The sequence below is a fragment of the Leisingera sp. ANG-M1 genome (assembly GCF_000813745.1).
Lineage (GTDB): Bacteria > Pseudomonadota > Alphaproteobacteria > Rhodobacterales > Rhodobacteraceae > Leisingera.
The window spans coordinates 323,506-420,142 of record NZ_JWLC01000008.1; the positions used below are offsets into that span (position 1 = coordinate 323,506).

92 protein-coding genes and 3 tRNA genes (1 of these 95 cut by a window edge) are annotated in these 96,637 nt (G+C 60.0%); 60 read left to right on the plus strand and 35 right to left on the minus strand.

The window, feature by feature from the left end:
• Nucleotides 1-975 carry the 3' portion of a carboxypeptidase M32 gene (locus RA19_RS08305; RefSeq protein ID WP_039161445.1) on the plus strand. It extends 495 nt beyond the left edge of the window, so only the last 975 of its 1,470 coding nucleotides appear in the window; its start codon lies beyond the left edge, outside the window; its stop codon occupies nucleotides 973-975.
• Nucleotides 976-1,159: 184 nt separating this feature from the next.
• Here RA19_RS08305 and RA19_RS08310 read toward each other — a convergent pair whose 3' ends face one another.
• Nucleotides 1,160-1,510, minus strand: a complete 351-nt coding sequence (locus tag RA19_RS08310) for a DUF6614 family protein (protein ID WP_039161446.1) — start codon at nucleotides 1,508-1,510, stop codon at nucleotides 1,160-1,162.
• Nucleotides 1,511-1,632: 122 nt separating this feature from the next.
• Nucleotides 1,633-4,335 (minus strand): DNA gyrase subunit A, encoded by a 2,703-nt coding sequence (gene gyrA / locus RA19_RS08315; protein WP_039161449.1) that lies wholly within the window; start codon nucleotides 4,333-4,335, stop codon nucleotides 1,633-1,635.
• A gap of 223 nt (nucleotides 4,336-4,558) precedes the next feature.
• On the opposite strand from gyrA, the gene RA19_RS08320 reads away from it, so the two are divergent.
• Nucleotides 4,559-4,828 (plus strand): usg protein, encoded by a 270-nt coding sequence (locus RA19_RS08320; RefSeq protein ID WP_039123636.1) that lies wholly within the window; start codon nucleotides 4,559-4,561, stop codon nucleotides 4,826-4,828.
• A gap of 27 nt (nucleotides 4,829-4,855) precedes the next feature.
• Here the strand turns inward: RA19_RS08320 and RA19_RS25720 are convergent, their stop codons facing one another.
• A complete protein-coding gene (locus RA19_RS25720; RefSeq protein WP_052261702.1) occupies nucleotides 4,856-6,403 on the minus strand; it encodes a caspase family protein in 1,548 nt (515 codons plus the stop codon).
• Nucleotides 6,404-6,498: 95 nt separating this feature from the next.
• On the minus strand, nucleotides 6,499-7,452 hold the full coding sequence (locus tag RA19_RS08330) for a radical SAM protein (RefSeq protein WP_039161451.1): 954 nt from the start codon (nucleotides 7,450-7,452) through the stop codon (nucleotides 6,499-6,501).
• A gap of 142 nt (nucleotides 7,453-7,594) precedes the next feature.
• On the opposite strand from RA19_RS08330, the gene zwf reads away from it, so the two are divergent.
• From zwf to RA19_RS08355, 5 genes are all read left to right on the plus strand, one after another.
• A complete protein-coding gene (gene zwf / locus RA19_RS08335) occupies nucleotides 7,595-9,070 on the plus strand; it encodes a glucose-6-phosphate dehydrogenase (RefSeq protein ID WP_039161453.1) in 1,476 nt (491 codons plus the stop codon).
• Nucleotides 9,067-9,738, plus strand: coding sequence for a 6-phosphogluconolactonase (pgl, locus tag RA19_RS08340; RefSeq protein WP_039161455.1), 672 nt, complete (start codon nucleotides 9,067-9,069; stop codon nucleotides 9,736-9,738). Before zwf ends, pgl begins: the two co-directional genes overlap by 4 nt.
• Nucleotides 9,739-9,755: 17 nt before the next feature.
• Nucleotides 9,756-11,366 carry a glucose-6-phosphate isomerase gene (gene pgi, locus RA19_RS08345; protein ID WP_039161458.1) on the plus strand — a complete coding sequence of 537 codons (1,611 nt, stop codon included), beginning with the start codon at nucleotides 9,756-9,758 and terminating at the stop codon, nucleotides 11,364-11,366.
• Between the two features lie 436 nt (nucleotides 11,367-11,802).
• Entirely contained in the window at nucleotides 11,803-13,851 is a 2,049-nt protein-coding gene (locus RA19_RS08350) for an ASKHA domain-containing protein (protein ID WP_052261703.1), read from the plus strand.
• Between the two features lie 73 nt (nucleotides 13,852-13,924).
• A tRNA-Gly gene (locus RA19_RS08355) sits at nucleotides 13,925-13,998 on the plus strand.
• A 52-nt stretch (nucleotides 13,999-14,050) separates the two neighbouring features.
• Here RA19_RS08355 and RA19_RS08360 read toward each other — a convergent pair.
• Nucleotides 14,051-15,244: a CaiB/BaiF CoA transferase family protein gene (locus RA19_RS08360; RefSeq protein WP_039161696.1), complete on the minus strand. Its 1,194-nt coding sequence runs from the start codon at nucleotides 15,242-15,244 to the stop codon at nucleotides 14,051-14,053.
• Between the two features lie 185 nt (nucleotides 15,245-15,429).
• Between RA19_RS08360 and guaB the strand changes: the two genes are divergently transcribed.
• From guaB to RA19_RS08375, 3 genes are all read left to right on the plus strand, one after another.
• A complete protein-coding gene (guaB, locus tag RA19_RS08365; RefSeq protein WP_039161462.1) occupies nucleotides 15,430-16,878 on the plus strand; it encodes an IMP dehydrogenase in 1,449 nt (482 codons plus the stop codon).
• 36 nt (nucleotides 16,879-16,914) lie between these two features.
• Nucleotides 16,915-18,087: an RsmB/NOP family class I SAM-dependent RNA methyltransferase gene (locus RA19_RS08370; protein WP_039161465.1), complete on the plus strand. Its 1,173-nt coding sequence runs from the start codon at nucleotides 16,915-16,917 to the stop codon at nucleotides 18,085-18,087.
• 95 nt (nucleotides 18,088-18,182) lie between these two features.
• On the plus strand, nucleotides 18,183-20,498 hold the full coding sequence (locus tag RA19_RS08375) for a hybrid sensor histidine kinase/response regulator (RefSeq protein WP_039161467.1): 2,316 nt from the start codon (nucleotides 18,183-18,185) through the stop codon (nucleotides 20,496-20,498).
• Between the two features lie 35 nt (nucleotides 20,499-20,533).
• Here the strand turns inward: RA19_RS08375 and RA19_RS08380 are convergent, their stop codons facing one another.
• Nucleotides 20,534-21,133 (minus strand): hypothetical protein, encoded by a 600-nt coding sequence (locus RA19_RS08380; RefSeq protein WP_039161469.1) that lies wholly within the window; start codon nucleotides 21,131-21,133, stop codon nucleotides 20,534-20,536.
• Nucleotides 21,134-21,326: 193 nt separating this feature from the next.
• On the opposite strand from RA19_RS08380, the gene recA reads away from it, so the two are divergent.
• The 4 genes from recA to RA19_RS08400 all read left to right on the plus strand — a co-directional run bounded on the left by recA (nucleotide 21,327) and on the right by RA19_RS08400 (nucleotide 26,047).
• Complete coding sequence (recA, locus tag RA19_RS08385; RefSeq protein WP_039123647.1) at nucleotides 21,327-22,394, plus strand: recombinase RecA; 1,068 nt, start codon at nucleotides 21,327-21,329, stop codon at nucleotides 22,392-22,394.
• A 156-nt stretch (nucleotides 22,395-22,550) separates the two neighbouring features.
• Nucleotides 22,551-25,202 (plus strand): alanine--tRNA ligase, encoded by a 2,652-nt coding sequence (gene alaS / locus RA19_RS08390; RefSeq protein ID WP_039161471.1) that lies wholly within the window; start codon nucleotides 22,551-22,553, stop codon nucleotides 25,200-25,202.
• Nucleotides 25,203-25,280: 78 nt separating this feature from the next.
• Nucleotides 25,281-25,568, plus strand: coding sequence for a DUF1330 domain-containing protein (locus tag RA19_RS08395; protein ID WP_039161473.1), 288 nt, complete (start codon nucleotides 25,281-25,283; stop codon nucleotides 25,566-25,568).
• Nucleotides 25,568-26,047, plus strand: a complete 480-nt coding sequence (locus tag RA19_RS08400; protein WP_039161475.1) for an MOSC domain-containing protein — start codon at nucleotides 25,568-25,570, stop codon at nucleotides 26,045-26,047. The genes RA19_RS08395 and RA19_RS08400 overlap by 1 nt, the downstream gene beginning before the upstream one ends.
• A gap of 39 nt (nucleotides 26,048-26,086) precedes the next feature.
• On the opposite strand, the gene typA is transcribed toward RA19_RS08400, so the two are convergent.
• Together typA and RA19_RS08410 are read right to left on the minus strand one after the other, a co-directional pair.
• Nucleotides 26,087-27,907: a translational GTPase TypA gene (gene typA, locus RA19_RS08405; protein ID WP_039161478.1), complete on the minus strand. Its 1,821-nt coding sequence runs from the start codon at nucleotides 27,905-27,907 to the stop codon at nucleotides 26,087-26,089.
• Between the two features lie 93 nt (nucleotides 27,908-28,000).
• The gene (locus tag RA19_RS08410; RefSeq protein WP_039161481.1) at nucleotides 28,001-28,336 is read right to left on the minus strand and encodes a DMT family transporter; all 336 of its coding nucleotides are present in this window, start codon (nucleotides 28,334-28,336) and stop codon (nucleotides 28,001-28,003) included.
• A 250-nt stretch (nucleotides 28,337-28,586) separates the two neighbouring features.
• Between RA19_RS08410 and RA19_RS08415 the strand changes: the two genes are divergently transcribed.
• Nucleotides 28,587-29,369: a class II glutamine amidotransferase gene (locus tag RA19_RS08415; protein WP_039161483.1), complete on the plus strand. Its 783-nt coding sequence runs from the start codon at nucleotides 28,587-28,589 to the stop codon at nucleotides 29,367-29,369.
• A gap of 12 nt (nucleotides 29,370-29,381) precedes the next feature.
• On the opposite strand, the gene RA19_RS08420 is transcribed toward RA19_RS08415, so the two are convergent.
• From RA19_RS08420 to RA19_RS08430, 3 genes are read right to left on the minus strand one after another with little or no spacing between them, the layout of a single operon-like run.
• Nucleotides 29,382-30,551, minus strand: coding sequence for an HD domain-containing protein (locus RA19_RS08420; RefSeq protein WP_039161486.1), 1,170 nt, complete (start codon nucleotides 30,549-30,551; stop codon nucleotides 29,382-29,384).
• The gene (locus RA19_RS08425; protein ID WP_039161489.1) at nucleotides 30,548-30,793 is read right to left on the minus strand and encodes a hypothetical protein; all 246 of its coding nucleotides are present in this window, start codon (nucleotides 30,791-30,793) and stop codon (nucleotides 30,548-30,550) included. Before RA19_RS08425 ends, RA19_RS08420 begins: the two co-directional genes overlap by 4 nt.
• Nucleotides 30,793-31,446, minus strand: a complete 654-nt coding sequence (locus RA19_RS08430) for an alpha/beta hydrolase (RefSeq protein ID WP_039123655.1) — start codon at nucleotides 31,444-31,446, stop codon at nucleotides 30,793-30,795. The genes RA19_RS08425 and RA19_RS08430 overlap by 1 nt, the downstream gene beginning before the upstream one ends.
• Nucleotides 31,447-31,631: 185 nt before the next feature.
• Here RA19_RS08430 and RA19_RS08435 point away from each other — a divergent pair, with 185 nt between their 5' ends.
• From RA19_RS08435 to RA19_RS08480, 10 genes are all read left to right on the plus strand, one after another.
• On the plus strand, nucleotides 31,632-32,090 hold the full coding sequence (locus RA19_RS08435) for an Rrf2 family transcriptional regulator (RefSeq protein WP_039161491.1): 459 nt from the start codon (nucleotides 31,632-31,634) through the stop codon (nucleotides 32,088-32,090).
• The gene (locus tag RA19_RS08440) at nucleotides 32,087-32,596 is read left to right on the plus strand and encodes a hypothetical protein (RefSeq protein WP_206540266.1); all 510 of its coding nucleotides are present in this window, start codon (nucleotides 32,087-32,089) and stop codon (nucleotides 32,594-32,596) included. Before RA19_RS08435 ends, RA19_RS08440 begins: the two co-directional genes overlap by 4 nt.
• Entirely contained in the window at nucleotides 32,593-33,636 is a 1,044-nt protein-coding gene (locus tag RA19_RS08445) for a cysteine desulfurase family protein (RefSeq protein WP_039161496.1), read from the plus strand. The genes RA19_RS08440 and RA19_RS08445 overlap by 4 nt, the downstream gene beginning before the upstream one ends.
• Before the next feature lie 14 nt (nucleotides 33,637-33,650).
• On the plus strand, nucleotides 33,651-35,174 hold the full coding sequence (sufB, locus tag RA19_RS08450; RefSeq protein WP_039161498.1) for a Fe-S cluster assembly protein SufB: 1,524 nt from the start codon (nucleotides 33,651-33,653) through the stop codon (nucleotides 35,172-35,174).
• A gap of 38 nt (nucleotides 35,175-35,212) precedes the next feature.
• On the plus strand, nucleotides 35,213-35,527 hold the full coding sequence (locus RA19_RS08455) for a YbjQ family protein (RefSeq protein WP_039123659.1): 315 nt from the start codon (nucleotides 35,213-35,215) through the stop codon (nucleotides 35,525-35,527).
• Nucleotides 35,528-35,601: 74 nt separating this feature from the next.
• Complete coding sequence (sufC, locus tag RA19_RS08460; protein ID WP_039161501.1) at nucleotides 35,602-36,360, plus strand: Fe-S cluster assembly ATPase SufC; 759 nt, start codon at nucleotides 35,602-35,604, stop codon at nucleotides 36,358-36,360.
• Nucleotides 36,360-37,640, plus strand: a complete 1,281-nt coding sequence (sufD, locus tag RA19_RS08465) for a Fe-S cluster assembly protein SufD (RefSeq protein WP_039161502.1) — start codon at nucleotides 36,360-36,362, stop codon at nucleotides 37,638-37,640. Before sufC ends, sufD begins: the two co-directional genes overlap by 1 nt.
• Nucleotides 37,640-38,125 carry a hypothetical protein gene (locus tag RA19_RS08470; RefSeq protein ID WP_039161503.1) on the plus strand — a complete coding sequence of 162 codons (486 nt, stop codon included), beginning with the start codon at nucleotides 37,640-37,642 and terminating at the stop codon, nucleotides 38,123-38,125. Before sufD ends, RA19_RS08470 begins: the two co-directional genes overlap by 1 nt.
• Nucleotides 38,122-38,706, plus strand: a complete 585-nt coding sequence (locus RA19_RS08475) for a YIP1 family protein (protein WP_039161505.1) — start codon at nucleotides 38,122-38,124, stop codon at nucleotides 38,704-38,706. The genes RA19_RS08470 and RA19_RS08475 overlap by 4 nt, the downstream gene beginning before the upstream one ends.
• Nucleotides 38,699-39,919: a cysteine desulfurase gene (locus RA19_RS08480; protein WP_039161508.1), complete on the plus strand. Its 1,221-nt coding sequence runs from the start codon at nucleotides 38,699-38,701 to the stop codon at nucleotides 39,917-39,919. Before RA19_RS08475 ends, RA19_RS08480 begins: the two co-directional genes overlap by 8 nt.
• Before the next feature lie 66 nt (nucleotides 39,920-39,985).
• On the opposite strand, the gene RA19_RS08485 is transcribed toward RA19_RS08480, so the two are convergent.
• The 3 genes from RA19_RS08485 to tmpA are packed head-to-tail and all read right to left on the minus strand — an operon-like array spanning nucleotide 39,986 to nucleotide 42,381.
• Entirely contained in the window at nucleotides 39,986-40,651 is a 666-nt protein-coding gene (locus RA19_RS08485) for an ureidoglycolate lyase (RefSeq protein WP_039161511.1), read from the minus strand.
• A complete protein-coding gene (gene tmpB / locus RA19_RS08490; RefSeq protein WP_039161513.1) occupies nucleotides 40,648-41,244 on the minus strand; it encodes a (R)-1-hydroxy-2-trimethylaminoethylphosphonate oxygenase in 597 nt (198 codons plus the stop codon). The genes RA19_RS08485 and tmpB overlap by 4 nt, the downstream gene beginning before the upstream one ends.
• 3 nt (nucleotides 41,245-41,247) lie before the next feature.
• Nucleotides 41,248-42,381 (minus strand): 2-trimethylaminoethylphosphonate dioxygenase, encoded by a 1,134-nt coding sequence (tmpA, locus tag RA19_RS08495; RefSeq protein WP_039161516.1) that lies wholly within the window; start codon nucleotides 42,379-42,381, stop codon nucleotides 41,248-41,250.
• A 98-nt stretch (nucleotides 42,382-42,479) separates the two neighbouring features.
• On the opposite strand from tmpA, the gene RA19_RS08500 reads away from it, so the two are divergent.
• Entirely contained in the window at nucleotides 42,480-43,349 is an 870-nt protein-coding gene (locus RA19_RS08500) for a LysR family transcriptional regulator (protein WP_039161519.1), read from the plus strand.
• A gap of 23 nt (nucleotides 43,350-43,372) precedes the next feature.
• Here the strand turns inward: RA19_RS08500 and RA19_RS08505 are convergent.
• Nucleotides 43,373-43,449 (minus strand) — tRNA-Arg (locus tag RA19_RS08505).
• Between the two features lie 169 nt (nucleotides 43,450-43,618).
• Nucleotides 43,619-44,188 (minus strand): YcbK family protein, encoded by a 570-nt coding sequence (locus RA19_RS08510; protein WP_039161521.1) that lies wholly within the window; start codon nucleotides 44,186-44,188, stop codon nucleotides 43,619-43,621.
• A gap of 348 nt (nucleotides 44,189-44,536) precedes the next feature.
• Here RA19_RS08510 and RA19_RS08515 point away from each other — a divergent pair, with 348 nt between their 5' ends.
• The 4 genes from RA19_RS08515 to RA19_RS08530 are packed head-to-tail and all read left to right on the plus strand — an operon-like array spanning nucleotide 44,537 to nucleotide 48,799.
• Nucleotides 44,537-46,165, plus strand: a complete 1,629-nt coding sequence (locus RA19_RS08515; RefSeq protein WP_039161523.1) for a L,D-transpeptidase family protein — start codon at nucleotides 44,537-44,539, stop codon at nucleotides 46,163-46,165.
• A 39-nt stretch (nucleotides 46,166-46,204) separates the two neighbouring features.
• Complete coding sequence (gene lpxD / locus RA19_RS08520) at nucleotides 46,205-47,278, plus strand: UDP-3-O-(3-hydroxymyristoyl)glucosamine N-acyltransferase (RefSeq protein ID WP_039161525.1); 1,074 nt, start codon at nucleotides 46,205-46,207, stop codon at nucleotides 47,276-47,278.
• Nucleotides 47,279-47,326: 48 nt separating this feature from the next.
• Nucleotides 47,327-47,584: an acyl carrier protein gene (locus RA19_RS08525; RefSeq protein WP_039161528.1), complete on the plus strand. Its 258-nt coding sequence runs from the start codon at nucleotides 47,327-47,329 to the stop codon at nucleotides 47,582-47,584.
• Between the two features lie 6 nt (nucleotides 47,585-47,590).
• Nucleotides 47,591-48,799 (plus strand): beta-ketoacyl-[acyl-carrier-protein] synthase family protein, encoded by a 1,209-nt coding sequence (locus tag RA19_RS08530; protein WP_039161530.1) that lies wholly within the window; start codon nucleotides 47,591-47,593, stop codon nucleotides 48,797-48,799.
• 65 nt (nucleotides 48,800-48,864) lie between these two features.
• Here RA19_RS08530 and RA19_RS08535 read toward each other — a convergent pair whose 3' ends face one another.
• On the minus strand, nucleotides 48,865-49,494 hold the full coding sequence (locus tag RA19_RS08535) for an invasion associated locus B family protein (protein WP_039161531.1): 630 nt from the start codon (nucleotides 49,492-49,494) through the stop codon (nucleotides 48,865-48,867).
• 475 nt (nucleotides 49,495-49,969) lie between these two features.
• Here RA19_RS08535 and RA19_RS08540 point away from each other — a divergent pair, with 475 nt between their 5' ends.
• On the plus strand, nucleotides 49,970-51,514 hold the full coding sequence (locus tag RA19_RS08540) for a helicase HerA-like domain-containing protein (protein WP_039161534.1): 1,545 nt from the start codon (nucleotides 49,970-49,972) through the stop codon (nucleotides 51,512-51,514).
• Between the two features lie 116 nt (nucleotides 51,515-51,630).
• Here RA19_RS08540 and RA19_RS08545 read toward each other — a convergent pair whose 3' ends face one another.
• From RA19_RS08545 to RA19_RS08565, 6 genes are all read right to left on the minus strand, one after another.
• On the minus strand, nucleotides 51,631-52,953 hold the full coding sequence (locus tag RA19_RS08545) for a branched-chain amino acid ABC transporter permease (RefSeq protein WP_039161536.1): 1,323 nt from the start codon (nucleotides 52,951-52,953) through the stop codon (nucleotides 51,631-51,633).
• Complete coding sequence (locus tag RA19_RS08550) at nucleotides 52,950-53,960, minus strand: branched-chain amino acid ABC transporter permease (RefSeq protein ID WP_039161538.1); 1,011 nt, start codon at nucleotides 53,958-53,960, stop codon at nucleotides 52,950-52,952. Before RA19_RS08550 ends, RA19_RS08545 begins: the two co-directional genes overlap by 4 nt.
• Nucleotides 53,960-54,379 carry a hypothetical protein gene (locus RA19_RS26515; protein ID WP_152615713.1) on the minus strand — a complete coding sequence of 140 codons (420 nt, stop codon included), beginning with the start codon at nucleotides 54,377-54,379 and terminating at the stop codon, nucleotides 53,960-53,962. The genes RA19_RS08550 and RA19_RS26515 overlap by 1 nt, the downstream gene beginning before the upstream one ends.
• Before the next feature lie 6 nt (nucleotides 54,380-54,385).
• The gene (locus tag RA19_RS08555) at nucleotides 54,386-55,099 is read right to left on the minus strand and encodes an ABC transporter ATP-binding protein (RefSeq protein WP_039123690.1); all 714 of its coding nucleotides are present in this window, start codon (nucleotides 55,097-55,099) and stop codon (nucleotides 54,386-54,388) included.
• Nucleotides 55,100-55,147: 48 nt separating this feature from the next.
• Complete coding sequence (locus tag RA19_RS08560) at nucleotides 55,148-55,933, minus strand: ABC transporter ATP-binding protein (protein WP_039123691.1); 786 nt, start codon at nucleotides 55,931-55,933, stop codon at nucleotides 55,148-55,150.
• A 98-nt stretch (nucleotides 55,934-56,031) separates the two neighbouring features.
• A complete protein-coding gene (locus RA19_RS08565; RefSeq protein WP_039161541.1) occupies nucleotides 56,032-57,225 on the minus strand; it encodes an ABC transporter substrate-binding protein in 1,194 nt (397 codons plus the stop codon).
• A 186-nt stretch (nucleotides 57,226-57,411) separates the two neighbouring features.
• Here RA19_RS08565 and RA19_RS08570 point away from each other — a divergent pair, with 186 nt between their 5' ends.
• Both RA19_RS08570 and RA19_RS08575 read left to right on the plus strand, forming a co-directional pair.
• On the plus strand, nucleotides 57,412-58,515 hold the full coding sequence (locus RA19_RS08570) for a PQQ-dependent sugar dehydrogenase (RefSeq protein WP_039161542.1): 1,104 nt from the start codon (nucleotides 57,412-57,414) through the stop codon (nucleotides 58,513-58,515).
• Nucleotides 58,516-58,568: 53 nt separating this feature from the next.
• Nucleotides 58,569-58,985, plus strand: a complete 417-nt coding sequence (locus tag RA19_RS08575; protein WP_039161546.1) for a hypothetical protein — start codon at nucleotides 58,569-58,571, stop codon at nucleotides 58,983-58,985.
• A 21-nt stretch (nucleotides 58,986-59,006) separates the two neighbouring features.
• Here RA19_RS08575 and RA19_RS08580 read toward each other — a convergent pair whose 3' ends face one another.
• Nucleotides 59,007-60,011, minus strand: a complete 1,005-nt coding sequence (locus tag RA19_RS08580) for a GlxA family transcriptional regulator (RefSeq protein ID WP_039161549.1) — start codon at nucleotides 60,009-60,011, stop codon at nucleotides 59,007-59,009.
• 181 nt (nucleotides 60,012-60,192) lie between these two features.
• Here RA19_RS08580 and RA19_RS08585 point away from each other — a divergent pair, with 181 nt between their 5' ends.
• Nucleotides 60,193-61,563 (plus strand): class II 3-deoxy-7-phosphoheptulonate synthase, encoded by a 1,371-nt coding sequence (locus RA19_RS08585; RefSeq protein ID WP_039161551.1) that lies wholly within the window; start codon nucleotides 60,193-60,195, stop codon nucleotides 61,561-61,563.
• Between the two features lie 148 nt (nucleotides 61,564-61,711).
• Here RA19_RS08585 and RA19_RS08590 read toward each other — a convergent pair whose 3' ends face one another.
• Nucleotides 61,712-62,542 (minus strand): PAS domain-containing protein, encoded by an 831-nt coding sequence (locus tag RA19_RS08590; RefSeq protein ID WP_039161553.1) that lies wholly within the window; start codon nucleotides 62,540-62,542, stop codon nucleotides 61,712-61,714.
• A gap of 236 nt (nucleotides 62,543-62,778) precedes the next feature.
• Here RA19_RS08590 and RA19_RS08595 point away from each other — a divergent pair, with 236 nt between their 5' ends.
• The 10 genes from RA19_RS08595 (at nucleotide 62,779) to phoB (ending at nucleotide 72,417) form a co-directional block, all read left to right on the plus strand.
• Nucleotides 62,779-63,675 (plus strand): YicC/YloC family endoribonuclease, encoded by an 897-nt coding sequence (locus RA19_RS08595; protein ID WP_039161554.1) that lies wholly within the window; start codon nucleotides 62,779-62,781, stop codon nucleotides 63,673-63,675.
• Nucleotides 63,676-63,691: 16 nt separating this feature from the next.
• Nucleotides 63,692-64,333, plus strand: a complete 642-nt coding sequence (gene gmk, locus RA19_RS08600; RefSeq protein ID WP_039161557.1) for a guanylate kinase — start codon at nucleotides 63,692-63,694, stop codon at nucleotides 64,331-64,333.
• Nucleotides 64,330-64,851 carry a gamma carbonic anhydrase family protein gene (locus RA19_RS08605; RefSeq protein ID WP_039161560.1) on the plus strand — a complete coding sequence of 174 codons (522 nt, stop codon included), beginning with the start codon at nucleotides 64,330-64,332 and terminating at the stop codon, nucleotides 64,849-64,851. The genes gmk and RA19_RS08605 overlap by 4 nt, the downstream gene beginning before the upstream one ends.
• 92 nt (nucleotides 64,852-64,943) lie before the next feature.
• Nucleotides 64,944-65,984, plus strand: a complete 1,041-nt coding sequence (locus tag RA19_RS08610; protein ID WP_039161562.1) for a sensor histidine kinase — start codon at nucleotides 64,944-64,946, stop codon at nucleotides 65,982-65,984.
• A 206-nt stretch (nucleotides 65,985-66,190) separates the two neighbouring features.
• Nucleotides 66,191-67,246, plus strand: coding sequence for a substrate-binding domain-containing protein (locus tag RA19_RS08615; RefSeq protein WP_039161564.1), 1,056 nt, complete (start codon nucleotides 66,191-66,193; stop codon nucleotides 67,244-67,246).
• A 110-nt stretch (nucleotides 67,247-67,356) separates the two neighbouring features.
• The gene (pstC, locus tag RA19_RS08620; protein WP_039161566.1) at nucleotides 67,357-68,829 is read left to right on the plus strand and encodes a phosphate ABC transporter permease subunit PstC; all 1,473 of its coding nucleotides are present in this window, start codon (nucleotides 67,357-67,359) and stop codon (nucleotides 68,827-68,829) included.
• Entirely contained in the window at nucleotides 68,829-70,184 is a 1,356-nt protein-coding gene (gene pstA, locus RA19_RS08625; protein ID WP_039161569.1) for a phosphate ABC transporter permease PstA, read from the plus strand. The genes pstC and pstA overlap by 1 nt, the downstream gene beginning before the upstream one ends.
• Nucleotides 70,185-70,198: 14 nt before the next feature.
• Nucleotides 70,199-70,996, plus strand: coding sequence for a phosphate ABC transporter ATP-binding protein PstB (gene pstB / locus RA19_RS08630; RefSeq protein WP_039123705.1), 798 nt, complete (start codon nucleotides 70,199-70,201; stop codon nucleotides 70,994-70,996).
• A 17-nt stretch (nucleotides 70,997-71,013) separates the two neighbouring features.
• On the plus strand, nucleotides 71,014-71,724 hold the full coding sequence (gene phoU, locus RA19_RS08635) for a phosphate signaling complex protein PhoU (RefSeq protein WP_039161572.1): 711 nt from the start codon (nucleotides 71,014-71,016) through the stop codon (nucleotides 71,722-71,724).
• 3 nt (nucleotides 71,725-71,727) lie between these two features.
• The gene (phoB, locus tag RA19_RS08640; RefSeq protein ID WP_039161574.1) at nucleotides 71,728-72,417 is read left to right on the plus strand and encodes a phosphate regulon transcriptional regulator PhoB; all 690 of its coding nucleotides are present in this window, start codon (nucleotides 71,728-71,730) and stop codon (nucleotides 72,415-72,417) included.
• A 67-nt stretch (nucleotides 72,418-72,484) separates the two neighbouring features.
• Here the strand turns inward: phoB and RA19_RS08645 are convergent, their stop codons facing one another.
• On the minus strand, nucleotides 72,485-73,396 hold the full coding sequence (locus RA19_RS08645) for a LysR substrate-binding domain-containing protein (RefSeq protein ID WP_039161577.1): 912 nt from the start codon (nucleotides 73,394-73,396) through the stop codon (nucleotides 72,485-72,487).
• A gap of 98 nt (nucleotides 73,397-73,494) precedes the next feature.
• Here RA19_RS08645 and RA19_RS08650 point away from each other — a divergent pair, with 98 nt between their 5' ends.
• Nucleotides 73,495-74,715: an acyl-CoA dehydrogenase gene (locus tag RA19_RS08650; protein ID WP_039161579.1), complete on the plus strand. Its 1,221-nt coding sequence runs from the start codon at nucleotides 73,495-73,497 to the stop codon at nucleotides 74,713-74,715.
• A 413-nt stretch (nucleotides 74,716-75,128) separates the two neighbouring features.
• Nucleotides 75,129-75,332, plus strand: a complete 204-nt coding sequence (locus RA19_RS26520; RefSeq protein WP_152615714.1) for a hypothetical protein — start codon at nucleotides 75,129-75,131, stop codon at nucleotides 75,330-75,332.
• Between the two features lie 35 nt (nucleotides 75,333-75,367).
• Here RA19_RS26520 and RA19_RS08660 read toward each other — a convergent pair whose 3' ends face one another.
• Nucleotides 75,368-76,918, minus strand: a complete 1,551-nt coding sequence (locus tag RA19_RS08660; RefSeq protein ID WP_039161582.1) for a trimethylamine methyltransferase family protein — start codon at nucleotides 76,916-76,918, stop codon at nucleotides 75,368-75,370.
• 1,202 nt (nucleotides 76,919-78,120) lie between these two features.
• On the opposite strand from RA19_RS08660, the gene RA19_RS08670 reads away from it, so the two are divergent.
• The 4 genes from RA19_RS08670 to RA19_RS08685 all read left to right on the plus strand — a co-directional run bounded on the left by RA19_RS08670 (nucleotide 78,121) and on the right by RA19_RS08685 (nucleotide 82,790).
• Nucleotides 78,121-78,702, plus strand: a complete 582-nt coding sequence (locus RA19_RS08670) for an outer membrane protein (RefSeq protein ID WP_039161585.1) — start codon at nucleotides 78,121-78,123, stop codon at nucleotides 78,700-78,702.
• Nucleotides 78,703-79,004: 302 nt separating this feature from the next.
• Nucleotides 79,005-80,387 carry a cysteine--tRNA ligase gene (cysS, locus tag RA19_RS08675; protein WP_039161698.1) on the plus strand — a complete coding sequence of 461 codons (1,383 nt, stop codon included), beginning with the start codon at nucleotides 79,005-79,007 and terminating at the stop codon, nucleotides 80,385-80,387.
• Nucleotides 80,387-82,024 (plus strand): citramalate synthase, encoded by a 1,638-nt coding sequence (cimA, locus tag RA19_RS08680; protein ID WP_039161586.1) that lies wholly within the window; start codon nucleotides 80,387-80,389, stop codon nucleotides 82,022-82,024. Before cysS ends, cimA begins: the two co-directional genes overlap by 1 nt.
• The gene (locus RA19_RS08685) at nucleotides 82,014-82,790 is read left to right on the plus strand and encodes a squalene/phytoene synthase family protein (protein ID WP_039161588.1); all 777 of its coding nucleotides are present in this window, start codon (nucleotides 82,014-82,016) and stop codon (nucleotides 82,788-82,790) included. Before cimA ends, RA19_RS08685 begins: the two co-directional genes overlap by 11 nt.
• An 81-nt stretch (nucleotides 82,791-82,871) precedes the next feature.
• On the opposite strand, the gene RA19_RS08690 is transcribed toward RA19_RS08685, so the two are convergent.
• Nucleotides 82,872-84,089: an MFS transporter gene (locus RA19_RS08690; RefSeq protein ID WP_039161591.1), complete on the minus strand. Its 1,218-nt coding sequence runs from the start codon at nucleotides 84,087-84,089 to the stop codon at nucleotides 82,872-82,874.
• Nucleotides 84,090-84,184: 95 nt separating this feature from the next.
• Here RA19_RS08690 and RA19_RS08695 point away from each other — a divergent pair, with 95 nt between their 5' ends.
• On the plus strand, nucleotides 84,185-84,844 hold the full coding sequence (locus RA19_RS08695) for a DNA-3-methyladenine glycosylase family protein (RefSeq protein ID WP_241479041.1): 660 nt from the start codon (nucleotides 84,185-84,187) through the stop codon (nucleotides 84,842-84,844).
• A complete protein-coding gene (locus tag RA19_RS08700; RefSeq protein ID WP_039161593.1) occupies nucleotides 84,841-85,506 on the plus strand; it encodes an alpha/beta hydrolase in 666 nt (221 codons plus the stop codon). The genes RA19_RS08695 and RA19_RS08700 overlap by 4 nt, the downstream gene beginning before the upstream one ends.
• A gap of 149 nt (nucleotides 85,507-85,655) precedes the next feature.
• On the opposite strand, the gene RA19_RS08705 is transcribed toward RA19_RS08700, so the two are convergent.
• Together RA19_RS08705 and RA19_RS08710 are read right to left on the minus strand one after the other, a co-directional pair.
• Complete coding sequence (locus tag RA19_RS08705; protein WP_039161595.1) at nucleotides 85,656-86,078, minus strand: VOC family protein; 423 nt, start codon at nucleotides 86,076-86,078, stop codon at nucleotides 85,656-85,658.
• Between the two features lie 12 nt (nucleotides 86,079-86,090).
• Nucleotides 86,091-86,744 carry a pseudouridine synthase gene (locus tag RA19_RS08710; RefSeq protein WP_039161598.1) on the minus strand — a complete coding sequence of 218 codons (654 nt, stop codon included), beginning with the start codon at nucleotides 86,742-86,744 and terminating at the stop codon, nucleotides 86,091-86,093.
• Nucleotides 86,745-86,972: 228 nt separating this feature from the next.
• Between RA19_RS08710 and RA19_RS08715 the strand changes: the two genes are divergently transcribed.
• Nucleotides 86,973-87,557 carry an HNH endonuclease gene (locus tag RA19_RS08715; protein ID WP_039161601.1) on the plus strand — a complete coding sequence of 195 codons (585 nt, stop codon included), beginning with the start codon at nucleotides 86,973-86,975 and terminating at the stop codon, nucleotides 87,555-87,557.
• 186 nt (nucleotides 87,558-87,743) lie between these two features.
• Here RA19_RS08715 and RA19_RS08720 read toward each other — a convergent pair whose 3' ends face one another.
• Nucleotides 87,744-88,796 (minus strand): ornithine cyclodeaminase, encoded by a 1,053-nt coding sequence (locus RA19_RS08720; protein ID WP_039161603.1) that lies wholly within the window; start codon nucleotides 88,794-88,796, stop codon nucleotides 87,744-87,746.
• Nucleotides 88,793-89,719 carry an arginase gene (gene rocF / locus RA19_RS08725; protein WP_039161606.1) on the minus strand — a complete coding sequence of 309 codons (927 nt, stop codon included), beginning with the start codon at nucleotides 89,717-89,719 and terminating at the stop codon, nucleotides 88,793-88,795. Before rocF ends, RA19_RS08720 begins: the two co-directional genes overlap by 4 nt.
• 111 nt (nucleotides 89,720-89,830) lie before the next feature.
• Here rocF and RA19_RS08730 point away from each other — a divergent pair, with 111 nt between their 5' ends.
• On the plus strand, nucleotides 89,831-90,256 hold the full coding sequence (locus RA19_RS08730; protein ID WP_039161701.1) for an Lrp/AsnC family transcriptional regulator: 426 nt from the start codon (nucleotides 89,831-89,833) through the stop codon (nucleotides 90,254-90,256).
• Nucleotides 90,257-90,319: 63 nt separating this feature from the next.
• Here the strand turns inward: RA19_RS08730 and RA19_RS08735 are convergent, their stop codons facing one another.
• The gene (locus tag RA19_RS08735; protein ID WP_039161608.1) at nucleotides 90,320-90,787 is read right to left on the minus strand and encodes a disulfide bond formation protein B; all 468 of its coding nucleotides are present in this window, start codon (nucleotides 90,785-90,787) and stop codon (nucleotides 90,320-90,322) included.
• 2 nt (nucleotides 90,788-90,789) lie between these two features.
• Complete coding sequence (locus tag RA19_RS08740) at nucleotides 90,790-91,368, minus strand: YqaA family protein (protein WP_039161610.1); 579 nt, start codon at nucleotides 91,366-91,368, stop codon at nucleotides 90,790-90,792.
• Nucleotides 91,369-91,531: 163 nt separating this feature from the next.
• On the opposite strand from RA19_RS08740, the gene RA19_RS08745 reads away from it, so the two are divergent.
• Nucleotides 91,532-91,617, plus strand: a tRNA-Leu gene (locus RA19_RS08745).
• 110 nt (nucleotides 91,618-91,727) lie between these two features.
• Here the strand turns inward: RA19_RS08745 and RA19_RS08750 are convergent.
• Complete coding sequence (locus tag RA19_RS08750) at nucleotides 91,728-92,135, minus strand: hypothetical protein (protein ID WP_206540267.1); 408 nt, start codon at nucleotides 92,133-92,135, stop codon at nucleotides 91,728-91,730.
• A 216-nt stretch (nucleotides 92,136-92,351) separates the two neighbouring features.
• Between RA19_RS08750 and RA19_RS26955 the strand changes: the two genes are divergently transcribed.
• The 5 genes from RA19_RS26955 to RA19_RS08770 all read left to right on the plus strand — a co-directional run.
• Nucleotides 92,352-92,498 (plus strand): hypothetical protein, encoded by a 147-nt coding sequence (locus RA19_RS26955; RefSeq protein WP_193748243.1) that lies wholly within the window; start codon nucleotides 92,352-92,354, stop codon nucleotides 92,496-92,498.
• 787 nt (nucleotides 92,499-93,285) lie between these two features.
• Nucleotides 93,286-93,546: a hypothetical protein gene (locus RA19_RS26525; RefSeq protein ID WP_152615715.1), complete on the plus strand. Its 261-nt coding sequence runs from the start codon at nucleotides 93,286-93,288 to the stop codon at nucleotides 93,544-93,546.
• A gap of 41 nt (nucleotides 93,547-93,587) precedes the next feature.
• Nucleotides 93,588-93,914: a hypothetical protein gene (locus RA19_RS08760; RefSeq protein WP_039161616.1), complete on the plus strand. Its 327-nt coding sequence runs from the start codon at nucleotides 93,588-93,590 to the stop codon at nucleotides 93,912-93,914.
• Nucleotides 93,915-93,983: 69 nt separating this feature from the next.
• Nucleotides 93,984-94,205: a hypothetical protein gene (locus tag RA19_RS08765; RefSeq protein ID WP_152615716.1), complete on the plus strand. Its 222-nt coding sequence runs from the start codon at nucleotides 93,984-93,986 to the stop codon at nucleotides 94,203-94,205.
• A gap of 189 nt (nucleotides 94,206-94,394) precedes the next feature.
• Nucleotides 94,395-96,637 (plus strand): calcium-binding protein (locus RA19_RS08770; RefSeq protein ID WP_446720269.1); only part of this gene is annotated, 2,243 nt, incomplete at its 3' end.

The window sequence follows — 96,637 nt, forward strand, 5'->3', positions numbered from 1 at the left end:
ATCTTTGATGCCATGCGCCCGGGGCTGGTCGAATTGCGTGCCAAGGTGCTGGAGAAACCTGCGCCGAAGGGGCTTGAAGGCAGCTTTGATGAAGGCGCGCAGATGAAGCTCACCCGCAAGATTGCCAAGGTCTTCGGCTACGACATGGCGCATGGCCGCGTCGACAAGGCGGTGCATCCGTTCAGCTCAGGCTCGGGCCTGGATGTGCGGATCACCACGCGGACCAGCGAAAATGATCCGTTCAACTGCTTCTACTCGACAATTCACGAGGTCGGCCACGGCGCTTATGAGCAGAATATCAGCCGTGATTATTTGCTGACCCCGCTGGGCCGCGGCGTGTCCATGGGCGTGCACGAAAGCCAGAGCCGGATTTATGAAAACCAGATCGGCCGCAGCCGGGCGTTCACCGGATGGCTGTTTGAAGAGATGAAAGCGGCCTTTGGCGAATTCGGCATCGCGGACGCGGATGCTTTCTATGCTGCCGTGAACACGGTGCACAAAGGCTATATCCGCACCGAGGCGGACGAGCTGCAGTATAACCTCCACATCATGCTGCGGTTTGGCCTGGAGCGGGCTCTGATGAGCGGCGATCTGCAGGTGAGGGACCTGGAGGCGGCCTGGAATGACCGGTTCTTGGCGGACTTCGGTTATGCGGTCGACAAGCCGTCCAATGGCTGCCTGCAGGATGTTCACTGGTCGGTGGGGCTGTTCGGCTACTTCCCGACTTACAGCCTTGGCAATGTCTATGCAGGCTGCCTGTACCAGGCGCTGCGCCGGGATGTTCCGGGACTGGACGCGCAACTGGCCACAGGTGATACCACTGGTGCGACCACCTGGCTGAAGGAAAACCTGCAGCAGCATGGCGGTTTGCGCAACCCGCGCAAGACCATCATTCATGCCGCCGGCATGGAGCCGGGACACGCGCCGTTGCTGGCCTATCTGGAAGAAAAGTTCAGCCTGATTTACGGCCTCTGATCCGAGCGCCGGTCCGGCTCCGGGGCGGTGAAAAATCCGCTGCCCCGGAAATGCCGCATTTTAAGTATACTCTCGGTCTCACATGGGGATGTGAGTAAGAGAGTAACGTGATGCATACAGCCGTAGCATATCTGATTTTTGCCAGCTTCGTGCTGGCGCCAACCCTGATCTGAGGGCACCTTCCTCAGATCAGTGCCATTCGTTCCGCCCGCTCAGGATCGGGGAAGGGGCGGTAGAGGCCGATTTCGGCCTTTGCGATCAAGGCGGAGACGTTTGAGTAGAGCCTCTCTACCTCTTCGTCATGCTCGCCCAGCACCCGGAACGCCTGATCCAGCTGGGTCATGTCCTCAAACTCGACTTCCAGCAGAAAGTCGCGGCAGCTGTCGCTGGCGAGGTTCAGCTTGCGCCGCATAAGGCGCCAGTCCAGAACGACGTTGCGCTCCTGCAGATAGCCCATCCATTGGCCAACCGCGCTGGCAAAGCTCAGCGCCTTAGCCTCGTGATGCAAATCGATGGAGCAATGGTAGAGGTTCATTACAGGTCCCCTTGAAAAATCAACTCAAAGGGTAGTCTGGCAAAGAAAGATTAGGCATCCGTTAAACAAGAAACGCCGCCCCCATGGGGACGGCGCTTTTCAATTACGCGGGGACGAAAGGTTTAGCTTTCTTCTTCCTCATCGCCGTTCTCGGCGATCCAGGCAACCGAAACAACTTCCTCGCTCTTGCCGGTGTTGAACACCCGGACACCGCCGGCTGAGCGGGAGCGGAAGGAAATGCCGTCAACCGGCACCCGGATCGACTGCCCCTTGGAGGTTGCCAGCATGATCTGGTCATCCATTTCCACCGGGAAGGAGGCCACGATTTCGCCGCCGCGCATCGCCTTGTCCATCGCGGTGACGCCCATGCCGCCACGGCCGCGAACAGGGTAGTCATGCGACGACGACAGTTTGCCCGAGCCGCCTGCGGTGATGGTCAGGATCAGGTTTTCAGCTGCCGACATCTCTGAATAGAGCTCGGTGGAGAAGTTCGGATCCTCAACCGCATCCTCGTCCGAAGCCTCGGCATCGTCGGTCAGACCGGCCATGGCACGGCGCATCTTGAGGTAGGCGGTGCGCTGCTCCGGCGTGTATTTGGAGTGGCGGATGACCGACATCGAGACAACGCTGTCCTCGCCGGTCAGCTTGATGCCGCGGACGCCGGTCGACTCGCGCGAGTTGAAGACGCGTACGTCGGTGGAGCGGAAACGGATCGCGCGGCCGGAGTTGGTAAACAGCATCACGTCGTCGTCTTCCGAACAGATGCGCACATTCACCAGTTGCACCGAGCCGTCCTCGGGCAGTTTCATTGCGATCTTGCCGTTGCGGCGGACATTGGTGAAGTCCGACAGCCGGTTGCGGCGCACGTCGCCGCCAGAGGTCGCAAAGACCACCTGCAGGTTTTCCCATTCCTCATCCGGCACATCGACCGGCATGATGGCGGCGATGGATACGCCTGTGGGGATCGGCAGGATGTTGACGATCGCCTTGCCCTTGGAGGTGCGGCCGCCCTGCGGCAGGCGCCAGGTCTTGAGCTTGTAGACCATGCCGTCGGTGGTAAAGAACAACAGCTGCGTATGGGTATTGGCCACAAAGAGGGTGGTGATCACATCCTCTTCCTTGGTCTGCATCCCCGACACGCCCTTGCCGCCGCGCTTCTGGGCGCGGAAATCGGCCAGCGGGGTGCGCTTGATGTAGCCGCCGGAGGTCACGGTCACCACCATGTCCTCGCGCTCGATCAGGTCCTCGTCCTCCATGTCGCCGGACCAGTCGACGATCTGGGTGCGGCGCGGCACGGCGAAGTTGTCGCGCACTTCGCGCAGCTCGTCGCCGATGATGCCCATGATGCGCTCGCGCGAGGACAGGATTTCCAGGTATTCCTTGATCTTGGCCGCCAGTTCTTCCAGTTCGTCGGTGACTTCTTTGACGCCGATCTGGGTCAGGCGCTGCAGGCGCAGTTCCAAGATCGCGCGGGCCTGGGTCTCGGACAGGTTATAGGTCCCGTCGTCGTTCATGGTGTGGGTCGGATCGTCGATCAGGCGGATGTAATCCGCAATATCGGCAGCCGGCCAGCGGCGGGTCATCAGCTTTTCGCGCGCCTCAGCCGCGTCCGCAGAGGAGCGGATGGTAGCGACGATTTCATCGACGTTGGAGACCGCAACAGCCAGACCGCACAGGATGTGGCTGCGCTCGCGCGCCTTGCGCAGCAGATGCGCGGTACGGCGGGCGACAACATCCTCGCGGAAGTCGATGAAGGAGGTCAGGAACCGGCGCAGAGTCAGCTGCTCCGGCCGGCCGCCGTTCAGCGCCAGCATGTTGCAGCCGAAAGAGGTCTGCATCGGAGTGAAACGGTAGAGCTGGTTCAGAACCACCTCAGGCGTTGCGTCCCGCTTCAGCTCGACAACAACCCGAACACCGTTGCGGTCAGATTCATCCTGCACATGGGCGACGCCTTCGATCTTCTTCTCGCGGACTTGCTCTGCGATCTTCTCGATCATTGCGGCCTTGTTCACCTGATAGGGAATCTCATCCACAACAATGGCATAGCGGTCTTTTCTGATCTCCTCGACTCGGGTCTTGGAGCGGATGATCACACTGCCGCGGCCTTCAAGATAGGCCTTGCGGGCACCCGAGCGACCCAGCATCACACCACCGGTCGGGAAGTCCGGGCCGGGGATATAATCGATTAGCTGCTCGCTGGTCAGGTCCGGGTCTTCGATCAGCGCGAGCGTGGCGTCTACCACTTCGCCCAGATTATGCGGCGGGATGTTTGTGGCCATGCCCACGGCGATGCCGCCGGCGCCATTGACCAGCATGTTCGGGAAACGAGCCGGGAGAACAGTCGGCTCCTGGTCCTTGCCGTCGTAGTTGTCCTGAAAATCGACGGTCTCTTTTTCGATATCCGCGAGCAGCGCTGCTGCCGGCTTGTCCATGCGCACTTCGGTGTAACGCATTGCCGCCGGGTTATCGCCGTCCATCGAGCCGAAGTTGCCCTGGCCGTCCAGCAGCGGCAGCGACATCGAGAAGTCCTGTGCCATCCGCACCAGCGCGTCATAGATCGCGGAGTCGCCGTGCGGGTGATATTTACCCATCACGTCGCCAACCGGGCGGGCCGACTTGCGGTAGGCCTTGTCATGGGTGTTGCCGGATTCGTGCATGGCATAGAGAATGCGGCGGTGCACCGGTTTCAGCCCGTCGCGCAGATCGGGGATCGCGCGGCTGACGATGACCGACATCGCATAGTCGAGATACGAATTGCGCATCTCTGTCTCGATGGACACAGTGGGGCCATCGTACGCCGGGCGTTCCGGCAGGTTTTCTTCCATGTTTTCAGGAGTTTCCGGCGTATCGCTCACGTTGGATATCTGCTCTTCTTCTGAGGTCTATATCTTGTGTTTGCACCCTACCAGATACCGTATATGGGGCGCAAGCAAACAGCCCCCAAGCAAGGCAACAAGGCGTTCACGCAAGGGTAACGCACTGTTTTTGCGGAAATTAACGAATTGAAGCCTAGCATTAGGGAGAGGGGGCAAGAATTGGAGGCTGAAAATGGAGAGCAGCGAAACCGAGCTGATGCTGAAAGGATACGGGCTGACCACGGCGGAATTCACTTACCGGATGCCCGATTACATCCACGTCCTGAACACCTTTGTTTGGCAGGAATACGATCTGGCGCCGGATCATCCCAGGCTGTTTGAATTCATTGAGTTCTGGCAGCGCGAGATTGAAGGCCCGCTTCATTCGGTGCGGTTCACCCACCGAAAGATGATCGGACCGGGAGAGTGGCGCAACGTGGTCGGGGAATTCCAGATCCACTGACAACGGGCCCGCTGACTGGCGGGCAGTTTACCGCCACGCATAAACGGCACAGCCCGTAGATCCGCTGGAGGTGAAGCTCTGGCCGTCTGCAGCCAGGCGGCCGCGCCAGGTAACTGTGATCCCGGGAAAGTAATCCGTGCCGCTGATCTGGTGACCGTTCAGGTAAACTTCGGTGTTGGCGTTCTGGCCCAGTGAATCGCTGAGGCGGCCGTGGTATTTATTGCCGCCTGCGTGAGTGTAATGCACGGTTCCGGTGACCTTTACGACAAGCGCGCAGGTTGCCTTGAACCTCCAAGCCCCGGCCAAAAGTGCTGTTGAAGGCGGCTGCGTGGATGCGGCAACTTGGTTTGGTTTCACCTTGCACACAGTTCCTGAGTGCCCCTGCAGCTCCTCAAGCGCATGTGCGGTTCCCAAGTCATCTGCCCCCAGTTCTGACTGTGATGCAGCAAGATACGCCGCAAATGCCCGCCGGGTTCTGGGGCCTGCAATGCCGTCGGCGCGCCCGGCCTGACAGCCGATACGGTTCAGGGCTTCCTGTGTTTTAGCCATGATTTCCCTGGTGTCCGGTATAACCGGCAATGAGACCGGGGCAGACAGATCGGCCGCGACCTCCGGCTGCTCCGGCACTTCCGGATCAAGCCCCTGCCTGAGTTGCAACGCAACGGCATAGCTGTATTCGTCTTTCCGCGCGGCGTAGCGCTCGAGGAAACTGTCGAGCGCCTTAGGAGTTCCGATGGACCTGGCGATTTCAAAATCTGCGTGCATGGAGTCGGCCTGGGCCTGTACAGGGGGCGCCGCCGCGGCCGCTTGCGTGAAGTAGAATTCTCCCAGCAGTTCATCGTAATAGGCCGGGAACTGATTGTGCTGAACGGTGAGCGCCAGGTCGCGGACTTCAAGGCGCAGCCCGGAGACCAGCGGCCGCAGTTCCAGGCCGGGTTCCGACAGACGCGGCAGCAGGGCCCGGGTAAAGACCGAGTTTTCCGCGGTGTCGTCTTCGTTCAGCCGGTCCAGCGCCAGCTGCCCTGCACCGGCGGAGAAAATGACGAACGTTCCTTGCGGTGCGTTGATCCGGCCCAATCCCCTTGCAGTACCGATGCTGCGGCCCTCGCTCAGTTTGAACGGGTTGTTGCGGCAGGCGTCGATGATCGCGATTGCTGACCGGGCCCCGGTCTTGCGAATCCTGTCGAGAAGCGCCGATAGAGCGATTGACTCGGATTTCACAAAGTCGCTGCCACCCGCGCCGGGAGCCGCAATATCTGCTGGAAGAAGGTAGTTTTCGCCTTCGATTTCAATGCCATGCCCGGCGAAGAACACAAAGGCTGTGTCTCCTGGTTCCAGCCGGGACGTGAATTCTGATATCTTCCGGTTCAACCCGCGCCGGTCCTGATCCAGCGCCTCCACCAGGGTAAATCCCAGCTCATTCAGCTTGGCGCCGATGGCCTTGGCGTCTGCCCGCGCTTTGGTCAGGGCGGGCACATCCGTATAGCTGTCGATACCGATAACCAAAGCCAGCCGGTTTTGCGCGGCGGCGGAAAGCGGGAGAAGGCAGAAAAACAAGATACTGAGAAAACGCATCACGCACACCTGGCAGAACAAACGGCTTACACGGCCGTTCTACCATGAATAGTCCAATGATGGCCGGGAACCAGCGGTTTTCCTGGAATTTCTCCTCAGGCCGAGCAGCTGGCGCCTCCCAGAACGCAGAACTTGGCGCAATGCGGATGGTTCAGCTGCACCGGGCGCTCGGCCTCGGCCAGAGTTTCCCCCATCTCGAATTCCGGCGCATAGGGCAGCAGCGTGCAGGCCAGGACTGCAGGGCTTTCCGCACCTTTGCGTTTCACCACCATCCGGGAAGACGCGCACATGACGCTGTCCGGGCTCTTGTTCAGGATGCCCCAGCAAGCAGTTGTAATCTCAGGCACTTCCACGCTTTCGTCCATTTCCGGGAACAGCACGGTCTGGCCTGGATTTTCCGCGTCTATGGCAAAGCCATTGGCGGAAAACAGCGCGGCATACCCGTTGCGGGCTTCTGCTTCGCTTTCTCCCCAAACGGTGCGGCCTGCCACAGCCATCTGAAAACCGTAGTCCCGCAGCCATTCCATGCCTTCGATGGTCTTGGCAAAACTGCCGGCGCCGCGTTCTTTGTCGTGCAAGGCTTCACTGTGGTGGTCGACGGATATCCGTAACGTCAGCTTATCTGCAAAGTCATCGCGAAGGCTCAGCAGGCCTGCCTTGACCGTTTTGCGCATCATCGGGCGCATGGCGTTGGTCAGGATCAGCACCTCAAAACCGCGCTCCAGCGCTGCGCGAGCCATCCCGATCATCTCGGGGTTCATGAAGGGTTCGCCGCCAGTAAAGCCGATCTCTCGGACCGGCCAGTTCCGTTCGGCAAGCTGATCAAGGTAGCGGCGGACTTCGGCTTCGGTCAGGTAGACAAGCGCATCATTGGTCGGCGAGCTGAGGATGTAGCAATTGCTGCATTCGATATTGCACAAAGTGCCGGTGTTGAACCAAAGAGTTTCCGGATTGCTGAGCGGCACCGAGGCGCGTTCCTGACCATTGGCCGTCACAAAGGCGTCTTGAAACTTGCCTAGGTTCGCGACGGGTTTTTGCAGGTCTTTCATGCGGATGTCCTTTGGGGCAGTTCCTTTCGCCGGAAGCTACCTTATACTGGGCAGGAAATGAAAGCAGCCGGGCAGGCACATGACAGGGATGTGAGCGGCAGTGTGCCGCCTCTGCACCGGACAAACGCGGGAAGAAAGAGAAATGGTTTCGCGAGTCATACCGGTCGAACCGTTTGACCTGGTGGTCTTTGGCGGCACAGGCGATCTTGCGCAGCGCAAGATTCTGCCGGCGCTGTTCCGCCGCCATTGTGCGGGCCAGCTGCCGGGCGGCGAGCGGATTATCGGTGCTGCGCGCACCGCGCTCAGCGATGCCGAGTACCGGACAATCGTCGCTGAAGCCATTCGCATGCACGCCGGCCCAAAGGCCTGCGGCGGCGGGGCGCTGGAGGCGTTTCTTGAACGGGTCAGCTATGTGGCGCTGGATGCCAAGGGCGATGACGGCTGGGGGGCGCTTTGCTCGCAGCTGCAGTCGCCTGGCCAGGCGTCTGTCCGAATCTTTTATTTCTCGGTCGGGCCTGGCTTGTTCGGACCGCTGGCCGAACGGCTTCAACGGCACGGGCTTGTCAGTTCAGACACCCGGATTGTGGTGGAAAAACCGTTCGGCCGCGATCTGGAGACCGCACGCGAGCTGAACAGGACCCTGGCCAGCCACTTTGACGAGGGGCAGATCTACCGGATCGACCATTACCTCGGCAAAGAAACAGTACAGAACCTGATGGCGGTCCGCTTTGGCAACATGCTGTTTGAGCCTTTGTGGAACAGCCAGTATGTCGACCACATTCAGATCACTGTGGCGGAAACTGTCGGTGTTGAGGGCCGCGAGGAGTATTATGAACGCGCGGGAGCCATGCGCGACATGATGCAGAACCACTTGATGCAGCTGCTGTGCCTGATTGCTATGGAGCCGCCTGCCAAGTTCGATCCGGACGCGGTGCGCGATGAAAAGCTGAAGGTGATCCGCGCCCTGGATCCGGTCGAACCGCACCATATCGTGCGCGGCCAGTATCAGGCGCGTCTGGACCCAGAGGACCCGCATCCCTCTTACCGCGGCCTGGTCAGCAATCCGCGCAGCACCTCCGAGAGCTACGTGGCGCTGAAGGCGCATATCAGCAACTGGCGGTGGGCAGGGACGCCGTTTTACCTGCGTACGGGCAAGCGTCTGGTTAACCGGTCTTCGGTGATCAATGTGATGTTCAAGGACGCGCCGCACTCGATCTTTGGCGCCGAGGCCGGGCGCCACGCCAATCATTTGAAGATCCGGCTGCAGCCGAACGAAGGTATCACGCTGAGTGTAACTATCAAGGAACCGGGGCAAGGCGGCATGCGGCTCGTGGATGTGCCCTTGGACATGAGTTTCGCCGAAGCGCTTGGGCCGGAAGGCGGGGATCCGCCGGATGCCTATGAGCGTCTCATCATGGATGTTGTGCGTGGCAACCAGACGTTGTTTATGCGCGGAGACGAGGTCGAGGCGGCCTGGGCCTGGACAGATCCGGTGATTGCGGGCTGGAAGTCCCGAGGAGATGTGCCTAAACCCTATGAAAGCGGCAGCACCGGACCCGGGGATGCCGATTTGCTGATGCGCCGGGATGGGCGTGAATGGAGAGGGATAAACCCATGAAATTCAACGAATACCCTGATCAGGACATGCTGGCCATCGAAGTCGCGAATGAAATTGCCGGCGATCTGAAGACTCATCTCTTCCATCACGACACAGCCTCGTTTGCGGTCGCGGGCGGAACCACTCCGGGAATGATATTTGATGATTTATGCGCTGCGGACCTCGAATGGGACCGTGTGCATGTGTTGGCAACTGATGAGCGCTGGGTGCCAGCGGACAGCGAGCGTTCGAACGCGCGGATGATCCGCGATAGGCTGTTGCAGAACCGGGCCTCCGCGGCCGGCTTCTTGCCCTTCCATATCCCTCAACGTGAGCCCGAAGACGTGCTGGCAGAACTGGAAAGCCAGGTTGCACCGCAGTTGCCGCTGTCTGTTCTGCTGCTGGGAATGGGTGAGGACATGCACACCGCATCGTTGTTCCCGGGCGCAGAAGGGATCGAAGCCGCATTGGCGGCTGATGCGCCGGTTCTTGCAGTGATGCGGCCCGACAGCCAGCCAGAAGCAAGGGTCAGCCTCACAGCCCGGGTGCTGGACGCCGCAATTGCCAAGCATTTGGTGATTTTCGGCGCCGCCAAACGCAAGACGCTGGAGCAGGCCTTGGCCATGCCGCCGGAAAACGCACCGATTCAGGCAGTTCTGTCCGAGGTTTCCGTCCATTGGGCGCCTTGAATTCAGGAAAGACACATATGTTCACGGCATTGAAAACGCTGCATGCAGAGCAGTGCAGCGGCAGTATTTCCGAGTTGTTCGAGAACGACCCGCAGCGTGCGGAAGCGTTCAGCGTGCGGTCGGGCTCTCTGTTGTTCGACTATTCGAAAACCCGGATCACCCGGGAGGTGCGGGCGGCTTTGACTGGCTTGTGCCAGGAGCGTGATGTGGCGGGCAGGCGGGAGGCCATGTTCACTGGTGGCCTGATCAATGAAACCGAGCAGCGCGCCGTATTGCACACGGCTTTGCGCGATCCGGACGGACCAGAGATGATGGTTGAAGGCCAGGATGTCCGGGCGCCGCTGCGCCGTACCCTGGAGCGGATGGAAGCTTTGGCGGACCGGGTGCGCTCCGGCACCCTGGCTGGTCCCGGCGGGGCTTTTACCGATGTTGTCAATATCGGTATCGGCGGTTCGGACCTGGGGCCGGTCATGGCGGCCTTGGCTTTGGCGCCGTATCACGACGGTCCGCGCTGCCATTTTGTCTCGAACGTGGACGGCGCCCACATTCACGACATCCTGCAACGGATTGATCCTAAAACCACTTTGGTCATCGTGGCCTCCAAGACCTTTACCACAGTTGAAACCATGACCAACGCTGCCACAGCCCGGCGCTGGATTGAGGCTGCGGGCGGCGATCCGGCACGGCAATTTCTGGCCTTGTCCACTGACGAGGAAGAAACCGGCGCCTTTGGAATCCCGCGCGAGCATGTTTTCGGTTTCGAGGACTGGGTGGGCGGCCGCTACTCAGTTTGGGGTCCGATCGGGCTGAGCGTGATGTTGGCGGTAGGTCCGGAAAACTTCCGGGCCTTCCTGGCGGGCGGCAAGGCAATGGACGAACATTTCCGGACCGCCCCTTGGGAGCAGAACATGCCGGTGATGCTGGCGCTGACCGGGATCTGGCACAATCAGGTCTGCGGGTATCCGACACGGGCAGTCCTGCCGTATGATCAGCGGCTGCGGCGTCTTCCGGCCTACTTGCAGCAGCTGGAAATGGAATCGAACGGCAAGTCAGTGGCGATGGACGGTGCTCCGCTGCCCTATGGCTCCGGGCCGGTGGTTTGGGGCGAGCCGGGCACAAACGGCCAGCATGCATTCTATCAGCTTCTGCATCAGGGAACTTCGGTGGTACCGGCCGAGTTCCTGGTGGCAGCCAAAGGGCACGAATCGGAATTGGCGCAGCACCACCGGCTGCTAGTGGTAAATTGCCTGGCGCAGTCAGAGGCGCTGATGCGCGGCCGCAGCCTGGCCGAGGCCCGGAAGCTGATGCAGGATGCCGACTATGAGGGCAGTGAGCTGGAGCGGCAGGCCCGGCACCGGGTATTCCCGGGCAACCGGCCCTCCACAACGCTGATCTACCCGCAGCTTACGCCTTTCATCCTGGGCCAGATCATTGCGCTTTATGAGCACCGGGTTTTCACCGAAGGTGTTGTGCTTGGGATCAACTCTTTTGACCAATGGGGGGTCGAACTGGGCAAGGAACTGGCGGATTCCCTGATCCCTTTGCTGGCTGGAGACGCGCCCGCAGACGATAAGGACGGTTCAACCCGTGCATTGCTGAGGTTCGCGCGGCAGGAAGAGCGGGATTAAGGGCGGCAAACCGTTGCCGGCTCCAAGGCGGCTTCTGTTGGTTCCTGCATACTGAGCCTGAAGGCTGCTGCACCTGCGTGCCCGCAATCACGGGTCTTTTGATCACTATCGCGGTCCCGCGGTTACAGACGCTTCGTGCTTCTTGGCGGTGATGACTTCGTGATTAAAGGCGAAGGGTTTGCCTGCTGAGGCGGCATTTTCTGAGCTCAAAATTCCGAAAGCCGGGTGAGTGTTTTCTGCAGGAGTGTGGCTGCGGCCGGGGTACTGCTCGCGAATTAGGCGGCAAGTTTGAAACGCTTACCGAGAAACCGGCATCTCACAGTCATCAAATGTTCAAAAATGGCGCCGGCAGACGGGAAAATGCCGCGCATTGCCTTTCGCCTGCCGCAAAAGCCCATATGCTCCGCCTAAATTGCGGAATGAGAAGGCCACAGGCATGACTGACGAACCCCTCGTTGTGTTTACCCCCTCCGGCAAGCGCGGGCATTTCCCCGTGGGCACGCCGATCCTTACTGCCGCCCGCCAGCTTGGGGTCGACCTCGACTCGGTTTGCGGCGGCCGCGGCATCTGCTCGAAATGCCAGATCACACCGTCTTACGGCGAATTCCCCAAGCACGGGGTGACTGTCCAGGAAGGCGCGCTGAGCGAGTGGAACAAGGTTGAGCAGCGCTACAAGGATAAGCGCGGCCTGATTGATGGCCGCCGTCTGGGCTGCCAGGCGACGATCCAGGGCGACATCGTTGTGGATGTGCCGCCGGAAAGTCAGGTGCACCGCCAGGTGGTGCGCAAGCGCGCCGAAGCCCGCGACATCACCATGAACCCCTCCACCCGGCTGTTCTACGTCGAGGTGGAAGAGCCCGACATGCACAAGCCCTCGGGCGACATGGAACGGCTGATCGAGGCGCTGGAAACTCAGTGGGACCTCAAGGGCGTCAAGACTGACCTGCATATCCTGCAGTGCCTGCAGCCTGCACTGCGCAAAGGCGGCTGGAAGGTCACCGTTGCCGTGCATCTGGGCGATGAAAGCCACCCGCCCAAGATCATGCACATCTGGCCGGGCTACTACGAAGGCACCGTTTACGGCCTGGCGGTTGACCTGGGCTCCACCACCATTGCGGCTCATCTGTGCGATCTGAAAACGGGCGAGGTCGTGGCCTCCTCGGGTATCATGAACCCGCAGATCCGCTTTGGCGAAGACCTGATGAGCCGGGTCAGCTACTCGATGATGAACAAGGGCGGCGATGTCGAGATGACCAACGCCGTGCGCGAAGGCATGAACGCGCTGTTCACCCAGATCGCCTCGGAAGCGGAGATCGACAAGGCGCTGATCGTCGACGCAGTGTTTGTCTGCAACCCGGTGATGCACCATCTGTTCCTAGGCATCGACCCGTTCGAGCTGGGCCAGGCGCCTTTTGCACTCGGCACCTCCAACGCGCTGGCGCTGCGGGCTGTTGAACTTGATCTGAACATCCACCCGGCCGCCCGGGTTTACCTGCTGCCCTGTATCGCCGGTCACGTGGGCGCTGATGCCGCTGCGGTGGCCTTGTCCGAGGCTCCTGACAAATCCGAAGACCTGGTTCTGGTGGTTGACGTTGGCACCAACGCCGAAATCCTGCTGGGCAACAAGGAAAAGGTGCTGGCCTGTTCCTCGCCCACCGGCCCGGCGTTCGAAGGTGCCCAGATCTCCAGCGGCCAGCGTGCGGCCCCAGGCGCCATCGAGCGCGTCGAGATCAATCCCGAGACCAAAGAGCCCCGCTTCCGCGTGATCGGCTCGGAAATCTGGTCGGACGAGGACGGCTTTGCCGCCTCCATCGCCACAACCGGCATCACCGGCATTTGCGGCTCGGGCATCATCGAGGCGATTGCCGAGATGCGCCTGGCCGGAGTGCTGGATGCTTCCGGCCTGATCGGCTCAGCTGAGCAGACCGGCTCTGCCCGCTGCATCCAGGACGGGCGGACCAACGCCTACCTGCTGTGGGATGGCTCCGCCGAGGGCGGCCCGACCATCACCGTGACCAACCCCGATATCCGGGCAATCCAAATGGCCAAGGCCGCGCTGTATTCCGGTGCGCGGCTGCTGATGGACAAGTTCGGAGTCGAGAAAGTGGACCGTGTGGTGCTGGCCGGCGCCTTTGGTGCCCATATCTCGGCCAAACACGCAATGGTTCTGGGCATGATTCCCGATTGCGTTCTGGACAAGGTCACCTCGGCCGGTAACGCCGCGGGAACCGGTGCCCGCATCGCGCTGCTGAACACCGAAGCGCGCGGCGAGATCGAGGAAACCGTCCGCAATATCGAGAAGATCGAAACCGCCGTGGAACCGCGCTTCCAGGAGCATTTTGTAAATGCGTCCGCGATCCCGAACTCGGCCGATCCGTTCCCGATTCTGGAAACGGTGGTCAGCCTGCCGCAGGTGAACTTCAACACTGGCGGCGGTGACAGCGAAGGCGCTGGCGGAGGCCGCCGCCGCCGCCGCCGCGGCTGATCCCGGCGTTTCAAAATTCCGCTGCAGCGCCCTTGACCTCATCGGCGCTGCAGCATACTCCTGCTCTCCGCAGGCGGGTATGATGTAATGGTAGCCTGTCAGCTTCCCAAGCTGAACGCGCGGGTTCGATTCCCGCTACCCGCTCCACTTCCTAACATTCTGATTTTACAGTGACTGCACCGGTTGCACCGTAGGCGGGCTAGGCTTCCTTTGCCTGCGCTTGTTCTCCGGCCGCCTGCCGGTTCTCAATGGCTTCGAGCCAGGAAAGGATCTCGGCCCGGTTGCCATCCAGCCGAGGGGCGGGAGCACGGGTTCCCGGATCCGGCAAGCCGCTGATCTTGATTGGATTTCCGGCGGCGGTATAGGCGGGCTTTCCATCCGGACCGAGTACATCAATCACCATGTTGCGGGCCAGGATCTGAGGGTCCTGCATGGCTTGGTCCACGGATTGTATCGGCCCGGTGGGAATGCCCGCTGCTTTGAGAAGGGAGATCCAGTGGTCCCGGTTCTGTTCCAAAGTCACCACTTCGATCAGGCGCTTCAAGAGCCGGGCATTGTCGCAGCGCGCCGCATTGGTGGCAAAGCGGGGATCGCCCGCCAAGGGAAGCCGAAGCGCATCGCAGAGCCGGGCAAACAAGGCGTCGTTGCCTGCCGCTATGACAAACAGGCCATCCGATGCGTGAAAAGTCTCGAAAGGAGTGATCGACGGGTGCCGCGCGCCGGATGGCTGCGGCGCTTTGCCGGTAACCGAGGTTATCGCCACGGCATGTTCCAGCAGTGCAATCTGGCTGTCGAGCATGGCAACGTCGACAAAGCTGCCCTTACCGGTCTTCTGAAGCTCAATGAGCGCTGCCAGAATGCCGTGGCCCAGGAACATGCCGGCGGCGATATCCCCGATTGAGGCGCCAACCCGGACTGGCTCGCGGTTCTTTTCACCGGTGATCGACATAATGCCGCCGCGTGCTTGAACCACCATGTCGTAGGCCGGTTCAAGCATATCCGGCCCGCAGTGCCCGAACCCGGACACCGCACCATAAATCAGCCTGGGATACTTCGCATGCAACTCCTCCCAGCCATAACCGAGGCGCTTCATCACTCCTGGGCGGTAATTTTCAAGCAGCACGTCAGCCTGCTGCAAGAGCCGTTCGAAAACTCCGCGGTCCCCGGGTTCTTTCAAATCCAGCGTTATGCTTTTCTTGCCATGGTTTATGGTAGCGAAATAGGCGCTTTCTCCGTTCTTGAACGGCGGGAAGCTGCGGGTGTCATCGCCTTCGCCGGGGCGTTCGACCTTGATCACTTTGGCCCCCAGATCCGACAGGATCATCGAGCAGTAGGGGCCTGCCAGCACATGGGTCAGATCCAGAATGGTGATGTCTTCCAAGGGGTCAGGCATGGCGTGTTCCTGAAACGTTTGCTTTGATTTCCTGATAAAGGGCTTCATGCGCCGGGCCTTGACCCAGATCAGCCACGCAAAAGAAGTTTTCTGCACTGCAGGAATTCTGGCCCGGGGCTCTTTTCCCCCGGCACGAACTGTGCCATAGGGTCACCGCCAAACGGGGTTATGCATGGGGATGACAAATGCAGATTCGTGAGGCTCTCACCTTTGATGACGTTCTTCTGGTGCCGGGCGCGTCCAGCGTGCTGCCCAACACCGCGGATACCCGCACCCGGGTGACCCGGTCGGTGTCGCTGAACATCCCGCTGCTGAGCTCGGCAATGGACACTGTGACCGAGGCGCGGATGGCGATTGCGATGGCGCAGGCCGGCGGCATGGGCGTAATTCACAAGAATCTGGACGCCGAGGAGCAGGCCCGCCAGGTACGCCGGGTCAAGCGCTTTGTCTCAGGGATCGTCTACAATCCGATCACCCTGACCGCAGACCAGACCTTGGCTGACGCCAAGGCACTGCAGGAACGCTACCGGGTGACCGGTTTCCCGGTGGTCGACGGTTCGGGCCGTGTTCTGGGCATTGTGACCAACCGTGACATGCGTTTTGCCTCCGATGACAGCACGCCGGTTTCGGTGATGATGACCTCCGACAACCTGGCGATGCTGCAAGAGCCGGCCGATCTGGAGGAAGCCAAGTCGCTGATGAAGGCGCGCCGGATCGAGAAGCTGCTGGTGACTGATGGCGAGGGCAAGCTGACAGGTTTGCTGACCCTGAAGGACACCGAGCAAGCGGTTCTGAACCCCACCGCCTGCAAGGACGAGCTGGGCCGTCTGCGGGTGGCTGCTGCCAGCTCGGTCGGCGACAGCGGCTTTGCCCGCTCCAAGGCGCTGATCGACGCCGGTGTTGACATCGTCGTGGTGGATACCGCGCACGGCCACTCCGCAGGGGTGATTGAGGCCGTGAAGCGGGTGAAAGCTCTGTCCAGCTCGGTTCAAGTGATCGCAGGCAACGTGGCGACTGGTGAGGCCACTAAGGCGCTGATCGACGCAGGCGCGGATGCTGTGAAGGTCGGCATCGGCCCGGGTTCGATCTGCACCACCCGCATGGTGGCTGGCGTCGGCGTGCCGCAGCTGACCGCGATCATGGATTGCGCCGCAGCGGCTGGCGACATTCCGGTGATTGCGGATGGCGGCATCAAGTTCTCAGGCGATTTCGCCAAAGCAATCGCAGCGGGTGCCTCCTGCGCCATGGTCGGCTCGATGATTGCCGGCACCGATGAAAGCCCGGGAGAGGTGATCCTGTATCAGGGCCGTTCCTTCAAATCCTACCGCGGCATGGGCTCGATGGGCGCAATGGCGCGCGGTTCGGCAGACCGGTATTTCCAGAAAGACGCCGCCAGCGACAAGCTGGTGCCTGAGGGGATCGAAGGCCAGGTGCCCTACAAAGGCGGCGCCAGCGCCGTGATCCACCAGCTGGTGGGCGGCCTGCGTGCGGCGATGGGCTATACCGGCTGCGCCACCGTCGATGAGATGCGCAAGAACTGCAACTTCGTCCGCATCACCGGCGCGGGTCTCAAGGAAAGCCACGTGCACGACGTGCAGATCACCCGCGAAGCGCCGAACTACCGGGTGGGCTAAATCCATGATGGCTGCTTGTATGAATGGGGCAGGGGCATGACCCCCGCCGCCCGCCTGCAGGCGGCCATTGAAATCCTTGATCAGGTGCTGGCCGGCGAACCTGCCGAGAAGGCGCTGACGTCCTGGGGACGCAAAAGCCGCTATGCCGGGTCCAAGGACCGCGCAGCGGTGCGCGACCATGTGTTCACTGCCCTGCGCTGCCTGCGCTCGCACGCGGCGCTTGGCGGCACCCGCAGCGGGCGGGGATTGATCCTGGGCGCCTTGCGGGAGAGCGGTCAGGATCCTGACGAAGTGTTTTCCGGTCAAGGGCATGCACCCTCGCGCTTAAGCGCAGAAGAACGCCAGCCGGCTTCCGCTCCGGAAGGCGTGGAGGCGCTTGATATCCCTGATTGGCTGTGGCCGGATTTCAGCACCAGCCTTGGCGGCAATGCCGAGGCTGCGGCGCGGGCTTTGCGCGACCGGGCCCCCGTGTTTCTGCGGGTGAATACCGGCAAAGGTACTTTGCCGGATGCGCAGCGGGCTTTGGCAGCTGAAGGTATCACCACTGAGCCGCATGACGCTGCGGCGACGGCTCTTCAGGTCACCGGCGGCGCCCGCAAGCTGCGCAATGCTGCTCCTTACGCGGACGGGCTCGTCGAACTGCAGGATGCTGCAAGCCAGGCTGTGGTGGAGCGGCTGCCGCTCCGGGATGGCATGAAGGTGCTGGACTATTGCGCAGGCGGTGGCGGCAAAAGCCTGGCCATGGCAGCCCGGGCAAATATCCGTGTGTTTGCACATGACGCCGATCCCCGGCGCATGAAGGATTTGCCGGAGCGCGCAGCGCGTGCGGGTGTCAATGTCACGCTGCTGCAAACGGAGGCGCTTGAAACCCGTGCGCCCTTTGACACGGTTCTCTGTGATGTGCCTTGTTCCGGTTCCGGGTCCTGGCGGCGGGCGCCCGAAGGTAAATGGCAGCTGACCCGCGAAAAACTGCAGGAATTGCAACGGGTCCAGGCAGGGATCTTGCGCAAGGCGGCGGCGCTGACGGCGCCTGGCGGGGTCTTGGCCTATGCCACTTGTTCGATGCTGAACGGCGAAAACTCCGCACAAGTTCAAAGCTTTGTGCAGGAAAATCCGGAATGGTCGGTGGCAACGGAGCAAGGATGGCAAGTTCAGGACGGCACTGATGGCTTCTACGTTGCCGTGTTGACGCGCGCAAATGGCGGTTGATAGGGTCCACGCTGGAAAACCTTCGTGTTTCTTAACGTGGTTTTAACCAAAACCGCCGCGTTATGGCGGCACTGTGCACGATCGATGGAGCCGTAATGTCCGCGCGCCAAGAAACCTCTGTTCCGGAACTGCGGGTGTACGCGCCTGAACATGCAAGGCTGGCGGCGGTTCTGCTGCTGGCATTGATGCTGATGTCAGGCCCTTGGCTGCTGCCACTGCCTGATTGGATCGGCCGGGGCTTCATCATGGTGGGGCTAACCCTGATTGCGGTGGCCGTGCTGATGATTGTTCAGACCCGGGTGCGGATGAACGCGCGTTCGATGGCAGCAGAGCTGCTGACCGGTTTCATCGAGAAGGATTCAACGCCAAGCTTTGTCACGGATGATGATGGCGTGATCCATGCGTGCAATGGCGCCGCGGTGAAGCGGTTTCAGGATGCCAGCCGGGAAACCCTGGCAGGCACGCTGCGTTCGATCTTGGCGAACCCGTCGGCGGTGCTCTACCGCCTGCAAAGCCGTGCCCGCGTCGACGGTGCTGCCCGCGAGGATATTGTAACTCGGCGCGGCCATGTGCGTCTGGCGGTTCATCAAATGAACGGCGGCAGCTTTTTGTGGCGGGTTGAAGATATTCTGGACCGCGGCAGCAACGGCCGCGGTGCCGAAGCAATGCCGGTGCCGATGATAACCGTTGGCCGCACTGGTGCAGTCCTGTTCATGAACGAAGCGGCCCGCAGCCTGATTGGCGAACGGGTGAAGTCCACCGACCGCCTGTTCCCTTCCTTGCCTGTGCTGCCGGGTCAGATCAACACGCTCAGCACCCGGAACGGACCGGTTCAGGTGCTTGTCAGCGAGAAGAACCGCACCCAGGGCCGCAGCGAGCTGTTCCTGATGGAGGTTGATGAAACCGGCTTTGATTCCGCCCAGGCTGGTCTGGAGGCACTGCCTGTTCCCTTCCTCAAAGTGGCGCCGACAGGCGAGATCCTGACGACCAACCGGATGGCGCTGCGCCTTCTGGGCGTCGAGAGCTGCGCCAATCTGAAACTTGGCCAGCTGATGGAGGGGCTTGGCCGCCCGATGTCCGATTGGCTGCGTGATACTGCTGACGGGCTGGCGCCGAACAAATCTGAGTTCCTCCGGCTGTCGCGTTCTGACAAGGAAGTGTTTGTTCAGGTCACACTCACCCGCGTGGTGGAAGAGGGGACGCCGGTTCTGATTGCAGTCCTGAATGACGCCACCGAGCTGAAAACGCTGGAAGCCCAGTTTGTGCAAAGCCAGAAAATGCAGGCAATCGGTCAGCTTGCAGGCGGCGTTGCGCATGACTTTAACAATCTACTGACAGCGATTTCGGGCCATTGCGACCTGCTTTTGCTGCGCCATGACCAAGGCGACCCGGACTATGGCGATCTGATCCAGATTCACGAGAATGCCAACCGTGCGGCCTCCTTGGTCAGCCAGCTGCTGGCGTTCTCGCGCAAGCAAACACTGCAGCCTGAAGTGCTGGATGTGCGGGATACGCTGTCGGATCTGACACATCTGCTCAACCGCCTGGTTGGCGAGAAGGTGACCCTGACACTCAGCCACGACCCGGTAATGAAAGCGATCCGCGCCGACAAGCGGCAGCTGGAACAGGTGCTGATGAACCTCGTGGTGAACGCGCGCGATGCGATGCCCCAGGGCGGTGAAATCCGGGTGGAGACCGAAGTGATTTCGCTGGACAAGCCGCTGGAGCGCGACCGGGCCACGGTGCCCGCGGGGGACTGGGTGACGGTTAAGGTTTCCGACGAAGGTGTCGGGATCGCCCCTGACAAGCTTCAAAAGGTGTTTGAACCTTTCTACACCACCAAGCGCACCGGCGAAGGCACCGGGCTTGGCCTGTCCACAGCCTACGGCATCATCAAACAAACCGGCGGATACATCTTTGTGGACTCGGTCAAAGGCCACGGCACCCAGTTCACATTGTTCTTCCCTGTCTTCAAGCAGCAGGCAGAACAGGCAGTAGCAGAGAAACCTGCGAATGCAGATGACAAGGCTGCAGCCACCCAGCATGGCGAGGGCGTGGTGCTGCTGGTTGAAGACGAGGCGCCGGTGCGGGCCTTTGCCTCCCGGGCGCTGCGGATGCGCGGCTACACCGTGCTTGAGGCAGAATCCGCCGAAGATGCGCTGCGCACGTTGGAGGATCCGGGCCTCACAGTCGATGTTTTTGTAACCGACGTTGTGATGCCTGGTATGGACGGCCCCAGCTGGGTGCGCGAGGCGCTGAAAGAGCGGCCCGACACCCGGGTGGTCTTCGTCTCCGGCTATGCCGAAGGTGCCTTTGGCGAGGCTGATCCGGATGTGCCGAACTCAGTGTTCCTGCCCAAGCCGTTCTCGTTGAACCAGCTGACAGAAACGGTGCACGCGCAGCTGCACTAAAACAACAAAGCCGCCGGTTCTGGCGGCTTTGTTGTTCAGCAGGGCAGGAGGGATTCGTACAGCTCGAATTCCGCAGGCTTCTTGCGGCGATAGTGCGCTTCGGCGTCTGGGCTGAGCGTCAGGTCGCCCCTGGGGCTGACATTCTTTCGCTCAAGTTGAATGTCCTGGTCCAGACGCTGCTGCAGGAAGGCCAGCAGCGCATCCTGATCCTCGTAGCGGAACAGATGGCTGACCTTGCAGCCATTGGGTTGTGCCTCGAGGAATTTGGCCTGGCTTCCGACATTGGCAAATGCGGGCGGTTTGCCCTTGCAGTAGGCATGCAGGAACTCGTCAAAGCTTACACCTTTGGTCGAATTGGGATTGCCGTCCAGCCCGGGGCGCTGCCGGTACCTGTACCAGCTGCCCAGCCAGCTAACCGGCTCGCGCATCACCGCAACCACTTCCAGTTCGGCGCCGCAGACCTTTTCAAACATCGGCCGGACCCAGCGATTATAACGGTAAACCGGCGCGTGCTTCAGCTCCGGCGGATCGGAGATCACCATGTCCGCCCGGTTGCGCAAAGCGGCCTGAAATGCCGTTGTTCCGGTTTTGGGAACGGACAATAAAGCCAGCCGTTCCTTGAAAAATATCATCATTCCGTTAACTGCCCGGTAAAATTTTCTGCGCGGCCTTAACCGTAAACCACTCTTTAACATCCAGGCCCTGAGGTGGGTACATCAGATTTTGGGTTGCAATGTTCTCTTTTTGATCTCATAAGGAACAAGAGGTGAACAAAGCAGTGATTGCCGCACGCCCCGGTGTGTGACACATAGAAAGGGACAAGGGACTATGGCGGATCTTTTGACCATGAAAAATAAAGTGAGCGGTGACAAGCAAAAGGCGCTGGACAGCGCGCTTGCCCAGATTGAGCGGCAGTTCGGCAAGGGCTCGATCATGAAGCTTGGCGATGGCAATGCCATGCAGGAGATCGAGGCGAGTTCGACCGGTTCTCTGGGCCTGGACATCGCCTTGGGCATCGGCGGTCTGCCGATGGGCCGGATCATCGAGATTTACGGCCCGGAAAGCTCGGGCAAGACCACGCTGACGCTGCACTGCATTGCGGAACAGCAGAAAAAGGGCGGCGTCTGCGCCTTTGTTGACGCAGAACACGCGCTGGATCCGCAGTATGCGGCCAAGCTGGGCGTCGATCTGGATGAACTCTTGATCTCGCAGCCCGACACCGGCGAACAGGCTCTGGAGATCACCGATACGCTGGTGCGCTCGGGTGCGGTCAACATGGTCATCGTTGACTCGGTGGCGGCGCTGACACCGAAGTCCGAGCTAGAGGGCGACATGGGCGACAGCAACGTCGGCGTGCAGGCCCGTCTGATGAGCCAGGCAATGCGCAAGCTGACCGGCTCGATCAGCCGTTCCAAATGCATGGTGATCTTCATCAACCAGATCCGCATGAAGATCGGCGTGATGTTCGGCTCCCCGGAAACCACAACCGGCGGCAACGCGCTGAAATTCTACTCCTCCGTCCGCCTGGATATCCGCCGCATCGGCGCGATCAAGGACCGGGACGAGGTGGTTGGCAACTCGACCCGCGTGAAAGTGGTGAAGAACAAGGTTGCACCGCCCTTCAAGCAAGTGGAATTCGACATCATGTATGGCGAAGGCATCTCGAAGATGGGCGAACTTCTGGACCTCGGCGTTGCCGCAGGTGTCGTCAACAAGTCCGGCGCCTGGTTCTCTTACGGGGATGAGCGGATCGGGCAGGGGCGTGAAAACGCTAAGGTCTTCCTGCGGGAAAACCCTTCCATTGCCTATGATATCGAGGACAAGATCCGCGCCGCGCACGGGCTGGAGTTCGACCGCCCGGATGCAGGCGATGCGGACGATATCCTTGAGGCCTAAGCGCCGGAAAATCTGATCATATCTTAGAAATCCGAGGGCGCGGCGCAAGCTGCGCCCTTTTTCGTGCGGCCATGCCGTTTCCCGCAGTGGACAGCACCCCGGCTGAACGGTAAACCTGCCCGGAACGCTTAGAAAAAGCCGCAAGAGATCCCTCATATGCCGTCGCTCAACGATATCCGCTCTACCTTCCTGAACTACTTTGAGAAACAGGGCCACCAAGTGGTGGACTCCAGCCCGCTGGTGCCCCGCAACGATCCGACCCTGATGTTCACAAACTCAGGGATGGTTCAGTTCAAGAACTGTTTCACCGGGGTTGAGACCCGCGACTACAAACGCGCGACCACCTCGCAGAAATGCGTGCGTGCCGGCGGCAAGCACAACGACCTCGACAACGTTGGCTACACTGCGCGCCACCACACGTTCTTTGAGATGCTGGGGAACTTCTCCTTTGGTGACTATTTCAAGCATGAGGCAATCCCCTTTGCCTGGGAATTGATCACCAAAGAACTCGAAGTTCCGAAGGACCGGCTTTACACCACCGTCTATCACACTGACGATGAAGCCTTTGATATCTGGAAGAAGATTGGTGTGCCGGAGGACCGGATCATCCGGATCGCAACCTCCGACAACTTCTGGCAGATGGGTGATACCGGCCCTTGCGGGCCCTGCACCGAAATTTTCTATGATCACGGCGACCACATTTGGGGCGGCCCTCCGGGCTCACCGGAAGAGGACGGTGACCGGTTCATCGAAATCTGGAACCTCGTCTTCATGCAGAACGAGAAGTTCGCAGACGGCTCGATGATCGACCTGGAGATGCAGTCGATCGACACCGGCATGGGGCTGGAGCGGATCGCGGCGCTGCTGCAGGGCACCCATGACAACTACGAGACCGATCTGTTCAAGTCGCTGATTGAGGCGTCGGCCGATGTGACCAGCACTGACCCGTTTGGCGACCAGAACGTGCACCACCGGGTGATCGCGGATCACCTGCGCTCCTGCTCCTTCTTGATCGCCGAAGGCGTGCTGCCGTCGAACGAAGGCCGCGGTTACGTTCTGCGCCGCATCATGCGCCGGGCAATGCGTCATGCCTCGCTGCTGGGTGCCAAGGATCCGGTGATGCACAAGCTGGTGCCGTCGCTGGTTCAGAAAATGGGTGCTGCCTATCCGGAACTCGGCCAAGGCCAAGCGCTGATTGAGGAGACCTTTGAGCAGGAAGAAACCCGCTTCCTCAAGACCCTGGACCGCGGCTTGAAACTGCTGGATGACGCCTCTGCCGATCTGGGCAAGGGCGACGTGCTGCCGGGTGAAACCGCGTTCAAGCTGTATGACACCTACGGCTTCCCGCTTGACCTGACTCAGGATGCTCTGCGCGCCAAGGAGATCGACGTCGACACCGATGGTTTCGACGCCGCGATGAAGGAGCAGAAGGAAAAGTCGCGAGCAGGCGGCATTGGCCTGGGTGAAGCAGCGGATGTGAAAGTCTATTTCGACATCCTGGATGCGTCGGGCCCGACCGAATTCCTGGGCTATGAAACCGAAAAGGCCGAAGGCCAGATCGTGGCCATCGTCAAGGACGGCGCGCAGGTTCAGGCCGCCGCCAAGGGTGAGACGGTTCAGATCATCCTGAATCAGACTCCGTTCTATGGCGAAAGCGGCGGCCAGGTTGGCGACAGCGGTGTGCTGACCGTGGAAGGCGGCGCGGCACGCATCACCGACACCAAGAAGGTTGAGGGCTTGTTCCTGCACATTGCCGAAGTGACCGAAGGCGATATTGCGGTTGGACTGGGGGCCGCGATGGAAGTGAACCACGAACGCCGCAGCCAGATCCGCGCAAACCACTCCGCCACCCACCTGCTGCACGAGGCGCTGCGTAATGCTCTGGGTGAGCATGTGGCGCAGAAGGGCTCGCTGAATGCGGCGGACCGCCTGCGCTTCGACTTCAGCCACAACAAGGCGATGAGTGCGGATGAGCTGACAAAGGTCGGCGCGGAAGTGAATGATTTCATTCGCCAAAACACCGCTGTTTCCACCCGTATCATGACCCCGGATGACGCCCGCGAACTGGGCGCGCAGGCGCTGTTCGGTGAGAAATACGGTGAGGAAGTCCGCGTGGTCTCCATGGGACGGGCTCCGACCGGAAAGGGCCACGATGGCGACACCTATTCGATCGAGCTTTGCGGCGGCACCCATGTGAAGCAAACCGGCGACATTGGTACTTTTGTGATCTTGGGCGACAGCGCCTCGTCGGCAGGTGTGCGCCGGATCGAAGCGCTGACCGGTGCAGCCGCCTTTGCCCATCTGGAACGCGAAGCGGGCCGTATGGCGGAGATTGCCACAGCGTTGAAGGCGCAGCCTGCCGAGGTCATGGATCGTCTCAAGGCGATGATGGACGAGCGCAAGACGCTGCAGAACGAAATCTCCAACCTCAAGCAGCAGGTGGCCATGGGCGGCGGTTCTGGCGGCGGTGCTGAGGCCATAGACGTGAACGGTAAGAAGTTCCTGGCCCAGGCATTGCAGGGTGTCTCGGGGAAGGATCTGCGCGGTCTCATCGACGCCCACAAACAGAACATCGGCTCCGGTGTGATCCTGCTGATCGCCGAGGATGATGGCAAAGTAGCCGTAGCCGCGGGTGTGACTGACGATCTGACCGGCGACATTTCGGCCGTGGACATCCTGAAAGCCGCAGTGCCGGCCGTGGGCGGTAAAGGCGGCGGCGGCCGTCCTGACATGGCCCAGGGTGGCGGTAAGGACTTCTCGGGTGCTGAGGAAGCGATCAAAGCTGCCGAGGCCGTGCTGGCAGGTTGACCGTTTGGTCAAAAACCTCTTGGTCTTTCCGGCAAAAGCCTTAGGCTGCCGGAAAGATCATAACCATGGGAGGCTCCAATGCCCGCACTCTGGATTGCACATGTGACCGTCACCGACGCCGATGCCTACGGCAAATATGCCGAACTGGCAGGCCCGGCCATCGCCAAGCATGGCGGAACCTTTATCGCCCGCGGCGGGCGTTTTGTGCAGTTGGAGGGCAAAGAGCGCCCGCGCAATGTAGTGGCCAAGTTCCCAAGCGTCGATGCAGCCGTCGACTGCTACCACAGCCCCGAATACCAGGAGGCACTGAGCCACGCGCGCGGCGCCTCAGAGCGTGAGCTGATGGTGATGGAAACCTCCGAGTAATGGTCACCGCCTTTGCGGAGATGCTGAAACGCCACGCGGCCCGAGGCCGGGTGGCGTGGATCGGTTTGCGCCCTGGCCGGCGTGAGGACGTGCTGACGCCTGCTGCCGCGAATGTTTCGCTTGCGGGTCTCGAAGGAGATCACGGAAAGGAAGGCAAACGCGCGGTTACCTTGATCCAAGCCGAGCATTTGCCGGTGATTGCTTCTCTTGCTGGGCTTGACGCTGTGCAACCGGAACAACTTCGCCGCAATTTCGTGATTTCAGGCATCAACCTGGCTGCATTGCGCAAAGCCAAGCTGCAAATCGGAAGTGTGGTTTTGCAGATTTCCGGCCCTTGTCCGCCCTGTTCCAGGATGGAGGAAGTGCTGGGCCACGGCGGCTATAACGCGATGCGAGGGCATGGCGGGTGGTACGCTGAGGTGCTGCAGCCGGGCAGGGTGGCCTTGGGCGACAGCGTCAACCATCTGACTGCGGAATGACAAACGGCGGCAGATTTTTCTGCCGCCGTTTCTTGTTTATCAGGCGTTGGCCTTGGACATCCGCTTGCGCTCATGCGGGTCCAGGTAGCGCTTGCGCAGACGCACGTTGTTGGGCGTCACCTCAACCAGCTCGTCGTCGTTGATATAGGCAATTGCCTCTTCCAGCGACAACGTCATCGGGGTGGTCAGGCGCACCGCTTCGTCCGAGCCGGAGGCGCGCACGTTGGTCAGCTTCTTGCCTTTCAGCGGGTTCACTTCCAGGTCGTTGTCGCGGGAGTGTTCGCCGATGATCATGCCGGTGTAGATGTCGGCCTGAGCGCCGATCATCATCTTGCCGCGGTCTTCCAGGTTCCACAGAGCGTAGGCAACCGACTGGCCGTTTTCCATCGAGATCAGCACGCCAGCGCGGCGGCCAGGGATGGCGCCCTTGTGCGGGGCCCAGCCGTGGAACACGCGGTTCAAAACGCCGGTGCCGCGGGTGTCGGTCAGGAACTCGCCGTGATAGCCAATGAGACCGCGCGAGGGCACATGGGCGATGATACGGGTCTTGCCAGCGCCTGCGGGCTTCATCTCAACCAGCTCGCCTTTACGGGCACCGGTCAGCTTTTCGATCACCGCGCCGGAGTATTCGTCGTCCACGTCGATGGTGGCTTCCTCGATCGGCTCCATCTTCTGGCCGTCTTCCTCGCGCATGATCACCTGCGGGCGGGAGATCGATAGCTCAAACCCTTCGCGGCGCATGTTCTCGATCAGAACGCCCATTTGCAGTTCGCCGCGGCCGGAGACCTCAAAAGCCTCGCCGCCGGGGGTGTCGGCGATCTTGATGGCGACGTTGGATTCGGCCTCTTTCATCAGACGGTCGCGGATCACGCGGGACTGCACCTTTTTGCCGTCACGGCCGGCCAGAGGGCTGTCGTTGATGCCAAAAGTTACGGTGATGGTCGGCGGGTCGATCGGCTGGGCGTCCAGCGGCTCATCCACGGCCAGGGCGCAGATGGTGTCGGCCACGGTGGCCTTGGACATGCCGGCGATGGAGACGATGTCGCCTGCCTGTGCTTCTTCGATGTCCTGCTGGGCCAGACCGCGGAACGCCTGGATCTTGGTCACGCGGAACTGCTCGATCTTCTGGCCGATGCGGGAGATTGCCTGCACGGTAGCGCCGACCTTCAGGGTGCCTGTCTCGACGCGGCCGGTCAGCAGACGGCCCACAAAGGGGTCGCTGCCCAGAGTAGTTGCCAGCATGCGGAAATCGTCGTTCTGCTTCTTCACCTGCTTGGGCTCGGGCACGTGGTTCACGATCAGGTTGAACAGCGCGCTCAGGTCTTTGCGGGGGCCGTCCAGCTCATTGTCGGCCCAGCCATTGCGGCCCGAGGCATACATATGCGGGAAGTCCAGCTGGTCCTCAGTCGCGTCCAGCGAGGCAAACAGGTCAAAGCATTCATCCAGCGCGCGGTCGGGTTCGGCGTCCGGCTTGTCGACCTTGTTCAGCACCACGATCGGGCGCAGACCCAGGGCCAGCGCCTTGGAGGTCACAAACTTGGTTTGCGGCATCGGGCCTTCTGCGGCGTCGACCAGCAGCACCACGCCGTCCACCATCGACAGGATCCGTTCCACTTCGCCGCCAAAGTCGGCGTGGCCGGGGGTGTCGACGATGTTGATCCGGGTGCCGTTCCACTCGACCGAGGTCGGCTTGGCAAAAATGGTGATGCCGCGCTCGCGCTCAAGATCGTTCGAGTCCATGGCGCGTTCCGCCACAGCCTGGTTTTCGCGGAAGGCGCCGGATTGTTTCAGCAGCTCGTCAACCAGGGTTGTTTTGCCGTGGTCAACGTGAGCAATGATCGCAATGTTGCGCAAGTCCATGACGTTCGCCTTTGTAAGGAAGTTGGGCCGCGCATAGCCCGAACCCCGCACAAAGGCCAGAGGAAAACCGCCAGGAAGCTCTGCAAATGCGGATCAGTGGCCTGAGGACTTGGAAAACAGATGGATGATGATGATGCCGGACATGATCAGCACCATGCCGATGACGGCAGGCAGATCCAGCTTTTGCCCGAAGACAAAGAAGGCTATCACCGCAATCAGCAGAATGCCGAGGCCGGACCAGATTGCGTAGACGATGCCAACCGGCATGAATTTAAGGGTCAGCCCCATCATGTAGAACGAGAAAGCATAGGCGAACAGCACGATCAGAGACGGCCCCAGCTTGGTGAACTGCTGGCTGGCCTGAAGGGCCGTGGTGCCGATGGTCTCCGCCGCCACCGCAATGATCAGATAGAAGTAGTGAACCGGCATCTCTGCCTCCCTCATCCGTGCTGCGGTCTGCCCGCTGGCCTGTTCTCCCCGCCTATCCGATCTCTGCGGGCTGGGGAAGTCCTGATGCGTCACCCGCTGGCCGGATTCCGCAGGCCGCAGCAGATGAACACGTACTTGTGCGCAAGCACACTGGACTGTGATTAGGGGTATTCTTAGGAATGCGTTCCATAATTTACACGTTTTCAGGGACTGCTGTCTGCAACCCCTGCTGCTGAGAGGGACTGCCGACATGTGCCGATGGGCTGCCTACACAGGATCCGAGATCTTTCTGGAGGACATCATCTCCAAACCGGAGCATTCGCTCATTGTGCAAAGCCAGCAGGCGGTGGAGGCCAAGACTGTGACAAACGGCGACGGGTTCGGGGTTGCCTGGTATGCCCACCGGGAGGAGCCCGGGCTGTACCGGGATGTTTACCCGGCCTGGTCCGACTGCAACCTGCGCGCCGTAGGCAACCAGGTTCAATCCGGCTTGTTCCTGGCGCATGTGCGTGCTTCCACCGGCTCGGCCACCAGCCGCAACAACTGCCACCCGTTTGCGGCAGGCCGGTGGAGCTTCATGCACAACGGTCAGGTGGGCGGGTTCGAGAATTTCCGCCGCCATGCGGATATGTGCATCCCGGATGAGCTATATGAATTCCGCCGCGGTGCCACTGACAGCGAGATTTTGTTTCTGCTTGCCTTGTCCGAGGGGCTGGATACGGATCCCAAAGGTGCGCTGGAACGGGCCGTGGCCCGGATGGAGGCGCTGTCCCGCGCCCGCGGAACCACTCCGCATATGCGGCTTTCAGTGGCAATGTCGGACGGCGAACGGCTGTTTGCGGCGCGTTACTCCTCTGACCGGATCGCCCCGACTGTCTATTACCGCTGGAGTGAGTGCATGAAGGGCTGGGCCGTAGTGTCCGAACCGCTGGAGCAAAGCGGCCATGCCTGGAGCGAGTTGAAGCCCGGGGAATTCCTGACGCTGACCCGGGACCGGGCCGAAACACAGCCTTTCCGGCCGCAACTGGCCTGAAGGTTCCGGGCGCTAAAGGCGCCCGGCCTCGCGGAACCAGGGTTCTATCTTGGCCCGCACATAGGTCCAAACATCCGGCGCTCCGCGGCTGACCTTGCCGCCAACCCGGGCATCAAGCTGAGGCAGGCTGACGTTGTAGTCCACCCAGCTGCCGCCGCCGTTCAGCAGGTTGAGCAGTACTGGCTGCACCCGATCGATCGATTTGGCAAAGGCCGCATCGGGGCTTTCCGCTGCTTCGAATTCTTCCCAGGTGGCAAGCATCGGTTTGCCCTGCGCCTGGGGCAGCATGCCGAACAAACGGATTGCGGCGGCCTGTTCTTCCGCGGCCTTCGCGGCAAGCGCTTCAGCGGTGATTGCCCCGTGGATCGGCGTGTCGCCTGCGTCGATTTCCACCAGGTCATGCAAGAGCAGCATCTGAAGCACCCGGTCAACATCGACGATTTCCGCGCTGTGCTCGGCCAATACCCAGGCGTACAGCATGACATGCCAGCTGTGCTCCGCCGAGTTCTCATGCCGCGAGCCATCCCCCAGCTTGGAGGCGCGGGTGATGAGCTTCAATTTGTCCGCCTCATTCAGGAAGGGCAGGCGGGCTGTCAGCGGGCTGCAGTCGAAGCCCGTGTCTTCTTCAAGCAGCGCAAGTGCGTGATGAAAGGCTTCCGGAAGATCCTGTTCCAGCGCCGCTGCGCGGCCGCCGTGCAGGTTTTGGCGCACAACATCAATATGCCAGTCCAGCGGCTGAGCACCGTAAAGCGTCTGGAAGATCGGCTGGCAGTGGTCGACTCGCTTGGCAAACCGCGCATCGGGGCTTTCAGCGGCTTCAAACTCCTGCCATAGGGCCAGGAACCCAGAACCTTGATCGTCGGGCAGCAGGCCAAACAGACGTTCGGCAGCGGCTTGCTCGGACTTTGCAACAGCCTCCCAATCAACCTCATCGGTGATCGGATGGTCGCCAGCATCAATCTCGACCAAGTCGTGCAGCAGCAGCATCCGGATGGCGCGGAAGATATCCACCTCCGGCCCGGCAAACGGTGCCAGCACCAGCGCGTAAAGGGCCAGGTGCCAGCTGTGCTCTGCTGAGTTTTCGCAGCGACTGCAGTCGATGATCAGGTTCTGGCGCTCGATGCGGCGGAGTTTGTCGGCTTCCAGCAGGAAGGCGAACTGGGCGTCCAGCCGGGTGCTCACGTGTCGCCCTTTGCTTCAAGCTGTGCCTGCAAAGCGCTGACTTTCTTGTTGAGGAACTCGCGCGCCTTGCGTTCGGCCAGGCGCACGCGCATTTCCGTCAGGAAAGCTTCCTCAAGCGATTGGGAGGCGGCGCCAAGCACTTGGCCCACCTCCACATACAGCCGGTCTTCACCGGATGCATCCTGTACCTTGAGCGTATCGACCGCCAGTTTCTGGGCCAGCGCCTCGATAGTGTTGCTCATCAGCGGGTGTTCTCCGTCAGACGGCGCTTCACGTAATCGGTCACATCGCCGATCATCGTGTCCATATGCGGCTCCTGGAAGAAGTGGTCGGCACCCTCAATCTCGTTATGAGTGATGGTGATGCCCTTCTGCTCATGCAGCTTGCCGACCAGGCTGGCAGTATCTGCAGGCGGCGCTACGCGGTCAGCGGTGCCGTTGATGATCAGGCCCGAGGACGGGCAGGGCGCCAGGAAGGAGAAGTCGTACATATTGGCGGGCGGTGCCACCGAGATGAAGCCGGTGATCTCCGGGCGGCGCATCAACAGCTGCATGCCGATCCAGGCGCCAAAGGAGAAGCCCGCAACCCAGCAATGCTTGGAGTTGGAGTTCATCGACTGCAGGTAATCCAGCGCCGAGGCGGCATCGGACAATTCGCCTACGCCCTGGTCGTACTCGCCCTGGCTGCGGCCGACGCCGCGGAAATTGAACCGCAGAACCGTGAAGCCCATGTTGTAGAACGCATAGTGGAGGTTGTAGACCACCTTGTTGTTCATGGTGCCGCCGAACTGCGGATGCGGGTGCAGCACGATGGCGATAGGGGCGTCTTTTTCTTTTTGCGGGTGGTAGCGGCCTTCGAGGCGGCCTTCGGGTCCAGGAAAGATGACCTCGGGCATGGGCGGTTAAAATCCTACTCTCGTTGTCGGTCTGCCGGCAGAAAACTTGACGGGTTCCGTCAGGCATCTTAGAACAGTTCTAATCAGGGGCGCGGGCCAAGCCATGCACCGTCAGGCTGAGATACGCACAGTCGGTGGCAAGGTCAATGTTTTCGCACACACGGGCCCGTTTCGAGGGGTAAATTATGAAGCTTTCCACCAAAGGACGCTACGCGATGGTCGCGCTGGCGGACATCGCGCTGCAGCCGCAGGACGCATTGGTGCCGCTGGGCGACATTTCCAAGCGGCAGGACATCTCGCTGCCCTATCTGGAGCAGTTGTTCGTCAAGCTGCGCCGTGCCGGGCTGGTCGACTCGGTGCGAGGTCCCGGCGGCGGCTACCGTCTGGCAAAGCCAGCGTCGGAAATCCGGGTGGTGGATGTGCTGTCCGCGGTGGATGAGACTGTGGACGCGATGCACAAGGGGGCAGGCGCCTCCGGTGCGCTGTCCGGCAGCCGGGCGCAATCGCTGACCAACCGCCTGTGGGAAGGCCTCAGCGCGCACGTCTATGTGTTCCTGCACCAGACTCGCCTGTCCGATGTTATCAAGAACGACCTGGCGCCATGCCCGGCGGTGCCCAGCCTGTTTGCCGTGGTGGATGATTGACCGTGCGACCTGACTTCAGCAGCTACCCCGCAATTTGCGGTTTAGATGGGATCGACCTGTCAGCGCAAAACCCGGAGGCCTTTGAGGTCTTTGGTGCGCTGGCGCCCAGGATCGGCGCGGTGGCATCTGAGGACAGGCATCATGTGAAGGGGAGCGCACCGTCTAAGAAAAGAGCCCGGATTGAGCGGTTGGCTTTTGCCGGGATGACGGCAGACGAGGTTTATATCTTCCTTTTCCGGGCAACGGCAACAGCGCAGGAGGCTTGGGATAGATCCCAACACTTCTGGGGCAGGCTCTACAACTGGATGACCGGGCCGGCAAAGGCACATATCGAAGTGCCTGGCCATTTGCTGATCCGTATGTTTGAGGAGACCGCAGGAGAAGCACCGTATTTTCTGCAGCCGGGCTGCACATACCAGCTCCGTCTCGACTATGCCGAGGCCTTTGCAGATTTGTACAAAACCCCTTATGAGGCGGAAACGCTCCGCAAAAAGATGACTCCATGACTCGTGTTTATCTCGATCATAACGCTACTGCACTGCTTCGCCCCGAAGCCAGGGATGCAATAATTGCGGCGATGGACGTTTGCGGCAACCCGTCGTCGGTCCATGCCGAGGGCCGGGCTGCCAAGGCAATGGTTGAAAGGGCGCGGGCGCAGATTGCAGCGGCTTTCGGAGCAGATGGTGCGGACATTGTTTTCACCTCGGGATCCACCGAGGGCGCTTCGCTAGCGCTGTCGGGACGCGGCCTGCATGGGGCGCCGGTCGAGCATGATGCGGTGCGTGCTTGGACCGTTGAAGACTTGGCCGTGAATAGTGATGGCGCTGTCACTGTCACCGCTCCGGGGCAGTCGGCTGTGCAACTGGCAAATTCCGAAACGGGCATTGTACAGCGCCTTCCGGAAGGGCTGGCTGTAACAGATGCGACACAGGCCTTTGGCAAATTGCCGGTGGCTTTCAATTGGATGGGCGCCGAAATGGCCATGATTTCGGCCCACAAGCTGGGCGGACCTAAAGGCATCGGTGCGGTTGTCATCAAACGCGGCACCGATCTGCCCGCTCAGATCAAAGGCGGAGGCCAGGAAATGGGGCGCCGCTCCGGCACCGAAAATGTCATTGGAATCGCGGGCTTCGGGGCCGCAGCTGAAGCCGCGGCAAAAGATCTGGCGAATGGCGTCTGGGATAGGGTTGCAGAACTTAGAAATATTCTAGAAAAGGCTCTTGTGGCTGGCACAAACCATACTATTTTTGTCGGGAAGGATCAGAAGCGGCTGCCGAACACTTTGTGTTTTGCGACACCAGGCTGGAAAGGCGAAACCCAGGTCATGCAGATGGACCTCGCAGGTTTTGCGATCAGCGCGGGCAGCGCCTGTTCCTCCGGCAAGGTGCGCGGCAGCGCGGTGCTGACCGCTATGGGATATGGCGAGGCCACAGCCCAAAGCGCAGTGCGCGTGTCGCTGGGGCCGGAGACGACGGAAGAAGATGTGCTGCGCTTTGCCGATGCGTGGCTGCAGAAAGAAAAGAAACATCGCGCCCGCGCGGCGTGAGTCAGGAGAAGACAATGGCCGCTTTGGACCAGACCCAAGTCAAGGAAGGTGTTGACCAGGAAACCGTGGACGCAGTCCGCGAGGTTGGCGGTGCGTATAAATACGGCTGGGAAACCGATATCGAGATGGAATACGCGCCCAAGGGCGTGAACCCCGATATCGTCCGGCTGATCTCGGAAAAAAACGAAGAGCCTGAGTGGATGACCGAATGGCGCCTGCAGGCTTTCGAGCGCTGGGAACAGATGGACGAGCCGAACTGGGCAATGGTTAGCTATCCGGAAATCGACTTTCAGGACCAGTATTACTATGCCCGTCCGAAATCGATGGAAGTGAAGCCGAAGTCGCTGGATGAGGTCGATCCCAAGCTGCTGGCCACTTACGAAAAGCTCGGTATCCCGCTGAAAGAACAGATGATTCTGGCGGGCGTCGAAGGCGCAGGCGAAACCCCGGAAGAAGGCCGTAAGGTTGCCGTGGACGCTGTGTTTGACTCCGTGTCCGTCGGCACCACCTTCCAGAAAGAGCTGAAAGAGGCCGGCGTCATCTTCTGCTCGATTTCTGAGGCGATCCGTGAGCACCCGGAACTGGTGAAGAAATACCTCGGCTCGGTGGTTCCGGTCTCCGACAACTTCTATGCGACGCTGAACTCGGCTGTGTTCTCGGATGGCTCTTTTGTTTATGTGCCGCCGGGCGTGCGCTGCCCGATGGAGCTGTCGACCTATTTCCGCATCAACGCGGAAAACACCGGCCAGTTCGAGCGCACCCTGATCATCGCGGACAAGGGCTCTTACGTGTCCTACCTGGAAGGCTGCACCGCACCGCAGCGCGATACCGCGCAGCTGCACGCCGCGGTGGTGGAAATCATCATCGAAGAAGATGCTGAAGTGAAATACTCCACCGTTCAGAACTGGTATCCGGGCGATGAGAACGGCAAGGGCGGCATCTACAACTTTGTGACCAAGCGCGCCGACTGCCGCGGCGACCGGTCCAAGGTGATGTGGACCCAGGTGGAAACCGGCTCGGCCGTGACTTGGAAATACCCCTCCTGCATCCTGCGCGGCGAGGAAAGCCAAGGTGAGTTCTACTCGATCGCCATTGCCAACAACATGCAGCAGGCCGACACCGGCACCAAGATGGTGCACTTGGGCAAAAACACCAAGTCGCGCATCGTTTCCAAAGGCATCAGCGCGGGCAAGGCGCAAAACACCTACCGCGGTCTGGTGTCGATGCACCCCAAGGCCAAGAACTCGCGCAACTACACCCAGTGCGACAGCTTGCTGATCGGCGACAAATGCGGAGCGCACACGGTTCCCTACATCGAGGTCAAGAATAACTCCTCGCGCGTGGAGCATGAGGCGACGACATCCAAAGTGGATGACGACCAGCTGTTCTACTGCCGCCAGCGCGGCATGGACGAGGAAGAGGCGGTGGCCCTGGTGGTCAACGGCTTCTGCAAGGACGTGCTGCAGGCGCTGCCGATGGAGTTCGCCATGGAAGCGCAGCAGCTTGTTGCGATTTCGTTGGAAGGGTCTGTCGGCTAATGGCAGGCCCCTGGGCATCACCGCAAGGAGGCAAGAGCATGATCGTCACAACGACCAACAGCGTCGAGGGCTACCAGATTGCCGAATACAAAGGCATCGTGGTGGGCGAGGCGATCATGGGCGCCAATGTTGTGCGCGATGTCTTTGCTTCGATCACCGACATCGTTGGGGGCCGCTCCGGGGCTTATGAGAGCAAACTGCAGGACGCGCGTGAAACTGCGCTGGCAGAACTGGAAGACCGCGCCCGCGCCAAAGGTGCGAACGCCGTGGTTGGCGTAGATCTGGATTACGAAGTGGTCGGGCAGTCCATGCTGATGGTCTCGGCCAGCGGCACCGCGGTGGTGCTGGGATAGGAATGAAACGGCCCGATGGGCCTTGGGAATATCGCGGGCAGATGCGCCTGCAAGACATGTGAGACGAGGAAAAAATGCTCGAAATCAAAAACCTGCAAGTCAAACTGGAAGATGAAGACAAGCAGATCCTGAAAGGTCTGGACCTGAAGGTCGAGGCTGGCAAGGTGCACGCCATCATGGGCCCGAACGGCTCGGGCAAGTCGACCCTGTCTTATGTGCTGTCGGGCCGTGACGGTTATGAAGTTACCGAAGGCTCTGCCACTCTGGAAGGCGAAGACATCCTGGAGCTGGAGCCGGAAGAGCGCGCAGCGGCGGGCATGTTCCTGGCATTCCAGTACCCTGTGGAAATTCCCGGCGTCGGCAACATGACCTTCCTGCGCACTGCGGTGAACGCGCAGCGCAAAGCCCGCGGCGAGGAGGAACTTTCGGCTTCCGACTTCCTGAAAGAAGTGCGTGCCAAGGCCAAGACGCTCAAGATCGACGCCGACATGCTGAAGCGCCCGGTCAACGTGGGCTTCTCCGGTGGCGAGAAAAAGCGCAACGAGATCCTGCAGATGGCAATGCTCGAGCCTAAGCTCTGCATCCTGGATGAGACCGACTCCGGCCTCGATGTGGACGCGATGAAGCTGGTGGCCGAAGGCGTCAACGCGCTGCGCGACGAAGGCCGCGGCTTCCTGGTGATCACCCACTACCAGCGTCTGCTGGACCACATCAAACCGGACGTAGTGCACATTCTGGCCAATGGCCGCATCGTCAAGACCGGCGGCCCCGAGTTGGCGCTGGAAGTGGAAAACAACGGTTATGCCGGCATCCTGGCCGAGGTGGACGCGTAATGGCACTGGCTGAAGCAAAGCAAACCGCAACCGAAGCGCGGTTGTCCGGCTTGGGTCTGCCGGAAGGCGGATGCCTGAAAGCTGCCCGCCAGGCCGCTCTGTCGCGGGTTCAGACCATGGGCCTGCCGAGCCGCCGCGATGAGTATTGGAAGTACACGCGCCCGGACACGCTGGTTCAGGCAGAGGCGCCTAAGGCTGCTCTGTTCGAGGCGGATGAGGCGCCGATGTTTGACGCTTTTGAGCGGCTGAACATCGTGTTTGTCGACGGCGTCTTTGATCAAGAAGCCTCTGACGATCTGGCCCTGGAAGGTTTGTCTATCGACCGCCTCGAGGATATCTGCTGCAAAGATATTCATTGGGCCAAAGACTTGTACGGTGTTCTTGAGGCGCGGGGCCAAACCCCGGTCGAGCGCCCGCTGGCAGCGCTGAACACTGCCTTTGCATCAGATGGCGTGGCGATCCGGGTGACCGGCAAAGTCTCTAAACCAATCAACTTCACCTATGTGCATTCGGATGAGAATTCCGATGCGATCCTGCATCATGTGATCCGGGTGGAAAGCGGCGCCGAGGTTACGATCCTGGAGAATGGCCCGGCCGCTTCGCGTTTCAACAAGTGCATGGAAATCGACGTCGCCGATGGTGGCAAGCTGCACCTGGTGCGCGCCCAAGGCCGCGATCATAAGCGCCGCGCAGCCACCCATCTGTTTGCCCGGCTGGGAACAGAGTCTGTGTTCAAGTCCTTCACGCTGACTGTGAACGGCGTGCTGACCCGCAATGAAGCGGTGATCGAGCTGACCGGCGATGATGCCGTTGCCCATATTGCAGGCGCCTGCGTCGGCGATGGCGACTTCCACCACGATGATACTGTCTTTATCACACATGACGCGGTGAACTGCGAAAGCCGTCAGGTGTTCAAGAAGGTGCTGCGCAACGGTGCGACCGGTGTGTTTCAGGGTAAGATCCTGGTGAAGGAAGGCGCGCAAAAGACTGACGGGTATCAGATTTCCCAGTCTTTGCTGCTGGACGACGACAGCCAGTTCCTGGCCAAGCCCGAGCTGGAGATCTATGCCGATGACGTGGCCTGTTCGCATGGCTCGACGTCTGGTGCGATTGACGAAGAAGGCCTCTTTTACCTGCGATCGCGCGGGGTTCCGCTGGCGGAGGCCACCGACCTGATGACACTGGCCTTCCTGGCCGAAGCGGTGGAAGAGATCGAGGATCCTGAAATCGCTGCAGACATCGTGTCCCGCCTCGAAGGCTGGCTGGCCCGGCGCCGCTGATGTCCGTCACAACGGATATCCCAGCGACCTACAGGGGGCCGCGCAAAGTGTTTGCGCGGCTCTTAAGCATGGGAGCGCGTGAAGACCGGCTGCTGATTTTCCTGATCAGCGGCTGTGTTCTGACCTTTGTCGCGCAGATGCCGAAGCTGGCGCGCGAAGCACATTTGACCGGACAGGAACTGAACATGCTTCTGGGCGGTTCCTTGCTGGGGATTGTCTTCATCGCGCCGCTGCTGCTGTACATGCTGGCGCTTGCCGCGCATTGGCTGGCCCGGGCTGCCGGCGGCCAGGGGGACGCTTACCGCGCCCGCCTGGCGCTGTTCTGGGCCTTTCTTGCTGCCAGCCCGCTGATGCTGCTGAACGGTCTTGTCGCAGGTTTCATCGGCTCCGGGGCTGCTTTAAATCTTGTCGGAGCGCTGTGGCTTGCGGCGTTTTTGTGGTTCTGGGTTTCCGGCATGATCCAAGGTTACTGGGCAAAACCATGAACGCCTTGGCCGCCTTTGCCCTGCTGACGGTGAAAGACCCGCGGGGAGCCGCGCTGCAGATCCTGGCGAGGGACTGGCCGCGTGAAGCGTTGTGGACGGCATTCTTGTTGTCTGCAGTGCTGAGCACTTGTGTCTACACACTGCAGCATATCCTGTTTCCGATCCCGGCAGAGGCCTCTTTGCCGGTATTCGCGCCCGGTGCGACATTTGCGCTGGTTCTGATCATTCAGATCGGGTTCATTGCCATGCTTTCGGCAACCGGCCGGTGGCTTGGCGGGGCAGGCAACCTGACGTCGCTCCTCGCTCTGATCACATGGCTGCAATTGCTGCAGGCGGGTATCAATGGCACACTTGTCCTGCTGGCGCTTATTATGCCGGTTCTTGCCGGTCTGCTGCAAATCGCGGCAAGCGTCATGGTGTTTTTCATCCTCTTGCATTTTGTCAATGCAGCGCACAAGTTCGGCTCCGTCTGGCGGTCGCTGGGGGTGGTTCTGATGGCGAGCCTGATCCTGGCGTTTGCCGTTCTCTTCTTTGTGGGCCTGATTGGCCCAGCCAACCTGGGATTGCCCGCAAATGTATGACCTGGACAAAATCCGCGCCGACTTTCCGATCCTCTCGCGCGAGGTGAACGGGAAACCTCTGACCTATCTGGATAACGGTGCTTCGGCCCAGAAGCCGCAGGTGGTGATTGACGCGGTAACCAAAGCTTATGCCGAGGAATATTCCAACGTTCATCGCGGCTTGCACTTCCTGTCTAATCTCGCCACCGAGAAGTATGAAGCCGTACGCAGCACCATTGCCCGCTTCCTGAATGCGGGTGACGAGAACACCATTGTGCTGAACTCCGGCACCACCGAGGGCATCAATCTGGTGGCTTACGGCTGGGCGATGCCGCGGTTTGAGGCCGGTGACGAGATTGTGCTTTCGGTGATGGAGCATCACGCCAATATCGTGCCCTGGCATTTCCTGCGCGAACGCCAGGGCGTGGTGCTGAAGTGGGTGGATGTGGCCGACGACGGCAGCCTGGATCCGCAGAAGGTGATCGATGCGATTGGCCCCAAGACGAAGCTGGTCGCGGTCACTCAGTGTTCCAACGTACTAGGCACCGTGGTGGATGTGAAGACAGTCACTCAGGGTGCCCATGCCAAGGGCGTGCCGGTCATGGTCGACGGCTCGCAAGGCGCGGTGCATATGCCGGTGGATGTGCAGGACATCGGCTGCGATTTTTACGCGATCACGGGCCACAAGCTTTATGGCCCCTCCGGCTCCGGTGCGATCTACATCAAGCCTGAGCGCATGGCCGAGATGCGTCCGTTCATTGGCGGCGGCGACATGATCAAGGAGGTCTCCAAGGAAGGGATCATCTACAACGACCCGCCAATGAAGTTCGAGGCTGGCACGCCCGGCATCGTGCAGACCATTGGGCTGGGGGTTGCGCTGGAGTATATGATGGAGCTTGGCATGGACAACATCGCCAAGCATGAAGGAGAGCTGAGAGACTATGCCCTGGAACGGCTGACCGGTTTGAACTGGATCAATGTGCAGGGGCAAGCGCCTGGAAAGGCAGCGATATTCAGCTTTACAATGGAAGGCGCGGCGCACGCGCATGACATCTCGACGATCCTCGATAAAAAGGGCGTGGCGGTACGGGCCGGCCACCACTGCGCCGGGCCGCTGATGGACCACCTGGGCGTCTCAGCCACATGCCGTGCGTCCTTTGGTCTCTACAACACCAAGGATGAGGTCGATACGCTGGTCGACGCGCTGGAGCTGGCACACGAATTGTTTGCCTGATACCGGCAAGCAGAAATACGAAAACGGCGCCTCGACCGGCGCCGTTTTTTCTATTGAAATCAAGTTTTAGCCTTGGATCTTGTCCGCCCTCAGCGGGCAGGACAGGTATACCCCGAACTCCTTGCCTACATCGCAGCTGACCCTCGCGTGAACTTTACCCTGACGGTCCAAGAAACGCTGGCTGTCCTCCACCGGGAAAATGCCCTCGTGCCAGATGTTAGGGTGGATATAGAGCCCCTTGGACCCGTCGCACCAGAAGGCCACAACCTTTTCCGGTTTCAGGTCATCCCCGGGCAGGGCCGCGGGAATGATGAAGGGCTTGTTGTCCAGCGGATAGAACAGCTGGCCGCCATCGGGGTGATAGTTCATGTGCCACAGCAGCACCTGATCCCGCGGCGCGGTCTGCTCGGCAACCTGCGCCTTCTGCGGGTCGGTGGACCAGCCCAGCACATAGTTGCCGTTGACCGCTTCGTTCTCACCATAGAGCACATCACCGCGCCAATCGCCGCGGAAGGTGCCCTCGACCCAGCCTGCCTCGTCTCCGGTGCCATCGTCGATAGGACGCCAGCCCTGAGCAGGCCATTGCACGATTTCGATCTCGAAGTTCTCAGGATCATCGACCAGACAGCCATAGCCTTTGACGCTTTCGTCGGTCGCCCGGATCAGCGGCACCTCGTGCCAGGGCAGAGAGGGCTTGGAGCTGGCTTCAAAGATATACTCTGGAGCGCTCATGCCTTGGCCCCCATATGCTTGTCGACCATCCGCTGCACCATCGGTGCAAAGTGCCAATAGTCCGGCGTTTCCATATCCGCACGCTTGCCGGCCTCATCCAAGTAGCGCACAGCGATGATCTGCTTGAGGTTCGGGTTCTTCTCCATCTCGGCAACTTCCTCGGCATTCATCGGCCCGCCTTGCAGGTTCAACGAATGAATGGAAGCCTCTGATAAACGGTTGAAATATTCCGGCTTGGTGGCGCATAGATAGCGTTTCGCCGCCACGTGGTAGCGCACGCAATCGGTAATTACTGAGGGGAAGAACTGCTCCAGCACCTCGGCGCCGGCTTCCTCGTGAAACCGGTCCTCGGTGTCATCCATGGAGAAGGTGCCGAACTCGCTGGTGAAATGGCCGATATCGTGGAGCAGAGCCCCAACGATGATCTCTTCCGGCTGGCCGTTTGTCTCGGCAATAGTGGCGCCCTGCAGCATATGCTCGGTCATGGTGACCGGTTCGCCCAGGTATTCCTCATCGCCGCGGCGGTCGAAGATGTCGCCGATGAAGGCGACAATATTGTCCTGGGTCAGCTTGCTGAAATCCGGCTTGCTCATGGTTCAGCCCTCCAGCTGCGCGTTCAGCACGTTCAGGGTCGAAAGCAGCCCGTCCTTGTCGGCGTAGCAGCCCTGCAGCCAGCGGGAACCGGAGCCGGAATAGCCCAGGCGCGCATGCATCACGCGGGTGTTGTCGACGATGAAGCTTTCGCCCGGCTCCAGTTTGAAGGAGACGCCCATGTCCGGATCGTCGATGAATTCGCCCAGGCGGCGGTAGGCAGCGTAATAGGCTTCCATCTTGTCGAACGGAATGTCGACAAACGGCGCCGACGAACGGTTGTTGAAGCGCATGCCAATCATTTCGCCATCGGGAGAAAGCTCGATCATCGGGCGACGCGACCGCAGATGCACGCCGTCTGAACCCTTATACTCGAACCGCGCCGGATAGCCCGCCAGCAGGGCAAAACCTTCGGGGTTTTCTTCCCGCAGGCGCTCCGCCGCACGGAAACCATCCACCACGATGCTCTCGCCGCCCTCGGCCGAGTTTTCCAGGCAATAGAGGATCTGCAGCGACGGGACCGGATCCCGATAGGGGTTGTCGGTATGGGCCTGCAGGCCCAGTCCTGTATAGGCGAGGTTGGTCGGGTTCACCTCGGTACGGACTTCGAAATACTTACCGTAGTTGGTCTCGCGGACAAAGCCGAACATTTCGGCGTTCTCAATCAGCGCGCCTTCGGTCACCGGGCCGTTCACCAGCTTGGCAAAGCCGAGGCGGGCAATCGCGCCCAGCCAGTCGCGCTTGACCTTCGGGTCGGATTTCACGTCGTTCCAGTCGAACGCCGGTGCCGGCTGGCTGCTGTTCCAGGTCTCAATGTCCGGCGCCATGCGGCCGAATTCGGAAGTTTGATCAATGTCATAGGCGTGCGCTTTCAACCAAGCGCCAGGGAAGGTCACGGTCTTTCCCTCGGGGGCGAAGGTCACAGTCAGCGCGCCGTCTTCCACCAGTGCAGTGCTGATCTTCGTATCCGCCGGAATGTCGCCGATGGTGATCAATCGCTGTCCGTTGCCGGGCGAGCGGGTTTCGGGGTCCAGCGCATTGTCACGCAGCCAGATCGCGTGAAAGCGGCTTTCGCCGCCGTCATCGAATGTCAGGGTCAGAAAGCTGCCGGATGCGTCAGCGGTCACGGAACGGGGCATGGTGTTTCTCCGGTTGGCCTGGTTCTCCCTTGCGCTGATACCGGTGCTGAGCCATCAAGAGAACGACGGAAATCGGGGTTTGAGAGTTAGGTTTTCTAATGGCTAAGAAAGTCACCAAACAGGGGCTTCCGCCGCTCGATTGGCTCAAGGTTTTTGAGGCCGCGGGCCGCCATGGAAGCTTCACTGCTGCGGCGGAGGAATTCGGTGCAACACAAGCCGCGGTCAGTCAGCGGATTCGCAACCTGGAGGCCTGGCTGGGCCGTCAGCTCTTCATCCGCTCGGCGCGCGGTGTCGCGCTGACCGTGGATGGAGAGAGCTATCTTCCTCTTGTTCATGATTCGCTGCGAACGCTGGAGCAGGGGACTGAGAACATCTTTGGCCAAAGCATCCGGGAATTGCGGATCGCTGCCTTGCCTTCGCACCTGGAAATGCTGTTGCTGCCGCGGCTTGCCGCCTTCGCGCGCGAATATCCTGACCTGCGCTTGGTCACTGAAACCGTTCCCAAAAGGCTGGAGTTTGAGGCGGCGGACAGTGCTTTGCACATCCGGTACGGCCGCGGTGGCTGGGACGGGCGCGAAGGTGTGCTATTGGCGAACGAGGTTCTGCAGCCTATGGCGATGCCCGGTCTGGCTTCGAATTGGCGTGATCTTCCAGCGATCGAACTGCGCGGTGAGCGGCCAGGTTGGGCGGAGTGGGCACGGGTAACAGGAGAGGCGGAACCGGAGGCGGGGCCAGTGTCCGTTGATTCCATGGCCCATGCCTTGCGGGCGGCGCGGTTGGGACTGGGGGTTGTTCTGGGGTCCAAGGCACTGGCTGCAAACCTGCTGCAAACAAGGCAGCTGCAATGCGCCGAGGCGCCGGAACTGGCAACAGTAGACGGTTATTGGCTGACTTGGCCGCCGAGTCTTGGAAAGTCTTCCCGGCAGAAGGCGCTTCTGGATGCACTCAGGAAGGCGCTGCAGGAGTAATCTCTTCAGAACTGGGCAGGAATTGGCGCACCCATGAGGATTCGAACCTCAGACCTCTGCCTTCGGAGGGCAGCGCTCTATCCAGCTGAGCTATGGGTGCGTCGTTAGGCCGGGGTATAACCGCGCTTGCTCACCTCTGCAACGGGAAAAACTGCCTGTTTCCAATTTCATGACGTGAGCGTGCAGCAGAGCGCCAAATGCCGGATCGGGAAAAGTAGAAAGCCTGCAGCAGGACGTGCAGGCTTGCATTTTTGCAATGGTAGGAGGGGTTAGCCGCGCCAAGAGCGGACAACGCCGCAGTCCATATGCACAAAGTTGGAACGGTAGTATTTGCCGACACCGCCGGCCCGGCAGGCCTCGGCAGCTTTGGCCATCTGCGAAACTGAACGGGAAGACAGCCGCAGATCAGCCGCTTGGCCGCGCATATGCAGCGAATTCTTTGCTACCCCGCGCGAACGGCTGCGCAGCATGGCATTTGTTTTGGGGCTGCGGTAGCCGGACAGCAGCATATAGGGCTCGTTCACGTCCAGCAGATTGTGCGAGGCGGCCATGATGTCGATGGTGCGCAGATCCATGTCCTTGACCTGGTCGGTGCGCCAATCCCGCATGAAGTGATTGATTTCCTTGACCGCGTCCTTGATGTATTGGCCGTCAATCCAATAGACCATGTCCAAACGCTCGCCGGTACGGCCTGAATACATGCGGATGCGCCGGATGTCGCCGCCGCCGCGCAAGAGGCCTGCTGCATTGGAGAAGGTCGGGGCCGCTGCCACTGCGGTTGCAGCAAATACACCCAAGAGAGAACGCCGGGAAATCCCCGTGCCCGCGGTTTCTGCCATGTTCACTGCGCCGTCCCGTACGCTTTTTCGTCCTGCCTAGTTGCCCGATGTTACAGGCCCGCTAACTTCTTAGTTAACGTGCGGCTTGTATGGCACACCCTGAATCGTGTTCCAACAATTCTTTGCCGCAAGAGAATGGATAGGATGGATTTCGGCGATTTCTTGCGCAAAAGGGGAGGGCGCCTCTACTTTTCCCCGCGACTGTTGCAGCGGTGTCCCATAGACGCGGCTCCGGTGCATCAAAGTTAATATTTCGCGATTGTGAATGGACAACGAAGGCTGGCATTTACCAGAATTTCAGATAGGCACTGCCAAAATTGACAAAAATCGGCTCGAGGACCGGATAGTATGACGCGCGTTTCCGCAGGATGTTTTTTGCCGGGGATCAAGGCCGGATTGTTTGCTTTGGCTCTGGGCGGCCTGACCGCAGGGGCGGTTTCCAGCCCGGCGCTGGCCGAGGTTCCGGCGGCTTTCCGCCAGGCGGTGGCTGAGGCGGCATCCTCGAATGAGGCGGTGGCCCGGTTCTACCGTGAAAACGGCTATCAGGCGATTTGGACTGGCGCAGACGAAGCGTCGCGTCAGCGCCGCAGTGCGCTTCTGGCCGCATTGGGCGACACAGGCGTTCATGGCTTGCCGGACCGGTCGGCCTTGATCGGTGATCTCATGCAGCAAATGCAGGAGGCCCGCACCACCCGCGATATTGGCAATGTTGAGGCCGCGCTGAGCCAGGCTCTGGTTGATTACGCCACGGACCTTCAAACGGGGCTTCTGGTGCCGTCCCGGATTGACGATGGAATGGTGCGCAAGAAGCACTCCGTCGACGGGACTGCGTTTCTGACCGGAATCCGGGATGGCCAGCCTTTTGCGTTCCTGCGCAGCTTGGTGCCTGCCTCGCCGCAATACCGGGGCCTGATGCGCGAGAAGCTGCGGCTGGAACAGATCCTGACCGATGGCGGCTGGGGTCCGGCTGTTAAGGCCAAGAAGCTGGAACCCGGCGATCAGGGGCCGGCGGTTATTGCTTTGAGAAACCGCCTGGTTGCGATGGGGTATATGCCGCGCAGCGCTGCGCGAAGCTACGACAGCGCCCTGGTAGCGGCAGTTCAAAGCTTTCAATCCGATCATGGGCTGGAAACTGATGGCGTGGCCGGTGCCGGCACAATTGCCGAGGTCAACAAACCCGTTTCCGAGCGCATCAAGTCCATCATTATTGCAATGGAGCGGGAGCGCTGGCTCACCCCGGATAGGGGCGAACGGCATGTTCTGGTCAATCAGACCGATTTCACCGCCAAAATCGTCGACAACGGCGATGTTACTTTTGAAACCCGTTCGGTGATCGGCAAGAACACTCACGACCGCCGCAGCCCGGAGTTCTCCGACGAGATGGAGCATATGGTGATCAACCCGAGCTGGTACGTGCCGCGCTCGATCATCACCAAAGAATACCTGCCGCAACTGAAAAACAATCCAGGTGCGGTCAGCCATATCCAGATCACTGACCGGCGCGGACGGGTGGTTGACCGCAGCACCGCGGATTTCACTCAGTACACAGCGCGGAACTTCCCCTACTCCATGCGCCAGCCGCCGAGCAGCCGCAACGCGCTGGGACTGGTCAAGTTCATGTTCCCTAACAAGTACAACATCTATCTGCATGACACCCCGCAGAAGAGCCTGTTTGCCCGCGAGGTGCGGGCCTTCTCGCACGGCTGTATCCGCCTGGCCCAGCCGTTTGAATTTGCTTATGCGCTGCTCGCCAAACAGACTGAAAACCCCAAGGACTTCTTCCACCGGATTTTGAACTCCGGCAAGGAAACCAAGGTTGAATTGGAGCAGAAGGTGCCGGTGCATATCATCTACCGGACCGCGGTTGTTTCGGGCAAAGGCCGCGCGGAATTCCGCCGTGATGTCTACGGCCGCGACGCCAAGGTCTGGGATGCGCTGGAACGGGCAGGGGTGGTGCTGCCCAGCGTTCAAGGGTAAATACCGGGCCCATACAGGATAATTCTGAAAGGGCCTGCCATGTTCACTATCCGCCAGATCGCTGAGTCCCTGGGTGCCGAAGCCCAGGGCGACCTGGACCTGCTGATCGCAGGCGCGGCCGAGCCGCAGGATGCTGAAGCCAGCCAGGTTGCCATGGCGATGGCGCCCAAATATGCCGAAGGCCTTCAGGCGGGCAACGCACAGGCAGCGGTTCTGTGGGAGGGCGCCGACTGGCAGTCCTTTGGCCTGAAGGCGGCGATTTTCACTCCGCGTCCACGCATGACTATGTCCGGTGTGACTGCGATTCTGGACCGTGGCCAGGGTTTTGCGGAAGGCATTCACCCTTCTGCAGTTGTTGATCCTGCTGCTGAACTGGGTGAAGGGGTTTCGGTCGGACCGCTGGCAATCATCGCCGCCGGCGCCAAGATCGGAGCGCGCTCGGTGATTGGCCCGCATTGCTATATCGGAGCCGACGCTGTGATCGGTGAAGATGCGCAGCTGCGTGAAATGGTCTCCATCGGGGCGCGCGCCAGCATTGGCAACCGCTTTCGCGCCCAGCCTGGCGCGCGGATCGGCGGCGACGGGTTCTCCTATGTCACACCCGAGGTTTCCGGCGCCGAGAATGCCCGCAAAACCATGGGAGACCAGGGCGAGGCCAAGGCGCAGTCTTGGGTGCGCATCCACTCTCTGGGTGCGGTCACCATTGGTGACGACGTTGAGATTGGCTCCAACTGCACCCTGGATAACGGAACCATCCGTGACACGGTGATCGGCAATGGCACCAAGATCGACAACCTTGTGCATGTCGGCCACAATACGCGTGTTGGCAATGACTGCCTGCTTTGCGGCCAGACCGGCATCTCCGGCTCGGTCGACATCGGCAACAATGTGGTGCTGGGCGGCCAATGCGGGGTGGTCGACAATATCTTCATCGGGGACGGCGTCATTGCCGGCGGCGGCACCAAGATCCTGTCGAATGTGCCCGCGGGCCGGGTGATCATGGGCTACCCGGGCGTTAAGATGGAAACCCACACCGAGATGTACAAAGCACAGCGCCGCCTGCCGCGGTTGATGCGTGACATCGAATTGTTAAAAAAGGCTGTTTTCAAGTAGCGGCGCAGTTACTACATCTGCCTCAGCCAGAAAGTCGGGGGTCCCATCATGAGCACGCAGGACAAGGTCATCGCAATCATTGCCGAACAGGCGGTTCTGGAGCCATCGGATGTGACCCTCGACAGCACCTTGGAGGACCTTGGCATCGACAGCCTGGGTCTGGTGGAGAGCATCTTTGCCATCGAAGAAGAGTTCGACATCTCGATTCCTTTCAACGCGAATGAGCCCGAGCAGAGCGACTTTGACATCTCCAGCGTTGCGGCGATTATTTCCGGCATCGACAAGCTGGTCTCCGAAAAAGTGTAAGCGTTCATGAAACGAGTCGTTATCACCGGGGCAGGAACCATTAATGCCCTGGGTCATTCGGTGCCTGCGACCCTGGACGCCATGCGCGAAGGCCGCTGCGGCATTGGTGAGCTGAAATTTCGGGATGTCGACCGTCTGGCAATCCGGATCGGTGGGCAGGTGCGCGGGTTCGAGGCCGAAGGCCGCTTTAACCGCCAGCAGATGAGCCTTTATGACCGCTTCACCCAGTTCACCCTGACCGCGGCCAAGGAGGCGATTGAGCAATCCGGGCTGGAATTTCACGGTGAGCTGTCTGCCAAAGCCGGTGTGGTGCTTGGCAACTCTGGCGGCGGCATGCAAACGCTGGATGAGAATTACCGCAGCGTCTATGAGGATGGCAAGAACCGGGTGCATCCCTTTGTGGTGCCCAAGCTGATGAACAACGCCGCGGCAGGCCATGTGTCGATGCAGTTCAACCTAAAAGGCCCCAGCTTCACGGTGTCCACGGCCTGTGCGTCCTCCAACCACGCGATGGCGCAAGCGTTTCAGATTGTGCGTTCGGGGATGAGTCCGGTGATGATCACCGGCGGCTCGGAATCCATGCTGTGCTTTGGCGGGGTCAAGGCCTGGGAAGGGCTGCGGGTGATGTCCAAAGACGCCTGCCGCCCGTTCAGCGCCAACCGCAACGGCATGGTGCAGGGCGAGGGCGCCGGTATCTTTGTGTTCGAGGAATATGAGCACGCCAAGGCCCGAGGCGCAGAAGTTCTTTGTGAAGTCATTGGCTTTGCAATGTCCTCTGATGCAGCGGATATCGTGATGCCCAGCAAGCAGGGCGCCGCCCGCGCCATAGCCGGTGCGCTTCAGGATGCCCGCATTGATGCGTCAGAGGTGGGCTACATCAATGCCCATGGGACCGGCACAGCAGCCAACGACAAGACAGAATGCGCGGCAGTTGCCGATGTCTTTGGCCCGCAGGCCGACAAGCTGATGATCTCATCTACCAAATCCATGCATGGCCATCTGATTGGCGGCACCGGCGCGGTGGAGCTCTTGGCTTGCATCATGGCATTGCGCGACGGTGTGATTGCCCCGACTATCAGTTATGACGAACCTGACCCGGAGTGCGCGCTGGACGTGGTGCCGAATGAAGCGCGAGAGGCAAGGGTTGATGTAGTCTTGTCCAATGCCTTTGCCTTTGGTGGCTTGAACGCGGTCTTGGCTCTGCGCAAGGTCTGACCCCGAAAGAACAACGCCGCGGCCAAAGGCGCGCGGCGTTTCTTTTTTAACCTGGTTGCCGTGGCTTACTGCTTGACCACATCCACCACGTCATAGCCCGCGGTGAAACCACTCAAAGACAGCTTCATTTCCACAACCTGGTCCGGGGCCGGAGCCGGGCGAAGCGACAGAACAGCTTCGTTGCCTTTCTTGAAAGCATCGATGTCGCCCTGTGTCAGGCCAATTTGTGCCACACAGCCCAGCGGGTTGCAGAAGGAGTAATTGTACCGTTTGGCCGGCGCGCCATCGATTGAAATGGTCAGCGCGGCCGGCAGCAAGGTTTCCAGCGGTACGATCACGGTAGCACCGGCAACAGCCTGGCCGCCCTGCTGGTCGATCCGGAACAGCGACACTTCGGCAATCGGGTTGCCTTGCGGCCCGGACAGGATTTGCAGCAGCGAGCAAGGGTCGGTTTCGTTTTCCGTCTTGATGCAAGCCAGATCCCAATCGCCATGCTTCTCTTTGGAGTAGCGCTGGCCAAGCCCGGGCTCGGCGTTAACGGGTTCACCCAAATCCAAAAGCTGGTCCGCAGTCGATCCTGCCTGCTCCGCGGTTTCCGCCCCGGAGGTCTCTTCCGCGGCCGTTTCCTGCGCCGCCAGTGGTGCGGTCATTGCAAGAACCGCAGCAAGGGAGATTGGGGTCAGGGACTTCAACATGAATGCCTCATTTTTCTAAAGACGCTGCCAATGCGTGTAACACGCTGCCCGGACAGTGTCAGGTCAATAACAAATGAACAGTGGGGAAATCCGCGCACGCTCTCTCAAATCCGGTAACATCCGCAAGAAAAACAAAAAAGGGAACCCGATGGCCCCCTTTTTCGTCATTGCGTCTCCCCGTCGGACTGGCCGACTTAGTTATTGGGTAGGACGTTACGAAAGGGCTAGCCATCGGTCAACATGCAAGTTCAAAAAAATGCAATTGAGCACGGTTTTGAGGAAAATTGCCCGCTGAGTCCGCCTGCATGGACGGCCTGCATAAAAAGAAGGCCGTGCACAAGGCACGGCCAGTCTGACAGGGAGGAAATGTCCGCCACGGCAACCGCATTTGCTGGGGCGGGCAAGTTTGACTATCGCACTAAAAAGTTAACGATGTATTGTTATCCACAGGAAAAAGAACAGGCGGGGAACAGGCGTGACAGACAGCATTCTTCTAGGTGGCGGCGGCGAGGACTATGGCAATCCGCAGAGGATGAAACTCAAATTTGCCAACCGGCACGGCCTTATCGCAGGGGCAACTGGCACCGGGAAGACGGTCACGCTGCAGATCCTCGCGGAAGGGTTCTCCAATGCTGGCGTGCCAGTGATCCTTGCCGACGTGAAAGGCGATTTGTCGGGTTTGGCGAAACCCGGGACCGAGGCACACAAACTGCATGAGGCGTTCACTGCACGGGCTGAAAAGATCGGGTTTTCAGACTACAGCTATCACGCATGCCCGGTCACGTTTTGGGACTTGTTCGGCGAGCAGGGCCATCCCGTGCGCACCACGGTGGCCGAGATGGGCCCCTTGCTGCTGTCGCGCTTGCTGGAGTTGAGCGAAGCCCAGGAGGGCATTTTGAACATTGCCTTCCGGCTGAGCGATGAGGAAGGGCTGCCGCTGCTGGACTTGAAAGACCTGCAGGCCTTGCTGGTCTGGATCGGCGAGAACCGGGACAAGCTATCGCTGCGTTACGGCAATGTCTCAGCCGCGTCGATTGGTGCCATTCAGCGCCGGCTTCTGGTGCTTGAGAACCAGGGCGGCGCCGGTCTGTTCGGCGAACCTGCGCTTGACCTCTCTGACTTGATGCGCTGTGATGAGGCGGGCAAGGGCATGATCAATATCCTGGCCGCAGACAAACTGATGGCGGCGCCGGGCTTGTATTCGACATTTTTGCTGTGGCTGCTGAGCGAACTATTCGAGGAGCTGCCCGAGGTAGGCGATCCGGAAAAGCCACGCCTTGTTTTCTTTTTTGACGAGGCGCACCTGCTGTTCGAAGACGCTCCCAAGGCCTTGACCGACAAGGTGGAGCAAGTGGCGAGGCTGATCCGCTCCAAGGGAGTGGGGATCTATTTCATTACTCAGAATCCGGCGGATGTTCCGGAGGATATCCTGGGCCAGCTGGGCAACCGGGTGCAGCACGCCTTGCGCGCGTTCACCGCGAAGGACCGAAAGAACCTGAAACTGGCCGCCGAGACCTATCGCGAAAACCCGCGGTTTCAGACCGGGGACGCGATCCGAGAAGTTGGCGTCGGAGAGGCTGTGACCTCGCTGCTGGAAAAAAAGGGCGTGCCTGGCGTGGTCGAGCGCACCCTGATCCGGCCTCCCAGTTCGCAACTGGGGCCGATCAACGATCAGGAGCGTTCGGATTTTCTAAAGGGCTCTGATATGGCTGGAAAATACGACAGGACGCTGGACCGGCGTTCGGCCTATGAAATCCTGTCTCAGCGGGCGCAGGCGTCAGCGCAGGAGGCCGAAGTTTCGGAGGCAGCCGCGGAAGATGCGCCGCAGCCGATGGCGCGGGAATTCAATGCCGCCCGCCGTTACTCGGGATCCAGGGTGAGCCGGTCGTCTTCAAAGACCTACCGGAAGAAAGACAGTTTTGCCTCGGCCATGTCCGAAGCCGTCATCAAGGAGCTTAAGGGGACCACTGGCCGCCGCATCGTCAGGGGTATTCTTGGCAGTTTTTTCAAGGGGCGCTGAAGTTGAATTGGGTTTGGCTGGTGCCAAACCCATGCCTCCGGCGGGGATATTTTTGGCAAGAGGAAAGACTGGGAAGGAAAACGCCGCCCGCGGGAGACCGGAGCGGCGTTTTTTTGTTACTTCTCCGGGATCAACCCGCGGGGGCTGAACCTGAGAACCAGGAGCAGTATTAGTCCCATGGTGAACAGCCGCATGTGTGAGGCGCTTGCCAGCAGATGCGCTTTCAGATCGCTGCCGTCGGCCATGCCCGCTGTCACAAGTTCCATCAAGAGGATGCCCATCGGCTCCACCTTGATCCAGAAGAACCAGATAAGCATGCCGCCCAGCACCGCGCCGAAGTTGTTGCCGGAGCCGCCGACGATCACCATCACCCAGATCAGGAAGGTGAAGCGCAGCGGGTTGTAAGTGCCCGGCGTCAGCTGGCTGTCGAGGGTGGTCATCATCGCGCCGGCAATGCCGCAGATGGCGGAGCCCAGCACAAAGATCTGCAAGTGGCGGCGGGTCACATCCTTGCCCATCGCCTCGGCCGCGGTTTCATTGTCGCGGATCGCACGCATCATCCGGCCCCAGGGGCTTTTCAGTGCCATCTGCGCCATCCACAGGAAGGCCAGTAGCACGGCGGTGAACAGCAGCGCATAGATGATTTTGACGTAGAGTGTGGAGGCCTCAATGCCGTCCAGGCCAAAAAATGCTGCCCGCTCCAGGAAGGCTGGATCCGCCTGCAGGTTGACTTCGTACTCCATCGGACGCGGAAGGCCGACCACGTTTTTCACGCCGCGCGACAGCCAGTCCTCGTTCTTGAGCACCGCCAGGATGATCTCAGCAATGCCCAAAGTGGCAATCGCCAGATAATCCGAACGCAGGCCCAGAGCGGTCTTGCCGATCAGCCAGGCAGCGCCTGCCGCAAGCAAGCCGCCTGCAGGCCAGGCCAGCAGCACCGGCAGGCCTAGGCCGCCGATGTTGCCCTGCAGCGCTGGATTGATAGCCTCAACCGAGCCCACTGCCGGATCAAAGATCGCACGGTAGACAAAGAAGCCAACGATCATGACCGCGGCCAGCACCAGCATGCGTGCCTTGCCCGGCGCCATGAACTTGGTGATCATCACGCCGGACACAACGGTCAACGCGCCCATCGCCAGCGCCATTACGATACTGACACCGCCAGAGGACCAGGCCTCGGGGATAACCGGGGTCGAGGTCAGCACCACGGCCAGCCCTCCCAGTGCGGTAAAGCCCATGATTCCGACGTTGAACAGACCGGCAAAGCCCCACTGGATGTTCACGCCGATGGCCATGATGGCCGAGATCAGCCCCATGTTCAGGATCACCAGCGCCGAGTTCCAGGAGCCGGAGAAGAACAGGAAGTCCGTTGCGCCTTCAGCCAGGATCAGCACCCCGACAACGGCGAAAAGAAGGGTATGTTTCATAGTTTCGGTCATACCGCTTTCCCTTTGAAAAGGCCGGTGGGCTTGAACAGGAGGACAACGATCAGGATCGCGAAGGAGACCGCGAACTTGTAGTCGGTGCTGAGGAGCTGAACCAGCCCGTCAGGCGCCAGGCTGTCCGGCAGCGAGTAGTTCAGGACCTTTTTCCAGGCATAGGTGATCGTCACCTCGGAAAAGGCGATGATGAATCCGCCGGCAATCGCCCCCAGCGGGTTGCCGAGGCCGCCGACGATGGCAGAGGCAAAAATCGGCAGCAGCAGCTGGAAATAGGTGAAGGGTTTGAACGACTTATCAAGGCCGTAAAGCACGCCGGCAATGGTCGCTAGTGCCGCCACGATCATCCAGGTGTACATCACCACGCGCTCCGGGTTGATGCCGGACAGCAGCGCCAGATCTTCGTTATCCGAATAGGCCCGCATGGATTTGCCGGTGCGGGTCTTGTTCAGGAACCAGAACAGCACCGCCACCACGATGATCGCGGTGATCACGGTGATGCCTTGGGTGGTCTTGATCGCCAGACCTTCATTGAGGCCGGTCATCTGCTTGAAGGTGCGGGCCTTGATGATAAAGCGTTCGCCATCGGCAAACCGTTGGTCGCCGGGGCCGATGATGAAGCGCACAAGGCCGTTCATCATGAACATCACCCCCAGCGAGACCATCACGAAGATCACCGGTTTTGCCTTCTGCTCCCGGTAAAATCGATAGACGGTGCGGTCAGTGAGCAGCGCCAGCAGGATGGTGCCGCCAATGCCAAAGGGCAGGGCGAGTAGGGCCGTCGGCAGCACGCCAAAGCTGATCCCCATCGACTGGAACAGCCAGGTGAACAGGATTGTCACCATCGCGCCAAAGGCCATGGTGTCGCCATGGGCAAAATTCGAGAACCGCAGGATCCCGTATATCAGCGTCACCCCCAGCGCGCCGAGCGCCAGCTGACTGCCATAGGCCAGTCCCGGAATAACAACAAAATTGGAAAGCGCCACAAGGGCGTTGAGAAGATCCATTAGTAAAGCCCCGTTCCCGATTGGCAATCCAATTGGATTTTGACCATATCGCTACGGTCTCCGTTATTTGAGTGATGCCAGGTTACGCGACCGTCCCGGCGGCCCTCTACTTTGTCTTTTGGCAGCAGAGAGGTGTCGGAAGTGAAAGCACTGCTCCAAGCAGAATAGCTTGTGCCTTTCGGAGCCCAAATGTGGGCAGCACAATATCCATCGACACAGTGGTGAAAGTACTGAATCCTGACCGTGTCACCGGCCTGAAGTTCAAGGACCCCATCTTCGTCCGTCGCAATCACCTGAGGCGTTGTGACTTCGCAGGCATACGTTGGATCCAATGCGGCCAAGCCGGTTTGCGCCGTGGCACAAATTGCGGCAGTCGCTAAAGCTGCTGAGCCGCAGGTTCGACTGAAATTTTCAACCATTCTGTTTCACCCTCCCAAGAACGACTTGCGTACTTCGGGATCGGCCAGAAGCTCTTTACCGGTGCCGGTATAGGCATTGCGCCCCTGCACCAGGACATAGCCTTTGTCCGCGATCTCAAGCGCTTGCTTGGCGTTTTGCTCCACCATCAGGATCGGCAGCCCGGTGCGGGCGACTTCGATGATCCGGTCGAACAACTCGTCCATCACAATAGGCGACACACCCGCGGTGGGTTCGTCCAGCATCAGCACCTTCGGCTTGGTCATCAGCGCGCGGCCCACGGCCACCTGCTGGCGCTGGCCGCCGGACAGTTCACCGGCCGGCTGGTTGCGCTTTTCCTTCAGGATCGGGAACAGGTGATAGACCTGCTCCATCGTGTCCCGGATATCGTCGGTGCGGATAAAGGCGCCCATCTCCAGGTTTTCCTCAACCGTCATCGAGGTGAAGATGTTGTGGGTCTGGGGCACAAACCCCATGCCCTTGATCACCCGGTCCTGCGGTGACAGCGCGGTGATATCCTCACCGCCCAGACGCACTGATCCGGACCGGACATTCAGCATCCCGAAGGTTGCCTTCATGGCGGTGGATTTGCCGGCCCCGTTCGGGCCTACGATTACGGCGATTTCGCCGGGGTTCACGGCGATAGTGCAGTCATGCAGAATATCCGGCCCCTTGCCGTATCCGCCTGTCATGCAGTCGCCAATCAAAAATGGTTCAGACATTCATATGCTCCGTTCCCCTTCGCAGGGGGGCAACGCGGCGCAAAGGCATTACGCCTCGGCCAGCTTGTCTTTGTTCTTCAGGCCGGTGCCCAGATAGGCTTCGATCACGTGCTCGTTCGCCTTGATCTCGTCCAGGGTGCCCTCAGCCAGCTTCTTGCCTTCGGCCATGCAGATCACCGGATCGCAGAGGCGGCCGATGAATTCCATGTCATGCTCAATCACGACAAAGGTATAGCCGCGCTCTTCATTGAGGCGCTTGATGGCATCGGCGATGGTGTAGAGCAGGGTGCGGTTCACACCGGCGCCGACCTCATCCAGGAAGACGATCTTGGCGTCCACCATCATGGTCCGGCCAAGCTCCAGCAGCTTTTTCTGGCCGCCCGATACTTGGCCCGCTTTCAGATCCGCGATGTGGCTGATGGTGAGGAACTCCAGCACCTCATCCGCCTTGGCGCGCAATGCGCGTTCCTCGTCGGCAATCCGCTTGCGGCCGAACCAGGTGTTCCACAGGGTCTCACCCGACTGGTTGCCCGGCACCATCATCAGGTTTTCCCGGCAGGTCATCGAGGAGAACTCATGCGCGATCTGGAAGGTGCGCAGCAGCCCTTTATGGAATAGCTCATGCGGGGGCAGGCCGGTGATATCCTCGCCATCCATGGTGACACGGCCGGAGGTCGGCGGCAGAACACCCGCGATTACATTGAACAAAGTGGTTTTGCCGGCGCCGTTCGGGCCGATCAAACCGGTTATGGAGCCCTTAGCGATTTCCAGCGAAGCGCCGTCCACCGCGTGGAACCCGCCGAAGTGCTTATGCAAGTCCTCGACGACGATCATGTCATTTCATCCCCTGCCGCGATTTTGCGGCGTTTTTAAACTTGGAACAGCCCGGGCGATGCCCGGGCTGCTCTTTTTCGTTGCTTTTCTGATGGTTATCAGCGGAAGCGCAGGGTTTCGTTCTTGCCGCCCTTCACTTCGATCTCACGGTAGGAGCCTGCGCTCTCACCGGGGCCGATCAGCTCAACGCCGGTTGCGCCCTGATAGTCGACCTCACCGCCGGCGGCGAGGATTTCCAGCGCCTTGCCCAGCTCACCCGGGTTAATCGGCTCGCCCGGCGCGTTTGCCACGTCCAGGATCTTGCCGACATAGTCCGCCGGGTTGGTAGAGTTGGCAGCCTGCATCGCCAGCATGAACAGCGCGGCTGCGTCATAGGATTCCGGCGCATAGGCAGAGGTACCGTCAAAGCCGCGCTCTTTTGCCATTTCGGCAAAGATTTCAGCGCCTTTGGAGTCGGAGCCTGCGATCTGGCCAAAGGAGCCATCCAGGTCCGGGCCAACGTTTGCCGGCAGGGTGTCGCCGATCATGCCGCCGGGCAGGCCGAAGGTGTCAAACGCACCGGAGTCCAGCGCGCCCTGGATGATGCCCAGGCCGCCCTGGTCAAGGTAGCCTGCAACCACCAGGATGTCGCCGCCGGCAGAGGCCAGCGCGCCAACTTCAGCCGAATAGTCGCCCTTGCCGTCTTCATGTGCGGTCACGATGGTGACTTCGCCGCCAACACCTTCAAATGAGGTCTTGATCGCGTCAGCCAGGCCCTTGCCGTAGTCGTTGTTGGTGTAAGTCAGCGCGATCGAGTTGATGCCGCGCTCTTTCAGGATCTCGGCCATCACCTGGCCTTCACGCGCGTCCGACGGCGAGGTGCGGAAGAACAGACCGTTGTCTTCCATGGTGCTGAGGCCCGGCGAGGTTGCCGACGGCGAGATCATTACCATGCCGTTCGGGATCGCCACGTTCTGCAGCATGGCGCCGGTCACGCCCGAGCAGTCGCCGCCGATAATGCCGTTGACGCCGTCCGCTATCAGTTTTTCAGCATTCGCAACGGCCAAACCGTTGTCGATGCAGCCGGTGTCGGCGCGCATGGGGGTCACGGTGGCGCTGTCCAGCAGCTTGCCCGACTTGGTGACCTCTTCCATGGCCAGCTCGGCGCCGTCTGCCATTGCAGGGGCCAGCGATTCAATCGGTCCGGTAAAGCCGAACTGCACGCCCAGTTTCACTTCCTTGGCGTGTCCGCCGGCATAGGCAGTGCCAGCCGTCAGCGCAGCGGCCGCGGTGGCCATCAGCAGTTTCTTCATTTGAAAACTCCCATTGTTGGAACAAAAATGTTCACATCGGACCCTAGGCAAGGCGGTTGAAAAAGAAAAGTCTTATCGAACCGGAACACTTTCCTTGGGCCGTTTGGTTGAAGCTGCATCCCATAGGATCCCCGATGCAGCGCGGGCGTGCCTGTACAAGGAAAACATCAGAAGGAAAAGACCCCGATGCTACGAAACTTTCTGCAGCTGACGCTTTCCGTAACGTTTCTGGCGGTTTTCTCTTCGGCCCAGGCGGAAAATCTGAAAAGCAGCCAGGGCAGCCTGTCCGTGACGCAGGTTGCGTCGGGCTTTGATGTGCCCTGGGCTTTTGATTTTCTGCCGGACGGCAGCTTGCTGGTCACCGAACGGGATGGACAGCTTTTTCATGTGAGTGAAGGCCGCAGACAGCGTGTTTCCGGCACCCCTGCCGTGGCTGCTGGAGGGCAGGGCGGCCTGCTTGATGTGATGGTGCCGCGGGATTTCAGCCAAAGCCGCGAGGTCTTCCTGACCTTTGCCAAGCGACAGGGGCGCGGCGCAGGAACAGCGCTGGCGATTGGGCGTCTTAGTTCGGATCATTCCAGGCTGACCGGTGTCAGGGTTCTGTTCGAAGCAGCACCCGGATCGCAGGGCGGTCGGCACTTCGGCTCCCGCGTGGTCGAGGCGCGCGACGGCACGCTGTTTCTCTCGCTGGGTGAGCGCGGCGACCGGCCCAGCGCCCAAAACCTGCGGCTGCATCAGGGCTCGGTCGTGCGGATCAACCGGGACGGCACGATCCCGCATGGCAACCCCTTTGCCGGACGGGCGGATGCCCAGCCGGAGATCTGGTCTTACGGGCATCGGAACCCGCAGGGCATGTCCTTGGACTTGAAGGGAAACCTCTGGGTGGCTGAACATGGCGCCAAGGGCGGGGACGAGGTGAACCGGGTGCGCAAAGGCGCCAACTATGGCTGGCCGGTGATCGCCTACGGGCGGCATTACTCCGGTCTGAAAATCGGCGAGGGAACAGCGAAAGCCGGCATGGAGCAGCCGGAATGGTACTGGGACCCCTCCATAGCTCCGTCCGGGATGATGATTTACTCCGGCCGAATGTGGTCCGAATGGCGCGGGAATGTTTTCGTGGGTTCGCTGAAGTTCGACTACATTGCCCGTCTTTCCGGCTCTCCCCTGAGGGAAACTGAACAATTGCGCAGTGAAGAAACAGGCCGCATCCGCGACGTGCAGGAGGCGCCGGATGGCAGTATTTGGTTCGCCTCGGAAGGTGAGGGAGGCATTTTCAGGATATCCAGATGAATGGCGCTAAGTGGATGGAAAGACCGCTTGCTCATCACAATAAGGATACTGGAATGAAAATCTTGCTTGCAGCAATCCTGGCCGCCGTCCTGCCAGGGGTGGCTTGGGCTCAGGACAGCATCTTCAAGTCATATGAAAGCTACGAGCGCTTTGTCGACACAGTAATCAAGACCCGTGACTTCAAACAGCTGATCAACCGGTTGGGCGGGCGCGATGAATACACCCCCGAGCAACTGCGCAGTGCTCAGGGGCGTTTGCTGTCGATCTATCCGCGGGACTTTACAAGCGGAGGGCTGGCGCTGCGGCAGGAGCTGATGAACGGATTCAGCAAGGAGGTCCGGATCTACTGGAACGACGCAATTCTTAGCTACTGCTACTACTATGCTTTCATCCACGACCATGGCGACGGCGTTGTGGTGCTGAAGTTTGACCTCAACACCAATTCGGACGTTATCTTCGGGAAGCTATGAACGCGGCCCGGCCCTGTTTCCTCAAGCTTTGTAGGTCGCCGCCTTGCTGCCGCGCTCGCGGTATGGGGTGGTATCGTAATGCGCCCGGTAGCATTTCGAGAAATGCGACGGCGAGGCAAAACCGCAGGCAAGTGCCACGTTGATCACGCTCATATCGGTCTGCATCAGCAGGTTGCGCGCTTTCTGCAGCCGAAGTTCCATGTAATAGCGTTTGGGCGAGCGGTTCAGATAGCGGCGGAACAGGCGCTCCAGCTGGCGGGTGGACATGCCGACATCCTGAGCCAGGATAGAGGGGCTGATCGGCTCCTCGATGTTGGCTTCCATCATCTGGATCACCATCGACAGCTTCGGATGCCGCACGCCGATGCGGGTCGGGATCGACAGGCGCTGGGTGTCCTGGTCGGTGCGGATTGAAGAATAGATCAGCTGATCCGCGACAGCATTGGCCAGTTCTTCGCCGTGATCGTTGGCAATCAGTTTGAGCATCAGGTCGATGGACGAGGTGCCGCCCGCGGTCGACAGCCGGTTGCCGTCGATCACGAACACCGATTTGGTCAGGTCGACCTCATCGAACTCCTCGGCGAAACTGTCGGCGTTTTCCCAGTGAATTGTGGCGCGCTTGCCGTCCAGAAGCCCGGCTTTGGCCAAGGCAAAAGAGGCGGTGCAAAGACCGCCCATGGTCAGCCCTTTGCGGGCCTCCCGGCGCAGCCAGGCCAGCAGCTTTTTGGTGGTGGCTTCCTGCACATCAATGCCGGAACAGACCATCACGACATCATCGCGGTGCAGTTCCATCAGATCGTCGTCCAGCTGAAAGGTCGTGCCTGCCGAGCAGGTCATGGTGTCGCCGCCTTCGCCGATCAGCGTCCAGGAATAGCTGTTCTCGCCGTTCATCCGGTTGGCAATCCGCAGGCATTCGACAGCCGACGCATAAGACAGCATCGTGAACTTTTCGAGCAGCACAAAGACAAACCGTTTGGGCTGGCCGGCTTCAACTCCAGAATCAGCAGGCTTGCGTGGCGTCTGCATGGCGAGCGTCCTTCAAGAAACAGGTCGGGCCGCGGAGGCATGCGCCGCGGCAGGTCGGGAAACCGTGCTCACAGCTTGCGGTCCGGGTCAAGTGGGCTCAATTCTAAACTGGCCTCTCCGGTGCGGATTTTGTATAGAGCACCCGTTATACCTTAAAGACCTCTTAAGCGGAGATAAAGTCATGAGCGAATGGCAAAAATCGGACTGGCGCAACAAGCCGCGGGTTCAGATGCCGGACTACACGGATGCGGCAGCCCTGAACGCTGTCGAGGCTCAGCTTTCCAACTTTCCGCCGCTGGTCTTTGCCGGCGAGGCACGGACGCTGAAACAGCACCTGGGTGCTGCAGGCCGCGGTGAAGCGTTCCTGCTGCAGGGCGGCGACTGCGCCGAAAGCTTTGATCAGTTCAGCGCCGACGGCATCCGCGACACCTTCAAGGTGATGCTGCAGATGGCAATGGTGCTGACCTATGGCGCCAAGGTGCCGGTGGTGAAAGTGGGCCGTATGGCCGGCCAGTTTGCCAAGCCGCGCAGCGCGCCGACCGAAACGGTGGATGGCGTCGAACTGCCCAGCTACCGCGGCGACATCATCAACGAACTGGCCTTTACGCCCGAGGCCCGCATTCCGAACCCGCAGAAGATGCTGCAGGCCTATACGCAGGCGGCGGCCACTGTGAACCTGCTGCGCGCCTTCTCGACCGGTGGCTTTGCAGACATGAGCCGGGTGCATTCCTGGACTCTCGGTTTCACCGACGAGCAGGACGTCCAGAAATACACCGATATCGCCGACCGCATCCAGGATTCAATCGACTTCATGGCGGCCGCCGGCATCACCGCGGACACCACCCATGAGTTTTCCACAGTGGAATTCTACACCAGCCACGAAGGCCTGCTGCTGGAGTACGAAGAAGCGCTGACCCGACTGGATTCGACGTCCGGCAAGTGGCTGGCCGGTTCCGGCCATATGATCTGGATCGGGGACCGCACCCGCCAGCCCGATGGCGCCCATGTGGAATTCTGCCGCGGAGTGCTGAACCCGATCGGCCTGAAATGCGGTCCGACCACCACAGCCGATGATCTCAAGGTGCTGATGTCGCGCCTGAATCCGGAGAACGAAGAGGGCAAGCTGACCCTGATCGCGCGCTTTGGCGCCGGCAAGGCGGTTGAACACCTGCCGCGCCTGGTTAAGGCCGTGAAGGAAGAGGGCGCCAACGTAACCTGGGTCTGCGATCCGATGCACGGCAACACCATCAAATCTTCGACCGGTTACAAGACCAGGCCCTTCGACAGCGTTCTGCGTGAGGTGCGTGATTTCTTCGGCGTGCATAAGGCCGAAGGCACCATCCCCGGCGGTGTGCATTTCGAGATGACCGGCCAGGACGTGACCGAATGCACCGGCGGCGTGCGCGCAGTGACCGAAGAGGATCTGAGCGACCGCTACCACACCGCCTGCGACCCGCGTCTGAACGCCAGCCAGTCGTTGGAACTGACCTTCCTGGTGGCAGAAGAACTCTCCGGCATGCGGAGCGCTCAAGGCAGCCGCCAGGCTGGCTGAACACTGCAAGGGCCGCGGAAGTGCGGCCCTACTCAACAGCCTTAAGAACAAAAAAGAACGCCCCGGGGTTCTCCTTCGGGGCGTAGTGCATTCAAGTGCTATGACCTTGAATGAGGAATTCCTGGCCGCGGCTCGGCTGTGCCGGCGTTCAGTCTTCCCGGCTGACCACCAGCCGCAGATGCGGTGCGCCTTTGCGGAGGCCTGTCTGGGGCGTCTTTGCTTCCGGTTGCGGCGCCGGCTTGCCTGACTTGGTGCGTTCCAGCAGTGCCTTGGCCTCCTCCAGGATTGAACGCTCCTGCTTGAACCGCGCTTGGGTTTCGGCAAAGCCGGGATTGGGCTGGTTCACATCGCTGCGCTCTTCCTTGCCGGTGCGCGGCTTGGCCTTGAACTCGGGCGAGCCGGAAGCCTTGGATACGGCCCGCATTTCAATCGAGGAAATCGAGAACCGCTGCGAGGTTGCGGCGGTGTCTTCCGCGCCATAGGCCACCAGCACTCCCAGGACCCGGCTGATGTCGCCAAGGTCGCTGCGCAGCGGCAGCAGAAGCATGCGGGCTTCGCGCGGCTTGCGCATCCGCGGGCCTTCGATCTGCAGTTCCAGCTCGACAATGGCGGGCGTGTCGAACATATGCTCCATTGCCGAGCTCAGCTGTTTGCGTGCATCGGCAGTGAAAAACGCGGTGATCGGCATGCCGCGCACTTCCATTCCGGCCATTTCGTTCAGCATCGAGCCGGCCAGGCGGAAGCGGGCAATGCCCGGCGCGATCCGCTCTAGGATGAAGGTGTGGCTCAGGATGTTCTCCAGTCCGCGCGGATCAATCTGCGAGCGGCTCGGCACATCGTCGCCCCGGCGCAGCGCTGTCCAATAGGCCTCGGCCTGGCGCAGCGGCGACAGCGAGCCGCCATTGCGGAAGTTGTTCATCGAAACCACGTTCTCGCGTCCTGAGGACATGCCATTCCCACTGCGGCTGCCAAAAATCATCTCATCATCCCCTAAAAACCTGGGCCCGGTCTGTCTTGCCAGCTTGCCGCTGTCTTAAGACTTAAGGCCGTTTTGGTTACCCTGAAGTTAAGATGCCACAATCTAATTCAAATTTGGACTACTTCTTTAAGCAATGGTTAACGCGGGTGGATAGGGGCATTTATGCGATTGCTCTTGCACCCTATACTTTTGAGACAGTAGAGCAGATCAATCATCAGCGATAAGAGGGCACTCCCATGACCATCCGCAGCATGACCGCCTTTGCCTCGGCGCAGGGAAGTTCCGGCCAGCACAGCTGGAGCTGGGAGATCCGCTCGGTCAACGCCAAGGGGCTGGATCTGCGGCTTCGGGTGCCGGACTGGCTGGAAGGCCTTGAAAACCATATCCGTTCTGTCCTGGGCAAGGCGCTGGCACGGGGCAATGTCTCGCTCACCCTGCGGATCTCGCGCACCGAGGACAGCGCCGGGCAGGTCCAAGTCAACGCAGCCGTTCTGCAGTCTGTGGTCAAGGCGCTGGCAGAGGCGCAGTCGGTCGCCAGACAGAACCGTGTTGACGTGCGTCCGGCCTCCGCGGCCGAACTTCTGTCATTCAAAGGCGTTCTGGAACAGTCGGCCGGAGACGATGATCCGGCGCCGCTGGTCAAAGCGCTTAGCAAGGAACTGGAAACCCTTGTTGGGGATTTCGTTAACATGCGTGAGGCTGAAGGTGCGGCGCTTGCCCAAATCCTTAACGATCAGCTCGAACAGGTCGCCGGCCTGACCATGCAGGCAGGCGAGCGCGCTGAGGAGCGGAAAGCGAAGATATCCGAGACGCTGAAAGCAAACCTGGCGCGGGTGATGGACAACGCTGATGGCGCCGATCCGGACCGGATCGCGCAGGAGCTTGCCCTGATCGCGGTCAAGGCCGATGTCACCGAAGAGCTTGACCGCCTCGGCGCCCATGTGACTGCCGCCCGCGATTTGTTAGGCAAGGGGGGCGCGGTGGGCCGCAAGCTCGACTTCCTGATGCAGGAGTTCAACCGCGAAGCCAACACGCTCTGCTCAAAGGCACAGCATGCCGACTTGACGGCAGTGGGGCTTGAGCTGAAAACCGTGATCGACCAGATGCGCGAGCAGGTTCAGAACATAGAATAAGAATAGGAGTGCCCAGATGGCGGACCGCCGCGGCCTTTTGATCATCCTTTCGTCGCCTTCAGGCGCCGGCAAATCCACCTTGGCCCGCCGCTTGATGGCCTGGGACCCAGGCCTCGCGTTCTCGGTCTCTGCCACGACCCGCGCCCCGCGCCCGGGCGAGGAGCACGGCCGCGAATACTACTTCATGGCCGAAGAAGAATTCAAACAGAAGGTCGCCGAGGGCGGCATGCTGGAACACGCGCACGTGTTCGGCAACTTCTACGGTTCGCCAGCAGGCCCGGTGAAGGACACAATCGAAGCCGGCCAGGACGTTCTGTTCGACGTCGACTGGCAGGGCGAGATCCAGATCCGCAATTCGGACCTTGGCAAACACGCCCTGTCGATTTTCATCCTGCCGCCCTCAATCACTGAGCTGCGCCGCCGCCTGGAGACCCGGGCCCAGGACAGTGACGAGGTGATCTCCAAGCGGATGATGAAGAGCTGGGACGAGATCAGCCACTGGGGCTACTACGATTACGTGCTGGTAAACGATGACCTGGACGAGACCGAAGCCAAGCTGAAAACCATTGTCGAGGCCGAACGCATGCGCCGGATCCAGCAGCCGAAACTGCAGGACCACGTGCGAGCCCTGCAAACCCAGTTCGAGGAACAGTCATGACCCTGTACGCTCTTGGCGATGCCCGGCCGCAAATCCACGAAGACACCTGGGTTGCCCCAGATGCCAATCTGGTCGGCAAGGTGGTGATGGAGGCAGGCTCTTCGGTCTGGTTCGGCGTCACCATCCGCGCCGACCACGAGGAAATCCGCATCTGCGAAGGCACCAATGTGCAGGAGAACGTGATCATGCACATTGATGCAGGCTATCCGCTGACCATCGGCAGGAACTGCACCATCGGCCATAAGGCGATGCTGCACGGCTGCACAATCGGCGAGAACTCTCTGGTCGGCATGGGCGCTACGATCCTGAACGGTGCCAAGATCGGCAAGAACTGCCTGATCGGGGCAGGGGCGTTGATTACTGAGAATAAGGAAATCCCTGACAACTCGCTGGTCATGGGCAGCCCCGGCAAGGTTGTGCGCGAAGTGGATGACGCGCTGGCGCAGAAGCTCACCCAAAGCGCGCTGTTATATCAGGACAACATGCGCCGCTTCCGGGCAGAATTGAAACCGTTGTAAGCGGCCGGTTTTCACGCTGCCTGAACGGCCCCTGCCATATGCCGGTTACACAAAAGCATTAGGCAGGCCGGATGACTGAAAGCGGAGGCCAAATGACAACGGAGCAGATAGACGGATTCCTGGCAGCCATCCCGCTGCCTGCAGTGCTGGTGGATCAGACTGAGCGGATCATTGCGGCCAATACCGAAGGGGCAACCCTGCTGGGCCAAGGGATCCTGGGCCGCCACTTTGCCACCATCCTGCGCCAGCCCAGTGTAGCCACGGCAATCGAGGCCTGCCTGCGCGACAAGACGCCCAAGACCGCCAAACACCTGTCCAACGATGGCGCTCAGGACACCACTTTTGCGGTGACCTTGCGCTATGTGCCCGGAATCGGGGCTGTCGGCGGCGGCGCGGTGCTGGCCTGTTTCGATGACATTACCGAACGCCAGCAGGCCGGCCAGATGCGCCGCGACTTTGTTGCCAATGTCAGCCACGAGCTGCGCACGCCATTGACCGCGCTGATCGGCTTCATCGAAACTCTGCGCGGCCCCGCCAGGGAAGACGCACAGGCCCGCGACCGTTTCCTGGGCATTATGGAAGGTGAAGCTAGCCGCATGAACCGTTTGGTCGGTGATCTTCTTTCGTTGAACCGGGTGGAGAGTGAGGAGCGGGTGCGCCCAAAGGAACAGGTGGATTTGAAGGGGCATCTTTCCTCGACACTGAAAACCCTGTCCCCGGTGGCCGAAGCCCGCGGGGTGGAGATGGAACTGGATGCGGCAGAAGAGACCGTGTCTATCACCGGTGACCCGGACCAGCTGCAGCAGGTCTTCACCAATCTGGTGGAAAACGCGGTGAAATATGGCGGCGACAAAGTGCAGGTGGTTCTGACCTATTCCGAGCGTGACCCCGCAGTACGGGCACCCGCTGCCCGTGTGCAGGTAATCGACAACGGTTCGGGAATCGATCCCGTCCACCTGCCGCGGCTGACAGAGCGCTTTTACCGCGCCGACAGCCACCGGTCGCGCGAGATGGGCGGCACCGGCTTGGGGCTTGCCATTGTAAAACACATTATTAATCGCCATCGCGGGCGGCTCCGTGTTGAAAGTGAGCTGGGGCAAGGGTCTGTTTTTACGGTAATTTTGCCGGTCTAGCCGGCCTGTGACAGCCAAAAAAACAAAGCCGCCGCGGGATCTTCCCAGGGCGGCTTTTTGCTTTCATGTCACTTTTTCCGCACCCAAATCCCAGTTTGTCATGAAGCTGTTACACTGCCGTCACAAAAGCCTCATCAGACGCTCTTACGAGAGGCCCCAAGATCATCGTGGGGGTGATCGAACATAGAAACTCAAGGAGACAAGAGATGTCCTTTGTGAAACTGACCGCATCCGCTCTGGCGATTTCCGCCGTATCTGCCACCGCAGCCGCTGCGCGTGACCAGGTTCAGGTTGCCGGTTCGTCCACCGTTCTGCCCTATGCCTCGATCGTGGCGGAAGCCTTTGGCGAGAACTTCGATTTCCCGACCCCGGTTGTGGAATCCGGCGGCTCTTCGGCTGGCCTCAAGCGCTTCTGCGAAGGCGTCGGCGAGAACACCATCGATGTGGCGAACGCCTCGCGCAAGATCAAGGACAAAGAACTCAAGGCCTGCGCCGAAAACGGCGTGACCGACATCATCGAAGTCCGCATCGGCTATGACGGCATCGTCTTTGCCTCCGACATCAACGCCAACGGCTTTGAGTACACCCCGACCGATTGGTTCCTGGCTCTGTCCGACAAGATCCTGGTCGACGGTCAGCTGGTCGACAACCCGAACCAGACCTGGGCCGATGTGAACGCCAACTTCCCGGCCGTCGACATTCAGGCGTTTGTTCCGGGCACCAAGCACGGCACCCGCGAAGTATTCGAAGACAAAGTGATCCTGGCCGGTTGTGAAGCCACTGGCGCGTTTGAGCACCTGCTGGCGCACGCCGAAGGCGACACCGACAAGGCCAAGCACAAAGCGGCTGAGAAAGCCTGTATCGCTTTGCGCACCGATGGCAAGTCGGTCGATATCGACGGCGACTACACCGAGACCCTGGCCCGCATCGAGAGCAACAAAGACGGCATCGGCGTCTTTGGCCTGGCTTTCTATGAGAACAACACCGACAAGCTGCAGGTCGCAACCATGTCCGGCATTGTTCCCTCGACCGAGTCGATCGCAACCGGCGAATACCCGGTGTCCCGCCCGCTGTTCTTCTACGTGAAGAAAGCCCACATCGGCGTGATCCCCGGCCTGAAAGAATACGCCGAGTTCTTCGTCGCTGACGAAGTTGCAGGCGAAGACGGCCCGCTGGCCGAGTACGGCCTGGTGTCCGATCCGGAGCTGGAAGGCACCCAGGAAGCCGTTGCCAACGAAGATGTCATGGGTGGCAATTCCTAACCGCCCCGCGATAGAATGAGTTGCGCCGGGGCGGATTTGTCTGCCCCGGCGCTGTTGTACCCGGTACCCGACGCTGTTTCCCTTTCCGTCACCGCCTATCGGAGCCCTCCATGCCCACTATCTGGCTCGTTGCTCTCCTGCTTGCGCTTGCCGCTGCAGGTTTTTACTGGGGCCGCGCCCGCGCGCTCAGCACCGCCGGGGGCGATGCAAAAGACCTGCATTCGCTGCCTTCCTATTACGGCTACCATGTCGCGCTGACCTCCTTTGTGCCGGCCATCGGCGTGCTGGCGGTCTGGCTGCTGGCCCAGCCGCTGTTCATCGAGAACCGTGTCTCCGGAATGATCCCGGCTGAGGCTGTGCCCGAGAACTCTACCCTCGGCCTGGTGATGAGCGATGTCCGCCGCGTGGCCGAAGGCCTGGATCTGGCGGTTGAGCAGGGGCTTCTGACCCGGGCTGAGGCCCGCGATCTCAGCAGCGGCAGCCAGGATGTGCGAGCCCTGCTGGGCGAGGTCGGCGTGGCCCTGGGCAACGACGTGCGTCCCGAGGTGCTGACCGCGGCACAGGCGTTTCGCAACCTGTCCAACACCGGCAAAACTGCAATGTCTGTAGTGGTGGCGCTGCTGGCGCTTAGCGGGTTTGCCTGGGCCTACAGCAAGACCCACAAGGATTTCCGCGCCCGCAACGTGGTGGAGCGCGGCATCATGGCGTTGCTGATCCTCGCGGCTTCGCTGGCGATCCTGACCACCGTCGGCATCGTCCTGTCGATGCTGTTTGAGACCAAGAACTTCTTTGGCCTGCACAGCTGGACCGACTTCTTCTTCGGCTCGACATGGGCGCCCAACTTCCGCGGCGACAGTGAACTGTCGATCCTGCCGCTGTTGTGGGGCACACTCTACATCTCCTTCATCGCTCTGCTGGTTGCGGTGCCGGTCGGATTGTTTGCCGCCATTTACCTGTCGGAATACGCCAGCAACACCGTGCGTTCCTTTGCCAAGCCGCTGCTTGAGATCCTCGCGGGCATCCCGACCATCGTCTACGGCCTGTTTGCCCTGCTGATGGTGGGGCCGGCCCTTGCTGGGGTGTTCGCAAAGGGCGGCCTTCTGGGCGTTGAATGGATGGCAGGCGCCACTTCGGTTCTGACCGCGGGTCTGGTGATGGGCATCATGCTGATCCCCTTCGTCTCCTCGCTGTCTGACGACATCATCAACGCGGTGCCGCAGGCAATGCGCGACGGCTCCTTGGGGCTGGGTGCTACCAAATCCGAAACCGTGCGCCAGGTAGTGATGCCGGCTGCGTTGCCCGGGATCGTCGGCGCCGTGCTGCTGGCAGCCTCGCGCGCCATCGGTGAAACCATGATCGTGGTGATGGGGGCAGGGGCAATTGCCAAGTTCTCTGCGAACCCGCTGGAGTCGATGACCACCATCACCACCCGGATCGTCAGCCAGCTGACCGGCGACACCGACTTTGCCAGTCCCGAAACCCTCGTTGCCTTTGCCCTGGGCCTGACGCTCTTTGTCCTGACCCTCGGCCTGAACGTCCTGGCGCTCTATATCGTGCGCAAATACCGGGAGCAGTACGAATAATGACTGACCTGAGCCAAAACACTGCGTCCGAGCCCCGCAAACATGGCGGTTCGCTGCTGGAGCAGACCCCACGCACAAAGAAACGCAACGCCGCCGAGAAACGTTTCCGCGCCTATGGCATTGCCGCCATCGCGGCCGGCCTGGTGATGCTGATCATCCTGGTCACCACTATTGTTGGCAAGGGCACCGGTGCATTCCAGCAGACGTTCATCACCCTGCAGGTGGAACTGCTTGAGAGCAAGCTCGACAAGAAGGGCGAGCGCAATATCGAGGATATCAAGAAGGTCACCACCTTCGGCTATGCCCCGATTATCAAGGGTGCAGTGGCCGCCGCGGTTGAAGAGCTGGGCATTGAGACCAGCCTTAAGCCCAAGAAACTGGCAGGCATCCTGTCCAAGGACGCTGCTGCACAGCTGCGAGAATATGTGCTGGCGAACCCGGACCAGATCGGTCAGACGGTGGAGTTCCGCTTTCTCGCTTCCAGCCGCGTCGATGGCTATATGAAGGGCCGCGTGCATCGCGAAAGCATCGCCAACGATAAGAACATCTCGCCGGAACAGCTTGATCTTGTTGACGCACTGGCCGCCGCAGGCGTGCTGGAGAAGACCTTCAACCTGGACTTCATCCTTGGCGCCGATGCCTCTGACGCCCGCCCCGAAGCGGCTGGCATGGGGGTGTCGATGCTGGGCTCGCTGTTCATGATGTTTGTGGTGCTGGCGCTGGCGCTGCCGATTGGCGTTGCCGCCTCGATCTATCTTGAGGAATTTGCGCCGCAGAACTGGCTCACCGACATGATCGAGGTGAATATCTCCAACCTCGCCGCGGTCCCCTCCATCGTGTTCGGTATCCTGGGCCTGGCCGTGTTCATCAACTACATGCATCTGCCGACCTCGGCGCCGCTGGTGGGCGGTCTGGTGCTGACGCTGATGACCCTGCCGACCATCATCATCTCGACCCGTGCCTCGCTGAAATCGGTGCCGCCGTCGATCCGCGATGCGGCCCTCGGTGTCGGTGCCTCCAAAATGCAGGCAGTGTTCCACCACGTGCTGCCGCTGGCTGCACCGGGCATCCTGACCGGCACCATCATCGGCCTGGCGCAGGCCTTGGGCGAAACCGCACCGCTGCTGCTGATCGGCATGGTCGGTTTCATCGCCTCCAACGCGCCGGAGACCCTGGCCGACGGCCTGCTGTCTCCGAACTCCGCCATGCCTGCGCAGATCTATGAATGGGCCAAACGGGCCGATCCGGCCTTCTACGAACGCGCCTGGGGCGGCATCATCATCCTTCTCATCTTCCTGGTGACCATGAACACGCTGGCCGTGATCCTGCGACGCCGCTTTGAACGCCGCTGGTAAGGGGGCATAGTGCAATGAACGACATGACCTTGATGGAAAAGACCGTGGACACTCAGAAAATCAAAATCGCCGCCAAGGATGTGAACGTCTACTATGGCGACTCCCACGCGATCAAAGACGTGAATGTCGAGATCGAGGACAAGACCGTCACTGCCTTCATCGGCCCTTCGGGCTGCGGCAAGTCGACCTTCCTGCGCTGCTTGAACCGGATGAACGACACCATCGATATCTGCAAGGTGAAGGGTGACATCCTGCTGGACGGCGAGGACATTTATGACAAGCGGGTCGACCCGGTGCAGTTGCGCGCCAAGGTGGGCATGGTGTTCCAAAAGCCGAACCCGTTCCCCAAGTCGATCTACGACAATGTGGCCTATGGCCCTCGTATCCATGGCCTGGCGAAGAACAAGGCGGAACTGGATGAAATCGTGGAGAAATCCCTGCGTCGCGGTGCTATCTGGGATGAGGTGAAAGACCGTCTGGACGCCCCCGGCACCGGCCTGTCCGGCGGCCAGCAGCAGCGCTTGTGCATCGCCCGTGCCGTTGCCACCGAACCGGAAGTGCTGCTGATGGACGAGCCCTGTTCGGCTCTGGACCCCATTGCCACCGCGCAAGTGGAGGAACTGATCGACGAGCTGCGCAGCCGCTACTCGGTGGTGATTGTGACCCACTCGATGCAGCAGGCCGCCCGTGTCAGCCAGAAAACTGCCTTCTTCCACCTCGGCAACCTGGTGGAGTTTGGCCTCACCGGCCAGATCTTCACCAACCCCGAAGACCCGCGCACCGAAAGCTACATCACCGGCCGGATCGGCTGATCTATAGGAAAATCAACATGGTAGAACAGCATATTGCATCCGCTTTCGACCGCGATCTGGAGGCGATTCAGGCCCGGATCATGAAGATGGGCGGTCTGGTCGAGGACGCCATCCGCGAAGCAGCCAAGGCATTGGAGACGCGCGACGAAGAACTGGCTCTGGAAGTCCGCCAGGCGGACAAGGCCATCGACGGCTTGGAGGAGCTGATCAACGAGGAAACAGCCCGGCTGATCGCCCTGCGCGCGCCTGCGGCCTCGGATCTTCGCCTGGTGCTGTCGGTGCTGAAGATCGCTGGCAACCTGGAACGCATTGGCGACTATGCCAAAAACATGGCCAAGCGAACCGGTGTTCTGGCCCAGGGCCCCAGTGTCAGCGAAGGTGCTGCTGCCCTGCGCCGGATGGCGCGCGAAGTGGAGCGGATGCTGAAAGACGCACTCGATTCCTACATCCAGCGCGACGTGGAGCTTGCTGCCGATGTCATCGCCCGCGACCGCGACGTTGACCAGATGTACAATGCCTTGTTCCGTGAATTTCTAACCCACATGATGGAAGATCCGCGCAACATTTCGGCCTGTATGCATTTGCATTTTATTGCAAAAAACACCGAGCGGATGGGCGACCACGTTACCTCGATTGCCGAGCAGGTGATCTACCTGGTGACCGGTGAAAAGCCGGAAGAAGACCGCAAGAAAGCCGATACCACCTCTACAACGGCGCAGGAGATCTGACCGATGGCTGCCGACCAGCCCACCGTTCTGGTTGTTGAAGACGAAATGGCCCAGCGGGAAGTCCTGGCCTACAATCTCGAAGCAGATGGTTTCCGGGTGCTCCGCGCTGAACATGGCGAGGAAGCGCTGCTGGTGGTGGATGAGGATATGCCGGATATCATCATCCTCGACTGGATGATGCCGAACCTATCGGGCATCGAAGTGTGCCGCCGCTTGAAAACCCGCCCCGAGACCCGCAACATCCCGATTATCATGCTGTCGGCCCGGTCGGAAGAGGTGGACAAGGTCCGCGGCCTGGAAACCGGTGCTGATGATTATGTCGTAAAACCCTATTCGGTAATTGAACTGATGGCCCGGGTGCGCACCCAGCTGCGCCGGGTGCGGCCTTCCACTGTAGGCGTGCGTCTGGAGTACGATGACATCGTTCTGGACGCGGAAACCCACAAAGTCAGCCGCGCCGAGAACCCGCTGAAGCTGGGGCCGACAGAGTTCCGCCTGCTTTCCACATTTATGGAGAAGCCCGGCCGGGTGTGGAGCCGCGAACAGCTGTTGGACCGGGTCTGGGGCCGCGATATCTATGTCGACACCCGAACTGTCGACGTTCACATTGGTCGCCTGCGAAAGGCGCTGACCCAGCACGGCGGAAGCGACCCTGTGCGCACCGTCCGCGGCGCAGGCTACGCGCTCGGCTGATAAATGGAACCGGGGGACAGGCGGTGCAACAGAATGTGCACGCGTGTCCCCCCTCATTTTGCGGCGGTCAGCGCGGCAGGGGATCTTCCGGCTGCGCTTTGCCTGCCAGCCACTCCCGGAATTTGACAAGGGAAGGCGCGCTGGATTTCCGCTCCGGCCAAACTAGGTAGTAGGCGCCTTCTGTCTCGGCAGGTTCTCCGTGCAAGGCGACCAAGCGGCCGGTCGCCAGGTCCTGTTCGACCAGGTAATCCGGCATCAAAGCCACCCCAAGCCCATGCAGGGCAGCTTGGGTAATGGTTGCGAATTGGTCATATATCGTGCCGCTTAGGTCGTCCTTTGCAGTGATGCCGTGCAGTTCAAACCAATCGCGCCAGGCCGTTGTGCGGGTTTGAATATGCAGAAGCGGAAGTTTCAGGATATCTTTCGGTTCTCTGATGCGCCGTCCGTCCAGCAGCACCGGCGCGCAAACGGGAAGCAACTGTTCATGTTTTAGCAGCAGTGACTGCGTTCCAGGCCAGTTCGCGTTTCCAAAATGGATAGCTGCATCAAAGGGTTCCGTGGTAAAGTTGAATGGCTCCAACCGGGTTGACATGTTGATGGTGACATCCGGGTGCAGCCTGGCGAACTCAGGCAGACGCGGCATCAGCCAACGCATTCCAAATGCGGGTAATATGGCCAGGTTCAGCGTGCCGGCCAGTGGCGCTGCCTGCAGGCGCAGGGTTGATTGTACGATCTGGTTGAGCGCCTGCCGGATCTCGGCTGCATAATCCTGAGCTTCAGAGGTCAGTGCCAGCCGCTTCTGATCCCGTTGCACCAATTCCATACCCAGCTGCTTCTCCAGCGTTTGCAGCTGCCGGCTGACCGCACCTTGAGTCAATGCAAGCTCTTCAGCAGCGGCGGAGGCGCTGCCCAGCCGGTCCAGCGCCTCCAGGGCGCGCAGGGATGAAATGGAAGGCAGAAACCGCCGCGGTGTGCTCATGTATGAGTGTTTCGCATATGTGCTTGCCAAAGTCTCGCTGTTTTTCCTGGTAACCTCCCGTTAGGGTTCTGCCTAGATCACATCCGAAAGGCAGGACAATGACCGACACTCCCGAACTGCGCGCCAAGGATGCGCCGGACCTGGGCCGTTTCACTTGGGAAGACCCTCTGCGGCTGGACGATCAGCTGACCGAAGATGAACGCATGATTGCCGCATCGGCACGCAGCTATTGTCAGGAAAAACTTCAGCCGCGCGTTCTAAGTGCTTATGAAAATGAAGAAACGGATCCGGAGATCTTCCGCGAGATGGGTGCGATGGGCCTGTTGGGCACCACCATTCCCGAGCAATACGGCGGTCTTGGCGGCGGCTATGTTTCCTATGGTCTGGTTGCCCGCGAAGTCGAGCGTGTGGACAGCGGATACCGCTCGATGATGTCGGTGCAAAGCTCGCTGGTGATGTATCCGATTTACGCATACGGCAGCGAAGACCAGCGCAAAAAGTATCTGCCGAAACTGGCCGCTGGTGAGTGGATTGGCTGCTTTGGTCTGACAGAACCGGACGCAGGCTCTGACCCAGCCAGCATGAAGACCCGCGCCGAGAAAACCGAAGGCGGATATAGGCTTACGGGTTCCAAAATGTGGATCTCAAACGCACCGATCGCGGATGTTTTTGTTGTTTGGGCAAAGTCGGAAGCGCACGGCGGCAAGATCCGCGGCTTTGTGCTTGAGAAGGGCTTGAAGGGGCTGAGCGCGCCGAAGATTGAAAACAAGGCCTCGCTGCGGGCGTCGATCACTGGCGAGATCGTAATGGACGGCGTCGAAGTTGGCGAAGATGCGCTGCTGCCGCATGTGCAAGGTCTCAAAGGCCCATTCGGTTGTCTGAACCGTGCGCGCTATGGCATCAGTTGGGGGGTGATGGGCTCGGCTGAAGCCTGCTGGCACGCCGCGCGTCAATACGGGCTGGACCGGGTTCAATTCGGACGCCCGCTGGCCAATACTCAGCTGTTCCAGCTAAAACTGGCCAATATGCAGACTGAAATCACGCTGGGCCTTCAGGCCTCTCTGAGGGTTGGCCGCTTGATGGATGAGGCCAACGCCGCACCAGAGATGATCTCGATCATCAAACGCAACAATTGCGGCAAGGCTCTGGAGATTGCGCGTCACGCCCGGGACATGCATGGCGGAAACGGTATCAGCCTGGAGTTTGACGTCATCCGTCACATGGTGAACCTGGAGACTGTGAACACCTATGAGGGCACCCACGATGTGCACGCGCTGATTTTGGGCCGGGCACAGACAGGACTCCAGGCGTTCTTTTAATTCTTCTGTGCAGCGCAAGGATCTGCTTGCGCTGCATTTCCGCAAAGCGAAATTTCATTTATGCAACCCAAAGCAAGGCGGGCGATTTTGCAATAGTCATAGAGCGGTGAACGTCTTTCGTAGGGGCAGTTTAGGATCCGAAATTCTTAAAGATCATCGAAGCCATTGGCTGAATTTTCGTGAAAAGTGCTCCTTTCGTCTGCCGAAAGGTTAACGGAGAAGCGACTGCTTTGATGTTGTGCAGGCTGGTCCTGGAAATTTGTCCAATCGAATGGCAAAATTTCAAACCAGAGAAAATGGCCTCAAGAAGCTGATCCTTTTGCAAAAATGCTGAGTTTTTCCTGCTGAGTGAGAACGCAAAGGCTGGGTTTGGCGTTCCTGCAGGCTGAGTTTGCAAATTTTGGCGCGCGTTTGTGCAAAGCCACCAGCAATTTGAAGGCGTGTACTGTGCGAAAAATTTCGTATTAACAAAAGGTTACCATGCCTTGGGCGAGGATGGAAGCGGTATTTTCAAGCGCCAAGAAAAACTGTCGGAAAAGCTGCATTCCGGTTTGGCTCTAGTTCTGCCTGAGCCAGAAGAACATCGCTGTGCAAAAAGAAAACGGGCCAGAGACTGAACTCTGGCCCGTCCAAAGATCCGTTGTGGCGGCTGTTAGGCCGGCAGGTGGATGTTGAACTTCTCGCGGATTGCCATGTCGGTGGCTGCATCGAACCTGGCTGCGGCGCGCTGGGACAGGATCTGCTCTTTCTTGGCCGTTGCCTTGACAATCAGATCAGGTTTGTCGAGTTCTGCCCATTCCTTTGGCGAGGTGCGGTCGCCCAGATCCGGATAGACATAGTCGACCTGCATCCGGCTGAGGGTCTGATCAGTACCCAGGTAGTGGCCGGGACCACCCATGCAAGTTGCGCGCATCTGGTCCAGTGCCAGAGTTTCATCGTTTACCTCGATACCGCGAACGCAGCGCTGTGCCTGACCAAGCAAATCGTTGTCCAGGATCAGAGATTCGAGGCAGAAACCCAGAAGCGACGCGTGCATGCCTGCCGCTTCGTAAACCATGTTCAGGCCGGAGAGGCCTGCCATGACTGCAGAACACATTTGCTCCCAGCCAGCCTGCATGTCCGGGAGCTTGGAATCCGACGCGCCTGCGGCGGCGCCGCCCGGCAGATTGTAGAATTTGTGCATCTGGGCGCAGCCTGCGGTGAGCAGTGCCTGCTCGCCGGAGCCAACGGTCATGGCACCAGTGCGCAGGTCCAGGCCGAACGGCCAGGTTCCGACGATTGCGGGAGCACCTGGTTTCACAGCGTTCACATAAACCAGGCCTGCAAGGCATTCAGCAACGGCTTGGGTGATCGCGCCGGCAATGGTAGAAGGCGCTGTTGCACCGGCCATGCCAGCCGACAGAAGCAGCACTGGCATGCCGCCTTTAATGCATTCCTCCATCACTTCGCAGGACTCCGTCGCGAATTTCATCGGCGGAACCACAAAGCAGTTGGAGTTGGACACAAACGGACGTTCCCGCCATTTGTCTTCACCGCCTGCAATCATGTGCAGCAGTTCCAGGCCGGGCTTCACGAAATCCGGTTCGGTGAACGAGACACCGACATGTTTGTTGGTGCCCGCGCAGGAGGCGTAGATGGAGTTCAGGTCCATCTCGCAGTTGTCGGGAATGTCGCGGCAAACCATCGGGCGCTGGACAAAGTGGATATTGTCCAGCTGATCGCAAATCCGGGCAGCGTCGTGCAGGTCCTGCACGGTGGAGTCTCGGTACTCCCGGCCGTGAACATCGACCATGCTTACCGCAGCGCCGGCGGTGCCATAGTGGACGCGGCCGCCGGAAAGCTCGAGGTCATTCTTGCCGTCGCGGCTGAACAGGGTGATTGAGCGGTTGGCCTTGGCGATGGTGTCTTCAACCAGCGCGCGGGGGAAGCGGATGCGGCCGTCATCGCCCAGGATGGCGCCGGCGCCGGTCAGGTAGTCAATGCCGCTTTGCGGAGCGTCGGCGAGACCGATCTCTTCAAGCGCAGTCAGCGCGGCTTCGTGGATCTTTTCCATGTCCGCCTGGCTGAGCATTTTCAGCGCAGTGGATTCCATGCCGGGACGAACCGGGCGCAGGTGTTCCGGCAATGCGGCAGCCCGGGCTGCACGGCGCGCGTTGCGCCCGCCGCTGCGGCCAGCGCGGGAAGAGGAGGCTTGGTCGTTCATTCTGTTGAGCCTTTCAGGGAAGTGAGTGGAAGTAACGTGAATCCCTACTCAGTTCGGCCGCCCCCTGGCTGCACGGCCGCGCGCCGCACCAATGGTGCGGTAGATGAGGCTGACAAAGCAGCGTTCTCCCTGCATGCGGTCTCCTGTGTCTCGTGTCCGCAATCTGGCATGCTTTTGCGAAGTTTCTAGCACATAAGCGACCATGGTGAAAAAAGCGACATGTTTTTCATGCGGGTATTGCGCGCGGACCTGACAACCGAAGCAGGCGGTGCTTTGAATAAAATGTTCGCAAATTTATTGATTTAACCTCTGTTTTTAACGCTTTGCAGCGTGCTGGCTTCTTGGCAGTTTGGTCTCGGGAACCAAATATTAAGTATTAATGCTTGATAGTGGGGGTCTAGGGGATGGCGCGCCGGAACGGTGCATTTGGAAAAGGCACAGCCACATGCCGACGGTTAGGATAACCACAAAGACTTTGGCGGCTTGCGCAATTCTGGCCGCTAGCACTTTCGCCCAGTTGCCCGCGTTAGCTGACGGGCTGGGGCAGCCGTTGATCAGTACCAGTGGGCCTGCAGTGGCCGCAGCGGAGACAAGCAACCGGACTTTTCAGCTGGCATACGGGCAGGAGATTGGAAGTCTCATCCTGGGCGGCAGCGTTGCCCGCGAACATTCCGGAGTTCTAGCCCGGGCTGTTCAGGCAGACGAAGCCCGCCACCTGCGCCTGCTGGCAGGTTATGATTTTGGACCGGCCACCGGTTTCGTTTCGGTTGGAAGGCTGCAAGCCCGTTCGTCTGGCCGCAAAACCGAGGGACCGCTTTTGGGTTTAGGGATGCGGGTGTCGCTTAACCGCGCGCTTCAGTTGACCGGGGAATTGCTGCATCACGAGGCCGGCACCACAGGCAGCGGCGCCCGGGAAGGCGGTGAAACACTTTCAGTGACGGCTGCCTTCCGGTTTTAAGCCAGTTTTTTGGCGGTCACTCCACTCGCTGACCGCCTAGGCGCAAGACTTCAATAATTCAATGGCTTGGCGGAATTTCGCTTGCCGATTCCGGCGGAAATACGCAGGCGCTTCCGCGATTTCGGCTAGTCACTGCCAATTCAGAAGGCGTGAGGCCTTCGGCTCTGGAACTTCCCCTTCAGACATCTTTTGTACCGCTCACCGGTGCAGGACCTGTGCCGGGACTGCAAAAGGAGAAGTCTGAATGACTCGTTTCGTAGCAATGACAGCCATCGCAACCGTTATGGGCAGTGCGGCATTTGCCGGTAATGTGAGCGAGCCGGTGATCGAACCGGCACCCGCGCCGGCCCCGGTGCCGGTTGCCAATGATGGCGGTGACTGGACCGGTTTCTATCTGGGCGGCCAAATCGGCCAGCTGGATGCGGATGCCAGCAACGGTGCTTCCGGCGACGATACCGCTTATGGTATTCATGGCGGTTACAACCACGACTTCGGCCGTTTTGTGCTGGGCGGTGAACTGGACTATGACTCCACCGACGTGGATTTGGGAGCCGGGGCAAACATTGACTCAGTGGCCCGGGCCAAGGTGAAGGCCGGATATGACTTTGGCAATGTGCTGGCCTATGTCACCGGCGGCGTCGCCGAGGCCGACAGCTCGCTGGGCAGCGAGACCGGCGATTTTTACGGCGTAGGTATCGCTTACCAAGTGACCGATCAGTGGCAGATCGGTGGCGAAGTTCTGGAACATGACTTCGACGAGTTCGGAAGTTCAGGTGTTGGTTCGGACGCAACCTCGGTTTCGTTGCGCGCGTCATTTAAGTTCTGATCAGCCTGAAACGGGAGCGCGGCACTCTCCTGTTCCGCCGCGCTCCTGGCCGCCCGGTCTGTGCCCAAGGCAGACGGGGCGGCCATTGTATTTTGCGGTAAGTGGGTTGGCTGGGCCGCCTGTGCGTGTTATTCACGCCGGTATGAACCAGATCTGCACCACCATTATCTGCTGCATTACCTGCTGACATATCAGCGGGCTGGTTTCTGTCGTTTTCATTTCCCTGACAAGTTGCTAAGCCCGCGCTGCGCGCATTGGGTGATGACAGCCTGTTCTGGCTGGGCATGGAAAAGGAACCGGGCATGGAAACCAAGGACATAGTGATCAAGCTGCAGAACACGAAGACCCGCAAGAAAGAGGTCTTTGAGCCGATCGACGCCAGCAACGTGCGGATGTATGTTTGCGGCCCTACGGTTTACGACCGGGCGCATCTGGGCAATGCGCGCCCGGTAGTGGTGTTCGATGTTCTCTACCGGCTGCTGCGTGAGGTTTATGGCGAAGATCAAGTGACTTACGCCCGGAACTTCACGGATGTCGACGATAAGATCAATGCCCGTGCAGCCGAAAGCGGGCGCCCGATTGGCGATATCACCGCGGAAACCACGCAGTGGTTCCTGGACGACATGGGACAGCTCGGCGCGCTGGAGCCCAACCATATGCCGCGGGCTACGGAATACATCCCGCAGATGGTGTCGATGATCGAAGATCTGATTGCCAAGGGGCATGCCTATGCTGCTGAAGGCCACGTTCTTTTTGCTGTCGACAGCTGGAAGGAACTTTATGGCAAGCTGTCGGGCCGTTCAGTAGATGACATGATTGCTGGCGCGCGGGTGGAAGTTGCGCCTTACAAGAAAAACCCGATGGATTTTGTGCTGTGGAAGCCGTCTTCGGACGAGCTGCCCGGATGGGACAGCCCTTGGGGCCGGGGCCGGCCGGGCTGGCACATTGAATGTTCGGCGATGTCCTATGATCTGCTGGGCGAGACTTTTGACATTCACGGCGGTGGCAACGATCTGATGTTCCCGCACCACGAGAATGAAATTGCGCAAAGCTGCTGTGCCCATGGTGAAGATAGCTTTGCACGGTTTTGGCTGCATAATGAAATGCTCCAAGTCGAAGGCAAGAAGATGTCCAAATCTCTGGGCAATTTCTTTACCGTGCGCGACTTGCTTGACCAAGGCTACCCGGGCGAGGTGATCCGCTTGGTGTTCCTGCAGACCCATTACCGCAAGCCGATGGACTGGACGGAAAAGAAAGCCAAGGAAGCCGAGGCGACATTGCGGAAGTGGCGTGCGCTGACCGCGGGCATCGAGCCCGCATCCAGCGCTGCTGCCGCGGTCCTGGATGCACTGGCGGATGATCTCAATACCGCGGGCGCGATTACCGTTCTGCACAAACTGGCAGCCGCAGATGACGGCGCCGGACTGCTTGCCTCAGCGCAGATTCTGGGGCTGTTGACGGACGAGTTGGGGGAGTGGGCGTCAGCACCTTCTATCGATTTGTCGGCTTTTGAGGAAAAGCTGTTTGAAGTCCGTCAAAAGGCGATGGAAAATAAGGATTTTTCCGAAGTCGACCGGATCAAGGCAGCCTATGTGGGAGCCGGATTGGAAGTGCGGATGAGCAAGACCGGTGTCGAACTGGTGCCCGGTGCTGGGTTTGATCCGGCCAAGCTGGAGGCGCTTTGATGGGCAAGGAACGCCTCTATCTTTACGACACAACCCTGCGGGACGGACAGCAAACCCAAGGGGTGCAATTCTCGACCGCTGAAAAAAAGCAAATTGCCCAGGCGCTTGATAACCTAGGTATCGACTACATCGAAGGAGGGTGGCCCGGCGCAAACCCGACCGACAGTGCATTTTTTGGCGAAGCGCCTGAAACCAAGGCGACGATGACCGCTTTTGGAATGACCAAACGGGCGGGGCGCTCGGCTGCCAATGACGACGTTCTGGCGGCGGTGATGAACGCGGGCACAGCAGCAGTTTGTCTTGTCGGCAAGAGCCACGATTACCATGTGACCCATGCACTGGGGATTGCGCTGGAAGAGAACCTGGACAATATCAGGGCCTCGGTCGCGCATATCGTGGCGCAAGGGCGCGAAGCGCTGTTTGACGCTGAGCACTTCTTTGACGGCTATAAGGACAACCCCGAATACGCGCTGTCGGCTTGCCGCGCGGCGCTGGAGGCTGGCGCGCGCTGGGTGGTTCTGTGCGATACCAATGGCGGTGCGCTGCCTGCAGAGGTGAGCTGGATTGTCTCCGAGGTGGTTGCGGCTGGAATTCCAGGTGAAAAACTTGGCATACATACCCATAACGACACGGAAAATTCTGTTGCTTGCTCTCTTGCGGCGGTGGACGCAGGAGCGCGTCAGATCCAAGGCACGCTGAATGGCCTCGGCGAGCGCTGCGGCAATGCCAACCTGACGGCGCTGATTCCGACGCTGCTGTTGAAGGAGCCTTATGCCAGTCAGTTCGAAACCGGGGTGAGCCTGGACGCGCTGGCTGGGCTGACCCGGATCAGCCGGATGCTGGATGACATTTTGAACCGGGTTCCAGTGCGGCAGGCGGCATATGTCGGAGCCTCAGCCTTTGCACATAAGGCAGGGCTGCATGCGAGTGCGATCCTTAAAGATCCCTCGACTTATGAGCATATTGACCCGGCCCGGGTCGGGAACGCCCGGGTTATCCCAATGTCGAACCAGGCGGGGCAATCCAACCTGCGCAAACGGCTGGCTGATGCAGGGTTGAGCGTAGAAAAGAGCGACCCGGCGCTGGCCAGGATTCTGGAACGGATTAAGCGGAGGGAGACCGAGGGTTACTCCTACGACACGGCCCAGGCCTCCTTTGAGCTGCTGGCGCGGGAAGAGCTTGGCCAGCTGCCGGAGTTTTTTGAGGTCAAACGCTACAAGGTCACGGTCGAACGCCGGAAGAACAAGTACAACAGAATGGTCAGCCTGTCCGAGGCGGTCGTTGTGGTGAAAGTCGACGGCGAAAAACGCTTGTCTGTCAGTGAATCGCTGGATGAAACCGGCAGCGACCGCGGGCCGGTGAATGCGCTGGCCCGGGCGCTTATCAAAGACTTGGGACGGTACTCGTCGCAACTTGAGGATATGCGGCTGGTCGATTTTAAAGTGCGTATCACACAAGGCGGCACCGAGGCCGTAACCCGGGTCATCATCGACAGTGAGGACAGCCAGGGCCACCGGTGGTCGACAGTAGGTGTCAGTCCGAACATAATCGACGCCTCATTTGAGGCGCTGCTGGATGCGATCCGCTGGAAGCTAATTCATGACGGCAGTGCGTCCGGGCAGGCGGATGCAGTTTGACACTGATTTGACCGCATGTGCGGAATTGGTTCAGCAGAGCGATCCGGACCGGTTTCTTGCCACGATGGCGGCGCCGGTCTCTGCGCGGCCGCTGCTGTTTTCCTTGTATGCCTTCAATATTGAGCTCGCAAAAGCTCCCTGGGCAAGCCAGGAAAGCATGATTGCCGAGATGCGCGTGCAATGGTGGCGGGATACTGGTGCCGAGATTTCCGAAGGCAAACCTGTGCGCCGCCATTTTGTTGCGACACCGCTGGGGCGGTGTCTGCGGCCGGACCTAGCGGGCTGTATCGATGCAATGGCGGAAGCGCGGCGGTGGGACATCTACAAAGAGCCCTTTGAAAGCGAAGCGGAGTTCGACAGTTACATAAACCGGACCAGTGGCGCGCTGATGTGGATGGCGGCGGCCTCGCTTGGTGACGCAGATGAGGCCGCGGTGCGGGACTTTGCCTATGGAGCCGGAGTTGCCAACTGGCTGCGCGCGATCCCGGAGTTGGAAGCCCAGAAACGTATCCCTCTGCTTGATGGCACGCATGCAGGTGTGCAGGCATTGGCTGCTAAGGCATTGAGGAAAATAAAGAGCGCCAGGTCCCGCCGCTCGAAAGTGTCGAAGGAAGCCGGTTACGGCCTGCTTGCAGGCTGGCAGGCCGAGACAATCCTGAAACAAGCTCTCCGTGAGCCTGAAAGAGTGGCGCAGGGAGCCCTGGGACAAAGTGAGTTCAGACGCCGGGCCGGGTTAATGTGGAATGCCGCAACGGGCCGATGGTAGCTTTGCAAGTTCGTACAGGATCATAAGAAAGGCGTCCGGTTGGACGCCTTTCAGCAGTTGAATGGCCGAGAGCCAGGCGGATCAAGCTTCCTTAGGGCGCATGACCAGCCACATAAGCGCACCGCCTGCCAATACAAGGAACGGTGCCATGGCCATGTTCACCGCGCTCCAGCCGTCTACCGGGCTGCCGCCGGAACAATTCATCAACCCGCCGGACGCCAACGATGCCATGGTGACACCGCCAAAAACGAGGAGGTCGTTCAGTCCCTGCATCCGGCCCCGCTCATAGCTCTCATGGGCTCCGGCAAGCATGGTTGTTGCGCCGATGAAGCCGAAGTTCCAGCCTATGCCAAGCAAGACAAGCGCAATGAAGAAGTTATCCAAGTCAACACCTTGCAAGGCGATAGCACCGGCACCTGCAAGGATGACCAGCCCCGCCGCAACGACTTTTTCCACGCCGAAGCGGGCGATCAGATGACCGGTGAAGAAGGACGGGACATACATTGCCAGAACATGGGAGGTGACAACATCCGCGGCATTGCCTTCGGTAAAGCCGCAACCGACCACGGCCAACGGCGTCGAAGTCATGACCAAGTTCATCAAGGCGTATGAAACCATCGCGCAGATCACTGCCACCGCAATCACCGGCGTTTTCAAAAGCTCCATCCGGCTGCGGCCCTTCGGGGTGTCAGCGCTGGGTGCGGGCGGTTTGGGAATGTCGAGGAACAGAAACAGCGCGGCCCCCAGAACGTTGACGGCGATCACTGCAAGATATGTACCGAGGAACGGAATAACAAAGGCTTGGCTGGTGGCCTTCACAACTTGAGGGCCGATGATCGCCGCAGCAAGGCCGCCAGCCATAACATAGGAGATCGCCTTGGGGCGGAATGCGTCAGAGGCTGTGTCGGCCGCTGCAAACCGGTAGAACCCGTGCGCGCTCATGTAGACGCCTGTTAGCAGACTGCCGAGCAGAAAGACTGGAAACGAGCCAAGATAGAGCCCGTAGGCTCCTACCAGCCCGCCGAGGGCGCCAAACACCGCCCCCACAAAGAAACCGGCTCTCCGGCCCCAGCGCTGCATAATTGCAGAGACAGGCGTTGCGGCCAGCATTGATCCAGCAACGATCAGCGAGATTGGCAATGTGGCAAAGCACGGATTGGAGGCCAGTGACTGGCCGGCCAGACCGCCAATCGTAAATATCATTGGCATCTGGGCGCCAAGGATTGCCTGCGCCAGAACCAGGACGGCAACGTTTTTCTTAGCGACCGCGTCGCTGGGGGTGGTCATGGACATACTCATGTGGGATGCGTAGCTGTGAATATGTTGAGGAGCAAGCCGCCGCTGTGCCGTAAGCGATCACGCTTTCTTTCAGGCTGCGGCATGAGGGAGATGACGTGGCGTCAGAACAGCAGACCTTAATTCCCGGGGCAGGGCGGATCATTGTTAGCGATGCCTGTGTCCAGGAAGGTGCGGAATGGCTGTCCCAGCATGATGAACGTTTTGCGCGTGCGCTTGAGGCGACCGGTCCGTTGCCGTTGCGCCGAAAACCGGAGGGATTTGCCCAGCTGCTCAGCGCGATTGTCAGCCAGCAGGTGAGCGTGGCCTCTGCAAATGCGATCTGGAGCCGGATGAAGGCGGCGGGGCTGACTGGACCACGTAAGATAAAATGGGCTTCTGACGACGCGCTGCGAGCGGTGGGTTTGAGCCGTCAGAAAATCCGGTATGCCCGTGCTCTGGCCGATGCTCGTATTGATTTCAAAAGCTTGCGTGAGATTCCTGATGAACAGGTGATCGCCACGCTTGTCCAAGTGCCAGGGATCGGAGTTTGGACTGCCGAGATTTATGCGATGTTTTCTCTGGGACGCGCGGATGTGTTTGCGCATGGCGACCTGGCTCTTCAAGAAGCCGCCCGGGATTTGTTTGATCTCACAGAACGGCCGAAAGAACGGGAGATGCGGCAATTGGCCGAGGCCTGGTCGCCCTGGCGTTCGGTTGCGGCCCGCATTCTCTGGGCCTATTACCGGGTGGCGAAGGACAGGGAAGGAATCCGATGACTCGTGTACTCAACGCCGGCCGCAAAGAGCCGGTTTCCGGGGAAACCCGGTCGATTGTAGTGTTCCTGCATGGCTATGGCGCCAATGGCGCGGACCTTCTCGGGCTGGCGGATCCTTTGGCCGAGCATTTGCCGGATACCTTGTTTGTCGCTCCGGATGCACCCGAAGCCTGCGCAGGAGCGCCTTTTGGCTTCCAATGGTTCCCTATTCCCTGGATCGACGGATCATCCGAAGAGGAAAGTATGCGGGGTATGCAGGCGGCGGTCGAGGATCTTAATGCTTTCCTTGACGCCCTTATGGTGGATGAGGATGTGCTGCCGGAGCAGGTGGTTCTGTTCGGCTTCAGCCAGGGCACGATGATGAGTCTGCATGTCGCGCCCCGGCGCGAGGATCCGGTGGCCGGAATTGTTGCTTTCTCCGGGCGGCTGCTGGCACCGGAACTTCTGAAAGATGAGCTGGTCTCAAAGATGCCCATTCTTCTGGTGCATGGTGATCAGGATGACGTTGTTCCGGTTCAGTCTTTGCCGCAAGCCGCTGAAGCTTTGCAGGAAGCAGGGTTTCAGGACGTGTTTGCCCATATCCAAAAGGGCACGGCGCATGGCATCGCGCCGGATGGGTTAAGCGTTGCCCTGGCATTTTTGCGCGACAAGCTGAGCCTATAAGATTTTGAAGGGCGGGGCGCTCCCGCCCTGTTGCTGCCGCATCAAAGATAGGCCGCGCCAGGTTGAGCCCGTCAGCGCGAATGCTCCGCATAATTCTTGCGAAGAATTTTGGCCGGAAAATTTGAATTTTCCGGTTCGCCTCCCGCTTGTCAGTAGCTCCAGAGGTGCGGTTCGGAGATCTCCAGCGAGTTCCCGGCTGGATCGCGGAAATAGATCGATCGAACGCCGTGCGGCCAGTCGAACTCAGCCTCGATTTCAACATCCGCGGCAAGCAACCGCGACCGCATCCGCAGCAGGTCCTCCCTCGTTTGCGCGAAACAGATGTGCCCGGGGCCGCTGGCGCCGTGCGGCGGAACTGGCAAACGCGGATTTCCGGGCGGTTTCGCGGTCTCATTCGCATTGAACAGAAGCAGCACGCAGGCGCCGCAGCGGTAAAACACATGCCGGTTGCCGATCCGCTGGATGAGCTCGAGTCCGAGCACACCGGCATAGAACTCCTCAGCAGCGTCCAGATCGTCAACGTATAACGAAGCTTCAAGTATGGCTTGCGGTGCTGGAGCTTGCGGCAACATGACGGCAGGCTATCAGCGGCGGCGGGGTCTGTCACCCTTGGCTGGCGGGAGCCGTTTGCCCTTAGGTCTCCGCGGCGGTTTCTGCGAGGGCTTTGGCGGGCCAGGAATCCGGGGCGGTTCCAAGTCATCCCATTCACCCTGCGCCAGCCCGTCCAGCGTCCAGGCGCCAATTGCATACCGGATCAATCTCAATGTCGGGTGCCCGGCCGCAGCTGTCATCCGGCGGACCTGGCGATTCCGCCCCTCGCGGATTTTCAGCTCAATCCAGCTGTCCGGAACTGTTTTCCGCACCCTGACCGGAGGCGTCCGGGCCCAGAGACCAGTCGGCTCCTGGATCGGCCTCACCTTTGCGGGTTTTGTCTTTCCGTCTTTAAGTTCAATGCCTTCTGCGAGCATCTTGAGGGCGCTTTCAGCCGGAACACCCTCCACTTGAACCCAATAGGTCTTTTCCATCTTATGCTTGGGATCGGAAATCCAGGCTTGCAGGCGGCCGTTGTCGGTCAGCAGCATCAGCCCTTCGCTGTCCCGGTCCAGCCGACCTGCCGCATAGACGCTCGGGCAATCGATGAAATCGCTGAGAGTGGCCCGGGGGCTGCCCTGGCTGCCACGATCGGTGAACTGGGGCAGCACGTCATAGGGTTTGTTGAAACGGATCAGGCGGGTCATGGCACGGCAATAAGCTGCTCCAGTAGCCATGGCAAGCAGGCCGAGGCCGGACGGCTTGTGGATAACTGTCATGCGGTCGTCACGGAATCGGTCTAGCAAACTCCCGACATATTGTGGCTGATCAGGGCTTGTCAGGCGCTAACCACGATATATAGTCAAAGTTAGGCTGGGGCGGGTTCCCCGCCCTGGTACCGGAAACGGAAGATCAGGGCGAGGAAGACGTTCACCATGGATGGCGATTTCAGGGCAGAGTTTGTCAGGTCTCCCGGGGCGTTGAAACAGCACCCGGCGCTGGTGTTGAATGCGGACTACCGGCCATTGTCCTACTACCCGTTGTCTTTGTGGTCCTGGCAGGATGCGGTGAAAGCCGCGTGGCTCGACAGGGTCGCTATCGTGGCTGAGTATGACGAGGTGGTGCACAGTCCGAGTACCGAGATCCGAATACCGTCTGTGGTCGTTCTGAAAGATTATGTGAAACCTCAAAAGCGCGTGGCCTTCACGCGCTTTAATTTGTTTCTGAGGGATGAATTCCGCTGTCAGTATTGCGGCAGCAAGGGCGACCTGACCTTCGACCATGTGGTGCCGCGGGCTGCGGGCGGGGTGACCAGCTGGGAGAATGTCGTCGCAGCCTGCAGCCCCTGCAATCTTAAGAAGGGGTCCAAGTCGTTGCACCGGGCGGGCATGTCGCTGCGCAAGCCGCCGCGCCGACCTGGCGCCGAGGAATTGCGCAATACTGGCCGGAAATTCCCTCCGAACCACCTGCATGATAGCTGGATGGATTTCCTGTATTGGGATACCGAGCTGGACGCTTGAAGTTGTCCAGTTAAGCGGCTGGGATATAAGATCTCCAGCCTCTTCATCCGCATGCGTTTCCCATAGTGGGCAGCAGGATTTCAGATCCCCATGAAACCTGCTTGCAAGGCCGGTTGCAACCGGCGAAGGCTGAAGAGGCTGGAAGTGCCGGCGGCCTCGGTTCAAGCGGGCCGCCTTTGCATGATGTCAGCCCTTGGCGCGCTGAAGCATTCCGAACAGATCCCGAGGATCATCCGGATCGGCAAGCATATCCAGCTCAGTGAAATAGCCTGTGCCTTTGATGCGGTCGCGGATGTAGCGCAACGCTGAAAAGTCCTCGATCGCGAAGCCGACGCTGTCGAACAGGGTGATCTGGCGATCTCCGGTGCGGCCTTGTTTGCGGCCCGCAATTACCTCCCAAAGCTCGGTTACGGCGAAGTCTTCCGGCATCTGCTGGATTTCACCCTCGATCCGGGTTTGCGGCGGATACTCGACAAAGACATCGGAGCGGCTGAGGATGCCTGCTGCCAGCTCGGTCTTGCCGGGGCAATCGCCGCCGATGGCGTTGATATGCACACCGCTGCCGACCATATTGTCGGTCAGAATGGTCGCATACTGCTTGTCAGCAGTGCAGGTGGTGAGAATCTGTGCGCCCTCGATGGCGTCCTCAGGTGTTTTGCAGGAGACAACCTCGACGCCGAGGCCTTGCAAATTTCGCGCGCATTTTTCTGTAGCAGCCGCGTCCTTGTCGTAAAGCCGTACCGACTTCAGTCCGATGATCGCTTTCATGGCCAGCGTCTGAAACTCGGATTGAGCGCCATTTCCGATCATCGCCATCGTATCTGCCCCCTTTGGCGCCAGATACTTAGCCGCCATTGCGGAAGTGGCTGCGGTGCGCAGGGCCGTCAGAATCGTCATCTCGGTCAGCAAAACCGGGTATCCGGTGTAAACATCCGCGAGCAAGCCAAAGGCGGTAACGGTTTGCAGCCCCTCGGAAGTGTTCTTGGGGTGGCCGTTCACATATTTGAAACCGTAGGCCTCACCATCGGATGTGGGCATCAGCTCGATCACACCGACGTCGGAATGGCTGGCGACCCGCGGGGTCTTGTCGAACAGTTCCCAGCGTTTGAAGTCCTCTTCAACATATCCGGCGAGATCGCGCAGCATTTGTTCAATGCCGATATGATGGATCAGCTGCATCATATTGTCGACGCTGACGAAAGGCACAAGAGCCTTATCGGAAGGCGTTGTAAGGGTCATTGGTAGCTCCGTGTCGGGCGGTCGAAGACGCGGCGGCCGAGCGCTGAGGCGCAAAGGTCGACCATCAGATGCGCAGTGCGGCCGCGCTCATCCAGGAAGGGGTTCAGTTCGACCAGATCCAGCGAGGTCATCAGGCCGGAGTCATGCAGGATTTCACAGACCAGATGGGCTTCGCGAACCGTTGCGCCGCCCGGAACCGTGGTGCCGACGGCGGGAGCGGCAGAGGGATCCAGGAAGTCGACGTCCAGCGACACATGCAGCATGCCGTTGGCTTGGGCGACTTGCTGAAGGAAGCGGTTGAGCGGGCCAGCGATGCCGTTCTCGTCGATGTCCCTCATGTCATGGGTCCGGATGGCGCTGCCTTCCAGGGCCAGCCGTTCCTGAGTATCGACGGAGCGCAGGCCAATCATGCAAACATTCTCCTGCGGGACAGGGTTTGCGACATCAGGAAAGCCATCAAACCCCTCGCGGCCTGTAAAATAACCGACAGGCGTTCCGTGCAAGTTGCCGCTGTCAGTTGTCTCCGGCGTGTGGAAATCCGTATGCGCATCCAGCCACAGCACAAACAGTGGACGGCCCTGTTTCGCGGCAAAATTGGCCGCCCCGGACACTGAGCCCAGCGACAAGGAATGGTCCCCGCCTAGAAACACAGGTAGACCGCATTCCAGAGCGTCCTCGGCAGCCTGAGCCAGCCGCGATGTCCAGCCAGCGGTTTCATTGGGTGCAAAAACCCGGCCGTCTCCGCGGTCAGCCGTGTGGGTGTCCGGCGCGAGGTTTCCGAGATCTTCGACCGAATGGCCCAGGCTTTCCAAGGCTTCGGTTATGCCAGCGGTGCGGTAGGCATCCGGCCCCATCAGGCAGCCGGCTCGCCGTTTGCCGCTGTCAACGGGTGCGCCAATCAGGATGCAATGTTGCGATGTCACAGGTTTGGTCTCTCAAAATTCAACTCTCTTACTAGAAACTTCCGAAACGAGATGGAATCCATCCTACATTTTGCTCATAATGGAGCGCAAATGTTCAAATTGAGGTTAGCAATGGACAAAACGGATGAGAGATTGGTTTCGGCGTTACGCCACAACGCGCGGGCGTCCTTGTCCGACCTGGCATTGGAACTGAACCTTTCGAGAACAACGGTCAGAGCCAGAATTGAGCGACTGCAAGCGCGCGGAGACATTCTGGGGTTTACTGTCGTTCTGAAGGAGGATGTCTTGCGCGACCCAGTTCGCGGCCTGATGCTGATCGGGATCGAGGGCCGCGGCACCAGCCGGATCACCAGGCAACTGCAGGGTTTGCCTGAAGTGAGGGCAATTCACACAACCAACGGCCGCTGGGATCTGATCGTCGAGCTTGGCACCGAAACTTTGGAGACGCTGGATACGGCCCTCGCCAAGATACGGACTTTTGAGGGTGTGGTCAGCAGCGAAACAAATCTGTTGCTGGCAACCAAGAAAGAGACCTAGCTGTTTTCAGGATACGCAAGTGCGGCCAGAATGTTACCGGCCGCACTTCAACTTTCTAACCGGTTAACCCTGCTTGCGGGCGTGATTGGCGGCGGCAATCCAAAGCAGTGCAAGGCCAAAGGATGCGATTGCGTTCCAGCTTGCCATGGAGAGGGAAAGCATCTCCCAGGGGACTTCATCGCAGCGCACCAGCGGCGCGGACATGATCTGTTCCATCAGCTGGTCGGGGGACAGGCCGCCGATTGGACCGGAAGTACAGGTGGAGGGGCCCTCCCAAAGCCCGCGTTCAACTCCGGTGTGGTAGGCGCCAATACCAGCTGTCGCAAGCGCAGCCAGCATTCCGAGGTACGGCAGCGCCGCTCCAGGAATGAGCAGCGCGAGAACGCCGATCCCCGCGGCGGCAGCATGAGGATAGCGCTGCCAGTAGCACAGTTTGCAAGGCGCCATTTCGCCGATGTACTGAAAGCCCAGGGCGCCAAGCAGAAGTGCGGCGGAACCGCCCGCTGCCAGAATGATCAGAATTCGATGCATGATCAGATGAACCTTACCATCAGGAAACCGCCGAAGAGAACGACCATAAAGGCCGAAAAGACAAACCCGAGGCGGCGTTCAATGAAATCGCGGATCGGGGACCCGAATTGCCAAAGCAGCCCCGCGACGATGAAAAAGCGCAATGCCCGCGCAAGGATAGAGGTGGCAATGAAAGTGCCAAGCGGCATCCCGGTCCACCCAGACATTATGGTGATCACCTTGTAGGGGAACGGCGTGATGCCGGCGCCCAGAACTGTCCAGAAGCCGAAGTCATTGAACCGGGTGTTGAATTCTGCCATGGCATCTCCTTTGCCCATAGCTTCCAGCACCGGCTGGCCTAAGCTGTCATAGAAGAAGGAGCCGATCACATAGCCCAGAACCCCGCCCGCAACTGAGGCAACCAGCGCCACCAGAGCGACCAGCCACGCCCGGGAGGGGCGGGCCAGTATCATCGGGATCATCAGCACATCAGGCGGGATTGGGAAAACGGAGCTTTCGACAAAGGCAACTGCAGCCAGCCACCAAAGTGCTTTGGGGTGATCAGCCAGAGCCATTGTCCTGTCGTATAGCGGTTTCAGCATGTTTTGACCTGCGCTCTCAATGGCTTTGCTGTGGGAGGTGGCATGCGAACCTTGGTCCGTCAAGCTTTGCGGCCGATGAATTTGCCATGGACGGAATTTTCACTGGCGCAAGGCCGATTTGCCTCTGGACCTCCGGCGCGTGCTTGGCTAGGAACACTACGTGGCCCAAGTGGCGGAATGGTAGACGCAGGGGATTCAAAATCCCCCGCTGGTGACAGCGTGCCGGTTCGAGTCCGGCCTTGGGTACCAATAAAAACAAAGGCCTGCAGCGCGTTCTTGCTGCGGGCCTTTGTCGTTCTTTCTTGTGGCTCCCACTTGCGACACCCACAGGCATGTTCTGCTCTTTTTCCGTTCAAAACCTAGGTGCGGCGCATTTGGGCTGACCGCGAAAGCGTCTTGCGGCTTGCGCGCTTGCGGTAATAAGCTACCATTTCGGCGCTTGGACCGGTGACTGCTTGGATCTCCGCGTCACTGCAGCCAGCCTCAGTCAAGCAGATGATTGCCAATTTCCGCAACCCGTGCAGGACGAATGGTTTCGCCTTCTCGCCAAGACTGTTTCGCCAGCTGCGGAAGGCCTTTTCAATAGCGTCGTAGCCAAGTGGCTGTGACAGGTTTTTTGAGAGGACGTGACGGCTTCTGTTCAGCAGCTGATCGACGTACTTGCTCAGATCTTCCGGGCAGTAGGTATCGAGGGCTTCTTCGGCCTTTTCGTCCAGGAGCTCCATCCATTCGCCGCGGAATTGGTCCCGGCGCGTCTGGATTGCCACGTTAGGGCGCTGCCCAATCCCGAGGATCGGTATTTGTCGGTTTTGCGCGGGGTTCCGAAAGCTTGTCATGGGTGGCGCGGATCGCTTGGCGGGGGGGGGGCGCCAACGTCTTTGCCGGCGTTCTTCTCCATGATCCGATCCATGGCTCTCCGGTAGGAGCGCTTGGTCCTTTCAGCAAGATCGGACTTAACCCTAGGGTTGTTCCGCCGCGACTTAATGAGCGCGCGCCAGGTGTATTTAGCGAGCTTGACGCCTGATCAGCAGGAATGGCACGCCGCATGGCGCGGGCAGAAAGCCGTTGTGGAGACCGTTGCGCAGGCGTTGGATGCCTGCGGCATCGAGTTCCGGGGGCAGATTGCATGAGCAACCCATGGATTAAGTTCTATACAGGTGATTGGCGGTCTGATCCCGCCTTGAGAAGGTGCCGCATGACAGCGCGCGGTTCTTGAATCGAGATGATTTGCCTGATGCATGAGGCCACCCCTTACGGCCACCTTTTTGTCAAAGGTCACTCCCCGACAGAGGCGCAACTCGCCGTACTGGTAGGAGCCCCGTCCGACCAAATCGCAGCATTGCTTGGCGAACTGGAAATGGCCGCATCTTCTCCCGCACGCTCGGGCGTCATCTACTCGCGGAAGGTGGTGCGAATGGCGAAGAAGGCGGCAACGGCTCGCAGTAATGGCCGTAAGGGTTGCAATGCAAGCCTTTCAAAACAAACGGCAAATAATCTGTTGGTTAGAGGTGAGGATACCGTGCCGGATACCCCCCCCGGAAGCCGGAGGCTAGAAACCAGAAGGTAAAAGAAGAAGCTAAAGCTTCTTCAAAAAATAGCGCGGAACCCGTCATTCGCGCTGAGGCCGGCAAGTTCCGCGACTACTGGCACAGCGTGGCCGGGCAGAAGGGCGTCAAGCTCGAATGGCTCGCCACATGCCGCAACTGGATGCGCAACTCCCAACCCCCCCCAAGATCATCCCCGGAGGCCAACATGCAAAATCTCCCCGCGACCCCGACCGGCTTCAACGCGTTTTCACCGCAACAGCAACAGGCACCTCGGGCCAAGATTGGGGGTAGGGCGCAGGCTATTCTCGGCCAGTTCTGGCACGACGCTGAAACGCCCGGCGCCACGCAAGCAATTGAGAGGGAGGGCTGGATGGACGTTCTGGAGAACTGCAGCCACAGCGAGATCCGTGACGCCTGGCGCCATTACCAGACCGACCCGGAAAACCGCTCCGCCCGCGGCCGCTTGGGAAAGCCCGACGCTGGCGCCATTCGATCGTTCATTCTTCGCAAGCGCCCCAAGCCTCAGCTGGTGCAGCCCGAGCCGGAGGAGCCCAAGGCGCCGCGCGTCACGGCGGAGCGGGCCAGCGACATCATGCGTGAAGTCGGTTTCGACCCGACGCCCGGCGGCTAGCTGCACAAGTGCACGGACACCCAGCACAGGACCGGTGCAGAATGACCTGGTACCTGGGCATCACCACCACCCAGAAAGGCACCCTCCCGCGCAACCTGCATTTCGTGGTGGAGACGGGCGAGGGGCCAGAAATCGTGAGCCAGAAGCAAGGGGAGTTCACCGTCGAGCGCCAGCCGCGGGCTCTCGGAGTCGAGGCCTTCGCCCCGCGCAAGATCGAGTTCAAGCGCCAGGGGAAGAAACGCTGCGCCGAGCCGGTCACCAGCGCTTACCTGCCGGGCTACATCTTCGCGGATATCCCGCCCATGGTTCAGGCTGCCCATGATGTGCATCCGATGATCGAGGTGCGCGCGCAGATGTTCGGCCAGTGATTGACCCGTTGGATGTGAAGGGGGCGGCGTAGGAAAGGACGCGGGATGCTCTGGCCTTTGGCTGCGCAGATGAGCGATCAACGCCTCAAAGGACTTGGATCTCTGGGTGACAGCAGTGCTCAAGTCCAATGGACTTCATTTCCAGATGAGATGACGCCGGTCTCGGCTATGAAAAACCTTGGTTTCATGGCTTTTGGGGACTTTAGAGGGGCCATATACCAAAGGTTTATATCGTTTGGCCAAGGGTTTATACGCTTTGGCCTTGGGTTTATTGCTTCTTTGCCTGCTTGAGTGCAGTCAAGGCGTATGCAGCCAAGAGTTGCGCGTGTTGCCGGTGCGGCGGCGCGCTGAGGCGGGAACCAGGCTTAGCTCAGAATGTAGCAAGGTGTTTTAGAGGCGCCGTTGTCTGCCTGAGTTCCAAACGCCCGAAATAAAAGAATGGTGCCCTTGGGGGCCGAGGCACACAGGAGAGAGCGGGTGGTGAAAACTGTCACAACGGATGCTGAGGCCTTTGCCATCTACGAGGCATTTCTCCGGGCTGCCGAAGAAGGCAACGAGCCATTGCTGGACCTCAGCGATACAGGATTCTATGGCAGCAGCGGCGAGGGGCTTTCGGCGGCGGAACTGCAGCAGGAGAACATTGACCTCTCTGCACAGCTGATTGCTGGGGAACGAGGCGTAGGCGCCTCCAGTCCGGTGTCCGTCCAGGCGGTCAGTCAGATCGCCGAGGCGCTGATGGCGCAGGTCAATGACGCTACGGGGCTGGCGGCTGAGCCGGATGCAAATTTCACCGTTGCGGAGCGGGAGGCACAGGCCGAGCAGCTGTCAGCTGACATGATCGCTCAGTTCGAAGCCCAGATTGCAACCGACCCTTCGGCCGCTGCCTACCTTCCCAGCACTCCGGAAGAGAAGGTGCAGTTCAATCAGGGTGTTCTGAATGCTATGGAAAACCTCGCTGATGCGAGGGCCTTTGCCCAGAAGCTGCTGGCGGGCGATACCAGCCCTGAAAACATCGGGCTTGCAGTTGCAACCGCGGTCCGGGCAGCAACATCGATCTTGAAAGTGTTGCCGCTGCCGCCCGCGGCAAAGGCGGTGGTGAATGTTGTCAACATGGCGACCTACCTTGCCCCTGGCATCGTTGCCGCTGCCAAAGGGGACGGGGACCCCGCCGAGCTGCTGACCATCGCCCTTCAAATGACAGCTTCAATCTTGAGCTGGGGGGTGTCTGACTATTTCTTTGATTACATCGCCCCTGTCATTATCTCTGCGGCGGTCAATGCTGAACTAGGTGCCAACGGACTGATCGACCTGTCGCCGGCAGCTGTGACACAGGGCCTTATTGAGGCGGCAGTGCATGACAACGGCGGCACCCTGCCGGATTGGTGGTACAGTGCTTCCGGCGGCAGCAGCGGCAATGAGACCTCCAGCCGGGCCCAGGTCATTGCCGACGCATATGGCGGGTTCACCAACAGCCAAAGCTACTTTGCCACCCTGTCAGCGGACATCCGGGCGAAGTACGGTGTCTACGGAAAGTATTACCAGGAGCTGACCCTGGATATTGACCCGAACCTCGGTGAAACACGGTATTATTTCGCCTTCGACGGGCGTTTTGAAACCCGGCCTACTTTGTCGGCCTCAAACATTGTTTTCCCAGGCGTTGATCCGAACACCACCAACCCCTGGGATTTTATCCACCTGTCGAACAATCCCGCTGTGATCAATGGCGGGTTGTATATACTGGAAAAGGACGCGGCGGCCTACAGTACCAGCGATAATGCAGATACCGTCTATGCCCCAGCGGGCCGGCCGGTCAATCTGCTGGGGGGCAATGACAGCTTCAATTTTGCCCAGGACGGCGGAGGAGGCACTGCAGTCAGCGCTTACTACCGGAGCTCCTCGGTTGGCAGTATTGATGGCGGTGACGGCTGGGACTTGTTGAGCACCGCGGGTCTGACCCAGGGCAATCCGGACGGCTATACTGGCGACATCGTGGTGGATCACAACACGGTGCGCTTTGTTAAGGGCGAGTTCTACGGCGCCGATGCCTCGAATTTCCGCATTTTGGCCACTCATTCTAATTTCGAAGAATTCCATGTGGGCGACCTGCGCCTGTTTGACATGCGCCAAGCGGCGCACAGCATCAAACTGGTCACCGCGGATTCCTTTGACGCTGTCTCCTTTGCCGAAATTTACGGCAGCAGCCACGGCGACACGCTGATCATCGACACCGGGCGCCTGATCTCCAATGTGGCCAGCCACGGCAACTTTGGCGCACAGAATGTCTCGGTGGATGCCGGCACCGGGCATGACTATGTGGCGGGCGAACTAGTCGATGGCGCTTCGTACGAAGGCGGCAGTGGCATAGATACCTTTGAGATCCTGGCGCCTGACGTGACTGGCGTGCCTGCGTGGCCTGCCGACTATGTCGCAGGCTATAGTGTCACGTTTCTGGACTTGGAAACCGGCTCAAGCTGGATGCGCAGCCATGCGACGGAGCACAATCAGTTTGGCAATGTTATTTCTGATACCGCAGTGCATTTGGATACGCAGGCGACGGTCACCGGCTTCGAATGGGCAGTTGGAAGCCAATATCACGACACGATCTACGCACTGAACTCCGGCTCGCGTCTGCGCGGCCAGGGCGGCAATGACGTGCTGCACGGGCGTGACGGTAGTGATCAGCTTTATGGCGGCGATGGCAATGATGCGCTGCAGGGCGGCGG

Coding starts and splice junctions, on each gene's coding strand:
- RA19_RS08310 (WP_039161446.1), bottom strand. CDS start 1,510: ATGAACCTCTACCATTGCTCCATCGATTTGCATCACGAGGCTAAGGCG.
- gyrA (WP_039161449.1), bottom strand. CDS start 4,335: ATGGAAGAAAACCTGCCGGAACGCCCGGCGTACGATGGCCCCACTGTG.
- RA19_RS08320 (WP_039123636.1), top strand. CDS start 4,559: ATGGAGAGCAGCGAAACCGAGCTGATGCTGAAAGGATACGGGCTGACC.
- RA19_RS25720 (WP_052261702.1), bottom strand. CDS start 6,403: ATGCGTTTTCTCAGTATCTTGTTTTTCTGCCTTCTCCCGCTTTCCGCC.
- RA19_RS08330 (WP_039161451.1), bottom strand. CDS start 7,452: ATGAAAGACCTGCAAAAACCCGTCGCGAACCTAGGCAAGTTTCAAGAC.
- zwf (WP_039161453.1), top strand. CDS start 7,595: ATGGTTTCGCGAGTCATACCGGTCGAACCGTTTGACCTGGTGGTCTTT.
- pgl (WP_039161455.1), top strand. CDS start 9,067: ATGAAATTCAACGAATACCCTGATCAGGACATGCTGGCCATCGAAGTC.
- pgi (WP_039161458.1), top strand. CDS start 9,756: ATGTTCACGGCATTGAAAACGCTGCATGCAGAGCAGTGCAGCGGCAGT.
- RA19_RS08350 (WP_052261703.1), top strand. CDS start 11,803: ATGACTGACGAACCCCTCGTTGTGTTTACCCCCTCCGGCAAGCGCGGG.
- RA19_RS08360 (WP_039161696.1), bottom strand. CDS start 15,244: ATGCCTGACCCCTTGGAAGACATCACCATTCTGGATCTGACCCATGTG.
- guaB (WP_039161462.1), top strand. CDS start 15,430: ATGCAGATTCGTGAGGCTCTCACCTTTGATGACGTTCTTCTGGTGCCG.
- RA19_RS08370 (WP_039161465.1), top strand. CDS start 16,915: ATGACCCCCGCCGCCCGCCTGCAGGCGGCCATTGAAATCCTTGATCAG.
- RA19_RS08375 (WP_039161467.1), top strand. CDS start 18,183: ATGTCCGCGCGCCAAGAAACCTCTGTTCCGGAACTGCGGGTGTACGCG.
- RA19_RS08380 (WP_039161469.1), bottom strand. CDS start 21,133: ATGATGATATTTTTCAAGGAACGGCTGGCTTTATTGTCCGTTCCCAAA.
- recA (WP_039123647.1), top strand. CDS start 21,327: ATGGCGGATCTTTTGACCATGAAAAATAAAGTGAGCGGTGACAAGCAA.
- alaS (WP_039161471.1), top strand. CDS start 22,551: ATGCCGTCGCTCAACGATATCCGCTCTACCTTCCTGAACTACTTTGAG.
- RA19_RS08395 (WP_039161473.1), top strand. CDS start 25,281: ATGCCCGCACTCTGGATTGCACATGTGACCGTCACCGACGCCGATGCC.
- RA19_RS08400 (WP_039161475.1), top strand. CDS start 25,568: ATGGTCACCGCCTTTGCGGAGATGCTGAAACGCCACGCGGCCCGAGGC.
- typA (WP_039161478.1), bottom strand. CDS start 27,907: ATGGACTTGCGCAACATTGCGATCATTGCTCACGTTGACCACGGCAAA.
- RA19_RS08410 (WP_039161481.1), bottom strand. CDS start 28,336: ATGCCGGTTCACTACTTCTATCTGATCATTGCGGTGGCGGCGGAGACC.
- RA19_RS08415 (WP_039161483.1), top strand. CDS start 28,587: ATGTGCCGATGGGCTGCCTACACAGGATCCGAGATCTTTCTGGAGGAC.
- RA19_RS08425 (WP_039161489.1), bottom strand. CDS start 30,793: ATGAGCAACACTATCGAGGCGCTGGCCCAGAAACTGGCGGTCGATACG.
- RA19_RS08430 (WP_039123655.1), bottom strand. CDS start 31,446: ATGCCCGAGGTCATCTTTCCTGGACCCGAAGGCCGCCTCGAAGGCCGC.
- RA19_RS08435 (WP_039161491.1), top strand. CDS start 31,632: ATGAAGCTTTCCACCAAAGGACGCTACGCGATGGTCGCGCTGGCGGAC.
- RA19_RS08445 (WP_039161496.1), top strand. CDS start 32,593: ATGACTCGTGTTTATCTCGATCATAACGCTACTGCACTGCTTCGCCCC.
- sufB (WP_039161498.1), top strand. CDS start 33,651: ATGGCCGCTTTGGACCAGACCCAAGTCAAGGAAGGTGTTGACCAGGAA.
- RA19_RS08455 (WP_039123659.1), top strand. CDS start 35,213: ATGATCGTCACAACGACCAACAGCGTCGAGGGCTACCAGATTGCCGAA.
- sufC (WP_039161501.1), top strand. CDS start 35,602: ATGCTCGAAATCAAAAACCTGCAAGTCAAACTGGAAGATGAAGACAAG.
- sufD (WP_039161502.1), top strand. CDS start 36,360: ATGGCACTGGCTGAAGCAAAGCAAACCGCAACCGAAGCGCGGTTGTCC.
- RA19_RS08470 (WP_039161503.1), top strand. CDS start 37,640: ATGTCCGTCACAACGGATATCCCAGCGACCTACAGGGGGCCGCGCAAA.
- RA19_RS08475 (WP_039161505.1), top strand. CDS start 38,122: ATGAACGCCTTGGCCGCCTTTGCCCTGCTGACGGTGAAAGACCCGCGG.
- RA19_RS08480 (WP_039161508.1), top strand. CDS start 38,699: ATGTATGACCTGGACAAAATCCGCGCCGACTTTCCGATCCTCTCGCGC.
- RA19_RS08485 (WP_039161511.1), bottom strand. CDS start 40,651: ATGAGCGCTCCAGAGTATATCTTTGAAGCCAGCTCCAAGCCCTCTCTG.
- tmpB (WP_039161513.1), bottom strand. CDS start 41,244: ATGAGCAAGCCGGATTTCAGCAAGCTGACCCAGGACAATATTGTCGCC.
- tmpA (WP_039161516.1), bottom strand. CDS start 42,381: ATGCCCCGTTCCGTGACCGCTGACGCATCCGGCAGCTTTCTGACCCTG.
- RA19_RS08500 (WP_039161519.1), top strand. CDS start 42,480: ATGGCTAAGAAAGTCACCAAACAGGGGCTTCCGCCGCTCGATTGGCTC.
- RA19_RS08510 (WP_039161521.1), bottom strand. CDS start 44,188: ATGGCAGAAACCGCGGGCACGGGGATTTCCCGGCGTTCTCTCTTGGGT.
- RA19_RS08515 (WP_039161523.1), top strand. CDS start 44,537: ATGACGCGCGTTTCCGCAGGATGTTTTTTGCCGGGGATCAAGGCCGGA.
- lpxD (WP_039161525.1), top strand. CDS start 46,205: ATGTTCACTATCCGCCAGATCGCTGAGTCCCTGGGTGCCGAAGCCCAG.
- RA19_RS08525 (WP_039161528.1), top strand. CDS start 47,327: ATGAGCACGCAGGACAAGGTCATCGCAATCATTGCCGAACAGGCGGTT.
- RA19_RS08530 (WP_039161530.1), top strand. CDS start 47,591: ATGAAACGAGTCGTTATCACCGGGGCAGGAACCATTAATGCCCTGGGT.
- RA19_RS08535 (WP_039161531.1), bottom strand. CDS start 49,494: ATGTTGAAGTCCCTGACCCCAATCTCCCTTGCTGCGGTTCTTGCAATG.
- RA19_RS08545 (WP_039161536.1), bottom strand. CDS start 52,953: ATGACCGAAACTATGAAACATACCCTTCTTTTCGCCGTTGTCGGGGTG.
- RA19_RS08550 (WP_039161538.1), bottom strand. CDS start 53,960: ATGGATCTTCTCAACGCCCTTGTGGCGCTTTCCAATTTTGTTGTTATT.
- RA19_RS26515 (WP_152615713.1), bottom strand. CDS start 54,379: ATGGTTGAAAATTTCAGTCGAACCTGCGGCTCAGCAGCTTTAGCGACT.
- RA19_RS08555 (WP_039123690.1), bottom strand. CDS start 55,099: ATGTCTGAACCATTTTTGATTGGCGACTGCATGACAGGCGGATACGGC.
- RA19_RS08560 (WP_039123691.1), bottom strand. CDS start 55,933: ATGATCGTCGTCGAGGACTTGCATAAGCACTTCGGCGGGTTCCACGCG.
- RA19_RS08565 (WP_039161541.1), bottom strand. CDS start 57,225: ATGAAGAAACTGCTGATGGCCACCGCGGCCGCTGCGCTGACGGCTGGC.
- RA19_RS08570 (WP_039161542.1), top strand. CDS start 57,412: ATGCTACGAAACTTTCTGCAGCTGACGCTTTCCGTAACGTTTCTGGCG.
- RA19_RS08575 (WP_039161546.1), top strand. CDS start 58,569: ATGAAAATCTTGCTTGCAGCAATCCTGGCCGCCGTCCTGCCAGGGGTG.
- RA19_RS08580 (WP_039161549.1), bottom strand. CDS start 60,011: ATGCAGACGCCACGCAAGCCTGCTGATTCTGGAGTTGAAGCCGGCCAG.
- RA19_RS08585 (WP_039161551.1), top strand. CDS start 60,193: ATGAGCGAATGGCAAAAATCGGACTGGCGCAACAAGCCGCGGGTTCAG.
- RA19_RS08590 (WP_039161553.1), bottom strand. CDS start 62,542: ATGATTTTTGGCAGCCGCAGTGGGAATGGCATGTCCTCAGGACGCGAG.
- RA19_RS08595 (WP_039161554.1), top strand. CDS start 62,779: ATGACCATCCGCAGCATGACCGCCTTTGCCTCGGCGCAGGGAAGTTCC.
- gmk (WP_039161557.1), top strand. CDS start 63,692: ATGGCGGACCGCCGCGGCCTTTTGATCATCCTTTCGTCGCCTTCAGGC.
- RA19_RS08605 (WP_039161560.1), top strand. CDS start 64,330: ATGACCCTGTACGCTCTTGGCGATGCCCGGCCGCAAATCCACGAAGAC.
- RA19_RS08610 (WP_039161562.1), top strand. CDS start 64,944: ATGACAACGGAGCAGATAGACGGATTCCTGGCAGCCATCCCGCTGCCT.
- RA19_RS08615 (WP_039161564.1), top strand. CDS start 66,191: ATGTCCTTTGTGAAACTGACCGCATCCGCTCTGGCGATTTCCGCCGTA.
- pstC (WP_039161566.1), top strand. CDS start 67,357: ATGCCCACTATCTGGCTCGTTGCTCTCCTGCTTGCGCTTGCCGCTGCA.
- pstA (WP_039161569.1), top strand. CDS start 68,829: ATGACTGACCTGAGCCAAAACACTGCGTCCGAGCCCCGCAAACATGGC.
- pstB (WP_039123705.1), top strand. CDS start 70,199: ATGAACGACATGACCTTGATGGAAAAGACCGTGGACACTCAGAAAATC.
- phoU (WP_039161572.1), top strand. CDS start 71,014: ATGGTAGAACAGCATATTGCATCCGCTTTCGACCGCGATCTGGAGGCG.
- phoB (WP_039161574.1), top strand. CDS start 71,728: ATGGCTGCCGACCAGCCCACCGTTCTGGTTGTTGAAGACGAAATGGCC.
- RA19_RS08645 (WP_039161577.1), bottom strand. CDS start 73,396: ATGAGCACACCGCGGCGGTTTCTGCCTTCCATTTCATCCCTGCGCGCC.
- RA19_RS08650 (WP_039161579.1), top strand. CDS start 73,495: ATGACCGACACTCCCGAACTGCGCGCCAAGGATGCGCCGGACCTGGGC.
- RA19_RS08660 (WP_039161582.1), bottom strand. CDS start 76,918: ATGAACGACCAAGCCTCCTCTTCCCGCGCTGGCCGCAGCGGCGGGCGC.
- RA19_RS08670 (WP_039161585.1), top strand. CDS start 78,121: ATGACTCGTTTCGTAGCAATGACAGCCATCGCAACCGTTATGGGCAGT.
- cysS (WP_039161698.1), top strand. CDS start 79,005: ATGGAAACCAAGGACATAGTGATCAAGCTGCAGAACACGAAGACCCGC.
- cimA (WP_039161586.1), top strand. CDS start 80,387: ATGGGCAAGGAACGCCTCTATCTTTACGACACAACCCTGCGGGACGGA.
- RA19_RS08685 (WP_039161588.1), top strand. CDS start 82,014: ATGCAGTTTGACACTGATTTGACCGCATGTGCGGAATTGGTTCAGCAG.
- RA19_RS08690 (WP_039161591.1), bottom strand. CDS start 84,089: ATGAGTATGTCCATGACCACCCCCAGCGACGCGGTCGCTAAGAAAAAC.
- RA19_RS08700 (WP_039161593.1), top strand. CDS start 84,841: ATGACTCGTGTACTCAACGCCGGCCGCAAAGAGCCGGTTTCCGGGGAA.
- RA19_RS08705 (WP_039161595.1), bottom strand. CDS start 86,078: ATGTTGCCGCAAGCTCCAGCACCGCAAGCCATACTTGAAGCTTCGTTA.
- RA19_RS08710 (WP_039161598.1), bottom strand. CDS start 86,744: ATGACCCGCCTGATCCGTTTCAACAAACCCTATGACGTGCTGCCCCAG.
- RA19_RS08715 (WP_039161601.1), top strand. CDS start 86,973: ATGGATGGCGATTTCAGGGCAGAGTTTGTCAGGTCTCCCGGGGCGTTG.
- RA19_RS08720 (WP_039161603.1), bottom strand. CDS start 88,796: ATGACCCTTACAACGCCTTCCGATAAGGCTCTTGTGCCTTTCGTCAGC.
- RA19_RS08730 (WP_039161701.1), top strand. CDS start 89,831: ATGGACAAAACGGATGAGAGATTGGTTTCGGCGTTACGCCACAACGCG.
- RA19_RS08735 (WP_039161608.1), bottom strand. CDS start 90,787: ATGCATCGAATTCTGATCATTCTGGCAGCGGGCGGTTCCGCCGCACTT.
- RA19_RS08740 (WP_039161610.1), bottom strand. CDS start 91,368: ATGCTGAAACCGCTATACGACAGGACAATGGCTCTGGCTGATCACCCC.
- RA19_RS26955 (WP_193748243.1), top strand. CDS start 92,352: ATGAGCGCGCGCCAGGTGTATTTAGCGAGCTTGACGCCTGATCAGCAG.
- RA19_RS26525 (WP_152615715.1), top strand. CDS start 93,286: ATGGACGTTCTGGAGAACTGCAGCCACAGCGAGATCCGTGACGCCTGG.
- RA19_RS08760 (WP_039161616.1), top strand. CDS start 93,588: ATGACCTGGTACCTGGGCATCACCACCACCCAGAAAGGCACCCTCCCG.
- RA19_RS08765 (WP_152615716.1), top strand. CDS start 93,984: ATGAGCGATCAACGCCTCAAAGGACTTGGATCTCTGGGTGACAGCAGT.